Annotated in this window: 111 protein-coding genes and 4 pseudogenes (1 of these 115 running past the window's edge); 47 read left to right on the top strand and 68 right to left on the bottom strand. The window is 61.8% G+C overall.

From position 1 onward, the window contains the following. The 6 genes from trpB to VJX68_RS00750 form a co-directional block, all read left to right on the top strand. A protein-coding gene (gene trpB, locus VJX68_RS00775; protein ID WP_324093725.1) for a tryptophan synthase subunit beta crosses the window boundary here: on the top strand, positions 1-865 show its 3' portion. 329 nt of this gene lie to the left of the window's left edge; 865 of the gene's 1,194 nt are visible here — the last part of the coding sequence; the start codon falls outside the window, past its left edge; the stop codon is at positions 863-865. Positions 866-867: 2 nt separating this feature from the next. Further along, positions 868-1,719 carry a tryptophan synthase subunit alpha gene (gene trpA, locus VJX68_RS00770; protein WP_324093724.1) on the top strand — a complete coding sequence of 284 codons (852 nt, stop codon included), beginning with the start codon at positions 868-870 and terminating at the stop codon, positions 1,717-1,719. After that, positions 1,712-2,599, top strand: a complete 888-nt coding sequence (gene accD / locus VJX68_RS00765) for an acetyl-CoA carboxylase, carboxyltransferase subunit beta (protein WP_324093723.1) — start codon at positions 1,712-1,714, stop codon at positions 2,597-2,599. The genes trpA and accD overlap by 8 nt, the downstream gene beginning before the upstream one ends. Before the next feature lie 252 nt (positions 2,600-2,851). After that, entirely contained in the window at positions 2,852-4,162 is a 1,311-nt protein-coding gene (locus tag VJX68_RS00760) for a bifunctional folylpolyglutamate synthase/dihydrofolate synthase (protein ID WP_324093722.1), read from the top strand. Between the two features lie 16 nt (positions 4,163-4,178). After that, the gene (locus VJX68_RS00755; RefSeq protein WP_324093721.1) at positions 4,179-6,713 is read left to right on the top strand and encodes an LPS-assembly protein LptD; all 2,535 of its coding nucleotides are present in this window, start codon (positions 4,179-4,181) and stop codon (positions 6,711-6,713) included. A gap of 75 nt (positions 6,714-6,788) precedes the next feature. After that, on the top strand, positions 6,789-7,943 hold the full coding sequence (locus tag VJX68_RS00750) for a glycosyltransferase family 87 protein (RefSeq protein WP_324093720.1): 1,155 nt from the start codon (positions 6,789-6,791) through the stop codon (positions 7,941-7,943). Here VJX68_RS00750 and VJX68_RS00745 read toward each other — a convergent pair. Continuing rightward, a complete protein-coding gene (locus VJX68_RS00745; RefSeq protein ID WP_324093719.1) occupies positions 7,940-8,851 on the bottom strand; it encodes a decaprenyl-phosphate phosphoribosyltransferase in 912 nt (303 codons plus the stop codon). The two genes, VJX68_RS00750 and VJX68_RS00745, sit on opposite strands and share 4 nt — an antisense overlap. Positions 8,852-8,941: 90 nt before the next feature. Between VJX68_RS00745 and VJX68_RS00740 the strand changes: the two genes are divergently transcribed. Then, complete coding sequence (locus VJX68_RS00740) at positions 8,942-10,003, top strand: phosphotransferase family protein (protein WP_324093718.1); 1,062 nt, start codon at positions 8,942-8,944, stop codon at positions 10,001-10,003. Here VJX68_RS00740 and VJX68_RS00735 read toward each other — a convergent pair. After that, positions 10,000-10,851 carry an Nmad3 family putative nucleotide modification protein gene (locus tag VJX68_RS00735; protein WP_324093717.1) on the bottom strand — a complete coding sequence of 284 codons (852 nt, stop codon included), beginning with the start codon at positions 10,849-10,851 and terminating at the stop codon, positions 10,000-10,002. The two genes, VJX68_RS00740 and VJX68_RS00735, sit on opposite strands and share 4 nt — an antisense overlap. A gap of 64 nt (positions 10,852-10,915) precedes the next feature. Between VJX68_RS00735 and VJX68_RS00730 the strand changes: the two genes are divergently transcribed. Both VJX68_RS00730 and VJX68_RS00725 read left to right on the top strand, forming a co-directional pair. Next, positions 10,916-11,224 (top strand): NUDIX hydrolase N-terminal domain-containing protein, encoded by a 309-nt coding sequence (locus tag VJX68_RS00730; RefSeq protein WP_324093716.1) that lies wholly within the window; start codon positions 10,916-10,918, stop codon positions 11,222-11,224. Beyond that, positions 11,202-11,570 (top strand): NUDIX domain-containing protein, encoded by a 369-nt coding sequence (locus tag VJX68_RS00725; RefSeq protein WP_324093715.1) that lies wholly within the window; start codon positions 11,202-11,204, stop codon positions 11,568-11,570. Before VJX68_RS00730 ends, VJX68_RS00725 begins: the two co-directional genes overlap by 23 nt. Before the next feature lie 4 nt (positions 11,571-11,574). On the opposite strand, the gene VJX68_RS00720 is transcribed toward VJX68_RS00725, so the two are convergent. The 4 genes from VJX68_RS00720 to polA are packed head-to-tail and all read right to left on the bottom strand — an operon-like array spanning position 11,575 to position 15,913. Beyond that, entirely contained in the window at positions 11,575-12,099 is a 525-nt protein-coding gene (locus VJX68_RS00720) for a hypothetical protein (RefSeq protein WP_324093714.1), read from the bottom strand. A gap of 6 nt (positions 12,100-12,105) precedes the next feature. Beyond that, positions 12,106-12,690 (bottom strand): anti-sigma factor family protein, encoded by a 585-nt coding sequence (locus VJX68_RS00715; protein WP_324093713.1) that lies wholly within the window; start codon positions 12,688-12,690, stop codon positions 12,106-12,108. 6 nt (positions 12,691-12,696) lie between these two features. Beyond that, positions 12,697-13,275, bottom strand: coding sequence for a sigma-70 family RNA polymerase sigma factor (locus VJX68_RS00710; RefSeq protein ID WP_324093712.1), 579 nt, complete (start codon positions 13,273-13,275; stop codon positions 12,697-12,699). A 43-nt stretch (positions 13,276-13,318) separates the two neighbouring features. Beyond that, entirely contained in the window at positions 13,319-15,913 is a 2,595-nt protein-coding gene (gene polA, locus VJX68_RS00705) for a DNA polymerase I (protein WP_324093711.1), read from the bottom strand. A gap of 214 nt (positions 15,914-16,127) precedes the next feature. On the opposite strand from polA, the gene VJX68_RS00700 reads away from it, so the two are divergent. From VJX68_RS00700 to VJX68_RS00685, 4 genes are read left to right on the top strand one after another with little or no spacing between them, the layout of a single operon-like run. Further along, on the top strand, positions 16,128-16,895 hold the full coding sequence (locus VJX68_RS00700) for an ABC transporter ATP-binding protein (RefSeq protein WP_324093710.1): 768 nt from the start codon (positions 16,128-16,130) through the stop codon (positions 16,893-16,895). Between the two features lie 18 nt (positions 16,896-16,913). Further along, entirely contained in the window at positions 16,914-17,687 is a 774-nt protein-coding gene (locus VJX68_RS00695; RefSeq protein WP_324093709.1) for an ABC transporter permease subunit, read from the top strand. A gap of 12 nt (positions 17,688-17,699) precedes the next feature. Further along, a complete protein-coding gene (locus VJX68_RS00690; protein WP_324093708.1) occupies positions 17,700-19,265 on the top strand; it encodes a GldG family protein in 1,566 nt (521 codons plus the stop codon). 29 nt (positions 19,266-19,294) lie between these two features. After that, positions 19,295-20,725, top strand: coding sequence for a DUF4340 domain-containing protein (locus VJX68_RS00685; protein WP_324093707.1), 1,431 nt, complete (start codon positions 19,295-19,297; stop codon positions 20,723-20,725). A gap of 6 nt (positions 20,726-20,731) precedes the next feature. Here VJX68_RS00685 and acpS read toward each other — a convergent pair whose 3' ends face one another. Next, on the bottom strand, positions 20,732-21,124 hold the full coding sequence (acpS, locus tag VJX68_RS00680) for a holo-ACP synthase (protein WP_324093706.1): 393 nt from the start codon (positions 21,122-21,124) through the stop codon (positions 20,732-20,734). 117 nt (positions 21,125-21,241) lie between these two features. Between acpS and VJX68_RS00675 the strand changes: the two genes are divergently transcribed. Together VJX68_RS00675 and VJX68_RS00670 are read left to right on the top strand one after the other, a co-directional pair. Then, a complete protein-coding gene (locus tag VJX68_RS00675) occupies positions 21,242-21,472 on the top strand; it encodes a ferredoxin (RefSeq protein WP_324093705.1) in 231 nt (76 codons plus the stop codon). A gap of 14 nt (positions 21,473-21,486) precedes the next feature. Then, entirely contained in the window at positions 21,487-21,978 is a 492-nt protein-coding gene (locus VJX68_RS00670; RefSeq protein ID WP_324093704.1) for a GNAT family N-acetyltransferase, read from the top strand. 3 nt (positions 21,979-21,981) lie between these two features. On the opposite strand, the gene VJX68_RS00665 is transcribed toward VJX68_RS00670, so the two are convergent. The 5 genes from VJX68_RS00665 to VJX68_RS00645 form a co-directional block, all read right to left on the bottom strand. Beyond that, complete coding sequence (locus tag VJX68_RS00665; protein WP_324093703.1) at positions 21,982-22,398, bottom strand: hypothetical protein; 417 nt, start codon at positions 22,396-22,398, stop codon at positions 21,982-21,984. A 96-nt stretch (positions 22,399-22,494) separates the two neighbouring features. Then, on the bottom strand, positions 22,495-22,713 hold the full coding sequence (locus VJX68_RS00660; RefSeq protein ID WP_324093702.1) for a rhodanese-like domain-containing protein: 219 nt from the start codon (positions 22,711-22,713) through the stop codon (positions 22,495-22,497). Then, a complete protein-coding gene (locus VJX68_RS00655) occupies positions 22,707-24,080 on the bottom strand; it encodes a neutral/alkaline non-lysosomal ceramidase N-terminal domain-containing protein (RefSeq protein WP_324093701.1) in 1,374 nt (457 codons plus the stop codon). The genes VJX68_RS00660 and VJX68_RS00655 overlap by 7 nt, the downstream gene beginning before the upstream one ends. After that, complete coding sequence (locus VJX68_RS00650) at positions 24,077-25,327, bottom strand: DegT/DnrJ/EryC1/StrS family aminotransferase (protein WP_324093700.1); 1,251 nt, start codon at positions 25,325-25,327, stop codon at positions 24,077-24,079. Before VJX68_RS00650 ends, VJX68_RS00655 begins: the two co-directional genes overlap by 4 nt. 450 nt (positions 25,328-25,777) lie before the next feature. Then, on the bottom strand, positions 25,778-26,077 hold the full coding sequence (locus VJX68_RS00645) for a putative quinol monooxygenase (RefSeq protein ID WP_324093699.1): 300 nt from the start codon (positions 26,075-26,077) through the stop codon (positions 25,778-25,780). Between the two features lie 373 nt (positions 26,078-26,450). Between VJX68_RS00645 and VJX68_RS00640 the strand changes: the two genes are divergently transcribed. After that, positions 26,451-27,593, top strand: coding sequence for an acyl-CoA dehydrogenase family protein (locus VJX68_RS00640; protein ID WP_324093698.1), 1,143 nt, complete (start codon positions 26,451-26,453; stop codon positions 27,591-27,593). Positions 27,594-27,733: 140 nt separating this feature from the next. Here VJX68_RS00640 and VJX68_RS00635 read toward each other — a convergent pair whose 3' ends face one another. The 3 genes from VJX68_RS00635 to VJX68_RS00625 form a co-directional block, all read right to left on the bottom strand. After that, complete coding sequence (locus VJX68_RS00635) at positions 27,734-28,018, bottom strand: hypothetical protein (protein WP_324093697.1); 285 nt, start codon at positions 28,016-28,018, stop codon at positions 27,734-27,736. Between the two features lie 86 nt (positions 28,019-28,104). Continuing rightward, a complete protein-coding gene (locus tag VJX68_RS00630; protein ID WP_324093696.1) occupies positions 28,105-29,046 on the bottom strand; it encodes a UDP-glucuronic acid decarboxylase family protein in 942 nt (313 codons plus the stop codon). Between the two features lie 15 nt (positions 29,047-29,061). Next, complete coding sequence (locus VJX68_RS00625) at positions 29,062-30,243, bottom strand: DegT/DnrJ/EryC1/StrS family aminotransferase (RefSeq protein ID WP_324093695.1); 1,182 nt, start codon at positions 30,241-30,243, stop codon at positions 29,062-29,064. A gap of 93 nt (positions 30,244-30,336) precedes the next feature. Between VJX68_RS00625 and VJX68_RS00620 the strand changes: the two genes are divergently transcribed. Continuing rightward, complete coding sequence (locus VJX68_RS00620) at positions 30,337-32,013, top strand: ArnT family glycosyltransferase (protein ID WP_324093694.1); 1,677 nt, start codon at positions 30,337-30,339, stop codon at positions 32,011-32,013. Here VJX68_RS00620 and VJX68_RS00615 read toward each other — a convergent pair. Together VJX68_RS00615 and VJX68_RS00610 are read right to left on the bottom strand one after the other, a co-directional pair. Beyond that, entirely contained in the window at positions 32,010-33,062 is a 1,053-nt protein-coding gene (locus tag VJX68_RS00615; RefSeq protein ID WP_324093693.1) for a L,D-transpeptidase family protein, read from the bottom strand. The two genes, VJX68_RS00620 and VJX68_RS00615, sit on opposite strands and share 4 nt — an antisense overlap. Positions 33,063-33,146: 84 nt before the next feature. Beyond that, positions 33,147-35,327 carry an ATP-dependent helicase gene (locus VJX68_RS00610; RefSeq protein WP_324093692.1) on the bottom strand — a complete coding sequence of 727 codons (2,181 nt, stop codon included), beginning with the start codon at positions 35,325-35,327 and terminating at the stop codon, positions 33,147-33,149. Between the two features lie 86 nt (positions 35,328-35,413). Here VJX68_RS00610 and VJX68_RS00605 point away from each other — a divergent pair, with 86 nt between their 5' ends. Beyond that, on the top strand, positions 35,414-36,007 hold the full coding sequence (locus VJX68_RS00605; protein WP_324093691.1) for an RlmE family RNA methyltransferase: 594 nt from the start codon (positions 35,414-35,416) through the stop codon (positions 36,005-36,007). A 43-nt stretch (positions 36,008-36,050) separates the two neighbouring features. Beyond that, entirely contained in the window at positions 36,051-36,875 is an 825-nt protein-coding gene (locus VJX68_RS00600; protein ID WP_324093690.1) for a bifunctional nuclease domain-containing protein, read from the top strand. 52 nt (positions 36,876-36,927) lie between these two features. On the opposite strand, the gene VJX68_RS00595 is transcribed toward VJX68_RS00600, so the two are convergent. Next, on the bottom strand, positions 36,928-38,637 hold the full coding sequence (locus VJX68_RS00595) for a DUF6178 family protein (protein WP_324093689.1): 1,710 nt from the start codon (positions 38,635-38,637) through the stop codon (positions 36,928-36,930). Between the two features lie 130 nt (positions 38,638-38,767). Between VJX68_RS00595 and thiD the strand changes: the two genes are divergently transcribed. Continuing rightward, positions 38,768-39,574 (top strand): bifunctional hydroxymethylpyrimidine kinase/phosphomethylpyrimidine kinase, encoded by an 807-nt coding sequence (gene thiD / locus VJX68_RS00590; protein WP_324093688.1) that lies wholly within the window; start codon positions 38,768-38,770, stop codon positions 39,572-39,574. Here the strand turns inward: thiD and VJX68_RS00585 are convergent. Then, complete coding sequence (locus VJX68_RS00585) at positions 39,556-40,041, bottom strand: nitrate reductase associated protein (RefSeq protein WP_324093687.1); 486 nt, start codon at positions 40,039-40,041, stop codon at positions 39,556-39,558. The two genes, thiD and VJX68_RS00585, sit on opposite strands and share 19 nt — an antisense overlap. A gap of 103 nt (positions 40,042-40,144) precedes the next feature. Between VJX68_RS00585 and VJX68_RS00580 the strand changes: the two genes are divergently transcribed. From VJX68_RS00580 to VJX68_RS00545, 8 genes are all read left to right on the top strand, one after another. Next, positions 40,145-40,651, top strand: a complete 507-nt coding sequence (locus tag VJX68_RS00580; RefSeq protein WP_324093686.1) for a formate dehydrogenase subunit gamma — start codon at positions 40,145-40,147, stop codon at positions 40,649-40,651. Continuing rightward, positions 40,648-42,264 (top strand): formate dehydrogenase beta subunit, encoded by a 1,617-nt coding sequence (locus VJX68_RS00575; protein WP_324093685.1) that lies wholly within the window; start codon positions 40,648-40,650, stop codon positions 42,262-42,264. Before VJX68_RS00580 ends, VJX68_RS00575 begins: the two co-directional genes overlap by 4 nt. Further along, a complete protein-coding gene (gene fdhF / locus VJX68_RS00570; RefSeq protein ID WP_324093684.1) occupies positions 42,245-45,331 on the top strand; it encodes a formate dehydrogenase subunit alpha in 3,087 nt (1,028 codons plus the stop codon). The genes VJX68_RS00575 and fdhF overlap by 20 nt, the downstream gene beginning before the upstream one ends. Further along, positions 45,328-46,191 (top strand): formate dehydrogenase accessory sulfurtransferase FdhD, encoded by an 864-nt coding sequence (fdhD, locus tag VJX68_RS00565; RefSeq protein ID WP_324093683.1) that lies wholly within the window; start codon positions 45,328-45,330, stop codon positions 46,189-46,191. The genes fdhF and fdhD overlap by 4 nt, the downstream gene beginning before the upstream one ends. Positions 46,192-46,204: 13 nt before the next feature. Next, positions 46,205-47,017: a class I SAM-dependent methyltransferase gene (locus tag VJX68_RS00560; RefSeq protein WP_324093682.1), complete on the top strand. Its 813-nt coding sequence runs from the start codon at positions 46,205-46,207 to the stop codon at positions 47,015-47,017. 78 nt (positions 47,018-47,095) lie between these two features. Continuing rightward, complete coding sequence (locus VJX68_RS00555) at positions 47,096-48,853, top strand: radical SAM protein (RefSeq protein WP_324093681.1); 1,758 nt, start codon at positions 47,096-47,098, stop codon at positions 48,851-48,853. 70 nt (positions 48,854-48,923) lie between these two features. After that, positions 48,924-49,568, top strand: a complete 645-nt coding sequence (locus tag VJX68_RS00550; protein WP_324093680.1) for an SH3 domain-containing protein — start codon at positions 48,924-48,926, stop codon at positions 49,566-49,568. Between the two features lie 60 nt (positions 49,569-49,628). Further along, positions 49,629-50,870, top strand: coding sequence for an MFS transporter (locus VJX68_RS00545; protein ID WP_324093679.1), 1,242 nt, complete (start codon positions 49,629-49,631; stop codon positions 50,868-50,870). 164 nt (positions 50,871-51,034) lie between these two features. On the opposite strand, the gene thiE is transcribed toward VJX68_RS00545, so the two are convergent. The 15 genes and pseudogenes from thiE to VJX68_RS00470 all read right to left on the bottom strand — a co-directional run bounded on the left by thiE (position 51,035) and on the right by VJX68_RS00470 (position 63,790). Next, the gene (gene thiE / locus VJX68_RS00540; RefSeq protein WP_324093678.1) at positions 51,035-51,652 is read right to left on the bottom strand and encodes a thiamine phosphate synthase; all 618 of its coding nucleotides are present in this window, start codon (positions 51,650-51,652) and stop codon (positions 51,035-51,037) included. Then, entirely contained in the window at positions 51,649-53,172 is a 1,524-nt protein-coding gene (locus VJX68_RS00535; RefSeq protein WP_324093677.1) for a sigma-54-dependent transcriptional regulator, read from the bottom strand. The genes thiE and VJX68_RS00535 overlap by 4 nt, the downstream gene beginning before the upstream one ends. Positions 53,173-53,553: 381 nt before the next feature. After that, positions 53,554-54,351, bottom strand: a complete 798-nt coding sequence (locus tag VJX68_RS00530; protein ID WP_324093676.1) for a hypothetical protein — start codon at positions 54,349-54,351, stop codon at positions 53,554-53,556. Positions 54,352-54,413: 62 nt separating this feature from the next. Continuing rightward, positions 54,414-54,761, bottom strand: a complete 348-nt coding sequence (locus VJX68_RS00525; RefSeq protein WP_324093675.1) for a type 2 periplasmic-binding domain-containing protein — start codon at positions 54,759-54,761, stop codon at positions 54,414-54,416. Next, positions 54,734-55,528 (bottom strand): transporter substrate-binding domain-containing protein, encoded by a 795-nt coding sequence (locus tag VJX68_RS00520; protein ID WP_324093674.1) that lies wholly within the window; start codon positions 55,526-55,528, stop codon positions 54,734-54,736. The genes VJX68_RS00525 and VJX68_RS00520 overlap by 28 nt, the downstream gene beginning before the upstream one ends. 72 nt (positions 55,529-55,600) lie before the next feature. Continuing rightward, positions 55,601-55,738: a hypothetical protein gene (locus VJX68_RS00515; protein ID WP_324093673.1), complete on the bottom strand. Its 138-nt coding sequence runs from the start codon at positions 55,736-55,738 to the stop codon at positions 55,601-55,603. Positions 55,739-55,820: 82 nt separating this feature from the next. Then, a complete protein-coding gene (locus VJX68_RS00510; RefSeq protein WP_324093672.1) occupies positions 55,821-56,831 on the bottom strand; it encodes an NAD(P)H-dependent flavin oxidoreductase in 1,011 nt (336 codons plus the stop codon). Between the two features lie 7 nt (positions 56,832-56,838). Beyond that, the gene (locus VJX68_RS19035; protein ID WP_349255874.1) at positions 56,839-57,300 is read right to left on the bottom strand and encodes a glutathione S-transferase family protein; all 462 of its coding nucleotides are present in this window, start codon (positions 57,298-57,300) and stop codon (positions 56,839-56,841) included. Further along, positions 57,274-57,444, bottom strand: a pseudogene (locus tag VJX68_RS00500) (glutathione S-transferase family protein); the annotation flags it as partial. The pseudogene VJX68_RS00500 and the gene VJX68_RS19035, both read right to left, overlap by 27 nt. Before the next feature lie 83 nt (positions 57,445-57,527). Continuing rightward, positions 57,528-59,123: a GMC oxidoreductase gene (locus VJX68_RS00495; protein WP_324093671.1), complete on the bottom strand. Its 1,596-nt coding sequence runs from the start codon at positions 59,121-59,123 to the stop codon at positions 57,528-57,530. Further along, positions 59,033-59,443, bottom strand: a complete 411-nt coding sequence (locus tag VJX68_RS19235; RefSeq protein WP_414643438.1) for a DUF6632 domain-containing protein — start codon at positions 59,441-59,443, stop codon at positions 59,033-59,035. Before VJX68_RS19235 ends, VJX68_RS00495 begins: the two co-directional genes overlap by 91 nt. 54 nt (positions 59,444-59,497) lie before the next feature. Beyond that, on the bottom strand, positions 59,498-60,094 hold the full coding sequence (locus tag VJX68_RS00490) for a hypothetical protein (protein ID WP_324093670.1): 597 nt from the start codon (positions 60,092-60,094) through the stop codon (positions 59,498-59,500). Between the two features lie 10 nt (positions 60,095-60,104). Next, complete coding sequence (locus VJX68_RS00485; protein ID WP_324093669.1) at positions 60,105-60,962, bottom strand: hypothetical protein; 858 nt, start codon at positions 60,960-60,962, stop codon at positions 60,105-60,107. 61 nt (positions 60,963-61,023) lie between these two features. Next, positions 61,024-62,204, bottom strand: a pseudogene (locus VJX68_RS19030) (DUF2252 domain-containing protein). A gap of 482 nt (positions 62,205-62,686) precedes the next feature. After that, the gene (locus VJX68_RS00470; protein WP_324093668.1) at positions 62,687-63,790 is read right to left on the bottom strand and encodes a two-component system sensor histidine kinase NtrB; all 1,104 of its coding nucleotides are present in this window, start codon (positions 63,788-63,790) and stop codon (positions 62,687-62,689) included. 239 nt (positions 63,791-64,029) lie between these two features. Here VJX68_RS00470 and VJX68_RS00465 point away from each other — a divergent pair, with 239 nt between their 5' ends. Together VJX68_RS00465 and VJX68_RS00460 are read left to right on the top strand one after the other, a co-directional pair. Then, positions 64,030-65,022, top strand: a complete 993-nt coding sequence (locus VJX68_RS00465; RefSeq protein WP_324093667.1) for a lytic transglycosylase domain-containing protein — start codon at positions 64,030-64,032, stop codon at positions 65,020-65,022. 100 nt (positions 65,023-65,122) lie between these two features. Further along, positions 65,123-66,391 carry a molybdopterin molybdotransferase MoeA gene (locus VJX68_RS00460; RefSeq protein WP_324093666.1) on the top strand — a complete coding sequence of 423 codons (1,269 nt, stop codon included), beginning with the start codon at positions 65,123-65,125 and terminating at the stop codon, positions 66,389-66,391. Here VJX68_RS00460 and VJX68_RS00455 read toward each other — a convergent pair. Continuing rightward, positions 66,301-66,591: a hypothetical protein gene (locus VJX68_RS00455; protein WP_324093665.1), complete on the bottom strand. Its 291-nt coding sequence runs from the start codon at positions 66,589-66,591 to the stop codon at positions 66,301-66,303. The two genes, VJX68_RS00460 and VJX68_RS00455, sit on opposite strands and share 91 nt — an antisense overlap. 124 nt (positions 66,592-66,715) lie before the next feature. Here VJX68_RS00455 and ispF point away from each other — a divergent pair, with 124 nt between their 5' ends. Further along, entirely contained in the window at positions 66,716-67,201 is a 486-nt protein-coding gene (gene ispF, locus VJX68_RS00450) for a 2-C-methyl-D-erythritol 2,4-cyclodiphosphate synthase (RefSeq protein ID WP_324093664.1), read from the top strand. Between the two features lie 12 nt (positions 67,202-67,213). Here ispF and VJX68_RS00445 read toward each other — a convergent pair whose 3' ends face one another. From VJX68_RS00445 to VJX68_RS00425, 5 genes are all read right to left on the bottom strand, one after another. Continuing rightward, on the bottom strand, positions 67,214-67,879 hold the full coding sequence (locus VJX68_RS00445; RefSeq protein ID WP_324093663.1) for a class I SAM-dependent methyltransferase: 666 nt from the start codon (positions 67,877-67,879) through the stop codon (positions 67,214-67,216). Positions 67,880-67,939: 60 nt separating this feature from the next. Then, the gene (locus VJX68_RS00440; protein WP_324093662.1) at positions 67,940-68,989 is read right to left on the bottom strand and encodes a 1,9-bis(guanidino)-5-aza-nonane synthase; all 1,050 of its coding nucleotides are present in this window, start codon (positions 68,987-68,989) and stop codon (positions 67,940-67,942) included. Between the two features lie 64 nt (positions 68,990-69,053). Continuing rightward, the gene (locus tag VJX68_RS00435) at positions 69,054-69,842 is read right to left on the bottom strand and encodes an energy-coupling factor transporter transmembrane component T family protein (RefSeq protein ID WP_324093661.1); all 789 of its coding nucleotides are present in this window, start codon (positions 69,840-69,842) and stop codon (positions 69,054-69,056) included. Continuing rightward, complete coding sequence (locus VJX68_RS00430; protein ID WP_324093660.1) at positions 69,842-71,554, bottom strand: ABC transporter ATP-binding protein; 1,713 nt, start codon at positions 71,552-71,554, stop codon at positions 69,842-69,844. The genes VJX68_RS00435 and VJX68_RS00430 overlap by 1 nt, the downstream gene beginning before the upstream one ends. Continuing rightward, the gene (locus VJX68_RS00425; RefSeq protein ID WP_324093659.1) at positions 71,551-72,336 is read right to left on the bottom strand and encodes a QueT transporter family protein; all 786 of its coding nucleotides are present in this window, start codon (positions 72,334-72,336) and stop codon (positions 71,551-71,553) included. Before VJX68_RS00425 ends, VJX68_RS00430 begins: the two co-directional genes overlap by 4 nt. A 53-nt stretch (positions 72,337-72,389) precedes the next feature. Between VJX68_RS00425 and VJX68_RS00420 the strand changes: the two genes are divergently transcribed. The 12 genes and pseudogenes from VJX68_RS00420 (at position 72,390) to VJX68_RS00370 (ending at position 82,492) form a co-directional block, all read left to right on the top strand. After that, complete coding sequence (locus VJX68_RS00420; RefSeq protein ID WP_324093658.1) at positions 72,390-72,590, top strand: TatD family hydrolase; 201 nt, start codon at positions 72,390-72,392, stop codon at positions 72,588-72,590. Between the two features lie 34 nt (positions 72,591-72,624). Beyond that, positions 72,625-73,164 carry a TatD family hydrolase gene (locus VJX68_RS00415; RefSeq protein ID WP_324093729.1) on the top strand — a complete coding sequence of 180 codons (540 nt, stop codon included), beginning with the start codon at positions 72,625-72,627 and terminating at the stop codon, positions 73,162-73,164. A 49-nt stretch (positions 73,165-73,213) separates the two neighbouring features. Then, positions 73,214-73,567: an FmdB family zinc ribbon protein gene (locus tag VJX68_RS00410; RefSeq protein ID WP_324093657.1), complete on the top strand. Its 354-nt coding sequence runs from the start codon at positions 73,214-73,216 to the stop codon at positions 73,565-73,567. A 601-nt stretch (positions 73,568-74,168) separates the two neighbouring features. After that, a complete protein-coding gene (locus tag VJX68_RS00405) occupies positions 74,169-74,402 on the top strand; it encodes a hypothetical protein (RefSeq protein WP_324093656.1) in 234 nt (77 codons plus the stop codon). 57 nt (positions 74,403-74,459) lie between these two features. Beyond that, positions 74,460-74,525, top strand: a pseudogene (locus VJX68_RS19230) (SBBP repeat-containing protein); the annotation flags it as partial. Positions 74,526-74,666: 141 nt separating this feature from the next. After that, entirely contained in the window at positions 74,667-75,698 is a 1,032-nt protein-coding gene (locus VJX68_RS00400; RefSeq protein WP_324093655.1) for an NHL repeat-containing protein, read from the top strand. A 7-nt stretch (positions 75,699-75,705) separates the two neighbouring features. Beyond that, on the top strand, positions 75,706-77,196 hold the full coding sequence (locus VJX68_RS00395; protein WP_324093654.1) for a choice-of-anchor D domain-containing protein: 1,491 nt from the start codon (positions 75,706-75,708) through the stop codon (positions 77,194-77,196). A gap of 189 nt (positions 77,197-77,385) precedes the next feature. Beyond that, entirely contained in the window at positions 77,386-77,658 is a 273-nt protein-coding gene (locus VJX68_RS00390) for a YciI family protein (RefSeq protein WP_324093653.1), read from the top strand. 30 nt (positions 77,659-77,688) lie between these two features. Beyond that, the gene (locus VJX68_RS00385) at positions 77,689-78,897 is read left to right on the top strand and encodes a CaiB/BaiF CoA transferase family protein (protein WP_324093652.1); all 1,209 of its coding nucleotides are present in this window, start codon (positions 77,689-77,691) and stop codon (positions 78,895-78,897) included. Between the two features lie 2 nt (positions 78,898-78,899). Continuing rightward, the gene (locus VJX68_RS00380) at positions 78,900-80,144 is read left to right on the top strand and encodes a CaiB/BaiF CoA transferase family protein (protein ID WP_324093651.1); all 1,245 of its coding nucleotides are present in this window, start codon (positions 78,900-78,902) and stop codon (positions 80,142-80,144) included. A gap of 135 nt (positions 80,145-80,279) precedes the next feature. Continuing rightward, complete coding sequence (locus VJX68_RS00375; protein ID WP_324093650.1) at positions 80,280-81,122, top strand: SMP-30/gluconolactonase/LRE family protein; 843 nt, start codon at positions 80,280-80,282, stop codon at positions 81,120-81,122. 47 nt (positions 81,123-81,169) lie between these two features. Next, a complete protein-coding gene (locus VJX68_RS00370; RefSeq protein ID WP_324093649.1) occupies positions 81,170-82,492 on the top strand; it encodes an aminopeptidase P N-terminal domain-containing protein in 1,323 nt (440 codons plus the stop codon). Between the two features lie 247 nt (positions 82,493-82,739). On the opposite strand, the gene VJX68_RS00365 is transcribed toward VJX68_RS00370, so the two are convergent. From VJX68_RS00365 to VJX68_RS00330, 8 genes are all read right to left on the bottom strand, one after another. Then, positions 82,740-83,621, bottom strand: coding sequence for a MaoC family dehydratase (locus tag VJX68_RS00365; protein WP_324093648.1), 882 nt, complete (start codon positions 83,619-83,621; stop codon positions 82,740-82,742). Positions 83,622-83,638: 17 nt separating this feature from the next. Continuing rightward, positions 83,639-84,034 (bottom strand): thioesterase family protein, encoded by a 396-nt coding sequence (locus tag VJX68_RS00360; protein WP_324093647.1) that lies wholly within the window; start codon positions 84,032-84,034, stop codon positions 83,639-83,641. A 2-nt stretch (positions 84,035-84,036) separates the two neighbouring features. Further along, positions 84,037-84,459, bottom strand: a complete 423-nt coding sequence (locus tag VJX68_RS00355; RefSeq protein WP_324093646.1) for an MAPEG family protein — start codon at positions 84,457-84,459, stop codon at positions 84,037-84,039. A gap of 6 nt (positions 84,460-84,465) precedes the next feature. Beyond that, on the bottom strand, positions 84,466-85,077 hold the full coding sequence (locus tag VJX68_RS00350; RefSeq protein WP_324093645.1) for a 2-hydroxychromene-2-carboxylate isomerase: 612 nt from the start codon (positions 85,075-85,077) through the stop codon (positions 84,466-84,468). Between the two features lie 34 nt (positions 85,078-85,111). Then, positions 85,112-86,641, bottom strand: coding sequence for a GMC family oxidoreductase (locus VJX68_RS00345; RefSeq protein ID WP_324093644.1), 1,530 nt, complete (start codon positions 86,639-86,641; stop codon positions 85,112-85,114). A 35-nt stretch (positions 86,642-86,676) separates the two neighbouring features. Continuing rightward, positions 86,677-87,060 carry a YybH family protein gene (locus VJX68_RS00340; RefSeq protein ID WP_324093643.1) on the bottom strand — a complete coding sequence of 128 codons (384 nt, stop codon included), beginning with the start codon at positions 87,058-87,060 and terminating at the stop codon, positions 86,677-86,679. A gap of 67 nt (positions 87,061-87,127) precedes the next feature. Further along, complete coding sequence (locus VJX68_RS00335; protein WP_324093642.1) at positions 87,128-88,084, bottom strand: DMT family transporter; 957 nt, start codon at positions 88,082-88,084, stop codon at positions 87,128-87,130. A 3-nt stretch (positions 88,085-88,087) separates the two neighbouring features. Continuing rightward, positions 88,088-88,876, bottom strand: a complete 789-nt coding sequence (locus tag VJX68_RS00330; protein ID WP_324093641.1) for an undecaprenyl-diphosphate phosphatase — start codon at positions 88,874-88,876, stop codon at positions 88,088-88,090. A 237-nt stretch (positions 88,877-89,113) separates the two neighbouring features. On the opposite strand from VJX68_RS00330, the gene VJX68_RS00325 reads away from it, so the two are divergent. Further along, a complete protein-coding gene (locus tag VJX68_RS00325; RefSeq protein WP_324093640.1) occupies positions 89,114-89,389 on the top strand; it encodes a sulfurtransferase TusA family protein in 276 nt (91 codons plus the stop codon). A gap of 117 nt (positions 89,390-89,506) precedes the next feature. Here the strand turns inward: VJX68_RS00325 and VJX68_RS00320 are convergent, their stop codons facing one another. Next, positions 89,507-90,187 carry a hypothetical protein gene (locus tag VJX68_RS00320; protein WP_324093639.1) on the bottom strand — a complete coding sequence of 227 codons (681 nt, stop codon included), beginning with the start codon at positions 90,185-90,187 and terminating at the stop codon, positions 89,507-89,509. A 134-nt stretch (positions 90,188-90,321) separates the two neighbouring features. Between VJX68_RS00320 and VJX68_RS00315 the strand changes: the two genes are divergently transcribed. From VJX68_RS00315 to VJX68_RS00305, 3 genes are all read left to right on the top strand, one after another. After that, positions 90,322-91,683, top strand: a complete 1,362-nt coding sequence (locus tag VJX68_RS00315) for a ferredoxin--NADP reductase domain-containing protein (protein ID WP_324093638.1) — start codon at positions 90,322-90,324, stop codon at positions 91,681-91,683. Positions 91,684-92,054: 371 nt separating this feature from the next. Next, positions 92,055-93,302, top strand: a complete 1,248-nt coding sequence (locus VJX68_RS00310; RefSeq protein ID WP_324093637.1) for a serine hydroxymethyltransferase — start codon at positions 92,055-92,057, stop codon at positions 93,300-93,302. Between the two features lie 50 nt (positions 93,303-93,352). Beyond that, positions 93,353-94,432 (top strand): TIGR03617 family F420-dependent LLM class oxidoreductase, encoded by a 1,080-nt coding sequence (locus VJX68_RS00305; RefSeq protein ID WP_324093636.1) that lies wholly within the window; start codon positions 93,353-93,355, stop codon positions 94,430-94,432. A gap of 9 nt (positions 94,433-94,441) precedes the next feature. Here VJX68_RS00305 and VJX68_RS00300 read toward each other — a convergent pair whose 3' ends face one another. The 19 genes and pseudogenes from VJX68_RS00300 to fbiC all read right to left on the bottom strand — a co-directional run. Beyond that, positions 94,442-95,143 carry an iron-containing redox enzyme family protein gene (locus VJX68_RS00300; protein ID WP_324093635.1) on the bottom strand — a complete coding sequence of 234 codons (702 nt, stop codon included), beginning with the start codon at positions 95,141-95,143 and terminating at the stop codon, positions 94,442-94,444. A 2-nt stretch (positions 95,144-95,145) separates the two neighbouring features. Beyond that, positions 95,146-96,810 (bottom strand): (2,3-dihydroxybenzoyl)adenylate synthase, encoded by a 1,665-nt coding sequence (locus tag VJX68_RS00295; protein ID WP_324093634.1) that lies wholly within the window; start codon positions 96,808-96,810, stop codon positions 95,146-95,148. A gap of 27 nt (positions 96,811-96,837) precedes the next feature. Beyond that, positions 96,838-97,500: a TetR/AcrR family transcriptional regulator gene (locus tag VJX68_RS00290; RefSeq protein WP_324093633.1), complete on the bottom strand. Its 663-nt coding sequence runs from the start codon at positions 97,498-97,500 to the stop codon at positions 96,838-96,840. 9 nt (positions 97,501-97,509) lie between these two features. Continuing rightward, positions 97,510-98,250 (bottom strand): Phenylacetic acid catabolic protein, encoded by a 741-nt coding sequence (locus VJX68_RS00285; protein ID WP_324093632.1) that lies wholly within the window; start codon positions 98,248-98,250, stop codon positions 97,510-97,512. A gap of 67 nt (positions 98,251-98,317) precedes the next feature. After that, positions 98,318-99,076, bottom strand: coding sequence for an SDR family NAD(P)-dependent oxidoreductase (locus VJX68_RS00280; protein ID WP_324093631.1), 759 nt, complete (start codon positions 99,074-99,076; stop codon positions 98,318-98,320). Positions 99,077-99,085: 9 nt separating this feature from the next. Then, entirely contained in the window at positions 99,086-99,841 is a 756-nt protein-coding gene (locus VJX68_RS00275) for an SDR family NAD(P)-dependent oxidoreductase (protein WP_324093630.1), read from the bottom strand. Between the two features lie 252 nt (positions 99,842-100,093). Beyond that, positions 100,094-100,639, bottom strand: a complete 546-nt coding sequence (locus VJX68_RS00270; RefSeq protein WP_324093629.1) for a periplasmic heavy metal sensor — start codon at positions 100,637-100,639, stop codon at positions 100,094-100,096. A gap of 95 nt (positions 100,640-100,734) precedes the next feature. Continuing rightward, complete coding sequence (locus VJX68_RS00265; protein WP_324093628.1) at positions 100,735-103,905, bottom strand: error-prone DNA polymerase; 3,171 nt, start codon at positions 103,903-103,905, stop codon at positions 100,735-100,737. 48 nt (positions 103,906-103,953) lie between these two features. After that, positions 103,954-104,250: a BrnA antitoxin family protein gene (locus tag VJX68_RS00260; protein WP_324093627.1), complete on the bottom strand. Its 297-nt coding sequence runs from the start codon at positions 104,248-104,250 to the stop codon at positions 103,954-103,956. Between the two features lie 4 nt (positions 104,251-104,254). Next, positions 104,255-104,506 (bottom strand): BrnT family toxin, encoded by a 252-nt coding sequence (locus VJX68_RS19025; protein ID WP_349255873.1) that lies wholly within the window; start codon positions 104,504-104,506, stop codon positions 104,255-104,257. A gap of 79 nt (positions 104,507-104,585) precedes the next feature. After that, entirely contained in the window at positions 104,586-106,298 is a 1,713-nt protein-coding gene (locus tag VJX68_RS00255) for a DNA polymerase Y family protein (protein WP_324093626.1), read from the bottom strand. A gap of 12 nt (positions 106,299-106,310) precedes the next feature. Beyond that, complete coding sequence (locus tag VJX68_RS00250) at positions 106,311-107,204, bottom strand: ATPase domain-containing protein (protein WP_324093625.1); 894 nt, start codon at positions 107,202-107,204, stop codon at positions 106,311-106,313. A 58-nt stretch (positions 107,205-107,262) separates the two neighbouring features. After that, on the bottom strand, positions 107,263-108,465 hold the full coding sequence (locus VJX68_RS00245) for an FAD-dependent monooxygenase (RefSeq protein WP_324093624.1): 1,203 nt from the start codon (positions 108,463-108,465) through the stop codon (positions 107,263-107,265). A gap of 130 nt (positions 108,466-108,595) precedes the next feature. Next, positions 108,596-109,252 carry a pyridoxamine 5'-phosphate oxidase family protein gene (locus VJX68_RS00240; protein ID WP_324093623.1) on the bottom strand — a complete coding sequence of 219 codons (657 nt, stop codon included), beginning with the start codon at positions 109,250-109,252 and terminating at the stop codon, positions 108,596-108,598. A 30-nt stretch (positions 109,253-109,282) separates the two neighbouring features. Next, positions 109,283-110,293, bottom strand: coding sequence for a polyprenyl synthetase family protein (locus VJX68_RS00235; RefSeq protein WP_324093622.1), 1,011 nt, complete (start codon positions 110,291-110,293; stop codon positions 109,283-109,285). A 26-nt stretch (positions 110,294-110,319) separates the two neighbouring features. Further along, entirely contained in the window at positions 110,320-111,072 is a 753-nt protein-coding gene (cofE, locus tag VJX68_RS00230; protein WP_324093621.1) for a coenzyme F420-0:L-glutamate ligase, read from the bottom strand. 16 nt (positions 111,073-111,088) lie between these two features. Then, positions 111,089-111,994, bottom strand: coding sequence for a 2-phospho-L-lactate transferase (gene cofD / locus VJX68_RS00225; protein ID WP_324093620.1), 906 nt, complete (start codon positions 111,992-111,994; stop codon positions 111,089-111,091). Continuing rightward, positions 111,981-113,234, bottom strand: coding sequence for a 5-amino-6-(D-ribitylamino)uracil--L-tyrosine 4-hydroxyphenyl transferase CofH (cofH, locus tag VJX68_RS00220; protein ID WP_324093619.1), 1,254 nt, complete (start codon positions 113,232-113,234; stop codon positions 111,981-111,983). The genes cofD and cofH overlap by 14 nt, the downstream gene beginning before the upstream one ends. Next, positions 113,234-113,600: pseudogene (gene fbiC, locus VJX68_RS00215) on the bottom strand (7,8-didemethyl-8-hydroxy-5-deazariboflavin synthase); the annotation flags it as partial. The pseudogene fbiC and the gene cofH, both read right to left, overlap by 1 nt.

The following is a 113,600-nucleotide window of genomic DNA, read 5'->3' as shown; positions in this document are numbered from 1 at the left end:
GGCCGAGACCGGCGCGGGACAGCATGGCGTCGCGACGGCAACGATGGCGGCGCTGTTTCGCCGAGAATGCGAAGTCTTCATGGGGTCGGTTGACGTCGAGCGTCAGTCGCTGAACGTCTTTCGGATGAAGCTGCTCGGTGCCAAGGTCACGCCCGTCGAGGGGGGTAGCAAGAGTCTGAAGGACGCGATGAACGAGGCGCTGCGTGATTGGATCGCGACCGTGCGCAACACTTACTACCTGATTGGCACCACCGCGGGACCGCATCCGTACCCGATGATCGTGCGCGATTTCCAGACGGTCATCGGGCGTGAGGCGCGCCGCCAGATTCTCAAGCACGAAGGGCGTCTGCCGGACGTGCTGGTCGCATGCGTCAACGGCGGCTCGAACGCGATCGGACTTTTCTACCCGTTTATCAAAGATACCAATGTGCGGATGATCGGCGTCGAGGCCGCGGGTCTCGGCATCAGCGGACCGCATCATGCGGCCACGATCACTGCGGGCAGCGTCGGCGTTCTGCACGGCAACAAGACTTACCTGCTGCAGGACGAGCTCGGACAGATTCGCGAGACGCATTCGATCGCCGCGGGCCTCGACTATCCGGGCGTCGGCCCCGAGCATTCGTGGCTGAACGACGTGGGCCGTGCCGAATACACCTCGGTTACCGACGCCGAGGCGCTCGACGCATTGAAGACGCTGTCGGAGACTGAGGGAATCATCCCGGCGCTCGAGAGTTCTCACGCGGTTGCGCACGCAATCAAGCTGGCGCCGCAAATGGCGAAGGAACAAGTCATGATCGTGAATCTGTCGGGCCGCGGTGACAAGGATATGCAGACGGTCGCCAAGGCGTTCGGAGTTACGGTGTAGCCATGGCCTCGGCGCACAGAATCAAACGTAAGTTTCGCGAGCTGCGCGCGCGCGGCGAGGCGGCGCTGATCCCGTTCATCGTGGCCGGCGATCCCGATATGGACACGACGCGACGACTGGTGCTCGAACTCGAGGCTCGCGGCGCCGACTTGATCGAGCTGGGGGTGCCGTTTTCCGATCCGATGGCTGACGGACCCGCCAATCAGCGCGCGCTGGCACGCGGACTTGGCGCGGGCGCGTCCTTGGCCGCCATACTCTCGATGGTGAGCGAGCTGCGCGCGCAAACGCAGATTCCGCTGATACTGTTCGGCTATTACAATCCGATTTTTCACTACGGATGCGAGCGGTTGTGCGCGGACGCCGCACGGGCGGGCATCGACGCGTTGCTGGTAGTCGATCTGCCGCCGGAGGAAGCCGGCGAGCTCAAGCGGCCCGCGCGCGCCAGCGGCCTCGATCTCATCTACCTGCTCGCGCCGACGACGCCGCTCGACCGAAGCCGCGCGATCGCGCGGTCGGCCAGCGGCTTTCTCTACTATGTGTCGGTGACGGGAGTTACCGGCGCGCGTGCGCATCTAGACACCGGCATTGCAGAGCACATGCGCGACCTTCGCAGCGTGACCGATCTGCCAATCGGCGTCGGCTTCGGCATTTCGACTCCCGAGCAGGCCGCCGAGGTCGCGACGATGGCGGATGCGGTCGTGGTCGGCAGCGCGATATCCTTGTTGATCGAGGCGCACGCCAAGTCCGGCGACGTGCCTGAGGCGGTCGGCGGTCTGGTTGGCGCAATGAAAGGTGCGATGAAGTCGGCGCGCCGAATCGAGCGCGCTCCCGCAGCGGAGAGTTCAGATGGCTGAGCGCGAGCAAACGCCAGTCTCGACGCAGGCGGCCGCTGACGACATCTGGTCGAAGTGCCCGTCGTGCAAGGAGATGGCGTTCCGCAAGGAAGTGGAGCGCAATCTGAACGTGTGCCCCAAGTGCGGATATCATTTCCGCGTCACCGTGGCGCAGCGGCTGTCGATCAGCGTCGATCGCGGGACGTGGCGCGAGCTGATGGCCGAGATGGCGATTGGCGATCCGCTCGGCTTCGTCGATTCGCGGCCGTATCCGAAGCGGATGGAACAGGCGCGGGCGAGCAGCGGGCGCAACGACGCGGTGGTGGTTGGGCTCGGCAAAATCGAGAATCGGCCGGTGGCAGTTGGCGTGATGGATTTCGAATTCATGGGCGGCAGCATGGGCGTGGTGGTGGGCGAGAAGCTCGCGCGGCTGTTCGACATTGCATGCGAGCGCAAGCTGCCGGTGATCGCGTTCGTCGCGTCGGGGGGCGCGCGCATGCAGGAAGGCGCGCTCTCGCTGATGCAGATGGCGAAAGTCTCGTCGGCGATCGGGCGATTCCGCGATGCGCGCCTGCCGTACATCTCGGTGCTGTGCGATCCAACCACTGGAGGAGTCGCGGCATCGTTTGCGATGCTCGGCGATTTGAATATCTCGGAGCCGGGAGCGCTGATCGGTTTTGCGGGTCGCCGGGTCACGGCGCAGACCAGCAACCAGGAGCTGCCCGACGATTTTCAGCGCGCCGAGTTCTTGCTCGCCCACGGAATGCTGGACGCTATCGTCCCGCGGCACCAGATGCGCTTCACGCTAGCGCGAATCCTCGCGATGCTAACCAGGCCGCGCGGCAACCGTGGCGCGCCGGTGCCCGGAACCAAAGGCAGGCACAAGCGCTCCGCGACGTAAACGGAACGCAGGCGCTAGAGGTCAGGCTGCAGGTCTGATGTTCTGATTCAGCCGGGACAGATTCCCAGCGCGACAAACGCTTTAGCATTTAGCTTCTCGATCAATTTCAACAAGGAAACCAGCACTCAAAGTACGAGCGCGGCCGCGTAGCGAAGTCCCATCCAGATTCTCACTAGCAGGGCGCGCAACAAAGCAAAAGCCGAGCGAAATTTCTTCCGCCGGCGTGTGATAGCCGCTAAACTTCCCGCTTACATGGAACAGCTCTCGAAAACGATCGACTGGCTCTATTCGCTGGAGGCGCGCGGGGAGATTTACAAGCTTGAGCGGATGGAGGCAGCGCTTGATCTCATCGGCAATCCGCATCGCAAGCTTCGCTCCGTGCATATTGCGGGCACCAAGGGTAAGGGTTCGGTGGCCGCTATGCTTGATAGTTGTTTGCGGCAAGCGGGATACAGGACCGGGCTTTATACGAAGCCGCATCTTGTGAACCTGGCGGAGCGAACGCGGATTTCGGGCGCTGAAATTCCGGCGGTGCTGATGCTTGAGTATATCGAGCGGCTGCGCGCGATTTACGACCGCGCGGGCATGGCGCTCACCTTCTTCGAGTTCACCGTTGCGATGATGTTCCTGTACTTCGCAGAAGAGAACGTCGATATCGCGGTGGTCGAGACTGGACTTGGCGGGCGGCTCGATTCGACCAATGTCGTTACGCCGATTTTGAGCGTTATTACGCCGATCGGTTTCGATCACATGGAATATCTCGGCTACACGATCGCGGCGATCGCGGGGGAGAAGGGCGGGATTATCAAGAACGATGTCCCGGTCGTGGTTGGCGTGCGCGACCCGGAAGCGCGGCTCGTGCTGACGTCGATTGCCGGACAGCGTGGAAGCGCTGTACGACTGATCGATCGCGATTTTTCATATAAGTCGCGCGCGCCAGCGCATCGATTGGACTACCACGGCCTTGGGCTGGAGCTGCGCGATCTCGAGATTGGGCTCGCGGGGCCGTTTCAGCATGAGAACGCCGCAATTGCGGTTGCTACTCTCGAGGCGCTGCGGGCGCAGGGCTGGCGAATCGATGGGGACGCAATCCGGCGAGGCATCGGAGAAATTTACTGGCCGGGGCGCTTCGACGTCGTGTCAAAGCGGCCGCTCGTTATCCTTGATTGTGCGCACAACGAGATGAGCATTGCCGCGTTGCTCGAAACGATGAGCGTCGAGCTCGGCCCCGAGGTTAGGCCGCGCCTGATATTCGGATGCCAGTCGGCGAAGGAATGGCCGCGAATGGCCGCGATGCTCGCTCCACGCGTGCGCGACGTAACCTTGACGCGGGCCAAGCCGAAGAGCCCTCTGGAGCCGGAAGAACTCGTCGCGCATTTCACGGCGCATTGCCCCGCGCGCGTCGAGCGCGATCCGATGCGCGCGATGGAGCGCGTGATATCCGAATTGGCGCCCGATGACGTGGCACTCGTTACGGGATCGGTGTATCTTATCGGCGAAGTTTACCCGTTCTTTCTAACGCGGGAGGGGCGAGTTGGGTTGTTTCCTGAAGCCGGCTTTTAAAGGAATCGCGATCGCGGTGGTGTTGGCCGTGATGCTTTCGCCGGCTATCGCACGTGCCGACGCTCCCGCTGCCGAGCCGGCGAAGAAGAAATCTGGAATTCCCAGCCCGGTCCGCGCCGAGCATGAGGAACCGGTCAACGTCACCGGCCAGGAAACCATCTACGACTCCAAGACCGACACCTTCGTGGTGAAGGGCGACGCCGTCATGACTCAAGGCGGCAGCGTGCTAAAGGCCGACGAGATCGACATCATGCGCCGTGACAGGCAGGCGCGCGCGATTGGGCATGTGCATCTGATCGATCCCGAAGTCGAAATGTGGGCGACCGAGGGCACAATCGATATGAACAATGAGACGATGGTGCTTTCCAACGCCAAGGTGCTGGCCAAAAAAAATATTTACCATCTTGAAGGCAAGCAGATCATCAAGCAGGAAGGGCAGACCTACGAGGTAAAAAACGGATTCTTCACGACCTGCGGATGCGAGAAGGGCACGCCGTCATGGTCGATAAACGCGGAGCACATGGTGGTGAACATGGGCCACACGGGTACCGCCACCAATGCCACCTTCAACGTGGCCGGCTACCCGCTAATTCCGACGCCGTATCTGATCTTTCCGGCCGACTCGGATCGCCACAGCGGCTTCCTGAGCGGGCGCGAGGGCCAGTCGGGACTGCGCGGCTTCCAGTGGCTGCAACCGTACTATCTGGCGATCAACAAGAGTTCCGACGCGACGGTCGCACTCGATATTGAGACCTCGCAGCGGGTCGGCGGGCTGGCCGAGTACCGCCTGGCCAACGGCAAGGACGATTATTTGTGGGTGGATGGCTCGTTCTACAATGAGTCGCTGCGGTCGGATGCAAATCGCGTGGACGACGTGATCGATCCGCAGATCGCCGATCCGCACATCCCGGTCAACCGCTACGGAATTATCGCGATGACGCGACAGCATCTCACGGACAATCTGATCGCATACGGCGACACGGTTTCGGTAAGCGACAGCTTGTTCCTACGCGAGATGGATGTGTGGACGTTGTCGCGCGGCTATGCGACGACCAGCTTCGGCTCGATGGTAAATGCGGTCTCGAATTTCGGCTTGCTCGATCAATTCGAAAACGCCTACGCGCGGCTGCAGGGTACCTGGAATCAGGATCTGATTCAGCCGCAAGAGTTCGCGTTGCAGCGGCTGCCCGATCTGACGGTGGTCGGACGCCAGGAACTGTTCAACAACCTGATGTTCGCGGACTACGACGCGGAGGCGGTCAACTTCTACCGCTACCAGGGGGTCGATGGCGGGCGATTCTCCGCCAATCCCCGGATTACGCTGCCGTGGCGTTTGGGCGACTACGCCTATGGTTACGGGACCGTGGGTTCGCAGGCCGTGCTCTATGACACGGCAGGACGCAACCTCCATATCATTCCGGTCGGAAGCACCCCGGCGGTTCCCAACCCCACTTGCGCTGACGGTGGCGGCACGCCGCTTACGTTCAACAATTGTGTTTCGCTGAGCCCCTTCAACTCCGCGGGAACAAGCGCGCGAATTGTCCCGTACGCAAACGCCGGAATATCAACGGTCCTCGATCGCGTTTACGACGCCGGATGGGGCCCGGTCGAGAAGCTCAAAAATACTATCGAGCCGTTCGCCAGCTACGCCTACGTGCCGCGCATCTACCAAGGCAATCAGCCCTTGTTCGATCAGACCGATCGTCTGAACGCGCGCAGTCTCATCACTTACGGATTCACCACGCGACTGTTCGCCAAAATGAAGGACGAGGCTCCGGAGGAGACGACTACCGACGCCACCCCCACTGAAGGAATCTCCGATACCGAATCGACTGGTGGGCCCTTCCATGAAGATCCGCTGGCGGGTGCGATCGCGCCCCGCGGCGGAAATATCGTCCGCGGCGGAGAGCATTCCCAGGAGCTCGGCTCCCTCACGATACAGCAGGCGTACGACATCTCGCACGAAGTGGCAACCGATGGATCGAAAATCTCGGACATCGAGGGGCTGCTGAACATTTATGCGACCCAGATCGCAACGCTAAGTTCGCAGCTCGACTACAATCCACGCTCGCATTCCGGCATCACCTTTGCCAACGCAGGGCTGACTATTCAGCCGCCATGGGCCACCAACGAAGCGTCGGCAATCTACATGGGCAAGGCGCTACAAGGCTCTTTCATCCAGTTCGCATACAACTACGCCAGCCGGAACGCCACCGTTTTTCAGGCGACTAGCAAAAACGCCGCGCAGTTCGTATCGGGACGCGCGTACACGGACGTATTCGATCGCCTGGGCGTTTACATAGCACCCAGCTACGATCTCGCGGACAACCGAATGCTCTCGACCGAGTACGGCGTGCGGCTGAAATCTCCGTGCGACTGTTGGGCGGCTGACCTCGGAATCACCGACTCAACCAATCCGAATGAAGTGCAGATCCAGTTCCAGTTGACGCTGGGCGGTTTGGGTTCGGTGGGACGCAGCCCGTTCGGGCGCAATCCGTTCCAGACGCAGGGCTTGATCGGCTCGCCAACCGGAGTGCTGCCGAACTACTGAACTTTCGAGTGCTTGAAAATAGAACTTCCGGCTCAGCCTCGTATTCCAATTACCAAAGCTAGCGCAGCGATCCTAGTGATCGTCGCGGCGATCTTGCTTGGCCAGCGCCTGCACGCGGTCTCCCATCGATACGACCAGTTCGATTTCGTCGTTTTGTACGGCTGGTGGACCGACTACTCGAGCGGCGGCGACCCATGGACCGACCTGCGTGGGCCGATGCATGGTTGCAACTATACGCCGGCTTTCGTCGAGGTATTTTCACCGCTCGCACGGCTCGACCAGAAAGCCGCGTTCTGGATCTGGCAGGCCGCGCAAGTCCTCTGCATGGTGACCGCCGTGTTATTACTGGCGCGCGGGAATGCTTCGCCGCTCGGCGCAGCGCCGACGACCATCGTGCTTTCGCTGGTGCTGATGTCGCGCCCGTTCACCGGCGCGTTGATATGGAGCCAGATCGCACCGATGTTGTTAGCGCTGTTGTCCGGGGCATGGTTCTGCGCGCGGCGGCAGCGCCCGGCTGCCGCCGGACTGTGGCTGGCGCTCGCGGCGTTGCTGAAACTTTTTCCCGCCGGGGCTGCAGGATATTTTTTGTTTGGCCGTGATTGGCGTGCGCTCGGCTGGGCGATCGGCTTTTTTACCGCCGGCGTACTGCTAACGAATCCCGCCCGCTGGCTCGAGCTTGTGACGCAGGGACTGCCGATCGCGTATCGCATCACAGGGCACGCCGGACTGACCGTGCTCTCTTTTGTGCGACAAAGCGTAGCGCACTTCGCTGGTACCAGGACCCGCGCCGAGCCGCTTTTCGCAGTCTGGGGATTCACCGCGCTCGTCGACTTCGCGCTGCTCGCAATCGCCGCTGTGCTCACGATCGCCAGCCGCGGGCGCGCCGATCTCGACGGTCTCCTGTTCGGACTGTGGGTCGCGCTTGCTCTTCTGATGTCGCCGCTTGCGTGGAGCCAGGACACGCTGCTGCTGCTGCCCGCGTACGTGTTCGGGCTGCGCGCTGTATGGCAGGGTTACCAGCCCCGTGAGCCGGCCCGTAACGTCGCGCTGATCGCCGGCGGCGCGATGCTCGCGATCTGCATCGTGACCGGCTTGATCAAGGCGGTGCCGCATCCGGGATTTCCGGTGCCGGTGACTGCTTACCTCGGTGCCGCGCTGATCTTCAGGGCGCGGATGCGCTCGGAATCGACGCCCAGTGAAGCTCAAACCTGGCGCGAACGGCAGTCCTAGAAGTACAGCAATGCGAGATCGGTAAGGATCCACAGCGCGACCGCGAGCATGAGCGGCCGATCGTGGATCAACGCGTCGGCCGGGTCGCCGCCTTCGTTGCGCTCGTCGATCAGGTACAGGTAGCGCAGGATTCCGAATGCGACGAACGGCACCGTCAGATAGAGATGCCGGGTTCCGAGCTTGGCCTCGACCTCGGCCGACGCGGTGTAAATCATGTAGCTGACGAGAGTTGCGCCGGCGACGAGCGAGATCATCTGATCGACCAGCCGGACACTGTAATCCGAGAGCGCGCTGCGATGAGCGATTGCGTCGTCGCCCAGAGCAATCAGTTCGTGGCGTCTGCGCGCCAGCACCAGGAACAGCGCCAGCACGAACGTGATGAACACCAGCCACGGCGAAACCGCGACGTTGATCGCGACGCCGCCGGCGAATGCGCGAAGCACGAAACCGATCGCAACCGCGATCACGTCGATGATCACCTGGTGCTTGGCCCACAGCGAGTACACGAGCTGAAGCACGGCATACAGCACCGCGATGCCCACGAACGCGCGGCCGAGTAAGATGCTCAGCACGACGGCGATCACCGCGAGAGCGAGTGCGGCCCTGCTTGCGGCGGCAACGGTGAGATCGCCGCGCGCCAGCGGGCGGTCGCATTTTTCGGGATTCAGCCGATCGGCCTCGCGATCGGCGATGTCATTCAGCACGTAGCCGGCGCTCGAGAGCGCGCAGAATGCGACAAACGCGACTGCGGCGAGCACGACGTCGTGGAAAACGAACAGACGCTGGCCGAACATCAAAGCAGCCAGCACCAGCGTGTTCTTGAGCCATTGACGGGGCCGCACAAGGCGAACTATCGCGGCCAACTGGCCGGCGCTCCGGCTGTCGTTCAACTTGGTCGCGGCGTTCACTGCCCTTCCTTGTATAGGTCCGCGCTTTGCCGTCGCAAGATGGCGCCGACACTTGACCTCGCCCCGCGTTTGCGAAAACAGTACCGCTCGATGAGTACTTCGACGCAGGAAAAAACCGGACCGTCGGCAACGGTCGAGCTCGTTGGCCTGAAGCGGTTTCTCGATGAGCACAAGCTCGGCGATACCGGTGCACTCAGGTCAGAAAATATCTCGTTCGGCCATTCCAACGAGGTTCACCTGATTCATTTCGACGGCCATTCATGGGCGCTTCGACGCCCGCCGCGTGGGCCGTTGCTGCCGACCGCGCACGACATGATGCGCGAATATCGCGTGCTCAAGGCTCTGCAGGGCACCGCCGTACCGGTGCCGCGCGTGTACGCCGTGTGCGACGATCCGTCGTACATCGGCGCGCCGTTTTACCTGATGGAGTATGTGCGCGGCGACGTCGTGCGCGCCGACAACAAGCATTTCGCACAGACACCCGAGCTTCGCCAACGAGTCAGCGAGCAGATGGTGGACGTGCTCGTCGCGCTGCAGGAGGTCGATTGGCGCGCGGCAGGTCTCGAGGGTTTCGGGCGGCCTGACGGCTATCTGGAACGACAGCTCAAGCGATGGACCGATCAGCTCGAGCGCACGGTACCGCACACGCGCCCGCTGCCCGTGATGGAGAAAGTGAAAGAGTGGCTCCGCGCGCGCATCCCTGAGTCGCCGGCGCCGACGATTGTCCACGGCGACTACAAGCTCGACAACGTGATGTTTGATCCGAACAGCGCGCGCGCGATCGCCGTGCTGGATTGGGAGATGTCCACGATCGGCGACCCGCTCGCGGACTTCGGCTGGATGCTGACCTACTGGCCCGACCCGACCGACCGCGCGTCGGGCGGCGTGATCGCCAGCATGCAGGCTGCCGAAGGATGGCTGACCCGGCGCGAGATGATCGATCGATACGAGCACCGCACCGGGCGCGCGATGCGCGACTTCCCATTCTACCAGGCATTCGCGCTCTTCAAGCTCGCGATTATCATGGAGGGCAGCTACGCGCGATTCGTGCTCGGACAGGCCGACGATCCGCTGTTTGCTGGCAGCAAGGAGCGGGTGCCGGCGCTTGCCGACGCGGCGTGGTCGGTGTGCAACTCGGCGTCACGTCGCTAGCGAGTGGCGGCGCGGAAGATCGATCGCAACCAGGCGCGCGCTTCGGGATACTGCTCGACGTCGAGCACGAATTCCTGGCCGGGATAGGCGGACTGCAAGCGCATATAGATCTCGCTGTCCGTCCAGCGGCTCGGATTCGAGTGATAGGTGAGGGGAGGGCGCCCGCGCGGCTCGAACCATCGCGGCAGCCGCCACACCGAACATCGCATGTCGGTCTCAGTGAGAATCAGCTCTGGTGCGACTCGCTCGAAGATCCCGCCCCCAACGGCATCGACGCCAATTGACGAGAGACGGTCGCTCGCGAAATAGAGGGTGTTGCTTTTGTACTCGAGCTTGCGCGGCGCGAGATGCGGATGTCCGGCGGCCCACGGCTTTTCGGCGGCTGGGCCGCTAGTGGCTCCGGCCACGCACCCGACTTGGAGCCATCCGAAGATGACGTGAAGTATCCGCGCATTGCGGACGAAGCGGAACGTGCCGCCTACCTGCTCGGCTTGTCGAAAGCATCCGAAGAAGAGGAACAGATCGCCGCGGCTTATTTTCTGGTTCGCGAGATGACCCTGCGCGGCCGCGGCCTGGCCGAAGATCGGGCGCCATCCCGGGGCGCGCGCTATCGCGTCGCGGCGCAAATCCGGATCGAGATGCGCGCCGTCGCCCCGCCTGACTCGGCCGCGGGTCAGGCCTTCAACAATCTGCGCGATTGGCGAACCGCTAAATGGAGAGATTTCCGCGTAGGCCGTCGGCGCGCCGGGATCCGGAATGGGAAGCGAGCACAGGCGGTCATCCAGGATTGGGCTCGGGCATCCGCCATGCGCCGAGTCGAATCCCTTGCGGCTAAAGATAAGCTTCATCGGAGTCGTATCGCGCCGCCATGCTATATTTCTCGACGAACTCCCGCGACAAGGAAAATTACCGATGCCTGATTCTGATCTGCTCGCCGAACTGGCGCGCTTTGTTGAACGCATAACCGCGATCGCGCGGACCGGGCTTGCGTTCAAGCCCGACGGCTTCGACTCTGAACGCTACGAGGAATTGCTCAAAGAGGCCGCGCGAATGCATTCGGTCGTCGCAGGCGGGAGCGACGCCGACGCGGAAACATTGCGGCGCCGATGGCGCGAGCAGGTGATCGCCGGCTACGAGGGATACGTCACAGCGGCGGTGGGATGCGGCGTGAGCGTTCAACGAGCGCGACGAAATTCTTATGATCCAGCGGCCGGCCGGTAAATGGTGGTATCCCACCGGGTTCTGCGATGTCGGCGTATCGCCTGCCGAGAACGTTGCCAAGGAAGCGCGCGAAGAGACCGGGCTTGTCATTGCGCCCGAACGTTTGATCGCTGTTATCGACAACAAGAAGTACGGCTCGCCCGCGCGCCATATCTACTCGATGCTTTTCTATTGCCGAATCCTCGGTGGTGAGCTGAAGGCGAATCCGCTCGAGGCTATGGCCGCCGGTTTCTTCCCGCTCAACGATCTGCCGGAGCCGCTGCACGGGATCGATCGCAAGTGGATTGCGCTGGCCCGGGAGTTTCACTTCGGCGGCCGCGTCGCGCCGTATTTCGATCCGCTGTGAAGTGCTAGTGAGTATTCGCTTCGGCCGGGGTGCCGACTACCTGGGCTTGCATCGGCGGCGATACGCCGCCCGTGCTTGCGCCGATTGAGATGATCATCATCCCCTGCTCGTAGCGCGGGCCACCGACGATCAACGTCCCGTTATTCTTGAGCTTGAGGTCGGTGGTCATCATCGGGCGCGTGCCGTCGAACAGCACGATCTCCATCGCGATCATGTCGTTGTCGATTGCGCGCGGTTGCACGTGAAGAATCTTGCCGCCCGGCAGCGTGAACGCGATCATCTTGCCGCAATCGGTCTGCCCCTCGTTGTGACCGATCAGGCTGTAGGTCGAGAAGCCGAACAGGCCGCGCAGCTTCTTATCCATCGGGCCTAGCCGCGGGTCGGTGCCCTCGTTGGTGTCCGCCGCCATGACCGAGTCGATGTAGACGAACACCTGCTTCGGCGCCGGCTGTGCATACGAAAGGCCCGGCGTTCCAAAGGCCGTTATCGCGATAATCAGGAAGGTGAGGCTACCGGGGCGCAGCGTCATGGCGACCTAAGGCTGATCCGGCAACCAGATGACCGTAGTGTCCCGGCGCGGCTCGCTCCAAACTGCAACCGAATGGTTCTCCGACTCGAGCCGCGAGATGTCGGCGTGAGAATCGTTATCCGCCATCGTAGGCTCGTTGGCCGTCGCTTGCGCCACCTGATTTGCCGCCGGCGCGGCTTCGTGTTCCGCCGTCGCGATCGCTGTGGTCGAGTTCGCGCCTCGATTCGCGAACTGCCGAGCATACGGGGTCATCAAAATTATCGTCATGACGGCGACCGCCGCTACTGCGCCGCTCCACGCGAAGCCGGTACCGACAGAATCCGCCTGCCGCCTGAGGAAGCGCGCGATTCTCGTGAACACCGGCTGCGGCAGCCGATCGACGCGAGCGATCACCGCGCTCGAGAAGCCGGCCAGCGAAGGCTCGGCCGCAATCGATCTGAGGTCTCGTCCGAGCGTCGAGTAATCGGCGAGGATGCCCGTGCAGGATTCGCATCGCGCCAGGTGGAACGCGACTTCCTGCATCTCGTTGGGTTCGAGTTCTGAGTCCTCGAACGCGCCGAGCATCATACTTATTTCACCGCATTCAGCCATTTTCGCTCAGCCCCCGGCCACGTCCTTCAGGATGTTCCGCAGGTGCGTTCGCGCATAGTGCAACCTGCTCATGACCGTTCCTCTTGGGCACTGCAAAACGTCGCTAATTTCGTCGTACGACATTCCTTCGACTTCGCGTAGAAGTATCACTGCACGATGTTCTGGCGTCAACTCCTCCAGCGCTTGCTTTAGGCGCGCTGACAGTTCACTGCGGCTGACTTCCTTGAATGAGTCTCCCGAGGTGGTCGGCAACTTGCCGATTTCGGTTTCGGCATCTTCTCCGTGAAGGACCACGTGGCGTCCCTCGCGGCGCCAGAAATCGATCGCGAGGTTGGCCGCGATTCGATAGAGCCAGGTTGAGAAGCTCGATCGCGATTCGAACTTCGACAGGTTTTCATAGGCGCGAACAAAGGTTTCTTGCGCCAGTTCAATCGCGTCATCCTGATTGTGCACCACCGCCAGCGCGACGCCGACCACTCGTCGCTGGTATCGTTCCACCAAAACGCCGAATGCCGCCGAATCGCCCTTACGGGAGCGTTCGATAAGTTCGGCTTCATCACCGTCCTGGCGGCCTGGTGTTCTCAACTTGAGTAGACGCAGGGGCGGGCGACTAAATTCAGCGAATTTTTCACGCCGCGCCGCTCATCTCGGCCCAGTTTGGACCGGATTTCAGCTCCACCTTGAGTGGAATTTTGAGTTCGGCGACCCCCTCCATTTCGCGTTTTGCCAGCGCCGCCGCCTCCACCCACTCCTCTTTTGGCGCTTCCAGCAGCAATTCGTCATGCACTTGCAGGATCATCCGCGCGCCGAGTCCGCGCTCTCGCAGCCCTCTGTCCAGCCGTATCATAGCGAGTTTTATCAGGTCTGCCGCCGTGCCCTGGATGGGTGTGTTGATGGCGATTCGCTCCGCCTGCGCCCTGGCGCCGCCCGGCTGCGCGTTCAGCTCGGGCAGGTAGCGCCGCCGCCCGTACATCGTCGTTACGTAACCCGTCGTGCGCGCGATGCGAACCGTTTCGTCGAGCCAAGCGCGCACTCCGGGCAGCCGCTCGAAGTAGCGCTTGATGTAGTCGGAAGCTTCCGCCAGCGCAATCCCGAGCTCGCCCGCCAGCCGTTGCGGACCCATGCCGTAAATGATTCCGAAGTTTATCACCTTGGCCAGCCGCCGCGCCTCGGCATTGACTTTGTCGGGTGTGACTCCCAGCACCTCGGTCGCGGTCCGCACGTGGATGTCCTCGCCGGTCTTGAACGCATCGACGAGAGTCTTGTCGCCTGAGAGATGAGCCATCACGCGCAGATCGATCTGTGAATAGTCGGCGGACACGAAGACGCATCCCGGCTTCGGCACGAACGCGCGGCGAATCCTGCGGCCTTCGACGCTGCGAGTTGGGATGTTTTGCAGATTCGGATCGCTCGAGCTGATGCGTCCTGTCGGCACCAGCGCCTGATGCCACGTCGTGTGGATTCGGCCGGTGCCAGAGCGAATCACCTCGGACAGCGCGTCGGCATAGGTGGATTTCAGTTTCGAGATCGTGCGGTATTCGATCAGCTTGCGCGGTAGCGGATGCACCGCGGCCAGCTTTTTGAGCGTATCGGCGTCGGTCGAAAATCCGCTCTTGGTTTTTTTCAGGCCCTTGGCCGACAGCTTGAGCTCGGTAAACAGAATCTCGCGAAGCTGGATGGGCGAGTTGAGGTTGAACTCGCGGCCCGCCAGCTCATAGCACTCGTGCTCGAGCCGATTCATCTGCTCGGCAAATTCCTTCGAAATGATCTTGAGCGCGTCGCCGTCGATGCCGATTCCAACAGCCTCCATCTCAGCCAGTATCGGCGCGATCGGCATCTCGATCTCGTTGTACATCGAAGTGAGGCCGTCGGCTTCCAGACGCGTCGCCAGCGCTTCGCGAAGATTTCTCACCAGCGCCGCATTGGTGCCCGGCGGACTGCTGGCGCCCAGCGGCGCGAGGTACTCGTGATAAAGATCGGTGAGCGACGGCTCCCCTTGTCCTGAATTGATGAGAAATCCCGCGAGCATCGTATCGAAATCGACGCCTTTTAGAGCGATTCCATGACGCGCGAACGCTGCGATTTGATTTTTGAGATCGTGGCACGATTTGGGCGGTCGCTCGGAGCTGAGCAAGGACGCTGCGCTTGCAATCCCGTCATGCTCGACGACGACTGTTGTGTCGGCGCTCGCGAGTTGCAAAGCCTCCTGACCGCCCCCAGATGCGGTGAGATCAACTGCGATTCGTGGCGTGCTGGCGAGAGTCTTGAGCGCTTCCGCGAGATCGGTTCCGCTGACGGTCGCTGCTGGCTTCGCATTCGCTTCCAGGCCGGGAAGGTCGACCTGCGACGGCGAGATCTCGCGCAGGATCGAATGGAACTCCAGCTCGCGCAGCAGGTCGGCGGCCGCATGCTCGTCCACCCCCTGCCACGCGAACTCGTCGGGCTCGACTTTGAGCGGCACATCCGTTTCGATGCGCACCAATTTTCGCGCGAGGTCCACCGCCGCGCGATGCTCAGCGAGCAGGCCAGCGATTTTCTTCGCCCCGCGAATTCCAGCTTCCTCGATATGGTCCAGGTTCTCGTAGATCCCCTTCACTCCGCCGAACTTCTGAACTAGCGCCGCGGCCGTCTTCTCGCCGACGCCCGGCACGCCTTTGATATTGTCAATTGTGTCTCCCGTCAGTGCCTGGATATCGATTAGCGCCGCCGGCTCGACGCCGAAGCGCTCGCGCACCTCGCGCGCGCCGATCCGCCGATCGCGCATCGTGTCCCAGAGCGTCACGTGCGGCCCGACCAATTGCATGAAGTCCTTGTCCGCCGTGATCAACGTCACGACGAAGTCCTCTTCCGCCGCGCGCTTGGCGAGCGTGCCGATCACGTCGTCAGCCTCGAAGCCCTCGATCATCAGCGACTTGATCCGAAACGCATCGACCGCGCGATGGATATACGGAATCTGCACGATCAGATCGTTCGGTGCCTCGCTGCGGTTGGCCTTGTATTCGGCGAACAGGTCATCGCGAAAAGTTTTTTTCGGCGAGTCGAAAACGATCGCGATATGCGACGGGCGCACGTCCTTCAGCAGCTTCAGCAGCATCCTGATGAAGCCGTAAACCGCCTGGGTCGGCAGTCCGCGCGACGTATTCATCGGCGGCAGCGCATGAAACGCGCGGAAGATGTAGCCGGAGCCATCGACCAGAATCAGTTGCTTGCGTTCCGCGGCCATTAGTCGAAACTATCCGATACGGTTCGCAAAGCAAAAGCATCGCGAAAGCAAGTCGAAAAACATCGCCTGCCGAAGATCGTCGTATTGACAGTTTGGCGTGGCGTGTTTAATTAGTCGGTTGCCCTGTGGTTGATCGAATTGCCGTGCGGGTCACTTCGTCAATTTACTGGAAACAGATGCGCCATCTCGGCGGCTCTGGAATCGGACGACCTGAATGATTGAGGTTAAAAACCTAACTAAAGCCTACGGCAACTTTGTCGCGGTAAGAGACGTATCGTTCAAAGCCGAGAACGGTTCGATCCTCGGCTTTCTCGGCCCCAACGGCGCCGGCAAAACCACGACGATGCGCATCATCACCGGCTATATGCCGGCGACGGCGGGCACCGTGCTGATTGACGGGCTCGATATCTTTTCGCAGTCGCTTGAGGCGCGCCACAAAATTGGCTACCTGCCCGAAAATCCTCCGCTGTATCCCGACATGCGCGTCGAGGCCTATCTCCGGTTCGTCGCGAAACTCCGCGATATCCCGCGCGCGAAGATCGAGTCGGCGCTCGAGCACGTGCTCGACGTTTGCGGACTGACTGATATGTCGCATCGGATTTGCGGCCAGCTCTCCAAGGGCTATCGGCAGCGCGTTGGCCTGGCACAGGCGTTGATTCACGATCCGCCGGTGCTGGTGCTCGACGAGCCGACGATCGGCCTCGACCCGCGCCAGATCCACGAAATTCGCGCGCTGATTCACAATCTCGCCGGCAACCGGACGGTCGTGCTCTCGACGCACATCCTGCCCGAGGTCTCGCAGATATGCGACAAGGTCGTGATAATCGCCGACGGCCGCGTGGTGCTCGAGGAATACCTGAAGAAGCTCCCGGCCGGAACTTCGCTCGAAGATATTTTCCTGAACGCGATCACCAAGGAGCGTCACGACGACGGAGCGACGGCCGAGGAAACGCTGGAGGAGGTTGGAGCGGGGCATACCTAGGCAACCCGTGCCGCTCGAATGAAAACTTCTCTGACAATCGCGGGCAAGGAGCTCTCGGGCTATTTCCTGCAGCCGGTCGCCTACGTCGTGATGACGGTGTTCCTGCTGCTGGGCGGCTTCTTTTTCTTCGCGCTGCTGCGTTACTTCGAAGTGACGCTGACGGCCTACGCCGCGATGCAAAATCCCGAAGTTTTGCAGAAACTCAATCTCAACGAGCGCGTGATCGAGCCGATGCTACACAACCTCGCGATCGTGCTCGTCATCCTGGTGCCGGCGATCACGATGCGGAGTTTTGCCGAGGAGAAGCGAACCGGCACCTACGAGCTTTTGTTGACCGCGCCGATCCGCACCGGCGAGATAGTCGCAGGAAAGTTTATCGCGGCCGCGGCCTTCATGCTGATCATGATCGGCTTGGCCGGGATGTTTCCGCTGATCCTGGTAGCCTTCGGCAATCCGGAAATCGGCGTGATGTTCTCCGGCTATCTGGGGCTGGCGTTCCTGGCGATCTCCTTCGTCTCGATAGGACTGTTCACCAGCTCGCTCACCCAGAATCAGATCATCGCGGCGATCAGTTGCTTCGGCCTGCTGCTGTTGCTGTTCGTCATATCGTGGCCGGCGCAAGCGGGCGGGTCGTCGTTTTCGGGCTTGCTGCGCTATCTCTCGCTGCCGGACCATTTCGCGCAGATGGTCACCGGCATCATCGACACGCGCGACATCATTTATTTCCTGAGTCTCATCTTCGTGGCGCTGTTCTTGACCCAACGCTCGGTCGAGTCGGCGCGCTGGCGATAAGGTAGGGGGCGGATGCGGCGATCGGCGGCGCTTTACGGAATTCTCGGCCTGGTTCTGCTCTCGTTCGGGCTGGTTGACTATTTTGTTTCGAGCGGCTTCCGGCTGTTCGTGTGGGTCAATTTGGCCGGTGGCATCTTCGCGATAGTCCTGTGGATCACCTCGAGCCGCTCTGAGCTTGCTTCGATCACGACCGGGCGCTCGGCGCGCTACGGCGCCAACGCCGCCGTCTATTCGGTTGCGTTCATCGGGTTGCTGGTCGCGATTAACTATATCTCGTCGCTCCATCATACTCGGCTCGACCTGACAACCGAGAAGGTTTACAGCCTTTCGAGCCAGTCGGTGAACGTGGTCAAAGGTCTGCAGAAGCCGCTGAAACTTTACGGCTTCTTCCAGGGTGGCGAGAATCCCGCCGCGCGCGAACTCTACGAGACGTTTGCGTACTACTCGCCCAAGCTCACTTACGAGCTGGTCGATCCCGACAAGCATCCCGAGCTCGCCGAGCGTTTCAAGGTGTCGGCAATGGGCACCACCCATCTGCAGTACGGCGGGACCGACAGCGGCGAGGGCACCAACGTCACCGAGCTTACGGAGGAATCTCTGACCAACGCGATCATCCGCGCGACCAGGAGCAGCAAGAAGGTGATCGAGTTCCTCGACGGGCACGGCGAGGCGGATCCCGACGATGCGGAAACCCAGGGGGGGTACGGCACTATCAAGAAAGATTTGGAAGGCGAGGGTTACGAGGTTCGCAAGCTCGAGCTCGCGCAATTGCCCAAGGTGCCTGACGACGCGAACCTGGTCGTCGTCGCGGGACCGATCAAGCCGATTGGCCAGCATGAGATCGACGCGCTGAATGACTACCTGAAGCATGGCGGGCGCATGATAGCGATGTATCGGCCACAGCGCCCCGACAATCCAATCGACGAAGACGCGATGGTGAAGCTGGCGGGCGACTGGGGCGTCAAGGTCGGCAACGATATCGTGGTGGACCAGGTGGTGCGGCTGTTCGAAGGTCCCGCGCTCGGGCTCAATCCTTTCGTGCAAAACTACGGCGACCACCCGATTACGAAGGACTTCAAGCAGCGCACGATGTTCCCGATGGCACGATCGCTTACCGCTGAACCAAATCTGAAAGCGGGGCTGACCGTGACGCCGATCGCGAACACCAGCGATACGTCGTGGGCGGAGGTCGATCTCGACACGCTGTTCCGGCAGCAGAAGGCCGAACTCACCGCCAAGGACACGCGCGGACCGATCGCGGTGGTGATGGCGGTGGACGGCAATCTCGAGCAACTCGGCTTTGGTAAAGGCGATGCGCGCGTCGTGGCGTACGGCAGCACCGAGTTTGCCGACAATCAATACGTGACGCAGTTTTTCAATCGCGATTTTTTCATCAACAGCGCCGACTGGCTGACCGGCGAGGAAAATTCAATCTCGATCAGGCCGCGCTCGATTCGCGCGTCGCGCTTTCGCTTGACCGAAGGGCAGTTCTCGATCGTGTTCGCTTTCGCTGTGCTGCTGCTGCCCGAGATGCTGCTGATTGCCGGGATCGTTGTGTGGTGGGAACGGCGCAATTGAGGAGTCCCGCGACTGCAACCTGAGCTCCGATGCGGCTGCGCAACACCATTATCGTTCTCGTCCTGTTCGCGATTGTAGGCGGCTACGCCTTTATCGTCGGCCGTTATTCCCAAACGGAGGCGACGCAGAAACTGCTCGACGTCAAGCAGGACGATATCGCGAAAATTGAGCTCAAGTATTCCGACCGCGACATTGTGCTCGAGCGCGACAAGGGCAAGCCGTGGCGGATCGTAAAGCCAATCGGCGCGGATGCCGATCAGGCGCAAGCCGGCAACCTCGCGCGTGCGATCGCCGATGGCGTGCTGGTTCGCACCGTGGATGACAAGCCGGCGGACCTCGCCCCCTTCGGGCTCAAGCCCCCGACTACGACCGTCACGGTCACGACCTTCGACAACAAAACCCCGCCCTCGATCGAAGTCGGAAAGTCTACGCCGATTGGATTCAACACTTACGTCCGGCTCTCCAACAGTCCGGCGGTGCTGCTGACGGAGGGCGCGTTCTCGGCCGGGATGAACAAGACGGTCAACGATTTGCGCGTGCGCGACCTGATGGCGTTCAAGCTCGACGACGTTCAGAAGCTGACAATCGCGCGCGACAACGGGCAAGCTGTGGAAATCGATCGCGACGGCGACAACTGGAAGATCGTCAAGCCCGCGGCGTACGGGGCCGACGACACCGCGGTCCGGATGGCGCTCAGCACGCTGGTCAATGCGCGAGCGTCGGACTTCATTTCCGATGCGCCCGCCAACGTCAATCAATACGGCCTTGAAAAACCGCATCTGACGGCGACAGTGGTGCTCAAGAACGGCGAGCAGCAATCGATGCTGTTCGGCTTCAAACAGAACGAGCAGGGCAAGAGCGGAATCTACGTGCGTCGTGGAGAGCGCGCTCCGGTTTACGCCGTGGCCGAATACGTGATGACGAGCCTGGATAAGTCGCCGCTGGATTTTCGCGACAAGACTATCGTGAAGTTCGATCCCGAGTCGGTCGAGACCGTCAAGGTCAAAAACAGCGACGGCGAGTTCACGCTAAAGCGGGCCGCTGGCGGCAAGTGGGACGTGATAGTTGGCGGCAAGACGTCGGAGGGTGATATTCCGGTGGTCGAGCGGTTGCTCAATCAGTTCCGCGATCTGAAGGGCGAATCGATAGTCGCCGATCCGATGCCGAGCGCGCAGCCATTCGGTCTCGACAATCCAGCGCTCGAAATCACGTTGACAGGCAAGGACGGCAGAGAACTCGGCACAGTCAGGCTCGCGAAGATCAGCGTTAAGCCAACCGTCCCGGCAATCCCTGGCGAACCCCCGCAGCGGACCGAGTACTACGCGAATTCAAGTGGAAGCAAAGCCGTGTACTCGCTGAGCGATTTCAGCTTCGCGCAACTCAACAAGCCCGCGCCGCTGTACATGGCCAACGCGCCAGCATCGGCGGCACCGCAAGCGGCGGCGTCTCCGGCGAAGTAGAGACTGTTAAGATTCGGCGATTACGTGGGCGATAGCCTGGGCGGCGGTGTGCGTGATGCTCAGGTGAAAGCGCGTGATTTGTTTTCTTTGCGCAAAGGCGGCGGCCTTGCCCGACAGCGCGATGGTCGGCGCTTTACCGCGCTCGCGCACGACTTCGATTTCGCTCCATCCGACGTTGCGGTTCCATCCCGTGCCCATCGCTTTCATCGTCGCTTCCTTGGCGGCGAAGCGCGCGGCGTAGCTCTGGTAGCGGGGACGGCCGCGCGACTCGCAGTAATTGATCTCGCCGGGGGTGAAGACGCGGGCGCGAAAGCGCTCTCCCGTGGCGGGCCGCGTGAGTGCGCGCTCGATGCGTTCGACCTCGATGACGTCGATTCCGGTGCCTGCGATTTGGCTCATCGCGAACGAGTATTAGCCGCGCCGCGCGCGGTTTCAATTGTGCCCGATTGAATCAATCAAATACTTGCGGCGCGATAAGTGCGGATTCTATTGTTCATTCAGAATTCGGAGGTAGCGATGGCGAAGCTTTCGATCACGGTGAACAAGGTTCGTTGCATCGGCAGCGGCGACTGCGTGGAAACGGCGCCGGCCGTGTTTCAACTCGACGCGGAGGGCAAGTCCGAAGTCGTCAACGCGGCGGGGGCCGGCGACTCGATAATCGTCTCGGCGGCGCGTTCGTGTCCGGTCAAGGCAATCACGGTGGTGGACGAAGCGGGCGTTCAGCTTTTTCCGCCGCCGAAGAAGTAGGTATCGGACTCCTCTTGGCGATACGCAAGCATCGCGCAGGTGAACTTGTAATCGAGCAGACTCGCGATTTCGGGGTGGTGCGGGCGATGCTGGCGCGCGGCGGCCTGATGACCGACGGAATTGAGTGGCCGGCCGCGTGTTACATCGTTGCGTATGTCGGCGATGCGGCGGTCGGAGTGATTGGCGTCGAGTCGAAGATCGACGCGGCGCTGATACGCTCGCTGTACGTGAATGAATCGATGCGCCGGCGCGGAATCGGCGGCGCGCTGCTGGCGGCGGCGCGCAAAGCCGCGCACACGCGCGGCGCGCGTCATCTGTATTTGTTCAGCATCGGCGCCGGTGAGTTTTTCGAGCGGCACGGTTTCAAGATGGTGGCCGTCGACGAAGTTATCGTGGCAATTCCCGGCATACCGCAGGTCGAGTATTATCGCGCGCGGCCTGAAGAGCTCGCGCGCGAGGCCGCTTATCATCTGGATGTTTCAGGCGATGGCGTGATCGAACGGTAAAGCTCAGTCTCTGGGGATATAGCGGCCTAGATATTTGCCCTTCGCAGTCGTCACCATCATATAAGGATTCGACTTCAGCAGTTTCACCCCGAGGTGCGGCGTCATGTCGGGGCGGATTGTTTGCGGTTTGGGGTTCATCGCATCAAGCGCGCGCGGCGCGGAGTTGGATTGTTCGATTGTGCCGAGCAGGACACCATCGGAGTCGAGCACGACGGCGCGCGGCGTTGGCGAATCGGGAGAACCTGGCGGGACGGAGTCTTCGGGGCCGAGGCGTAAGAGGTCATCGCGAGAGAACTCGGCGACGCGCACGCGGCCTGTGTAGTGAATCCAGAATTCGCGCAGGCCAGGCGCCAGGTTGTTCACGAAATACGGAAGCGCGCTTATCCGCTCTGAGAGCGGAGCATAGGGATCTGTGGGCATCCCGCGGACGATCCAGTCGGCCTTACCGCGGAGGTAGTGGCGGACGTCGGTGAATCCAAGCAGTTCGAGCTGCGCCGCAGCTCGGGCGCTAAGGTCTCACAACGAGTCTCGGCAGTAGACGACGACCGGGCGCGTGCGGTCGAGCGAGTTTGGCGCGTCGCGCAGGATGTGGCCGAGCGGAATCTGTACCGCGCCCTTGATGTGGGCGGCGTTGTACTCGTGCGAGGGCAACACGTCGACGATCTGCGCATCGCCGGACGCGAGCATACGGGCTAGCTCGCGATGTTGAATTTCGCGCACTGCTACGGTCAGCACCGCTGCGGGCGCATCGCAGCCAGAGCGGAGAGGGCGGCGTCCACGATCGTTTCGCCGCTGCCGGCGGCAATTCGCGCGGTATCGACTTCGTAGCCACCCTCAGCGTACGCGGCGCTTGTGGGGATGTAGCCGATCAGATCGTTGCAGTAGCCGGCCACAAAAGTTTGCGCGAAGTGCGGGTTTGCTTTTATCGCGAGGCCGAGCTCGATGAAGAGTTCGCCCGGGATGCCGACGATCGCGACGTTGCCGACAGCGACGATGGTCATCGCGGTCGCAAGTTCGCGGCGCGCCAGGTCGACGCGGCGGTCGCGGCGATTTTGCTCCTCGAGTGCTTCCAGAGCGCTCAGCGCCGACAGCGATTGTGCATGATGGTCGCGCAGGCGCTTCAACTGGTAGCCATCGCCGCCGCGATGGATGTCGAGCGAGGCCTGCGTCTCGGCGGCGCAATCGCGCGCGATGGAGAGGTCGGCGCTGAAATCTTTGAGCTTGAGATTCAGGGCGATTCTGCGGACGCCGATCTTAACGTCGCCTTGCGAGGGCGCGTGCTGGAGCGCGTCGAACGCGGCGCGGCCCATCGCGCGGCCCTGTTGTTCGGCGACTTCGAAGTTGCCGCGGCTGCGTGGATCGATGTTGCCGGTGGCACCCTGGAGGAAGATCGATATTGGGCGTTGGCCGCCACTGGCTACGGCCGCGCTTTCGATTTCGTCCATCGCGAAGCCGGGCCAGTCGCGCGAGTAGAGCAGGTTGTCCTCGCACAGCACGACGCCGTGGCATGGGTAGTTCATCAGGTACGCGATCCGAGTTCCGTTCGGGCGATACGCTGCGAGAACTTGCACTTCTGCGTCCGCAGGGCCGGAACGGTTGGCGGCAAGTTGGATCTGCCGATGAGGGCGCTTCAGGCGGCGATTGATTCCGAGCGCGAACGGCGCCGTAGCGGTGCGAAGCGTCGCAGGTTCCAGATTTTCGTTTGCATGAATGATCGCGGACGCGATCTTTGCGGGCAGTGCGCGCTCCCAATCGAGGTTGCGGCCTTCGGCCGGCTTCATGTCGGCGCGCGGCGTCGCGAAGATGTTGAAGGCGGGCGCGGAATGTGTGTGCGTCGCGCAGACCAGGATCGAAGCGGCGGGGATGCCGGTACTTTCGGCGACGCGCTCGCGAATGTCGTCGGCGATGCGAGCCCCCAGCGCGAGCAGATCAACGCCGGCGATGGCGATCTTGTTGGCGCCGTCGGATAACACGAGTGCTTGCGCGGCGAGGTCGTCGTGCACGCCCGTGTTGCGGCCGACGCGATTGCCGTAGCCGAGCATCGCGAGTCCGACGGGCGGATCGAGCTTTACGCGCGCGGCACCGGCGAAGAGGGGACTCATTGCAACCTGGCTGTGGCCAGCTCGGTGGCTCTGGAAGCCACTTTTGCGGATGCGGCGATGATGTCGTCAACGTCGCGGTCGTCGCCAAGCAGGCATTCGTGCGGTATCGAGACGATCGCGTGTTCGAACAGGCGTTCGGCGCCGGGACAATCGATCGCGGCGCTGTCGGGGTTTGCGCCGGCGAGCTCGCAGGCTTTGCGATAAGCGGCAGACTCGCGCGGGAAGAGTGCGGATCGATAGACAGGATCGTTGGCGACGCCGCACGGAATGCCCTCGGCGCGAAGGGCGCGGACGAATCGATTGCGCGACACGCCTAGCGCGGATTCGTCGACGAGAAATACAAATGCGTAGATGACTTCGCGCGTGACGCGTGGATCGCGCGCGACGGGAGCCAGCCCCTTGATGGCGCCGAGTCCTTCGCGCAGGCGGGCGGCGGCGCGGCTCTTGTGCTCGATCTGTTCGGGCAGGCGCGCGAGTTGCGCGAGCAGAATTCCGCATTGCCATTCCGTCATCCGGTAGTTCGCGCCCATCAGCGGGCCCTCGAAAGTGTCGCCGGGGCGGCGGCGTCCGCAATTGATCAGCGACTGACATCGCTGCTCGAGGTCGGGATCGCCGGTCACAATCATTCCTCCTTCGCCCGCGGTCATCGGCTTGGAGGACTGGAAACTAAAGCATCCGAGAGCGCCATAGGTGCCGACGCCGCGCTCGCGGAATCGAGCACCGGGGACGTGCGCGCAGTCTTCGACCAGTGGAATAGAATACGCGCGCGAAATTTCGGCGAGCGCGTCGAGGTCGGCGAGCGATGCGCCGTAGTGGACCGGAATGATGGCCTTGGTGCGGCGGGTGATGTGGCGCTCGACGGATTGGGGATCGATGCATGCGTTGACGGCGCTGATGTCGGCGAAGACCGGACGCGCCATGCACGCGATCGCGGCGTAGGGAGTCGCGGCGAAAGTGATCGCGGGGACGATGACCTCGTCGCCGGCGCCGATGCCGAGCGCTTTGAGGGCGACCTCAAGGGCGCTGGTGCCTGATGTCGTCGGGATTGCGAAGTGCGCGCCTTGATACGCGGCGAAGGCGGCGGCGAATTCGGCGGCCTTGCGATTGGGACTGGGATAACCGCCCCAGCTCGACGAGGTGAGGACGTCTTCGAGTTGCGCGCGTTCGCGGGCGTCGAAGACGGGCCACGCCGGGAAGGAGCGCGTGCGAAGGGGTTTGCCGCCGAGAATTGCGAGGGTGGAAGGCATTGGGGTTAATCTAAACTATTACTTTAAGTATATAATTGGTCCGCTAAGCTCTCCCCGACCTTGCTGAGACTCGCGTTTCGCTCGAGTCGCAGAACCCTCACCTAACCTCTCCCGTGAAATAACGGGCGAGGGATCAGGCGGGAACCTAATCCCCGCACGGGAACCACCAAGGGGAACCGGAATACGTGAAGATCAGGCGCGCATCGGCGCAACTCAGACCATCGAATAAAGCCGGAACGGGCGATTCCATACCATATGTTGTGATTTCGGGACGGCACGGCTCTATCGGTAGCTTCGTTCCGTCAGAAATTGGTTTTGGTGGAAACCGGCGTCGCCCGATTTCGGGCGACGCCGGGGTATGCTGACAAAGGCTCATACCTTAGAGGTAGCACAGAAAATCCGCCGGCGTCAGGCTGAACAGTTCATCCCGAAACGCTCTCGGCGTAGATGCTATTTGCGGGCGACTTCGGCAAGCACCGCAATCTCGGGGCGGCCGGCGAGCAGGGCGCCGATCTTGCCGCCGAATTTTTTCATGTGATCGGTCTTGCCGTGCGCGTCGAGCGCGGCTTGATCCTGGTAGACCTCGTAGTAGGTGAATTCGGTCGGGTCCTTGGTGTTCTTGTGCAGGATGTAGGCGAGGGTGCCGGGCTCGGCGGTTTTCACCGTCGCGATCATTTCCTTGCCGGCGGCTTCGAACTCGGCTTCCTTGCCGGGCTGCACTTTCAGTTTCGCAATCACAGTAATCGGCATCGTGGGTCTCCTTGAGAGTTCAAACTCAACTACCCTCGTATCCACATGCGCGCGGTTTTTCAAGGCGAAGCAGTGCATCCAATTCTGATCGAGGACGGCGGCGATGATAAGCGGAGCGCGCGAAGCGCGCGATCCAGGAGACCGGAACCGGGTTCGCGTGGCGCGAACCTGTCCGAGATCCGTTCCTCCCGTCGCTGGCGCTCCCTTCGTCAGGATGACAAAAGAGAGCGCGTCGCTGGCGCTCCCTCGTCAGGATGACAAAAGCAAGCGCCTGTTGCTGGGCTGGTCGGGTCTTTCATTGCGGGCCGCGGTCGATTAACGGTTGAAAGCCGTCTTTATCGGCGCGAGGATCAGCAGGGGAGAAGACCATCACATGCTGGGTTTTGATTTGACCGACGAACAGCGCGAGCTGAAAGAGCTGGCGCATAAGTTTGCCGAGCAGGAAATAATTCCACGCGCGCGCGAATACGACGAGAAAGAAATTTTTCCGGTGGACGTGTGCGAGAAAGCATTCGCGGCGGGGCTGATGAACTTCGGAGTGCCGAAGGAGATGGGCGGGCCGGGACTCGGCGTGCTCGACACCAGCCTGATCGTCGAGGAGCTGAACTACGGATGTGCGGGAATCTCGAACGCGGTGGGAGCCAACGACCTGGCGACGCTGCCGATTCTGATCGCGGGCAACGACGAGCAGAAGCGCACCTACCTCTGGCAGCTGGTGAAGAAGCTGACGTTCTGCGCGTTCGCGATAACGGAGCCGGGCGCGGGCTCGGACGTCGCCGCGATGAGCACGACGTATCGGCGCGAGGGCGACGAGTTCATCCTCAACGGCACCAAGCATTTCATCTCGAACGGCTCGCGCGCGGACTGGTACGTCACGTTTGCGACCTCAGACAAGCGGCTCAAGCACAAGGGCATCTCGTGCTTCGTGTTTCCGTCGAGCGTGCCGGGGATCACGCGCAACCGGATGCACGGAAAGCTCGGGCAGCGCGCGGCCGACACCGGCGAAATTTTTTACGAGGACGTGCGAATTCCGGCCAGCGCACTGGTCGGGCGCGAGGGCGAGGGCTTCAAGTACGCTATGGCGACGTTCGATCACAGCCGGCCGGAGATTGGCGCGATCGCGATCGGGATTGCGCAGCGCGCGCTCGACGAATGCCTCAAGTACTCGAAGCAGCGCAACGCGTTCGGGCAGCCGATCGCGAACTTCCAGGCGATTCAGTTCATGATGGCTGACATGGCGATTCAAATCGAAGCGATGCGGCTGCTGACGTACAAGGCGGCGTGGCTGGTCGATCGCGGCGAGGGCGCCAACACGATTTCGGCGTATGCGAAGGCATTCAGCGCCGACGCGACGATGGAGATCACGACTAACGCGGTGCAGATATTCGGCGGCTACGGCTACATGAAGGAGTACCCGGTCGAGAAGCTGATGCGCGATGCCAAGCTGCTGCAGATTTACGAGGGCACGTCGCAGATCCAGCGCGTCGTGATCGCGCGCAACCTGCTGAAGGAGTGAGCGGTAGGACTACGAAAGAACTTAATTGAAATGAAACCCACCGTGGGTTTCAAACTTCCTTGGGCAGGGGTGACCCCTGCACCCAATGCCAAGAGAAGATGCGGGAATCGTCCCTGTTAGAACTGGGTGACGAGAGAGCGTCAGTCCGCGGGGGTTGCGACGGGATGCGGAATTGGGGGGTCCTGGTCGGCGGGTTCGTTGCCGGTGACGGAGCCGACGTAACCGCCCTGGTGATAGACGTCGACCTGGCCGGTGGTCGGATCCGGCAGCAGGTTCCATTCGTCGGGCGGCGGCTGTCCGGGATTGGGCGGCATATAAACGATGGGCGCGGGGGCAGGTGGCGGAGGAGGCGGCGTCGCGGAGCATGCGGCGATCGCGAGCGATAGAAGCAAGGGAAACGCAGCTTGCGAAATCTTCCGATTCATGATGCGGCGCGGATTCGCGCGGACAAGACTCAAATTATCTTGTCGGGAGAATCCAGCAATCGCAAGCGGCGCGGCGAGAGGGCGTGCTACTTTCGCGGGATGCCGAGAACTTCGCGGAAGTGCGCGATTGATTTTTCGAGGCCGGGGCGGAGTGCGGTGTGCGGCTCCCATCCGAGGACTTTTTTCGCGAGCTCGATGTTTGGTTTGCGGCGTACGGGATCGTCGGCGCGCGGCGGCTTGATCACCACCTTAGATGAGCTGCCCGTGAGTTCGATGGCGAGTTTGGCGAGTTGCTCGATTGTAAATTCGTAGGGGTTGCCAATGTTCACCGGCCCGATGTGCGCGTCCTGATTCATCATGCGCACGAGCGCGTCGATGATGTCGTCAACGTAAGCGAACGATCGCGTCGAATTGCCGTCGCCATAAATTTCGAGATCTTCGCCGCGCAACGCTGCCACGCAGAAGTTCGAGACCACGCGGCCGTCGTTAATTGCCATCCGCGGGCCATAGGTGTTGAAGATGCGCACGATGCGGGTGTCGACGTTGTTCTGCCGGTGATAGTCCATCATGAGGCATTCGGCGACGCGCTTGCCCTCGTCGTAGCAGGAGCGCACGCCGATCGGATTGACGTGGCCCCAGTACGATTCGGTTTGCGGATGCTCCTCGGGATCGCCGTAAACTTCGCTGGTCGAAGTGAGCAGGATGCGCGCGCGCACGCGCTTGGCGAGGCCAAGCATGTTGATCGTGCCCATCACGGAGGTCTTGATGGTCTTCACCGGGTTGTACTGGTAATGCACGGGCGACGCGGGGCACGCGAGGCTGAAGATGCGATCGACTTCGAGCAGAATTGGCTCGACGACGTCGTGGCGGATGAATTCGAAATTGCGGTTGCCGAGCAGGTGCATGATGTTGGCGCGCTTGCCGCTGAAGAAGTTGTCGAGGCAAATGACCTCGTGCCCGTCGTTGAGCAGGCGCTCGCATAGATGAGAGCCGAGGAATCCCGCGCCGCCGGTTACCAGTGTCCGCACAGTTGTTCTCCCGTGTCAGCGGCGGTTTTCGCGCGCGATGGCGCGAACGGTTTCGATCACGTAGGCGACGTCGTCGTCGGTCATCGCGGCGTAGATGGGGAGCGACAGGCAGCGGCTGAAGATGTCCTCGGCGACGGGAAAATCGCCGTCGCGATAGCCGTACATGCGCTGGTAGTAATGCATCGTGTGCAACGGGATGCAGTGCACGGAGCATCCGACGCCGCGCTCGCGCAGCATCTCGACGAACTGATTGCGGCCGAGCTTGAGCCGCTCGGGGCGGAGGCGCAGCACGTAGAGATGCCAGGCGTGCTCGATGCCGGGCTCGGAGTACGCGGGCTGCAGCGCGTCGTCGCCGCGGAAGGCCTCGTTGTAGGCGCGCGCGATTTCGCCGCGGCGTCGCATGAAGTCGTCGGCGCGCTTGAGCTGGGCCAAGCCGATGGCGGCGTGCACGTCGGATAGGTTGTACTTGAAGCCCATGTCGTGGATTTCGTAGTACCACGAGCCGCTCTTGTCGTAGCGCTTCCACGCGTCCTTGTTCATCCCGTGCAGGCTGGCGACGGCGATTTTTTCGGCGAGCGCGTCGTCGGCAGTCGTGATCATGCCGCCTTCGACGGTGGTGAAATTTTTGGTGGCGTAGAAACTGAAGCAGGTGAGGTCGCCGATGGTGCCGATCTTCGCCATCCCGCGTCCGTCCATGTGGCGCGCGGAGCCGGCCGCATGCGCGGCATCCTCGACGACTTTCAAATCGTAATTGCGCGCGATGTTGAGGATGCGATCCATGTCGCAAGCGTGGCCGGCGAAGTGCACGGGCAGGATCGCGCGGACGCGCCGGTTGGCGCCGCTCTCGAGCGCCTCCTCGATGCGCGCCGGGTTGATGTTGAAGGTGCCGGGATCGACGTCGACGAACACCGGACGCGCGCCGAGGTAGCCGAGAATCTCGGCTGTCGCGGTGAAGGTGAACGGCGTGGTGATGACTTCGTCGCCGGGGGCGATGCCGAGCGCCCACAGCGAAAGATGGAGCGCGCCCGTGCAATGCGAAAGGGCGAGCGCGTGTTTGGCGCCGACGTAGCCGGCGAAATCCTGCTCGAAGCGCTTGGCCTTGGGGCCGGTGGTGATCCATCCGGAGCGCAGCGTATCAAGCACCTCGCGCTCCTCGTCGGGTCCGATCGACGGACGATGAAATGCTACTTGTCGCATCGCGTGTGATTCGGTTGAAATCAGCGGAGTCCCGTGCGCCGGGTTAGTTTCGGAGTATAAGGGATAGGGCAAAAGCGGAGCAAGGCAGACTCGATGAGGCGCGCAGGATGGGCCGCGGCAGCGGCGGTGATTGGATGGTACGTGTTCGCGCTTTGGATTTTGCATCCGCTGACCGACGCGCCGGTGGTGGATAGCTGGCTGTACGTCTCGGCCGTGCGACGGTTTCTGCGCACCGGCGAGATAAGATTCGCCGGCTTCACGCAGGCGATGCCGATAGCGCAGGTGTACTACGGCGTGGGGTGGGCGCATGCGTTCGGCGCGAACTCAGTGTCGCTCGAGATCTCAACAGTTGTACTCGCGGTGCTGTGCGGAGTGATGTTCCATGCGCTCGCGATCAGATGCGGCGCGCCGCGATGGCAGGCGTTGGCGGCGACGGGCCTGCTGATCTGCAATCCATGTTTCACGTTCCTGAGTTTTTCGTTCATGACCGAAATTCCGTTCCTGACCGCGATGGTCGCGGCGCACCTGTGCTTCGCGAAGGCGGAAGGGACGCGCGAGCAATTGTGGATGTGGCTGGCTGCCGCGCTGGCAGTGATGGGTTTTCTGATTCGGCCCTTCGGCGCGATGGCGATAGCGGGCTGCGTCGGCGCGATGCTCCTCTACGACACGGGTCTGCCAGGATTGAATCGTTGGGATCGCGCGCGCTTGATCAGGTCGATCAAGATGATCGCGCCGTTCGCCGTGGCGCTGACAATCTGCACGGGGCTCTGGATCTGGCTGACGGTGTTGGGTCCGAAGCCGTGGGATTTGCAGCGCGAGGAAAATCACTTCCGCTACATTTTCATGGTGCCGATCGCGAACTACCTTCGCGCGGGTGTGCTCGGCCCGGCGCTATACCTGGGCACGGTGCTGTCGCCGCTTGCGATTCTGCAGCTCACGACGGCGCGCTGGCGCCGCGTCGTGATGGGCGGCGCGGGGATTTTCGCGGCCGCGCTGATCCTCATGCGGATGGACCATCGGCTGCCCGTGACCCCCGAGTACAGTTGCTTCGGCGGATGGCACAACGTGCTGGTGCTGCGCGGGCAGGTGAATCGTTTTTCATGGGAGGGCGACTGGCAGTATGTGTTCCTTGCGCTGGCGAGCTTCGGTGCCGCCGGATTTGTCGCCGCGTTCGCGGAAATTGTCCGGACACTTGGCCGCGCCGGCGCCGCGATCGTCATAGCGGCGATGATTTATTGGTTGGCGACGATACCGCTGTGGTTCTACAACGACCGCTACTACCTGGTGCTGGTCCCGGCCGGAGCGATCGTGCTTGCGCTCGCGCCGCTGCCACGACGCAGGCTGGTCATCGCGGCGGGATTCGCGATGACGCTTGCTATGGGCCTGATGTCGCTCGGCGGCACACTCGCGTATCAGCGCGGGATGGGCGTGATCCTTGCGACGCTCAACGAACTGGAACGTGAGGGAGTTCCGCGTTCAGCGATCGACGCCGGCTATGCGCTCAACGGCGAGGATCTCTATCGATATCCCAAACATGGGATTGAGACGATGAAGCTCGAAGCCGGAATCCCGATGATCACGTCGCGGAAAATGGACGAATACACGATCGCCAGCGAGCCGATCGCCGGCACGGAAGTCGTCAAGCGGCTGGAGTGGCCGGGGCCGTTCGGGTTCGGCCATCGGTACTTCTACCTGGTGAAAAGGCAGATCGCGGCCGATGGCGGCAATCCGCCAAGCGCGGCGCCAGCGGCACCGCCGCAGAAAAACTAGCTCGCGCTGCCGGGCGCCGGACCCTGCATCACGTAGGTCGGGACGCCGGACTTCTGCTCGACCGCCTTTTCCAGCTTCTGCATGTCGATCTGGTCGGCGATTCTCTGACGTTGCGCTTCCTTCTGCGCGTAGGCCCACAGCCCCGCGTACATGCCGTACAGATCGTCGTGGACTTCGACGTAGAGCGAGTCGCCGCGCCATCCAAATTTTACCGGCTGATAGACAAACATCCCGGGCGTGCCGATTTTCACCTTGTTGAAGAAGCGCTCGATGTCTTCGGGATACAGCCGGATGCATCCGTGGCTGACTTCCATGCCGACGCCCCACGGCACGTTGGTGCCGTGAAAAGCATACTCGGGCAGCGTCAGTTCGATGCGGTAGTGGCCGAGCGGATTGTCGGGATCGTCGCCGGAGACTACGTGCTCCGCTTCGCCGTCACGCTCGAGATGTTCCTCGTAGATGTCCTGCGGCACCACCCACGTCGGATTGCGCGTCTTGCCGCGGACCGTGAAATTGCCGACCGGAGTCTTCCAATCGAAACGCCCGAGGCCCACCGGGAACGAGTACACCACCGTCGGCGTGACTCCGCCCGCATGCTTTTTTCCGGGCACGAACTTGGCGGTCGTCACTTTACCTTTGCTGTGAAGCGGCCCGGTCGGAGACGGAAAATAATAGTAGATCCGCATCTCGGGGATATTCATCACGATTCCGACGTGCGGTGTATCGGGCAGGATGTGCTCGTCGGGCAGAATTATCACGCGGCCGGCCGGCGGCGCCCACCAGTCGATTCCGGTGTTGGCGTCGGAGATTTCCTTCGCCGTCACGCCGAACCATCGCCCGACATCGAGCAGCGTGTCGCCCTTCTGTATCTGGTACGTTATCAGATTGCCGATGATGTCGTCCTTGCCGTGCGGGAGCGGGTACGCATACAGCGGACGTTTCTCGAATTCGTCCTCGGTCCATGCGCCGTGCGCCGCGGGGATCGCGACCAACGCGATTAGGAACAGGGCTGGGAAAAATCGAATCGCGATATCAATGAAGCGCTTCATGAACTTCCAGGTTTTTTCGCCGACAAGTTCGCGAAAACCACGGCCGCGAGCACGCTTGCCTTCACTGAAATGATACCGGCGCGATCAGTCTGCAATCAACCTCAAGTTTGCGAACTTGAGCACAAGCAATTTAATTCCGCCGCGCTCGAAGTTAACCCACGCCTTGGCGCCGTCGCCTCGCCCCTCGCGCCGGCGAACGATTCCGCGTCCGAAAGTCGGATGAACGACGCGCGCGCCAACTGAAAGGGCGTCGCCGCCGGGACCGGGCTCGTCGTCGGGCAATTGGCTGTCGGCGTAATCGACGTACGCCTCGCGCGGCGACAGCGGGCGTACGGGCGAAGTCTGGCGTTCCGGCGCGATACGGCGAATCAAGGCGGGATCAACCTCGCGCAGGAATCGCGATTGACGCGACTCCTGGCGCACGCCGTAAATTTCGCGCGACAGCGTGTTCGTCAGATAGAGCAACTGCCGCGCCCGCGTCATGCCGACGTAGCAGAGGCGGCGCTCCTCCTCGACTTCCTCGTCGATATCGGCCGAGCGGCTATGCGGAAACAGGCCTTCCTCCATCCCCACGATGAACACGATCGGGTACTCAAGGCCCTTGGAGGTGTGCAGCGTCATCAGCGCGGCGCGTCCGCCGCTGGAATCGATCTGCTCGCTGTCGCTGACCAGCGCGACGCGTTCGAGGAACTCGGGGAGACCGCCTCCGGATTTCTCGGCGTCGAAGGCGCTGGCTGCGGTGAGCATCTCGGCGAGATTTTGTTTGCGCATCGAAGCGTCGTCGAGCGTGTCGAGGTAAGGCTCGAAGCCGCTGTGCGCCACAACTTCCTCGACGATTCCGCGAACGCTTAACTCGGGCAGGCGCGCGGCGAGATCGTGCATCCACGAATAGAGCGTCCCGGCCTGCTTAGCGATTCTGAGTGCGACCTTCGAGTAAGTCTCGAGTCGGCCCATCGCCTCGAACCCCGTGATGCGCTCGCGCGCGGCCAGCTCGGTTATCGCCTCGAAGGACTTCGCACCGATCCCGCGTGGCGGCGTGCCGACCATCCGTTCGAGGCTGACGGCGTCGGCGGGATTCGCGAGCACGCGCAGGTAAGCGAGCAAATCTTTGACGTCACGCTGTTCGTAAAATCGCACGCCGCCAACAACGTAGTAGGGGATTCTCCTGCGCACGAGGGCCTCTTCGATCGCGCGCGACTGGGCATTGACGCGGTAGAAGACGACGACGTCGGCCGCTCTGAATCCAGCGGAGCCGGTCAGCCGCGCAATTTCGAGCGCAATAAAGTCGGCCTCGTCGCGTTCGGTGACGCCGGTGTAGTAAGTGACCGGCTCGCCCGCGCCGTTTTCGGTCCACAGATTTTTGATTTTGCGTTCGGTGTTGTTGCGGATGACGGCGCCTGCGGCGGCGAGGATGGTTTTGGTCGAGCGGTAATTCTGTTCGAGCTTGAAAATCTGCGCGGCCGGGTAGTCGCGCTCGAAATCGAGGATGTTGCGGATGTCCGCGCCGCGCCAGCGATAGATCGATTGATCCTCGTCGCCGACCACGCACAGGTTTCCCGATCGCGCGGCGAGCGCCTTCACAATCAAATACTGGACGCGGTTGGTGTCCTGGTATTCGTCGACGAGCAGGTGCGCCGCGCGGCGCTGCCACTTCTCCAGGATTTCGGGAAAGCGTTGGAACAGGATCCAGGTTTGCAACTGCAAATCGCTGAAGTCCATCGCGTTCATCGCGCGCATCCGCTCCTGGTAGAGCCGGTAAATCTGCGCGATCGAGGCCTCGCGCCCGGGCTGAGCGCTCGCAAGCATTTCCTCTGGCGAGATGGCCTCGTTCTTGGCCTGCTCGATTCGCGCGCGCGCAAGTTCGAGCGGGGGAGAGTCGGCCAGCGCGGCGTCGTCGAGCACGCGGCGAACAGTGGTAAGCGAATCGCCTTCGTCCAGAATCGAAAAGTTGCAGTCGAAGCCGAGCGCGTGACCTTCCTGGCGCAGGATTCGCGCGCACGCCGAATGAAACGTGCTGACCCACGGCAGTCGCGAGTCGTCGCCGACGAGAGACGCGACCCGCTCGCGCATCTCGTTGGCGGCCTTGTTGGTGAACGTGACCGCCAGCATCTCGCCGGGCGATGCCTTGCGCTCGGCCAAAATGTGGGCGATACGGTAGGTCAGCGCGCGGGTTTTGCCCGAGCCCGCGCCGGCCAGGATGAGTATCGGGCCGTCGGGCGCGAGCACAGCGGCGCGTTGTTCAGGATTCAATTCGTCGAGATTCACGGTGACCGTCGCAGCTTCAAAACTTCGGGGCGGAGTAGATCAAGATAGCGGCTCCGGCGCGCGCGGCAAAGCGAGCGGATGAATTTGTGGCGACTTACGAACCACACGACAAATTTTACCGCAAGGCGCGTGCCATGGGATTGCCGTCGCGGGCGGCATTCAAGATCGAGGAAATAATCGCGCGCAACCGGCTCGTAGGCAGAGGTGCGCGAATCCTAGATTTGGGATGCGCGCCCGGCGGATGGCTAGCGATCCTCGTCGCGGCGGCGGGCCCGAGCGGACGCGTCGTGGGAGTCGATCTCGCACAGGTAAAGAATCCGCCGGCCGGCGCCATCACGATCGCCGGCGACATCCTCGATCCGACTGTCGCCGAACGCGTACGAAGCGAGCTTGGCGCACGCGCCGACCTGGTGACGAGCGACCTTGCGCCGAAACTGACCGGGATAGCGGCGCGCGACGAGGCGCGTTCGCGCGAGCTGATCGATACCGCGTTGAGCGTTGCTGCAACCATGCTGAAGCCAGGCGGCGCGATGGTCACGAAACTGTTCATGGGCGCGCAGTTCAAGGACATCGTGGATTCCTTCAAGCGGCATTTCGCAAACGTCGAGGTGACGCGCACCAAGGCAAGCCGCCCGGGATCGTCGGAGCTGTACATCGTGGCGCGCGAGTTCCGCGCCTGACTCGCCCTTGGCAACAGGCGCGTCGCGCGCGTAAGGTTTGAGCATGAAGGCTGTAGGCGGACGGCTTCTCTGCCTGCTGCTCCTGGCAGCAGTCGTGGCCGCCTGCTCGTGCGGCCGCTCGCCATTCAACTCGTCTGCCTCCGCGAAACCTTCACCCGACGACGTAAGAGTCCAGGTCGCGCGCGTCGGCTTTGACGATCAGACCGGCTCGAACTATGTGCTGCTGCTCGACGAGACCGAGTCGCGCGAACTGCCAATCATGATCGGCGAGAGCGAGGCGACCGCAATCTTGCTCGCACTGCACGGAATCAAGCCCCAGCGGCCGTTCACGCATGATTTGATTCGCTCGATCATCGGGCAGACCGGGAACAGCGTCGATCGAATCGTGATTGGCGATATGCGCGACGAGATCTATTTCGCGACGATTTACATGGACGGCGGCCGCTACACGATCGACAGCCGGCCCAGCGACGCCATCGCGCTCGCGATGAACATGAACGCACCGATTTACGTGAACAACAAACTTTTTGAGTTGTCGTCCACGATGGGCCTCGGCGCCGGCGGGAAGATTCCCAACACCGCGAGGGCTCTGGGACTGACGGTCGAGCAACTGACTCCCGACCTGGCGAGTGCGTTCGGCCAGGCTGACGCCCGCGGCGTGCTGGTGTCGGAAGTCGATCCGTCGGCGCAGAAGGCCGGCGTCGCGCGCGGCGACATCGTGGTCAAGGTGGGAGATCGCGAGGTCAAGGCGCTCGACGACTTCAGCCGCGATGCCGCGAGCATCAAGAGCGGCGCCGTGACGTTGACGTTGGATCGTGACGGCTCGAGTCGCACCATTACGCTTGCCGCCGACGGCGGCGCACGCTAAGCGGGGCTCGGCACTCGCGGGCCTTCGATGAATCGCGGGCGGCGCGCCCCTCTTATCCGATTCGCACGAGCACGCTTTCGATAAAACGCGGATCGATCTCCCGCTCGCCACCAAGATTCGCGAATTCCTCTTCGAGCAGGTTCAGGCAGGAATTCAGGAAGGCGGCGGTGCGCTTTCGCGTCGCGTCGTCCATCCGCTCGGCCAGTGCCTGATTGATCCTGGTGCGAAATTCGTCGCTGAGCGTGCCCGGCTGCCCGGTCATGATCGCCGCGCGCATCGCGGTCAACTTGCTGCCTTCGATCGGATCGATTGTCAGGCGGTTGTCCAGCGCCAGGCGCGCGAGGCCGGTCAGCACGAGCTGGCTAAGGCGAACTTCGCGCGCGGCCATTTGTGCGCGGAAGTTTGGCGATGAAATATCGATCGCGAACATCGCGCGGAACAATTCGGCGGCCGAATCGATCTGATCGAGAATCGCGTAGCTGAGATGCAAATCGCGCATACAGGCGAAATCGCGCATCTCGACCGCGCCACTACCGTCCAGGCCGCTGTAGAAGCGCGGCTGCCGCGCCATGAAGCCGGCCAAAGCTTCCTTGTATGGCGAATCGAGGTACGAAATCTCGCGCACCTTGACCGCGGAGAGGCCGAGCTTCTTGAGCGTCAACTCGGTGCTCGTGCGCAGATCAATTGTCAGGCTCACGCCGAGGCGGAAGAGCAGTTTCAGCGGCGTGTCGCGCAGATGCTCGATCGCATTTTGCAGGTCGCCGCCCGCTAGATGCTCGAGTGCAAGGTTCAGGTAGTGATGCGTCATCTCGACCGCGACGCGCACCGCTTCCAGATCGCCAAAGTCCACCGCACGCGCGACCAGCACCTGGTTGCTGACCATCGCCATCTCACTGCGGAGCTGGCGTTTTCCCTGCGCGGCGAATCCGGCGGTGAGCGCGGTGTTGAACAACGAGACGTCGCCGTCGGCAATTGCCGGGGCAATCTCGGGCGCAATCACTTCGGTATCGTCAGGCAGATCGGCGCGGCTGGGCGGCTCGTACCCGGCACGAATTGTCAGGAACTGCTCGGGCTTGAGGTACGCGAACACGCTTTGCGCCTCGAAGAAGTCGGGAAAGCCGCGGTCGTTGAGGCGGGCCCGCCGAAACTGGTAGGCCTCTTCTTCGAGCTCGGCCTCGACGCCCCAATAGATTTCCTCCATCAGGCCGGCGAAGTAGTTGTAGTCGCGCTCGAACGCCTCTTCGATGAAATCCGAGATGTGCTGCGAGATGGCGTCGTGGCGGATGAACTCGATCAGGTAATTTTCGTCGTACTGCGCAAATCGATTCGCGGTCGCGTCGGGCGAGGACGCCGCGTCGTCGATTCGATGCACTTTTATGTAGCCGCGCAACAGGATCGACATCATCTCCATGTCGAGGCCCATCAGCGCGTCGGCGAGCTTGCGCCGTCCGCCGTCGGCCATCGCCTCGATCCATTCGCGCATGCGATCCACGTTGGGGCGATCGCGGTTCCAGCAATCGAGATCGAACAGCGACTTGACCTGCTCGGGCATCGCGAGGCTGAGCAAGTCGCCGGCGTCGGCGCTGCCGATTTCCTTGAGGGTGTAGAAGAGTGTCTCGGGCGAAAACGATTGCACCAGCCGCTCGGCTTCAGGTGCGGAGAGAATCAGGTCACGCTTCTGGCGCGCAGGCAGGCCGTACAGGAACTCCAGCTTTTCCTGAAACGGAAGATTGAGAAATTCCGATTCGCCTCTTATTGCCATATCACTCGCAGGACTAGTCGCATCCGAACTGCAAAGTATCGCGCCGTTCCTCGAAGGATCAACTAAGCGTGGATCTTTCGCTAAACCCTGCCGTTAGATAAGATGTTTACAACGCATCAGAGCCGAATTCTTGGCCTCTCCCAACTCGAAACATCCTGTCGCACTAACAATCGCAGGCAGCGATCCCGGCGGCGGCGCTGGACTGCAGGCCGACCTCAAGACGTTCGCGGCGCTCGGCGTGTACGGCTATTCGGTCATCACCGAGGTGATTGCGCAGAACAGCTTCCGGGTTGCGGACGTCGAAAACGTATCGCCCGAGATGGTCGAGGCGCAGCTCGATACGCTCGCGCTGGAATGCGTTCCGCGCGCGGTCAAGACGGGAGCGCTGGCCAATGCGGCGATCGTCAAAACGGTTGCGCGCGCGATCGAGCGGCTCAAACTGCCGGCGCCGGTGGTTGATCCCGTGATCGTGTCCAGCAGCGGCGCGCTCCTGATCGGACCCAAGGGAGAACGCGCGATTCGTAAACGCCTGATTCCGATCGCGCGCATCGTAACGCCGAACATTGCCGAGGCTGAAGTACTGGCGCACATTCGAATCGATTCCGACGCGGCGATTCGCGAGGCCGCGATCAAGATTATTAAGCTGGGTGCGCGCGCGGTCGTCATCAAGGGCGGGCATCGCAAGGACAACCGGTTCGCGACGGATTTGTTTCACGACGGCCGCCGCTTTATCGAGCTCAAGAGCCCGCGAATCGCAGGCGGCGGCGCGCATGGAACGGGATGCGCCTTCTCCGCGGCGATCGCGGCGCATCTCGCGCGCGGCGCGAGTCTCGAGGACGCGGTCCGCGGCGCGAAGCGTTACGTGACCGCGGCGCTCAGGCACAGCTTCAAATTGGGGAAGGGGCGGGCGCTCCTCGATCACTTCGCGCGCGGCTGATCGACCTGCGCGATCGCCGGCACGTTGAATTCTTTCAGCGCGGCGCCGAGATTATGGCTCGGCGTTTCCGCGTCGCCCATTTTGAGCAGGGCGAATCGTTCGTCGCCGTCCAGCCGCGACCAGGTTGTGGCGTTCAGATCGAAGCCGGCTGTGCGCGCGTGCACGACTGCTCGAGCCGGCGGCGACGCGGGCGGTTCTGCGGACGCTCTTTGCGCATCGGTGAGACACTTCGGCTCGACGCCGAGTCGCCGCTCCATCGCCTCGCGGATGAACACGCCGAGCGCATCGCACTCCTCGGCGGAATCGAACGGGAAATGGCAGATTGCGAGCCGCTCGCCGCGATCCAGCGACTTCCATTGTTGGAGCCCGATTTTAAGGCCGACGCGATCGAGCTTGCGTCGCACCGCCATCGGGACGCATTGCAGACTTTCGTGCATCTCGTCTTCAAACTTGAATTTGCGGATCATCTTTACCTCCGGCTCCCGGCGCAATTGTCAGGTTGCAATATGCAACCAACCGGATCAAGATCGCCAGCATCAATCGTGGTATAGCGATTCTATAGTGGCAGCCATGGACGCAAGGAATTCCAGAAACGGCGGCGCCGGCTTTGACGAGCGCGCGATTGACGAAATCGTTGCCGGCCTGGCTGACAAGCCTGGTGCGCTGATGCCGGTGCTGCACGCGGTGAATAAGCGCCTCGGGTATATCCCGCCAGAGGCTGTGCCGGCGATTGCGCGAGCGCTGAATCTGTCGCGCGCCGAGGTCCACGGCGTTATCAGTTTCTATCACGACTTCCGCACCGAGCGGCCTGGCCGAAAAGTCATTCGCGTATGCCGCGCCGAGTCGTGCCAGGCGATGGGCGCGGTCGCGCTCGCGGCGCATATTCAGGCCCGCCTTGGAATTGATTTCGGACAAACCAGCGGCAACGGCGACTTCACACTCGAGCCGGTTTACTGTCTCGGCAATTGCGCGTGCTCGCCGGCGATTGTTGTCGGCGGCGACCTCTACGGCCGCGTCAATCCGCAACGCTTCGACGAAATTCTTTCCCGTGTCACTTCGTCAAGGTCGTCGCGATGACCGCCGTCGTATATGTTCCGCGCGACTCGAGCGCCGTGTCTCTCGGCGCCGACGCAGTCGCCGAGGCGATTCGCAGGGAAGCGGCGGCGCGCAAGCTGGACGTGAAGATCGTGCGCAATGGTTCGCGCGGGATGTTTTCGCATGAGCCGATGGTCGAGGTCGCAACGAGTGGCGGGCGAATGGCGTATGGACCGGTTGCGGCGGGCGATGCCGCGTCGCTGTTCGGCTCAAACTTTCTCGACGGCCGCGAGCATCACCTGCGTCTCGGCGTCGCCGAGGAAATACCGTGGCTCAAGTCGCAGACGCGGCTGACTTTTGCGCGCGCGGGTGTGACCGATCCGGTGTCGCTCGACGATTTCATCGCGCACGGCGGATACCGAGGACTGAAGCACACGATCGAGTTCGGCGCTGAGAGGACGGTTGCCGAGGTCACGAAGTCCGGTCTTCGCGGCCGTGGCGGCGCGGGATTTCCGACGGGTATCAAATGGAAGACCGCGGCTGACGCATCGGCGACGCCAAAGTACGTCGTGTGCAACGCCGATGAAGGCGATTCGGGCACGTTTTCCGACCGCATGATCATGGAGGGAGATCCCTTCGTGCTGCTCGAAGGAATGACTATTGCGGCGCTCGCCGTCGGTGCAACGCAAGGCTATATCTACCTGCGATCTGAGTATCCGCACGCGCGTCGCGCACTGACTGAGGCGATCGCGACTGCCTATTCGACTGGCTATTTGGGCGCGAACATACTTGGTACCGGCAGGTCGTTCGAGCTGGAGATTCGGCTTGGCGCCGGGGCGTACATCTGCGGCGAGGAAACCGCGATGCTCGAAAGCATCGAGGGGCGGCGCGGGATGGTCCGCTTCAAGCCACCGATTCCCGCGCTGGAAGGACTGTTTGGCAAGCCGACGCTGATTAACAACGTGGTCTCATTCGCGACAGTGCCGATCATCATCGAGCGCGGTGCGGAATTCTTTCGCTCCTTGGGCGCCGGCAACTCGCGCGGCACGATCCCGTTTCAACTCGCCGGCAACGCGAAACGTCCGGGGCTGATCGAAACGTCGATGGGCGTGACGCTCCGCGAAATCGTCCACGACTACGGCGGCGGCACCGCCAGCGGCAGGCCGGTTCGCGCGGTGCAGGTGGGCGGACCGCTGGGCGCGTATTTCACGGAAGCGATGCTGGACGTGGCGCTGGACTTCGAATCAATCGCGGCGCGCGGAGGAATTCTGGGCCACGGAGGAATCGTCGTCTTTGACGATACGGTCGATATGGCGCGGATGGCTCGCTATGCGATGGAATTTTGCGCGCTCGAATCGTGCGGCAAATGCACGCCGTGCCGAATCGGCTCGATTCGCGGCGCCGAGGTGATAGATGACATCGTCAACCGGCGTCGGCCGCGCGAGAATCTCGAAGTGCTTCGCGACTTGTGCGACACGATGAAGTTTGGGTCGCTATGCGCGCTGGGCGGTCTTACGCCGTTGCCAGTTTTGAGTGCGCTCAAATATTTTCCCGAAGATTTCGGTTTGACTCCGCGCGACGTTGAGTTTATCGGCGCGGACCTCACGATTTCGACATCAGGAGCTGCGAGTACTCATGCGGTCGCACAGCGATAGCGATTTCGCCACACCGCTTCGTCCCGGCGCGCGAACGGTCGTGCTGGAGATCGACGGACGCGTCGTCGCGGTACCCGAAGGCACGTCGGTCATTCGCGCCGCCGCGGAGGCCGGAATCCACGTGCCGAAATTGTGCGCGACGGATTCGTTGGAGCCATTCGGCTCGTGCCGTTTGTGCCTGGTCGAAGTCGAGGGCCAGCGCGGCTACCCGGCGTCGTGCACTACTCCGGTGCGCGCGGGCATGAAGGTGCGCACCGAGAGCCCGGCGCTCGCGCGGCTGCGGCGCGGCGTGATGGAGCTGTACATTTCCGATCATCCCCTCGACTGCCTCACCTGTCCCGCCAACGGGAATTGCGAGCTGCAGGACATGGCGGGCACAGTCGGTCTGCGCGAGGTGCGTTACCGTGGCGGCGGCGCCAATCACCTGCATGCGGAGAAGGACCAGTCTAATCCGTATTTCACTTTCGATCCGTCGAAATGCATCGTGTGCTCGCGATGCGTCCGCGCGTGCGAGGAAGTGCAAGGCACGTTTGCGCTGACCATTGACGGGCGCGGCTTTTCGTCGGTGATTTCGCCGGGACAAAAAGGTCCATTCTCGGCATCCGAGTGCGTCTCTTGCGGCGCTTGCGTGCAGGCGTGTCCGACCGCAACGTTGATGGAAAAATCAGTGATCGAGCTCGGCCAGCCGGATCACAGCGTCGTCACGACCTGCGGATACTGCGGTGTCGGATGTTCGTTCCGCGCAGAGATGAAGGGCGACCTCGTCGTGCGGATGGTGCCGAACCCGAACGGGCAGGCCAATCACGGGCACTCGTGCGTTAAGGGCCGCTTCGCGTGGGGCTACACCACGCATCCCGATCGCGTCACGCGGCCGATGATTCGCGAATCGATCGCCGAACCGTGGCGCGAGGTCTCGTGGCGCGAGGCGATCGAATACGCGGCGTCGGAGTTCAAGCGCATCCAGGACGAGCATGGGCGCGGGTCGGTTGGCGGGATTACGTCCTCGCGATGCACCAACGAGGAAACGTTTCTGGTGCAGAAACTGGTGCGCGCCGTGTTCGGCAACAATAACGTCGACACCTGCGCACGCGTTTGTCATTCGCCGACCGGTTATGGACTCAAGACGGCGTTCGGCACCTCGGCGACGACGCAGGATTTCGATTCGGTGATGCAGGCCGACGTGATCATGGTGATCGGCGCGAACGTCACGGAGGGGCATCCGGTCTTCGCGGCGCAGATGAAGCGCCGATTGCGACAAGGCGCAAAGCTGATCGTCATCGATCCTCGCGTCACTGAAATTGTGCGGCTGCCACACGTGCAGGCGTCGTATCATCTGCAACTGCGTCCCGGCACCAACGTCGCGCTGATCAATGCAATCGCTCATATGGTGGTGACGGAGGGACTCACCGACGAGGCGTTCGCTACGGCGCGATGCGATCCGCATGAATTCGAGGCGTGGAAGAAATTCGTCGCGGAGCCGCATAATTCGCCGGAGTCGACGGAGAAGATCACCGGCGTGCCCGCGGACAAGGTCCGCGCGGCGGCACGTTTGTACGGGAGCGCTCCCAACGGTGCGATCTACTACGGCCTCGGTGTCACGGAGCACAGCCAGGGCAGCACGATGGTGCTGGGCATCGCGAATCTTGCGATGGCGACCGGCAACATCGGACGGCCGGGAGTCGGCGTGAATCCTCTGCGCGGGCAGAACAACGTGCAAGGGTCGTGCGACATGGGCTCGTTCCCGCACGAGTTCAGCGGCTATCGCCACATTTCCGATGAGGCGGTGCGCGCGAGTTTCGATGCCGCGTGGGGCGTGCGGGTCGATCCCGAACCGGGCCTGCGCATTCCCAACATGTTCGACGCGGCGCTGGAGGGCAGCTTCAAGGGCCTTTACGTGCAGGGCGAAGACGTCGCGCAATCGGAACCGAACGGGCAACACGTCGCGGCGGCGCTGCGAGCGATGGAATGCGTCGTGGTGCAGGATTTGTTTTTCAATGAGACCACGAAGTACGCGCACGTCTTTCTGCCCGGTTCGTCGTTCCTCGAAAAGAACGGCACCTTCACCAACAGCGAGCGGCGAATCTCGATGGTGCGCAAGGTCGCGGCGCCGCTCGCGGGCAAGGAAGATTGGGAAATTACCTGCGAGCTTGCGACCGCGCTCGGCTATTCGATGAAGTATTCGCATCCGTCGGAAATCATGGATGAGATCGCGCGGCTGACTCCGACTTTCTCCGGCGTCAGCTACGGAACGCTCGAGCGGCTGGGCTCGGTGCAATGGCCATGCAATGACGCCGCACCCGCGGGTACTGCTACCATGCATGCCGACCATTTCGTGCGCGGCAAAGGCAAGTTCACGATTACCGAGTATGTACCCACTGAGGAACGCACCAACTCGGAATATCCACTGATACTGACTACTGGGCGGATACTCAGTCAGTATAATGTTGGTACTCAGACGCGGCGTACTCTGAATGCGGCGATGCACGGCGAGGATCGCCTCGAGATACATCCGAGCGACGCCGAGCTGCGCGGCATCCGCGACGGCGATTGGCTCCAGGTGCGGGCACGCCGCGGCGAGACGCGCTTGCGGGCGCTGGTGACGAAGCGCGTCCAGCCCGGCGTCGTGTACACCACGTTTCATCATCCGGAATCGCGCACCAACGACTTGATGACCGAGCACTCCGATTGGGCGACCAACTGCCCCGAGTTCAAAGTTACTGCGGTCCAGGTTGCGCCTGAAGCGAAATCGCTGCAAGCTCGCGGCCGTAACGGGCAGCCTCACGCGGAGAATCGAGTAGCTATTCAAGATGCTCACACGATCGATATTCATCACCTCGTCATGATGGCTAATGATATCGGCGCGTACTTCGCCGGCTATCCGGATCACGACGAAGCCGCCGAAGGCGTCGCGAACCATCTCCGCAATTTCTGGGAGGCTCGGATGCGGCGGGAGATTGTCGATTACGTGGCAATGGGCGGCGACGAGCTGAATCCGCTCGTGCGCTTGGCAGTTTCCTTTATCGCGACCGAGTCTGTTCCTGATTCGGAAGAAGTTGGCGAGGGATGAAAACCGATCCCGCGCACTTCCGGACTGGTGACGATGCCGCTGATGCCGTTCGCCATGAAGTCCGCGAGCATCGCGCACTAGGATGGGATGGAGGCACTACCGCGGAGCGCAGTGAGAAACTGGTGGTCGAAGAGCCGCTCGAGATTCGACTTGCCGGCCGCCGCTTCACGCTCACGATGCGCACGCCCGGACATGACGAGGAACTTGCAGCCGGCTTTCTGTTCGCCGAGGGTTTCATCAATGACCCGAGCGAGCTCGGCGAAATTCGGCGCGTGCGTGGACGCAAGGGCGCGCCCGAGCCCAACGCCATCGACGTCGTGCTGAATGTGCCCGCCGACGGACTGCGCAGCCGCCTTAAGCGCAACTTCGTCATGAGTTCGAGCTGTGGCGTATGCGGCAAGACCAGCATCGACTCGATTCGGCGCCGCGTCGCTCCCGCCTCTGGTTCCGTGCGCGCAGCACCGCGCACTCTGCTCGCGCTATCGGAGAAGTTCCGCGCCGGCCAGCGCGTGTTTGCCGCGACGGGCGGACTTCACGGCGCGGCCATCTTCAATCTCGACGGCACGATGCTCGCGATACGCGAGGACGTCGGACGTCATAACGCGGTGGACAAGCTGGTCGGATACGCGTTGACGAATGCGATCGTTCCGCTGGCGCATCACCTGATGATGGTAAGCGGCCGGCTCAGCTTTGAGATCGTGCAGAAGGCGGCGACCGCCGGTGTGCCGATTCTGGCCGCCGTGTCGGCGCCGTCGTCGCTGGCAGTCGAGCTGGCCGAAGAAGTCGGCACGACGCTCGTCGGTTTCCTGCGCGACGGGAGATTCAACATCTACACCCGCCCCGACCGAATAGCGCAATGACACTCTCCCGACCGTGAGTGAAACAGGAAAGTACTATCTGCCTCTTTACGAAGGCACCGCGTGGTACTACTCGCGGTTCCGTCCGAAGTATCCGCCGTCGCTGGTGAAGATTCTTCGGGAGAATTTTCGACTGGACGGCACCGGCAGGCTGCTCGATCTCGGTTGCGGCCCCGGTCCCGTCGCGATTGCGCTCGCGCAGCTGTTCGAAGAAGTGGTCGCAATGGATCCCGATGACGCGATGCGTGCCGAGGGCGAGCGCATCGCACGCGAACGCGACATCGGCAATATCCAGTGGCGATTCGGCGGCTCGAATGATTTGTCACCCAATCTCGGACAGTTCCGCCTCGTCACCATGGGCAACTCGTTCCACTGGATGGATCGAGCGCGTACCCTCGAGGCGCTCTACGATCTCGTCAGGGACGGCGGAGGCATCGCGGTGGTCGGCGAGGGTGCGCCGATTCCACCACCGCCGATGATCCCGTGGCGTGCAGCGATTAACACGGTGCTGAAGAGTTATCTCGGTCACCGGCCGCTGCCATGGGAGAGTCCCGGTCCGCCGCCGCCCGCGGAACGCCACGAAACATACATCTCGCGTTCCCGCTTCAGAGATCTCGCCAGCTACCAGGAATCCTTCGACGTCGAATGGACCATAGACTCGATGATCGGAAATCTCTACTCGACTTCGTTCTGCAGCCGGCGCGTGCTCGGCGACCGCGTCGATGCTTTCGAGCGCGACATCCGCGCCGCGATTCTGGCCGTCGAACCGTCGGGCATTCTCAAGGGAGAGCCGCCCGAGTTTTTCGCGTATATGGCTTGGAAGCGCTGAGCCCCAACGGCTTCGACGCTCCTCTTGAGCGTGCCGTCCGCGCGGCGATACTCTGTATGATTATGTCGGAGTTGGCGAATGTACCCGCGTAAGCGCGCGCTCGAGCGCATCGCGCGCGAAAAAGTGCTCTACCCGCGCCAACCCGGCGGCGACATTTCCGTCTGCGTCATCTACCCGAACACGTACCGGCTCGGGATGGCGAACCTCGGCTTCCAGGCCGTGTTTCACATCTTCGAATCCGATCCGTCCGTGGCCGCCGATCGAGCATTCCTGCCCGGCGCCGACGAGCGCGACTTGTTCCGCGACGGTGGCGAGCGCCTCGTCTCGTTCGAGCGCGGCCGCCCGCTCTCCGACTTCGACATCCTCGCCTTTTCGATTTCCTTCGAGACGGACTATCTCAACGTCCTGAGCGTTCTGCGGATGGCCGGGATTCCCGCTCGCCGCGCCGACCGCGCGGGCCGCAATTTTCCGCTGATCATCGCCGGCGGCTCGGCCGTCTTTCTTAATCCCGAACCGATCGCCGATTTCATCGACCTGTTTCTGATTGGCGAGGGCGAGGAGATGGTCCCAGAGTTCATCGAGCGCTGGCGATCGACGCGCGGCTCGACGAATCAACTGCTCGAACTCGCATCGGTCCAGGGTGCGTATCTTCCCGACTTCTATACTCCCGTTTACGATGACGCCGGCCGCCTCGCCACGGTGAAATACACCGGCCCCGGCAGCGCGCAGGTCAATCGCCGCATGATTCGCGACCTCAACCGCTTCACTACTTCGTCGCTGATTCTCACCGAGGAATCCGTCTTCGGCGACATGTTCCTGGTCGAGGCGAGCCGCGGATGCCAATGGGGATGCCGCTTTTGCGCGGCCGGTTTCATGTATCGGCCGATTCGTTATCGCGCGCCCGAAATGCTGATCGCCGAGGCTGAGCGCGGCCTTGGCGAGCGCAAAGTGATCGGCCTCGTCGGCGCCGAGATGGCGAGCGTTCCCGGGGTCGCCGACATCGCATCGGCGGTCGTTGATCGCGGCGGGCGGCTGTCGCCGTCGTCGCTCAAGGCCGATTGCATTTCGCCGGCGCTCGCATCTGCCTTGGCGCGCGGCGGAAACCAGAGCGTGACCATCGCTCCGGAAGCCGGCAGCGAGCGGATGCGCAAGGTCATCAACAAAAATCTTACCGAGGCCGAGATTCTGGGCACGGCTGAGATGATGCTGGGCGAAGGCGTCGGCAACCTGAAGTTTTATTTTATGATCGGCCTGCCCGAGGAGCGCGACGAAGACGTGCTCGCGATCGCTGACCTCGTCGCCAAGGTGCTCGAGCACGCCCGCGCGCGCCGCACCCGCATCGGTTCCGTGACCGTGTCGCTCAATCCGTTCGTGCCCAAGCCGTGGACGCCGTTTCAATGGGATCCGATGCAGGACGCGCGCTCGCTCAAGCGCAAGGTTGCGATGCTGCGCCAGCGCCTCACGCGGCTGGGGCAAGTCGAGCTCGACGCGGAGTCGCCGCGCGAGGCGTATTTCCAGACGATGGTGTCGCGAGGCGATCGCCGTGTCAGCGGCATCCTCGAACGCCTGGAAGCCGCGGGCTGCGAAAGCGCCGGATCCATCTGGCACGAGTTGTCGAACATTCATCGCGAGGTCCAGGCGAGCGAGAATTCATCGTTGCCGGATCCCGATTTCTTCGTCACGCGCCATTACGTCCACGACGAGCGGCTGCCGTGGGACTTTATCGATCATCACATTTACAAATGGTTTCTGCTCGCTGAAAGAAAGAAAGCGCATCATGAGCATCAGAGCCCGCCGTGCGACGTCGAGCGATGCACCGTGTGCGGCGCCTGCTAGAATAGATGGGCAAGTAGAGGAGGGGAGGACGAGGAAGATGGTTCATAGCAATTTTCGTTTAGCATTTCTGATGGCCGCGGCCGTGGCGATCGCGTGGTCGGCGCCAGCCTTCGCGGCGGGAATCGGCGAGGAGGACGTTCCCTCGACTTCGGTCGTCCCTGCGGAAGGTCCGAGCGGCGCTGCGCCGGTCAATTCTCCAGGGTCGGCGACGAGTCCATCAGCGACTGCGCCATCCGGCAAGACCTGGGTGCCAGCGCCGGCGGGATTGAAGCCAAAGTCCACTTCGCACCACGTGTCGAGCAAGAGCAGCGTGCGCGAGCCGGAAATTGAACCGGCTCAGGCGCGACTGAAGGTGCTGCAGAGCGCACCGGTATATTCCGCGCCCGCCAAAAGCAGCAAGCAGATCGAGCAGTTGTCGCCGGACAAGTTCGTCGAGGTGACCGGGTCCACTCATTACTACCTGCAGGTGAAGCTGAAGTCCGGGCAGACCGGCTACATCGATCCGTCGTCGGTCGAGCTGGTCAAGCCGACCGACAAAGTCTTCGTGCTCACGCATGACGCCGGGGTGCTCGACAAACCGAATCGATGGGCCAAGAAGCTCGCCGAGGTACATCAGGGCCACAACGTTCACGTCGTGGGCGTCTCGCTGGACTACATGAGAATCCGGATGAAGAGCGGGCTCGAAGGCTTCATCCCGATGACCGCGCTCGAATAGTTCTTTCGCACTCGACGATCCCCTGTCGTGTCGGTATAAGTCTCTGCCAGGGAGCATCTGATGACGGATCGGGAACGGCAGGGTTGGATTATCGTCGCGAGCCTCTTCGTGGTGCTGGTGTTCGTTTTTGGATCCGGCTACAACACCGGCGGCCTGTTCTTTCCGCATCTGCTGAAACATTTCGGCTGGTCGCGCACACAAGTCTCGACCCTCCAGGGCGCCGCGCTGCCGCTGTCCGCCGGGCTTAGCGCTCCGCTGATAGGATGGCTGCTCGATCGCGTCGAGGCGCGGGTCGTGATGGTTGCCGGGGCAATCATGACGGGCGCGTCGTTTCTCATCGCCAGCCGCGTCGATTCATTCGGCCCGCTCTTCGCTGCGTACATCCTGCTCGGCGTCGGCATCGGTGCATCGACGCTGTTGCCGTGCGCGTTGGTGATCGCCAACTGGTTTGGTGCGCGCCGCGGACTTGCGATGGGCCTGGCGTTCGCGGGCACCTCGCTCGGCGGCGCTGCGATGACGATGGTTGGGAATTTCGCGATCGTGCGCGGCGGCTGGCGCGCGGGCTACGTCGCGCTCGCGATCCCGATGTTCCTCGTCGTCGTCCCGCTGATAATTTTCGTGGTGAGAACGCGGCCGCCGCAGGCCGAGGGCGTCAGCGTCGCGCAGGCGAGCGACGCGTTGCCCGGATTCGAACTGCGCGAAGCGTTCCGCTCGCGCTCGTTCTGGATGATTTCCGCGGCGCAGTTCTTTTTCGCCGCCGTCGCGGCAGGCGCGGGGTTGCACCTGATCAAATATCTCACCGAGCTCGGCTACACGGCGTCGTTCGCAGCCGGCATGATGAGCCTGGTGTACGTGTTCGCGGCATTCGGCAAGCTTGGGATGGGCCTGTTTGCCGATCGCGTGAGCGCAAGAATCGCGCTGACGTTCAACTTTCTCGCCGCGTGCGTCGGGATGATCCTGATCTTCGGCACGGCGCGAACCGCCGTGCTGATTCCGTTCGTGCTGATCTTCGGATTGTCGCTCGGCGCACCATTGGTGCTGGTCCCGATGCTGGTAGCGGAGTCGCTCGGGCTCAAGCGTTTCGGCTCGATCGGCGGCATCGCAGGCATCTTCAATACCATTGGCGCATTCGTCGGCCCGGTCGGCGCGGGCAAGATCTACGATCTGACCGGCAGCTATGCGACTGCCTTCGAAGTATTCGTCGTGATGTGTCTTCTCGGCGCGGCAGTAACGTATTCGTGCCGCTCCTTCGAATCCGAGCAGGCTCGCCAAGCCACTGCGCCAGTTCCCGCCACCGCGTAATACTCTCGAAGCGGTCACTGGCGGAAGATCATGGCGAGGAACGCTGCGATTCCGAGAATTGAGATCAACGAGGCAAACAGCAATAATCGATCCTCCGCGAAGGTTTCTCTCCCGTACGAATACTCGCAACCTTCTTTTCGGCCAAGTGCTCGCCTGCGATGGGATCAGTTGCGAGCGAGGGCGAGAACCGAGCGGACTTTGGCGGCTATGTCGGGGGCGTTCACTACGTCGGTGATGATCGCCACGGCGTCCGCGCCGGCCGCCAGGGTTTCCGCGACGTGAGCTTCGGTGATGCCGCCGATCGCGACGATCGGGATCTTCACGGCGGCGCGGATTGCGCGGAGCTTGTCGAGGCCCACGCCGGCGACGATGTTCTTCAGTCCGCCAGGATACATCGGGCCGAATCCGATGTAGTCCGCGCCGCCAATTTCAGCAGCGCGCGCCTGCTCGACGTTGTGAGTCGAGATTCCGATCATCATGCCGGGACCGGCGACTCGCCGCGCCGCTTCGAGCGGGAGATCGGTCTGCCCGAGATGAACTCCGTGCGCGCCAGCGAGAATCGCGATATCGACCCGGTCGTTGATGATCAGGATCGCGCCTCGCTTGCGGCACATCTCGGCGATCGCGCGGGCTGAGGCGAGGAAGTCGCGCCCGGGCGCGTCCTTCAGGCGCAACTGCATGATGCGCGCGCCGGCGTCGAGCAGAGTTTCTGCCAGCGTGACCGGGTCGTGTCCGCCAGCAGGATCGACCATCGCGTAAAAATGCGAGGCTAGCCGCGTCATCCGCCGGGGAATTTGGTCAGTACGATCTTGTGGTCGGTGATCTTCTTGCGCAGCGTGTTGCGATTGAGCCCGAGCATCCGCGCCGCGCGCACCTGGTTGCCGCCGGCGCGCTTGAGTGCGAGTTCGACCAGCGGCCGCTCGATTTCCGCGACCAGCCGATGGTAGAGGTCGCGCGGTTCCTCGCCGCTGGGCGAATCGAACCATCCCGCGATGCGCGCTGAGATGATATCGCCGAGTTCGGCGCCGTCGGCCGCGGCGGTTGCGCCGGTGCCTACACCGCCCGGGCGCGACAGCTCGACATCGTCGGCGCGAATCGTGGTGCCCGGCGCGAGCAGCGCCGCGCGCATCACGGCATTTTCGAGTTCGCGCACGTTGCCCGGCCAATCGGCGGACTCCAGTTTGATTCGCGCTTCGAAACTGATGGTGGTGGCGCGCGCGCCCATCTCCTGGACCGCCTTCGAGACGAAGTAGTCGGTCAGCTCCGCGATATCTTCGCGCCGCTCGCGCAGCGCCGGCATCTGGATCGGAATCACGCGGAGGCGGAAGTACAGGTCCTCGCGGAATTTTCGCGCGGCGACCAGGGTCTCGAGGTTCTGGTTGGTCGCCGCGATCACTCGCGCTTTGAGCTTGAGCGTCTCGACGCTGCCGACGCGATTGAACTCGCGCTCCTGCAGCACGCGCAGCAGCTTGGGCTGCAGCTCGACCGGCAGGTCGCCGATTTCGTCGAGGAAGATCGTGCCCGTGTCGGCCATCTCGAATTTGCCGGCGCGCCGTTCGGACGCACCGGTGAAGGAGCCGCGCTCGTGTCCGAACAACTCGCTCTCGAGCAAGCCGTGCGGGATCGCCGAGCAGTTGACGGCGACGAACGGCGAGCGCCAGCGTGCGGATTTGAAATGGATCGCGCGCGCGACCAGCTCCTTGCCGGTGCCGCTCTCGCCGCTGAGCAGAACGGTCGCATCGTTGGTGACGACGCGCCCGATCAGCTTGTAAACTTCCTGCATCGCCGCGCTGCGGCCGATTATCTCGCCGCCGACGAGCTGGCGATTCACCTCGTCCTTGAGGCGGTTGAGGTCCGCCGCCTGCGCGCCGACTTCCACCGCGCGCTTGATTGCAGCCGCGACCAGGTCGAGATTGGCAAATGGCTTGGTCAGGTAGTCGTGCGCGCCGCGCTTCATCGCCTCGACGGCGTTGTTCATCGTGCTCGCCGCGGTGATCACTATGATGAGAGTGCGGACGGCCTCGCTGTGCGCGGCAGAGAGCACCTCGAGTCCGCCGTTGCCCGGCATGATGATGTCGAGCAGGGCGACGTCGAATCGATTGCTGCGCAAGGCAGCGAGCGCGGACGCGCTGTCAATCGCCTCCTCGACGCGATGGCCGTCGGCTTCGAGCCGATGCCTCAACACGAGGCGGATCGCGGGATCGTCGTCGGCGATCAGAATTGCCGCGCCAGTGCCGGGTTCCTTCACCCGTTCAACGAAGTTTTGGTTAGTAGCGCTTGCGCCCATGGTCGTAGTGCTCACGGGCTACAATCGTAACAGTAAGTTCGATCTTGTCGCCAACGGCCGACGCGCCTTTATCAGAGGGGGCCGTTTTGCGGATGGGCGCGCCGCGGGTCTCACCGCGGATCAGGCTGGAAAGCGAGCGACTATACATTGGGTTGTGGTTTTGGGAATTCAGCACTACCAAGGGTAGTTTCGTTCCGTCAAATTTGTTTTTGTGGAAACGCGAAGAGTCCTTGTTACTTTTTCGAGCAATGCGCGAGCGTTCAGAGTCTTGGCCGTTAACCATACGCGATCAAAGCACGGCGGGCGATCCGGCGTAAGGCTGAACAGTTCATCCCTGAACATCCGCGGACTTCACAACTGGCTGCTGCGCGCCGAGGTTCTTCGGCCGTCGCCGGATCAATGACCGGCGGGGAACAGGAACGTTACGTTGACGCGGGCTATCCATTGCGGTGCGCCATCTGGACGCTTCAGAAGGTCGTACGCGCCAATTTGCAGACTCAAATCCCGGGAGCCAAGCTTGAACGCCTTGCCGATGTCCGCACCCATCGGAATAGTCCACGCGTTGGCGGTATCAGTTGTCCAATCGAAGGTCATCTGCGGATCGCAGTCGGCGTACCATCCGCTCTCGAAGTTGTAGCTGATCATAGGCTCGATGTAGGTCTGATTGACGCTGCCGCGCTCGCGATTTCCGGCAAACGACATCAGTTGGTCGGTGAGGATGGCATCGAGCCACGGGCCTTCGGAGTACACGAGCGCCACAGCTGGTCCGGCCGACCAGCGGCCGCTTCCCAGTTCCGAGCTGCTGGCAGTGGGGAAGTTGAAGATCGGACCGACGCCCCAGATCCAGGTGGCCGTCTTGTGCGGCGTTAGAAAAAAAGAAGTCTCGAAATCTTCCAGCCCGGATTGCTCATGCGGAGCGGGGGCGTAAGCGATGGTCAGGCTCGGCCGCACCATCAGGTCCCAATCGGCATTCAGCGAGAACGGCAGTAGCGGCTCGATGTTAACGGCGTCGCCCGCCTTGTGAGCACGGCCTATTTGAAATCCGGTCGTCGACTGAATCGGAACTTTGACGAAATCCTCGAACGGATTGTGGACGGCGATTGCCAGCTCCTGATCGCTCATGACGCTCGGCGACGGTGCGGGCGTCGGCGTTTGTTGTGCTTGTGCCGACGCCGCCAGAACGGCGCTCATCATCAACGCCAAGACCGTGGCGTGGGGCACAAATCGCAAACGCGACAACCTCAAGTTGGCTCGCTCTAAGGGGTGCCAAACCACTTGTCGTAGATCCGCTGATAGGTGCCGTTCTCACGAAGCGCGATCAACGCAAGATTGATCTTTCTGCGCAGCGGGCTGTCCAGCTGCACCATGATGGCGGCCGGTGCAGTGTTAAATTCGGGACCGACCGCCTTCACTCGTCCCTTTCCCTCATGCGCCGCATAGTAGAGGAGCAGCGGGGCAACCGACACCACGGCATCCACTTTCTTGTCGAGGAGAGCTTTAAACATTTGATCGGTCGTCTGGAACTCCAGGACCTGCGCGTTCTGTTCCCGAAGATAATCGGCGGCGGTGCTGTGCGCTATCGTGGCGACCTGCTTACCCGGCAAATCGCCCGGCCCTCGATAGCGCCGCGAATCTGCTCGACGGTCAAGGTGGTGGTTAGCTGGGCGGTATAGAACGCGACGAAAACCACGCCGGCAAATATCCAGAAGATTGAGAACGTGCGCGCCACCCATTGATGCGGCATCCCCTCCGGTGATCCCGTCAGCGTCGAAATCGCCCAGAAAAATGCTTCGAAGATTCCCGGAAAGTAGTTCGGGCTCGAAATGATTCCGTCGGGGCGCCGCCGTTCGAACAGCCAGACCAGATGGGCCGGGATCAGGACGAGCAGCAGGGCGATGCCGAGCCAAACTACGGTCGTGCGTGAAAATAGCAGACGGAGCATATCCAAAACCGGGTTTGCAGTTTCTGCCTTCTCGCCAGTATCGCGCACCATAATTTGCAAGCCTGTTTGCAATGTTGGGATCGAAAAATCGAAAATCTCGTCACGCGCCGACGTTATATAGAGGCCGAGGGTGAGGTCGGCGTTTTTGGATCGCATCGCTTCTTCCAAAGCGCCCACGTCTGGCACGATCTGATAGCTCGTCTTTACCTTCAACCGCGCGGCAATCGCGTTCCAAAGATCGACGCTGAACCCGGTCAGGGTGCCGTTCTGTTCCATAACACTCGGTGGAGCAACGAACGCGGCCACACGGAGCTCGGGGGTCTCGCCTTGCGCAGAGGCGGCCGGGGAGCTGGCGGTTTGCGGATAGGCAGGAGCCGCAATTGCAGCGCCGATGATGAAGACCGCTAGTACACAAAGACTTTTCTTCAATGAACGGTCCTCTTCTGCATTCTACGGTTCATCCGTCAATGCGTACTAGCAGGCAGACCCCAACCAAGCGGTTCAGTCGTCATCCGCCTCGACTTGGTCGCTTGTCGCCGCGGCTTTCTTCGCAGCACCCTCGTCGGCGGAATTCATTTTCTTCAGATCGATCGTCACCTGCCTATCAATCACGGTGAACTTGTTATTATTTATGTGCACTCTACCGTGCTGCCTTGGCATGCCTGTTCAGAGAATGCCCGGTAGCGCGCAGAGTCCGATAGACTGAGTCCGATATGCCGGATCATCGAGTCACCCTGGCGGGTCTGTGCGCCAACAGGCGATTTGTCTCCTCACGGGCTTGTCGATATTCGTCAGACGTCTGCCGTACGAGTTCAGCCGCACTCTGAACCTGCTTGACACCTGAGACTGAATGGCCCGCGCTCCAGATGTCTTTATAGCGGCGTGGGCCTTCGACCACGGCCATACCGCTGAACTTCATCGCGGCTTCTTCGTGCGAAACGCGCGGAGGCAGCGTCAATGGATCAAGTCCAGCGGCAATCATCGAAGGTCTCAACATGTTGGTGTCCAGTCCGGTGAAGGCTTGGGTGAGCATAACGTCGTCCATGCCGGATTCGACCAACATCCGCTTGTAGGCAAGCGGCGCCATACTCTCATGCGTCGCGATAAACTTGGTTCCCATGTAGGCGAGATCGCAACCCAGCACTTCGGCGGCCCAAAGCGTGTGACCATCCGATACTCCGCCGGCAAGCACAATCGGTCCGTCGAACATCGCGCGCACCGAGCGGACAAAGGCAAGAGGATTGAGCCATCCGGTCTGTCCGCCCGCGCCGGCCGTCAGCAGGACGAGGCCGTCTACGCCCGCGGCAATCGCTTTCTCGGTATGATGAAGCGTCGCGACGTCCGCGAAGACGAAGCATCCAACATCGTGCAGAGGTTCGATCGCTTCGACGGGTGAGCCGACGCTCGTGATGACCATCTCGACCCGATGCTTCACCAGCTCTTGCAGTTCGTAACGCATTTGCGCGCGCTTGATGATCAGGTTGGGACAGAACGGCGCGGGAGGTTGATCGGGAGTTTCGTCTGCGGCGCGGGCGAGTTCAGTTTCGATTTGTTTGAGCCATGCGTCTACGCCCTCAACCGAGCGGGCATTCGCGAGCGGAAACGATCCGATTACGCCAGCTTTGCATGCGGCTATAACTAGATCAGGTCCTGAAACCGCAAGCATCGGGGCAGCGATCAGCGGGAGCCGAAGCCGCTTTGCGATTTTCTCCGGAATGCGATTGGACTGCATCGGTCACCTAGTCTGCCGATCGAGGTCTCGGCGCAAACAGCGCCGAGAATGATTCGTTCACTTCGCGCAGGTCGATCCGAACGCTCGGTCGGTTCTCCATGCGACCAATCCAATTGCATAGTCGCTGCCAGCTCGCGTCTGGGACGGTGCCGATGAACCGGAGCAAGCGGGTGAGCGCGTAACAGCCAATGTCAGCAACGGTGAAGCTGTCACAAAGGTACTCATTGTCGCCGAGCTGCTTGTCGAGCATCGACCAGGCGGAGCGAAGGACGGCGTCAGCCTTGAAAATTGCCACCTGATCGCGAGTAGCGGGGTCGGGTTTTCCGAAGACCTCAAGCCTAAGGATTCTTCCGGCATCGGCCAGAACGGTATCTGCAAAGTCTTCGAGCAGTCTGCACTGCACACGGGCCGCAATGTTCTTCGAATAGAGCGGAGGGTCTGGGTACTTTTCCTCGAGGTACTCGAAGATTATTGTCGAATCGTAAAGCGCGATTTCTCCATCTACCAGAGTCGGCACCTGGCCCTTGGGGTTGATTGCGAGCATCTCGGCAGGCTTTTCAGCAAACCCTCTGACGGGATCCCACAGCACGTTGATCTTTTCGAACTCAAGCCCTTTTTCCGTACAGGGCGATTCGCGCCTTGGCGGAGTAGGGACTGAGTGGGGATGAAAAAAGCCGTCTCATATAAGTCACCTCTTCATTTGGCGGTTTGCGCGAGGCGGTCGGCAACATGATGCGCCCATGCCGCTATTGCGAGCGACGGGGGCGTCCCGACAGCGGCCGGGAGTGCCGAGCCGTCTGCGACGAAGAGACCTGGATTTCCGTAAACCTCGCCCGCGCGATCGACGACACCACTATTCGCATTCGCGCCCAGGCAGGCGCCACCCCACGGGTGAATCGTGATGGGTTTCTTGATCACCCAGGTCTTCAGACCGCTCTGTACTCCCAGTGCGCGAATGACCTCGCGAATCTCTTCGAAGATTGGCTGCTGGTTTGGGTCGTAGTCCACTACTACGGAGCCGTCTTGATATCTCGCTGATGCGTTTCCGGTATCTGAGCCCATTCCAAGAAGGGGAACTATCTTGCCCAGCCTTCTTTTCACGAAAGGCGGCAACGGTAGCGTGTCGACACCGGGTAATCCGGCCAGCGCGATGAAGGGCGCATCTCGCCGATCCAGCTTGATGCTGCCAAGCATCGGAGCGGCCTCGAACATCGGGGGTTGAGCAAAATCCTTGAACCAGGCGCCTATTAAGTCACCATTGCCGCCAAAGGTGCGTCCGAGCGAAGGCATCGGACTGAGACCGCCTGGCTCGACACTGCTGGCAAACAGCAGCTTCAATGTGTTCATCGTGCCAGCCGCGAGAATGACCCGCTTCGCAAGGACCACTTCCTTCTTGCTCTCGCGTAGATCGGAGAAATGCACTGAATAGCCGGTTGCAGCACCGCTTATGTGTGGAAGAACCTTCGCAACTTCGCACATGTCGCGGACGACCACGCCTTTGTTGAGCACAGGCGCCAGGTAGATGAAATCGACGGAGGCCTTGGCTCCTTCCCTCGATCCCAGAAAGCTGTCTCCGTCAAAGGCGCACGTTTGGCGCTTGACGCCCCCTTCACCTTCGGTCACTTGTCCCACCTCGCTCTCTGAGTATGGAAGCTTGAAAGCCAAGTGCGGCTGTGGGTCTGCAGGGAGACATTTTTTGCCGGGCGAAACCGGCAGTTGCGTCCATACCGAGTGGCAAAGCCAATGCTGCTGAGAGAGTCTGACGGCTCCCATGTCAGTGCGGATCTTGTCGTAGTATTTCACCACGTCGGAGTGGTTCAGATCGGGATGACGCCCCTGCCAATACGCCGGATCCTGAGGCTCCACGAGCGCACCTGCCCAGGCGTGGCTGCCTCCGCCCACGGCAGAACACACAGCGACACCGAGGCCGGGATAAAATAACACCTCGTACATGCCGGACTTGTTCAACGTCATGCCCCAGCGGCGGAAGCGAACAGTTCGCAGCAGATGCGTAACGGCCTTGGCGCCGTAGGGGAACGGAGCTCGTCTCGCGATACGCATCGAGCGGACGGGTAGTGAATCGCGCCAGGGGCCACGTTCCAACACCAAAACTTTGAGCCCCGCCAAGGCCAAGCGGTTTGCGGAGATGCTGCCACCGAACCCGCTGCCGATAACAACTACATCTACGTCGCTTGCGCTCATCATCTCATCGACGTTTGTGGAGCTAATCTGTTGGGATGCCAAATCCAAAGGATTGCGCACACTGCAAACAGAAAAGGTATATCCGCCCATAGGTGTGCGTGCTCGTTGGGATAGATAAACGCTTGCGGGATCATGACCAACCCGTGCAGCAGGTTTGCGAGGATCCCAAAGTCGAATAGGGCCGCGTTAGCTTTGGGGTCCTTGGACCCTCGGATCATCAGGATCGCCCAAGCCAGATACACGACAGCCAGCATCAATATGTACGGGTGCAGTGCGTCGTAGGGCGACTCAGGGTGTGCTGGGCCAATCTGTGGGAAACCGGCAGGAAGCATCCCCCACAGAAATCCGGGCGAATAGAGAAAGGCAGCGAGGGCCGTGCCGATTATGAGGCCCCATCCCAGGAGCCTCATCACCAGAGCGGACTGATCGAGGCCGTTGTTGACGCGATTCATTAGTATGAAACGTTAACCAAGCGAGCCGCCACCTCTATTTGTGGTTCTTTCGGGATGTATCGTTTTCCTTCCGGACATTTCTTTCTGCTCGCGCGTGGTTTCGCTGCGGCCTATCAAGGCGTGCCGTGCTCGCCATTTCGCTGTGCGGTTCGCAAGAGTACGGGACGAGGCATACGGGAGGGCGATCAGGACCGGTCCTACTATCAAGGCAGCACCGGGATGGACCATTCGGAAAATCAGAAGTTGCGAGATGACGTCCAGAAGAATTGCGATCGCCAGGAGGTCGCGGACCGAGGCCAGAGCGCTGCGCATGAGTCCAGGGCGATCGGTTGAGTGAAAAAGCAGATTCTGTAGGAACGGTGGTCTATCAGCGCGGGCGTCCTTGATGCCGTCGCGCGCACCAAAGACGATCGCGACCGTGGGTTGCAGGATGAATCGCAGGCGACCGGGTCCGTGGAGGCGCGCGACGATGTCATTCAAAAAACGGTGCGACAATATGTAAAGTTCGTGAGTGTGGATGAATTCCCAGATGGCAAAAGGAACCGCGGCGACGAGCACGATTACTACAAGTGCCGTCAGAATCGAGCTGCGGTTGATCGAGATCTTCACGAGGGTGGGCTTACTGACTGAAATAGTCTCTAAATTGCGGGAACGCGACCGTCAGACCGAAGTTGATCGTCGTCTGCGGCGCGATCGGAGCGAATTGCCGATACGCCATCCACTGCCCCGTGACAAAGATACTCATTGGTGGCAGCCCCGGACGCACAATCGTTCGTCCGAGCCCGATGCTCAGCGGCAACATCGTAGGGTAATGACGACGCCAACCCATCGACCAATTAGCCTCCGCGGATCGCAGGTACCATTTGTCCCACAGATGAAGCGCGAAGACGGGTTGGAACTGAAATGTATTCTGTGGCAGACGATTGGGCGACGTGTACGCGAAGGAGACCGGGTTCAGGGCAACGAACCCTATCAGCAGCCCGGGAATCCCGCTGTAAATTGCGCCGAGCGCCGGTCCGGCTTGCCACGCGCCCTGTCCGGCGCTCTTCGAGGTGGCGGTGGGAAACACAAAAGCTGCCCCGGCGCCGATCAGAAGGCCGGTTTTCTGCCTGTCGGGCCAAGGCAGTACTGCAACATCGAAGACCGGCAGGTCACCGAACTCGGTCCGAGTTCCACCTCGGGAGCTTTGTACTGTCACCAGTTGAAATGTTGGGCGGATCAACTGCGAAAAAGGGAGGAAAGACTCAGGTGGTATGCGCGGAATCAGTGGCCTAACGAGAAACTGGTTGGTCTCGGCATTTCTGAAGCACACTTGGGACGTGCAAGGTCCAGGTCCATAGTTGGCCGGTGTGTAGCTATCCCGGACCAGCAGTTGTGGCAGAGTCGAAAGCGGGTCGGTGAAGTCCCGTTCTAGTTTCTCCTCCTCAGCTTCAGCAGATGTCGCAGGCTGAGTCTGGGCGTACGCGACAACCGGCACCCTCACCATCCAAAGGGTTACGAGCAGAAACGAGCACGCCGCGGCAGTCCGAACTGTTGATCTAGGATTCAAGAACCGCCTTGACCCGTTCCTCTCGGACGGCTCTGACGAACGCCCGGTAGTCGCGTTGGTTCTGGTCGGCATACTCGACTGCAAACTCGCCGATGGCGTCGTCAAACGTTCCGCTCGAACCCATATAGCCCGAAATCATGGCGGCATCGCCCGAGCGGGCGTGCGCGCGCGAGAGAGCCCACGCACACATTCTCGTGTATGCGCGCAACATATCGAAATCAAAGTCTTCGACCACAGCGCTGATCTTCATGTCGCGAAGTTGGCGAAAGTAGAAGTCGCGCCCGTTGAGTCCCCGCGCCCAGCCCAGAAAGAGATCGCTCGCACTGCATCAGGCGCTGACCCACGACGACTCGCTGGCCGTGATTCTGATGCAAACTCTTGCCCACGTACGGCTCAAGCACTGAGGCCACCGCTTCCTTCGCGTGCAGGAAAAGCGGGTCGTCGTCTGCGGCCAGGAACAGCCCGATGGCGCAAAAGGTGCCGACGCTACCCACGCCGACCGCCTTGATTGCCAAGTCGCAAAAGTGGAAGCGGTCGAACAGCACGCGGACATGCTCGGCCAGCGACTCGCGGTAGGCAGCGATCCCTTCGTGGTACCCGGCTTTGAGTCCCGGTGCTTGTTTTGCAGTGGGGTGGAATATCAGTGGCGGGTTGTCCTTGATGCGGGGTAGGGCACCATGTTGTTTCCACCATCTTCGGGTAGTCGTGTTCAGGAACGGTCCGACTGCGCACCTTTTCGAGCCGTTCTTCGGCGCGTTTACGGGCCTCTTCGCTGGGCACTTCCTTGAGGAAGCGCTCGACGTCGATTCGGTCGTACCAGACCTCAAGCGCCCGCATCGATGCATAGTCAGCGATATGCTCCCGGTAGGACCGCGCCGTGGCGATAGCTGCCCGCGCCGAATCGTTGTCGGACAGCCGGAGATGACGCCCCGCGATGACCACGCTGGCGGCCAGGCGTTTGAGGTCCCATTCCCATGGGCCAGGAAGAGTCTCGTCGAAATCGTTGATGTCGAAAATTATGTTGCGTTCGGGCGTGGCAAAGCCACCGAAGTTCATCAGATGGGCGTCACCGCAGGCCTGTACCTTGAGCCCGGAGCAGGGAGTGTGTGCCAGGTCGGCGGCCATCTGCGCGGCGGAACCTCGAAAAAAAGCAAAGGGCGACGAGACCATCCGTCCGTGGCGAATCGGAAGAAGTTCCGCGAGCCTGCCCTCGTTGGTGCCGAGCAGCAAATCGACCGGGTCGCGACGATTCTTGGGCGGTTTCCATCCCGCGTGCGCTTCACGCGGCACGTTCTCGCGCAAAGCCTTGCCGTCGGCCCGACGCTCCGACGCAGTGCGATATTGATCTTCGGCGTGAGAACGGGACGATATCTCGGTCGGCTTCTCTTCCGCGCCAGACTTTCGGCCAGCGCGCCCTACGAGACGCACATTGGGCTTCCGTAATCGGTCCATGGCTCGATCTCCTTTGTAGAAGGTCAAGTAGCATCAAACATGCCTCGGAATAAACGGCGCAGGAGATTCGATTGCTTCCGTAGTGTGTGACGTTTGGATACATAAACGGCTGCGCTCAACAGATACACAATCTTCGAGCTTGTCTTAGTGAACGCCGATCGTTGCTACTTACTTCAGTCGGGAGCGTACACAGAATTTTCTCACTGCGGGCGTTTTTCGGGGGGCATCATCGGGAGCGTTACTTTGAAGGTCATTCCTTCCTTGGGTGTGGGCGTGCCTTTGACGCGATCGATGCCGCCGCGCTGCGCCCAGAGGCGGCCACCGTGAAGTGCGATTATTCGCTGGCATAGCACCAGACCGAGGCCGGTGCCGGCGGGCTTGGTGGTGAAGAACGGCGTGAACAGTTGCGCTAGTTGATCCTCGGGGATGCCGACGCCGCTGTCGCTGACTTCGACCCGCAGGAACTGGCGGCGGCGGCCTTCGGCCGTCATCCGGAATTCGCGCTCGATTCGAGTGTGCAGGCGAATCGTGCCCGACTCGCCGATCGCTTCCGCCGCGTTCTTGATCAGATTCAGGAATGTTCGTTCGAGTGCGCTTGCGTCGCCAATCACATCGGGCAGGCTGGGATCGAAGTCCTGGAGTAGCGTGACGCCCTCGGGCGGCTGCGGGAAGAGGCCGGCCATCCGCATCGCCTGATGCAGCACCATGTGGATGTTGACCGGCTCCTGCGCCAGGCGTTGCGGTCCGCTGACCATCAGCACCTGCTCGACGAGCGACGCAATCCTGTTCACGCCATCGAGAATGACGCTGCAGTACTGTTGCGCGCGCGCGTCGTCGGGAAACATCCCGGCCATCAGCTCGGCGGCACCCTTGATGCCCGTCAGCGGATTCTTGACCTCGTGCGCGAGGCCGGCCGGCGACAACCGCAGGTTCAAGTCGCCGGTAGTCGCAGCCTCGGCCGCGCCTTTTTCGTGAGACAGGTCGTGAAGCAGTATAATGACCCCGCCAGGCCGTCCTTCGGCGTTCAGCAGGGGGGACACCTCGACGCGAACCGCCAACTCCCGCGGCCCGGTCACCAAGACCGTCTCCATGTCGCCGAGATCCTGACCGCTATCGAGGCATGCCCCCACCATCCGTCCCAGCCAGTCGTTCTGGCGGACGAGGTCGGCGACCGTCGCGGCGCTGACCTGGGACACCCCGAGCATCGTCTCGGCAGCCGGATTGACGACCTGCGGCTCCATCGCAGGCGAAAGCACGATAATGCCATCGGTCAGGCTGTCGATAATGTCGTGCCAGAGATTCATCCCCGGTCAGCGGCCTCGCGGGAAGTTAGGTTTGATCACCGTAACACAAAGAGCTCGATTGGCTGAACTTTGTCTTAACGAATATTGCATCCATCTGGCTCCAAGATTCGTGAGCATTTGCAAGCCTATATCAAGAATTAGAACGTCCACTATTAGACTTTTTAATGGATTATCCACTGTGATTTGGTTGATCCCGCTCGTATCGGTCGGTACGGTTGGGGGCAACTTCTCGGGGGAGAATGCATAAGTCTAAGTTTATCTATCGAGTGTTTGTTGTCCTGATGGCGGCCCTGATTGTCGCCGGATGGGCGTCCACTCGTGCATTTGCCGAGGATTTCGACGGCCGATACGCCCCGTCTGGTGCGATGGTTTCGACTCCAAGCCTGACAGGAAACAGCAACGGCTTCGAGCTCGAGACTCCCGCGGAAGCTGGCGCCCAGCCTATCCCGTCCTCGTACGTGCTGTCTTCGCCTGAGCCTGTCCCGCCCTTCCCGATTCTGCTTAATCAGGCCGTTCGCCGCTATGTATCGGATTTCATGAGTTTGCCGGACCATCTGCAGGATACGTTCGACCGTAGTCACCCCTACCTGCCTGACATGGTCAAGGTGCTGCGGAGCTACGGCCTCCCAGACGACTTGGTCTACTTGGCCTTCGCTGAAAGCGAATTTACCCGGCGCGGCAAGGGTCCGTGGCAGTTTAATAGCGATACAGCCAAGCGCTTCGGCCTCCGTATCGACAACTACGTTGATGAGCGCCGCGACCCTGTAATGTCCACCAAGGCCGCCGCAGAGTATCTGGCCACCTTGCACGACGAAGCGGGCGACGATTGGCCGATGACGCTCGTCGCGTGGAACAACGGCGACAAAGCCATCAACCGTTATTGGTCGCTGCGCGGTCCCAACATGGAGAAGTTCGGTAATCGGCTGCCGCGGCGAACCCGCGGGCTGCTGGGACGCTTCATGGCCGTTGCGTACATCGCGCATCATGCGGGCAGCTACGGAATTACGCCGATCAAGCTCGACGAACCGCCGGCATACCAGATGCTGCCGGTGCGCGGCGGCACTCCTCTCAGCCGGGTCGCGCTCAATCACGGGACGACGCTCGAGCATCTGCGCGAGCTCAACCCGGCCTTGCTGCGCGATGTCGTGCCTCCGTACGAGCGATCGTACAGCGTTCGCGTCCCGGTGGAATCGCCCGATATCCACGCCAGCGCCGAACACGTTTCCTTTTAGTCTCTTTTCGCTCTCCGCTCGGATCCGCATTGGCTGGTCGTTCCGCAACGGCTAGTCGTAGGTTCATTCGTGATCTGAAGCGGCGTATCCTTTCTGCGTCATGATTAGCGCCGACCAGGCTCTGCAGATCGTCCTCGAAAACGTGGCGCCGCTTGGCGTCGAGCGAATTCCAATCGTCGAGGCTCTCGGGCGCGTGCTGGCCGAGAATATCAGCTCGTCACGCGACATCCCTGGCTTCGACAACTCCGCGATGGACGGTTACGCCGTCCGCGCCGCCGATGTTGCCAAGGCTTCAGAGGCGAGCCCCGTCAAGCTGAGCGTCGTCGAGACCGTGGGCGCCGGCCAGATGCCGACCCGGCGCGTAAACGCGGGCGAGGCGGTGCGCACGATGACCGGCGCGCCGATCGCAGAAGGGGCAGACGCGATCATTCCGGTCGAACGGACGCGCGGCGGTGGCGATCTCGTCGAATTTCTCGCCGCAGTGGAGCAGGGTGCGTTCATCCGGCCGCGCGGGGAGGATTTGCACCTCGGCGAGCTGGTGATGTCCGCGGGCAAGATGCTCACGCCCGCCGACTTGGGGATGCTGGCTTCGGTGAATCGCGCGATGGTCGAAGTCATTCGGCGTCCGCGCGTCGCGATCGTTGCGACTGGCGACGAACTGGTGGACGTCGATCAAGCGCCGACCGGCGCGCAGGTAGTCAACTCGAGCGCTTATGCGCTGGCCGGCGCGGTTCGGGAAGCGGGCGCGGAAGCCGTCATCCTCAAGGTGGCGCGCGACGACGCGCGCGAGATTCGCGAGCGCCTGGCCGAGGCGATGACTTTCGACGCGGTGCTCTCGACCGGCGGCGTCTCGGTGGGACAGTTCGATCACGTCAAAGGAGCTCTCGACGAACTTGGGATGCGCCAGCTGTTTCACGGCGTCGCACAAAAGCCGGGTCGTCCGCTCAAGTTCGGCACCGTCGGGTACCGCCCGATCTTTGGCCTGCCGGGGAATCCGGCCTCGACGCTCGTCTGCTTTTACCTGTACGCGCGCCCCGCGCTACTCAAGATGAGCGGGCGGCGGCGCGTCGGTCTGCCGCGCGTCATTGCGCGATGCAGCGTCGATATCAAGATTTCTAAAGACCTCACCGAGTTCGTGCGGGTCAAACTCGAGCGCGACTCGGGCGGCTACTTGGCCACTCCCACCGGCAGCCAGGGCTCGGGGATTTTAAGTTCGCTCTCGCGTGCCGACGGTCTGCTGATCGGGCCGTCAACTGAAACGATTTTGAAAGCTGGTGCTCAGGCGACCGTGCTGCTCTTGGGCGCCGACGGCGACGTGGGCGCGGTCGCGGCCGGCGAACTGTTCGAGGGCCGCACCCACAGCCAGTGAATCACGATTGTCGCGACTGCGCCGAAAATCGCGGCGCCGATTATCACCGCCGAGAGCTTGAGCTGCAGTTTCAGGATGTTGAAGGGCAGCAGGTAGAAGGTGACCATGTCGGGCTGAAAATTTGCGTAAATGACGTACGCCACCCACAGGACCACGATTGTGCCGATGATGAATTTCGGGTTCTTGGCAAATGCGGGCATCGCGAGCGATCCTCCTGAGGGGCGATGAGAAAAGCTTGGCGGCTGAAATAGCGATTGTCAACGCAGTCGGGCGCAGCGCAAATAATGCGCTCGCCGGACTTATCCGCGCGCGAGGGTCGAAGCAATGGCGAGGCGTTATCGCGTAGGTAACGGATTCGATTTTCACCCGCTCGAAGCGGGGCGCCGGCTCGTGCTCGGCGGCGTCGAAATCAAGCACGACAAGGGACTCCGCGGCCATTCCGACGCCGATGTCGCCGCACACGCGCTCGCCAACGCGATCCTCGGCGCGCTTGGCGCAGGCGATTTGGGGCGGCATTTCCCCGATACTGATCCGCGTTACAAAGACGCCGACTCGATCGCGCTGCTGCGCATCGTCTGGAAGCTAGCAAGCGATCAAGGATGGCGCCTTGGCAACGCCGACCTGACAATCTTCGCCGAGCAGCCAAAGCTGAAGCCGCATCTCGACGCGATGCGCGAGCGCCTCGCCGCCGCACTAAGCGCAGATCAATCGCGCGTCAATGTGAAAGCGTCCAGCCCCGAAGGCCTCGGCGCCCTGGGCCGCGGCGAAGGAATGGCCGCAGCAGCAATCGTTATGCTCGAGACTGACTAGGCTGCGCGAGCGCTACTCCGCGACGTACTCGATCATCATCTGGCGCCGCGGATGCGCCCAATCTCCAATGTACCGCTGCCGCCAGCCGGCCTTGATGCCGAACTCTTCGACCGTCGCGCGCGGGTAGCGAAAACTCCGGTGCGAATGCGATCGCGGGGACTCGTTAACATGGGACTCATCGGTGATGAACCAGGTCGCGTAGAACCGCCCGCCGGGATTCATGAAGCGCCGCAACTTTTGCAAGCATAGTCGGATGTCGGCCTCCGCAAGATGGGTAAACAGCGACTGCGCGATCGCGAAGTCCGGCTGCTTTGAAAATTTCTCGAATTCGAAACTGTCCGAGACTACGAACTCGGGCGACTTGCGCCGCATCAAGTCCCGGCCGAGCTCCTGCTTGATTCCAATTTGTATCAGTCGCTTTTCCCGATCGAGTCCGAGGTATTTTCCCTCGTCCAAGTAGTCGATGAACTTCACGCCCGCCCGCAGCGCGCCGCATCCAACGTCGAGCAGGACATGCTGGGGCTTCAGCCCCATCTTGAGCATGAACTCGAACTGCAGTCGGCCCAAGGCGTCCCAATCGCCACCGACATATTGCCGGTGGCCCATCAACCAGATTCCAAGCCGGCCGTCCGGTCTCCCCAATGCGACAAATGCTCTGGCCTTTAGCGCATCGATCATCGCAAGTTAGCCAGCTTTGACCTATGGGAGAAGGAGAGGTTAGTGATTTTCCCTTGCCTCCTACACCTGATCCTTATCCAACGCCGAGCTCCACTTGCGCGAGGCGCGGCCTTCCCAGCCGCGCTTGTGGTACGCGTAGCCGACGATCAGCGGCACCGCGATTGTCGCCTCGCAATACACCATTTGCTCGTATGTCGTATCGACCTTGCCCCAGCTGCTTGCCTCTTTGAGCGTGCTGCCTGAGAGCGCGCCGTCGCGCACATCGGCGACGGTGATCTGGACCGCGTACTTGTGCATGGGCACGTCATGCCCCAGCACTTCGGCTGCGACCACGATATCCTGCGCGAAATTCTTCGGCACGCCGCCGCCGATCATGAACAGCCCGGTGGTTTCGTTCTTCACCTTCAGGCGCGTCAGCTCGTAAAAATCCTTGGCGCTGTCGAGTGAGACCTTGGGCTTGCCGTGACGCGCCGCCTGATGCGCGACGAGTCCGAAGCCCGCCGAGCAGTCGCTGAAGGCCGGGCAGAAAATCGGGACTTGCTCCCGATACGCCTCGAGCACGATGCTCGCACCGGTCTTCGCGCCGGTCTCGGCCAGATACTTGCCCATCTCGCCGACGAACTCGCGCGACGAAAACGGCCGCGGGTCGAGCCGGTCGGCGATTTTCTGAACCGTCTCGTCGCACACGCGCAGTTCGTCTTCGTCGATTAGCGTGTCGTATATGCGATCGATATGCAGTCCGCGCAGTTTGTCGTCGTCGAGCCCGTACTTGAAGCGGTCCTCGGCCATCCAATGCTTGAAGCCGAGCGCCTCGAAGAAATCCTGATCGACGATATTGGCGCCGCTGCTCACGATCGCGTCGACCATGTGATTGCGAATCATGTCGGCGAAAACGCGCTTCAGGCCCGCGCTGATGAGCGAGCCCGCCAGGCACAGGATTATGCCGCAGTCGCGATCGCGCAGCATGCGATCGTAAATCGTGGCCGCACGATGCAGGTCGCGCGCGCTGTACGCCATCTGACCCATCGCCTCGACGAACGGCACGACGCTTTCGCGCGTGATATCAACATGTTCGATCGGTTTTTTCAGAAATTCTGATTTGACGCTCATCACAGTCCTCGCAATGTCTTCGATTTTACTCGCCGATAGTAAGCATCGGCCATGTTCTACGCTACTACTTCAGCGGACCGATTCCGCCCAGTCCCGTCCAGTAGAGCATGAAATTCAGCGTGCCGAGCCCGATCAGAAAGGCGAACGCCAATACATCCGCGCCCGTCACCGGGTACTCGATAAACGTCGTCGGCTCGTGGCTGAAGCCGAAGCCGCGCGCTTCCAGGGCCATCGCCATGTTGTTGGCCTTGCGCAGCGCGCCCATGAAAACCGGGATGACGACCGGCACGTAGCGCCGCACGCGCTCGATAGGCCCGCCCTGGTTGAAGTCGTAGCCGCGCAGCCGCTGCGCATCGACGATCGTCACGGCCGAGTCGATAAACAACGGGACTAACCGGAATGAAAGCGAAATTGCGAAGCTGACGCGATACGGCACGCGCATGCGCTGCAGTCCGTAGGTGAACTCCTCGATCTTGGTGGTCGAAAGAAACAGCACCGACGCGGCCAACAACTCCGCCAGCTTGATCCCGCGGCCAAAGCCAAAGACCAGCGACAGCCTGCTGACGTGAAACACCGGCACGTTCACCAGCACCGCGCCGCGCCGGTAGAAAACCATCCACGCAATCGTCGTCGTGAAAACCAAAATCGCGAACAGCCATCGCAGGCGATAAAAGTTCGGCCACGAATCGGTGAGCTGCGCAATCCACAGCATGACCAGTCCGACCGGCAAGAGCGCGATCGGGTTGTCCACCCAGTACACCGACCAGAACATGATGAAGAGCGCGAACACCTTGACCGTGGGATGCAGCCGGTGAACGAAGGTGCCTCGATCGATGTACAGATATATCGGCATCAGGCACGCTCCTTTATCCACGCGACGAATTCGCCGGTGGTCAGTGCGAGCGTGCCGAAGCGGCGGCCCAGCTCGGTGATTTCCGGCGCCCGGAATGACGACGAGCGCAGCAGCTCGTCCTGCATGAAGAATTCGCGCACGCCGCCGTCGAAAATTTTCGCGCCTTTGCGCATCAGCACGACGCGCCGCGCATACTCGGCGACCAGCCACGGCGTATGCGTGATGATCACGATCGCGATTCCGGCGCGGTTGAGGTCGCGCACCAACGCCATCATCCGAAGCTGCTCGCGATGGTCGAGGCCGGTGGTCGGCTCGTCGAGTATCAGCATCCGCGGCCTGAGCACCAGCACGCTCGCGACGGCCAGGCGCTGGCGCTCGCCCTTGCTGAGCATGAACGGGTCGCTCTGGCGCTCGTTCTGAAGGCCGACCGCTTCGAGCGCCTCGTCGCATCGCCGGCGAATCTCGTCGTCCGGCAAGCCGAAGTTGCGCGGCCCGAACGCGACTTCGTCCTCGACCGTGGCGGCAAAAATCTGGTGGTCTGGATTCTGGAAGACGTACGCGACTGCGCGCGCGGTCTCGGCCGGGCGCATCTGCGCGCGGTTTTTGCCGTCGATTGTCACGCGGCCCGTAGCCGGCTGGAGCAGCCCGACGATATGTTTGGCCAGGGTGGTTTTGCCGGATCCGTTTTGTCCGACGATCGCGAGAAATTCGCCGGCTTCGACTTTGAGATCGATCGAATCGAGCACGCGCGGTCCGCCCGCATAGCTGAAGCTGACATTCTCGATTCCGATAAATGCAGGTCCGCTCGGCATCGCGCGCTCTGAAGGATCGGCGACGTTGCTAACGACATTTGTCGCAAGTCGCGGATATGCCCGCACGATTGCGTCGTAAGCCTGCTCGACGCTTTTCGGTTGCGCTTCGATTCCGAGCAGCTCGAGCGCGTGACCGAGCCCGGGTGGACGCACACCGCATTCCCTGAGCAGCTCGGTGCGTGCGAACACCTCAGAAGGCGGACCGTCCGCGGCAATTTGGCCCTCGCGCAGAACGACGATCCGATCGGCGGCGCGCAGCTCTTCGGACTCGTGCTCGATTACGATCAGGCTCAAGCCTTGCGCGCGGAGCTTTTTTATCAACTCGAAGACTTCCGCCCTGCCTTCGGGATCCAGATCGGTAGTCGGCTCGTCGAGCACGATGACTGACGGGCGCAGAGCGAGCACCGACGCAATCGCGAGGCGCTGCTTCTCGCCGCCCGACAGCGACATTGGATCGCGATGCTCGAAGCCGCGCAGGCCGACGGCCTCGAGCGCGGGCATGATTCGGCGGTCCATCTCGGCGCGGTCCATGCCGACTTGTTCCATTGCGAACGCGACTTCGTGCGCGACGTTGGTCGAGAACAACTGCGACTCGAAATCCTGGAACACCATGCCGACCTTCGGCGCGACGTCGCAGACGCGCAGTTGCTCGAGCGGCTCACCAGCGATACGAATCGCGCCGCGAAAATCGCCGTCCTCGAATTCCGGGACGATGCGATTGAGGCATTTCGCGAGCGTCGATTTGCCGGCGCCCGACGCGCCCATAACGCCGATCATCTCGCCGGCATTCTGGGTGAAGGTCACTGCTTGAAGCGCGGGCCGGTCGGCACCGTGATAGGTGAACGTGACCTCCTGGGCCGACACTGCGTGCTGGTTGGTATTCACTGAAAAAGTTTTCACATCATGAACAGGCCCAAGAACGCCAACAGCAGAAACGGGCCGACAATTATCAGGACCGGCTTATCGTACGGGGCGACGAGCATCCAAGCGGGCAGAAACTTTGGCGCCCAGTATCCGGTCGAAAGCAAATTTCCAAAAATCCATGCGCCGCCTTCGCCTGCAATCAACAGCGCGAAGCCGGCGGCTCGAATCGGCACCGGCTTCAGTTTCACCTCCGGCATCACGTCCGTGTACAGCATCCGGCCTTTCTTCACGCGCGGATAGACGGCGGCGAGGATGAACGGCGAAAGCACGAGCGCCGAGACCATGTTGTTGAAGATGATCACGTTGCCGAGCATCGCGAACGGCCGGATGACGAGCACGTTGTCGGCCCATCCGACCAGGTCGGCGCAGAGCACGCTCGCGGCCAGGCATGCGATGACGTACTTGAGGATTCCGAGCGGAGAGCGGCTGATGGGACTCTGGCCGCGGCCGATCAGTTCCCAGACTTTGTATGGAATCCATCCGTAGGCCAGGTTCGCGAAGAAGCCGAAGATGTCGCCCGGCGATACGCCGCCGAAAAAATCGCCGATCATATTTCCGATCGCTGAACCCCACGCTGCGGCCGGGCCGAACAGGAACGAGCACACGACCGGAATCGCGTTGGCGGGGCGCAGCTCGGTGACGCCGGGGATAAGCGGCACGACCTTGAACGGCACCAGCACGGCGGCATAGAGCGCGGCTGAGATCGCGCACAGGACGACCATCCGCGTGTTGCGCCACATCAGGCGAAGATCGCTCATCGCGGTAGGCGCGCTGCGATGCGCGCGCAGCGCATGCCTGCTATACGAATGAAATGATCGACAGCCACGTTCATCTCGACGCTGACCAGTATCCCGACCCTTCCGGCGCAATCAAGCGCGCACAGGATGCGGGAGTCTCCGCGATGGTCGTGCCGGGAGTTGGGCCGGCGTCTAATCGCGCTGTGATCGAACTTGGGCGGAAGTATCCGAGTGTCATTTTTCGGGCATTAGGATTTCATCCCGAACGATTTTGAACATAGCGAAGATGACGCGCGCGCGGTGCTCGAGATGCTCGTGCGGGAGCGCGATTCGATTTGCGCGGTCGGCGAAGTCGGACTGCCGTGGTACGGCGAGCGCGCCGGGGACGCGGCCGTGCTCGACGCCGCGAAGGTGATGCTCGCCCGCTTCGCGCGCGTTGCAGTCGCGCTCGATCTGCCGCTGATAATTCATGCGCCGCACGCACGCGCCGCCGAGGCGCTCTCGATAATTCGCGAGGCGCACGTGACGCGCGCGGTCTTTCATTGGCACAAGTCCGATGAGGGGACCACGCGCGCGATCCTAGACGCCGGATACTATATTTCGCTGTCGCCCGAGGTTGCCTACCGGGCGCGCGATCAGGATCTCGCGCGGATGCTCCCTGCGGATCGGATGCTGGTGGAGACTGACGGCCCGTGGGCCTACGGCGGCCAATTTGCGGGGCGGCTGACCGAGCCGGCGATGATCAGAGAGGTGGCCGCCGCGGTTGCGCATCTGCGCTGCACGACCTTCGAGGAAATCGCCGAATCGACGACGGCCAACGCCCGCGCGCTGTTTCAGGTTGGCGGGTGAAATTAATTGTTCGTGAAATCCGCGCTGGCAGTGGATAGAATAGGTCAAGATGCCGATCTACGAATATCGATGCGAGAAGTGCCGGCGGACGACCAGCGTGCTGACGACGCGCGTCAGTGAAAAGGTCGAGGCGGTTTGTGCGCATTGCGGCGGAAAAAAAATGCGCCGCCTGATGTCGCGGTTCGCGATGCCGCGCAGCGAGGAATCGCGAATGGAGTCGCTCGCCGATCCCTCAAAGATGCGCGATATGGACGAGAACGATCCCAAGAGCGTCGCGCGGATGATGAAGCGGATGGGCAAGGAGATGGGTGACGGGTTTGGCGGGGCGGAGTTCGACGAGGCGGTGGCGGAGATCGAGAGCGGCGGTGATTTTGGGGATGGAACGGAGGAGGAGGATCTGTAGCCGAGGGCGGTCGCGGTGCAGGTGCCGCAGAACACACACCGGTCGGGCGCGACGCGGCCGGCCGTCATTCGGCAAAGCTCGGGACAGGCTCTCTCCGCAAAGGTGACGGGCGAGGTAAGACCGGGCATCCTGGAATTTGGACCACCACCGTTATTCCATCCGAGCACCCGGCTGTCGTCGCTGTCGACCACGTACAGCTCGGACTCCAAAAATCCGCGCGGGTGCTGGGGTACGCCGGACCGCCAAGAGCTGTATCGTCACTGGGCGCCAGTATTGAGCTGAATTCGGGCCCGCTCGCAAAAAGAGATTGACCGCATAGCATGCTCAATCACCGGCCTCGCCGCGCCGTGGATGATTTTGCGGGCGAAGCCGCCGTGCTGATCAACACGGGCGTACGCGTCTCATAACTGGTCGATACATAATGTATTACATCTAGACTGGTTGACTCACCTACAATTTGTTGTAATATTCTCACTTAGTGTTTTAAGCGAGGCGGGAATTTCTTACAGTTCGGGGGACGCTAATTGTGGTCAATCAAGTCAGCCGTCGATGTCGCATCGGTTTCGTCGGGATTGCAGTGCTCATAACGACAGCCGGCATCGTGGCTGCGACTCGAGCCGCCGGGCTCGGCCCGGCTGCCAGCGCGGTGCTGGGCGAGGCGGTGTTCGACACGAATTATTTCGTCACCGCCAGCTCGATAGCGAGCCCGGCGCAGATCACGATCGATTCGAGCGGTCATCTCTATGTCGCGGATCTCGCCAACAATCGCGTGCTCGGATGGCATAGCGCGGCCGGCTTTGCGAACAACGCTCCCGCCGATGCGGTTATAGGGTAAGTCGATTTTCTCCACGTCTATCGGAACCAGGGCGGCGCATCAGCGACACTCGACACGCTGGACAGTCCGCAAGGCGTTGCGGCCGATTCGGACGGCAACCTTTACGTTGCGGATACCAGCAACAACCGCATCACCGAGTATACGAGTCCGTTCGCGAGCTTCACGGGGACTCCGCTGGCGGGAGAGAGCGCCAACTTTGCGATTACCGCAACCAACCTGGGGCTGAGCGAATCGCAATCGATCACCGAGCCGGAGGCGGTGGCGGTGGATGGCAACAACAACCTGTTCGTGGCGGACACCAACAAAAGCCGGGTGCTGGAGTTCCTCGATCCGCTCGCAAGCGGGGTGTCATGCACGCCGAATGCCGACGGTTCCGGATGCGCCGGCGACACTACTGTCGATTACGTGTTGGGGCAGTCGAACCTGATCAACACGGGTTGCGACGATGGCGGGGTTAGCGCCAGCAACCTCTGTATGCCATATGGCATAGCAGTCGATCCGGGAACCAACAATCTGTATGTCGCCGATGTGAACAACAACCGGGTGGTGGTTTTTCCGGCGCCGATCTCCACCGGCGAAAGCGCCGCGCAGGTTTGGGGCGAACCCGATTTCGACGCCAACATTGCCGGCACCGGACCGGACTTGTTCGAGTTCCCCGACGGCGTGGCGCTGGACGGCGCGCACAACCTGTATGTCTCGGACACATTTAATATGCGCGTGCTGGAGTACCCCGCCGGGTCGCCCTATCCAAGCACGTCGCCGGGTACGTCGTGGGGGGTCGGCGATGCGTCCGATTTCAGCGACAGTGGCCAGTGCGGGGTTGGTTACTCCGGGCAAACAGTGATGCCGAATGCCTTCAAGGGAATCGGTATCGCGCTCGACAGCTCTGGCGGCCTGTACGTCGCCGACGCTTGCGCCAGCCGGATACTCGTCTTCGACAATGCGCTCGCGCCAACCGAGTCAGGAACCCGGGTGCTCGGGCAGGCCGATCTCGCGCATGGCGCGAACGGCAACGAGACCTTCAACGCGTCGATGCTCGCGCCCAACTCGCCGGTGGTCGATTCCCAGGGCCATCTGTACGTGGTCGACAGCGACGACAGCCGGGTGCTCGGATGGAACAGCGCATCCAGCTTCACCGACGGCCCGGGCGCCGACCTCGTGATCGGCCAACCCGACTTCGCTTCGTTTATTGCAAATCAGGATTCGGCCGACGGGAATCCTACCGTCGCGAGCCTGAACTATCCGTTCGGTATCGCGGTCGACTTCAAGGAACCTGTACGTCGTCGACGAGTATAATTCCCGGGTGCTGGAGTACGACACTCCATTCGCCGGCTTCGATGGGATGCCGCTGGCGGGTCAGAGCGCCAGCCGGCTATGGGGTCAGGGGACAGATTTTACCGGTGGAAATCCCAACCAGGGCGGGATCAGCGCGAGCTCGCTGAACAATCCCACGGCGGTTGCGTTCGACTCCGGACACAACATGTATATCGCGGATTCGGGCAACAACCGGGTACTCGAATATCCGTACGGCAGCGGGTTTGCGTCGAACACCGCCGCGGAGGCTTTTGGTGTGGACAGCACCGGGACCAACTTCTCGAGGGCGGGCGCATGTGGGGCGAGCAATGTCGCGTTGTGCAATCCGGAACGGCTCGCGCTCGACAGCAAGAACAACCTGTACGTATCGGACAACCGCAACAACCGGGTGGTGATATTCAACACTCCGCTAAACGGCTCCAGCGGCGAGCCGGGTGCGGGCGACGTGACGGCGGACGAAGTTATAGGACAGCCGGACCTTAGCACCGGGACCGCTGGCGGCGGAGCGGCCGGACTCAAGTCTCCGCAGCAGATCGCGACCGATGCGGGCGACGATCTTTTCGCCGCGGATTCGGCAAACAACCGCGTGCTCGAATACCTGCATAACGCGGCGTCGGGCTTTCCAGACACGTCGGCGGACTTTGTGTGGGGCCAGGCCGACTTTACGGGGATCGAGTGTAACGGCGGCAGCGAGTTTCCCGGCCCGACTACGCTGTGCTCTCCGACGGGAGTCGCAGTGGACTTGTTTGGCAACATTTATGTTGCCGATGAGACCAACGATCGCGTGCTGAGATACGGTTCGGCGGGTCCGACGCCTACTGCAACCGCGACTGCCACGGCGACGGCGACCGCAACGCCAACCGCCACTGCGACTGACACTGCAACCGCGACCGCAACTGCCACCGCGACGGCAACTGCAACCAACACGGCGACCCCGACTGCGACCGCCACCGCAACCGCAACCAATACGGCGACTGCGACTCCGACTGCCACCGCGACGGCAACTGCAACCAATACGGCGACGGCGACTCCGACAGCCACGTCAACTGCAACTGCGACTGCCACCGCAACTGCCACCGCGACGGCGACCTCAACTCCGACTGCCACCTCGACTGCTACAGCCACATCAACTGCCACGGCGACGCCAACGCCCACGCCCGGCGCGTTGTCAGTCTCCCCGGCGAGTTTGAGCTTTGGGAATCAGAGCGTCGGCACCACGAGCGCACCCCAGACCGTAACGGTGACCAACCCGGGCCTGGCATCAGTGACGTTTGCTGGAATATCGGCTAGCACGGACTTTGTTGAAACCGACGACTGCCGACCCAGCGTGGGAGCGCATAGTACCTGCAGCATCAGCGTCTCGTCCCAGCCGACTCACGCGGGGCCTTCGTCCGGCACCCTGACGTTCACGGACCACACCACCAACAGTCCTCAGGTGATCAACTTGAGCGGGCAGGGCAACAACGGGAAGGGGCACTAAAGAAGAGTTGCTGTCGTCAGCGGGCGCTCGTACTGGCCGCTGAATTCGGGCGCCCTCGCAAAAAAGAGAGTGACCGCAGGAGCTGCGCGATCACCGGCTTCGATCCGCTGTCGGTGATTTTGCCGGCGAAGCCGTGCCGTGCTAATTAACACGGGCTTATTCTGACGTTTTCTTCTGAAGGTCCATGCGATGCTGTTCGTGATTATCGGCCATGACGGACCCGACGGGGCGGCCTTGCGGCCGAAGGTGCGGCCGGCTCATCTCGAGAATCTGCGGCCGCTGGTGAGCGCCGGCAAGTTGAAGCTCGCGGGACCATTCACGGACGGCAGCGGCAGCCTTATCATCGTGGATATGGAGAGTGAGGCGGAGGCGATCGCGTTTGCGAATAGCGATCCGTACGTGACGAGTGGGGTATTCGCGCGTGTCGAAGTGAAGCCGTTCCGGCAGGTATTTCCCCAGTAGAATTTCGCAATCTCTCTTGATGGAGAATCAATGGCGGGAGCTTTATCCAGTTTAAAGATCGTTGAAGTTGGCGAGATGGTATCGGCGCCGTATTGCAGCAAGCTGCTGGCGGACATGGGCGCCGAGGTGGTCAAGGTCGAGCGGCCGGGAGTCGGCGATCGCGCGCGGACGCGCGGGCCGTTTCCGGGCGACGTCGCGAATCCCGAGACCAGCGGACTGTTTCTCTATCTCAATACCAACAAGCGCGGCGTCACGCTCGATATCACCAAGCCCGAGGGCTTCGAGATTCTGGAGAAGCTGGTGGCGGGCGCCGACATCCTGATTCACAACGTCGCGCCGCCTGAGATGGATCGCGTCGGACTCAGGTACGAGCGGATGCGCCGCGCAAATCCGAAATTGATTATGACATCGATCCTGCCGTTCGGACTGACGGGACCGTATCGCAACTACCGCGCGGAGGATTTGACGATCTGGTGCGCGGGCGGCGTGTGCGTGCTCAACGGCGGCGGCCCGGAGCATCCGGAGTTACCACCGCTGAAGACTGCGGGGCATCAGGAGGGCTACCAGGGCGGAGTGCATGGCGCGACCGCGACGATCGCGGCGGCGTTCGCGCAGCTTAGCGACGGGGCAGGGCAGCATATCGAGGTGTCGGTGCAGGAATCGATCGCGTCGATCCTCGAGATGACGTTCGAGTACTGGCCGTATATGAAGATGATTGCGACGCGGCTCGGACAGAAGCCGCTGCAGCCGGTCGAGACGATGCAGTGCAAGGACGGGTACATTTATTTGTGCTGCATCGAGGAGCATCAGTGGCGCAACTTCGTCGAGATCATGGGAAATCCCGAATGGGCGGAGATGGAAATTTTCAAGGATCGGCTCGTACGCGCGCTGAACTGGGACGCGCTCAGACCGATGCTAGAGGAATGGGTCAGCCAGCAGACGGTGCTCGACTTGTATCGCAAGGCACAGGCGAAGCGGGTGCCGTTTGCGCCGGTATCGACGATGGGTGACCTGCTCAACTCGGAGCATTTGAAGGCGCGCGGATTTTTCGTCGAGATCGCGCAGCCGGTCGCGGGCACGCACAAGTATCCGGGCGCGCCGCTCAAGTACGGGCGCACGCCGTGGGAGATTCGGCGGCCGGCGCCGACGCTCGGACAGCATAATGCGGAAGTCTTCGGCAAACAGCTCGAGCTTTCGGATGCGCGGCTCGAGGAACTCAAGCGCAAGGGTGTGATTTAGAAATGGCCAAGTCTCCTTTATCTGGAATTCGAGTTTGCGATTTCACCTGGGTGTGGGCGGGACCTTACTGCACCCTGCAACTGGCGCATCTTGGGGCCGAAGTGATCAGGATCGAGACTAAGACGCGGCCGTGCGTCACGCGGATGCTGCCGCCGTGGCCGGACGGTGTGTTCAACAGCCTCAACAAGTCGGGCTACTTCAATCAATACAACCAGGGCAAGAAATCGTTGTCGCTGAACTTCAAACATCCCGAGGCGAAGGAAGCCGCGTGGCGGCTGATCAAGAATAGCGACGTCGTGATTAACAACTTCGCGGCGGGTGTGCTCGAGAGGATGGGATTCGGCTACGAGGAGGTGAAGAAGATAAATCCGAATGTAGTAATGATTACTCTGTCGGGTTACGGCGACACTGGACCGTATAGTGAGTACGTTGCATACGGGCCGGCGCAGGTACCGTTGTCGGGGCTGTCGGCGCTGACTGGCTATAAGGGATTCCCTCCCATGCATGCGGGATTCAGCTACGCCGACCCCAACGCGGGGGTGCATGGCGCGTTCGCGATAATCAGCGCGCTGTTCCATCGCGCGAAGACCGGCGAGGGACAATATATCGACATGAGTCAATGGGAATGCGCGATGGACCTTCTGGCAGAAGGGATTCTCGAATACACGATGAATGGGCGCGAGCCGGAGCGAAACGGGAATCGCGATCCGCTGATGTCCCCGCACGGGCTATTCAAGTGCGTCGATCTGCCGGAGAAAGTACTCGATGTCAGGATTGACCAGTGGGTTGCAATAGTATGTGCGGACGACGCGGAGTGGGCGCGACTGGCTAGAGCAATAGGTAAGCCCGAACTAGCTGATGATCCGCGGTTCGCGACGCTCGCGGTGCGCAAAGAGAATGAAGAGGCGCTCGAAGCAATAGTCAGTGCGTGGACGGCGACGCGCAGAGTTGCCTATGTAGTAGATACTCTGCAAGCGGCCGGAGTTGCGGCGGGAGCCTGCGCCGATAACAAGTATCTATCGGAAGACCCGCATCTGAAGGAGCGCGAATACTTCGTCTATCGCGAGCATCCGGAAGTGGGGAAGAGGCAGCACTGTGGTATCCCGTGGCGGATGAGCGGAACGCCGTGCGAAGTGAAGTCGGCGGCACCGGTGCTCGGGCAGCATACTAATGAGGTGATGACGGGACTGCTCGGATATAGCGCGGCGGAGGTCGAAGCGTTGCGCGCGAAGGGGGCACTGGACTAGCGGAGGAACTTGATCGTAGTGAAACCCGCCGTGGGTTTCACGCTTCCTTGGGCAGCGGTAACCCCTGCACTTTAGTGAAAAAAGAAAAGATGCGGGACTTCGTCCCTGTTAGAACTAGTTAAGGGGAGAGGCGCGATGCGGACTCTGAAAGTGTTGATCGATGGGTTGGCGTTTCCTGAAGGGCCGCGATGGCATGACGGGAAGTTTGTTTTCTCCGACATGCATGCGCATCAGGTGGTCGCGGTCGATATGGCGGGGAAGCGCGAGGTCGTGTGCGAGGTGACGAATCGGCCTTCGGGGCTTGGATGGCTGCCGGATGGACGGATGCTCGTCGTGTCGATGACGGATCGGAAGCTGATGCGGTTGGATCGCGACGGGCTGAAGATGGTTGCCGATATGAGCAAGCTCGCGCCGTTCGATTGCAACGACATGGTGGTCGATGCGCGCGGGAATGCGTACGTCGGGAACTTTGGATTCGACTTGCACAAGAACGAGACGCCGCGTGGGACGACGCTGGTGATGGTTGCGCCGGACGGCGTCGCGCGCGTCGTTGCGGAAGATATGATGTTCCCGAACGGGATGGTGATCACGCCGAACGGGAAAACATTGATAGTGGGCGAGACGTTCGGGCGGCGGTTGACGGCGTTCGATATCGGCGCGGATGGATCGCTCGCGAATCGACGCGTGTGGGCGGACTTGGGAAATAGTTTGCCTGACGGAATCTGCCTGGACGCCGAGAATGCAATCTGGGTGGCGTGTCCAACGGCGTCGGAAGTGATTCGGGTGAAGCAGGGCGGCGAGGTGGTCGAGCGGATCAAAGTGGAGACTGACGCGTTTGCGTGCATGCTCGGCGGTCGCGATGGCCGGACGCTGTTCGTCGCGACGGCACCGAATTCCGATCCCGAGAAATGCCGCGCGACGCGAGGCGGGAGAATCGAAACCACACAAGTCGACGTGCCGCACGCCGGATTGCCATGATCGCGCACACTGGCGTGAGCGGGGGCTGCGTGGCGTAATGAATTGCGATGAGCGTTAACGGACACGGCGAGAGTTTTCGCGCGCGGCGCAAGCGCATGATGGAGGTGATCGCGCCGGGCGCGACCGCGATCATGCCGAGCGCGCCGGTCGCAGTGCGATCGGGCGACGTCGAGTTCGTTTATCGGCAGGACAGCGACTTCTACTATCTGACTGGATTCGCGGAGCCGGAATCGGTCGCGGTGCTATCGCCGGGGCATCCGGACGGCGAGTTCGTGATGTTCGTGCGGCCGCGCGACAAGGAGCGCGAGACGTGGACGGGGCGGCGGGCGGGAATCGAGGGCGCGACAATCGAGTACGGAGCGGACAAGGCTTACGTAATCGACGAGCTCGAAAAGATTCTGCCACGCTATCTCGAAAAGAGTGAGCGCGTGCATTACCCGCTCGGGCTGAACGAGAAGATGGATGAGCGGGTATTGAAACTGATTCGCTGGGCGCAGTCGATGCGGCCGCGAATCGGCGTGGGACCGTCGTCGATAATCGATCCGCGTGACATTGTTCACGAGGCTCGGTTGAAGAAGGAGCCGGCGGAGCTCAAGGCGATGCGGCGTGCGATGGCGATTTCGGCGGACGCGCACAAGCGCGCGATGTTGAAGGCGCGCGGCGGGATGAAGGAGTGGCAGATCGAGGCCGAGGTCGATTACGCGTTTCGCTCGCAGGGTGCGGCGGGTCCCAGCTATCCGTCGATCATCGCGTCGGGACCCAACGCGGCGACGCTGCATTACATCAACAATGATCGCGAGATGCAGACTGGCGAGCTGTTGCTGATCGACGCCGGTGCGGAGTACGACTTTTATGCGGCTGATATCACGCGCACGTCACCGATTGGCGCGCGCTTCACTGGCTTGCAGCGCGGCTTGTACGAAGTAGTGCTCAACGCGCAGCTCAAGGCGATCGACACGATCAAACCGGGCGCGCATTTCGACGAGCCACACGAAGTTGCTCTGGGCGTGCTGGTTGACGGCATGCGGCAGCTCGGCATCCTGCACGGATCGGCCGAGGAAATAATCGAAAAAGGCGCGTACCGCCGCTACTACATGCATCGCACGAGTCATTGGCTCGGCATGGACGTGCATGACGTGGGGCTGTACCGAGTGGGCGGCGCGTCGCGAGTGCTCGAGCCCGGAATGGTACTCACTGTCGAGCCGGGATTATACATCGCTACCGACGACGACGAAGTTCCCGACAGTTTCCGCGGAGTGGGGATCAGAATCGAGGACGACGTGCTGGTTACCGAAAGCGGTCACGAAGTGATGACCGCGGCGACTCCGAAGTCGATTGCCGACGTCGAAGCACTGACTACAGCGCAGTAGTCACTCCAATACTCACAGCCACGAATGACAGGTGCTGCGGGCCTCCTGGCAAGCTGCCGTGCAATTACCTAATTCGTTTCGGCAATAAGATTCGTCATTACCATGTAGTTCGCATACCTGGTAGTTGCGATTGCACTCGTACTGGCACTTGGTCTGCGCGTAGTCGCATCGATTGGCGCATCCAGCGGCGAAGAACGCAACGGCAGTGGCGGCGAGCAATGCTCTGGCGATCACGAGCGGGTCGGCGCTATAGCTCAAGTGCGCTGGCGGTGCCGACAAGTGTCTTGGCGCCATCGGCCTTGTCGCACCATACTTCGACCTCGGCGCGTGTGCGTTTGCCCTCGGGGTGGCGCTCGACGATCAATCCCTTTGGCCCGGCGATGTCGTTGCCCCACACGACGTTGACCAGCCGCAGATCCATCTTGCCGCCGTAGAGGAAGCCGAGTCCGAAACGCCGCGTCATCATTTCGGCTACGAGGCAGACGGAGAGCATCCCCTGCACGACTATTTCCGGGAAGCCCAGCTCGACGGCCTTTTGCTTGTCGTTGTGATAGTTGCGGGCCGGGCCGGAGAAGGCCATGCACATCTCTTCTGTGATTTTGCGCATGGGAGCGTCGATCGGATCGCCGCCGCGCTCGCCGATTTTGAATGTGCGTGACGAATCCTTCTCGCGCGACTTGTCGACGACGAAACCCTGCTTCGTCTGTTCGGGGAGCAGGAAGCTCTGATGGGTGCGGCTGCGCGAGACGAGCTGTCCCGAGGCGTTGCCGACGAGGACTTCGTTTACGACGTACTCGCGATCGCGCTTGACGTAGCGATCGACTATGATGGCGCGAGTCTTGAGCCGCTCGCCGACCATCACGGGCGCGAACAGGCTCCATTCCTGACGCGCGTGAAGGTTGCCGTAGATGTTCGGCAGATACCAACCGAGCGTTTGGTAAACGGCGCTGTGGAGAATCAGCGCGGGTGCGATTGGACCACCGAGCGGGGAATTGCCGCGGTACCACGGATTGTCGTCGCCGGTGCCGGCGATGTAGGTCGCGATGAGGTCGGGCGTGATGTCGTAGGTGATGCCGCCGAAATCGCGGCCGACGTACACCTCTTTGCGGTCGAAAATTTCGTTAGCCATCGTGATTCCTGTCGGCGCTAGTTTTTCTGCTTGGTTTTGAGCCGGTCATTGAACTTGGCGGCGTCGACTACTGCGCGCCGATGGCTCCCGGAGCCAATTTGCTCGACATCGTCGAAGGCGCGCACGGAAAATTCGAGGCGGCGGCCTTCGACCTTGGTCACTTCAGCCTCGGCGCGAGCGCGATGGCCAGGCGGGGTCGCGGCGGTGTGACTGACTTCGATCGTCATGCCGACCGAACTTTCGCCGGCGTCGAGAAACGGCTGGATCGCATTGATGGCGGCCTGCTCCATCATCGCGACCATCGTGGGCGTGGACAGAACCGCGGCCAGCGACGCGTCGAGGTGGCTCGCGAGATCGGCGGCGGTGACGGTCTTCGCGTAACTTCCTTTGGTTCCGATCGGAAACGGTTTCATCGCTACAACACCGCGATCAAGATGTGGACGCAGAGGATGACGCAGATTGTAATGCCGAAACCGTAAAACACGGTGCGCCACGGTTGCAGGCCGCGCATGTACACGATGGTGTGGAGAATCCGCGCGACTGCGAAGATAGTGAAATAGATGAACGCGCCTCCCGGCCAGCATCCGAGTGTCACGTAAATCATCGCGAGAAACAGGAAGATGGGGATGTTTTCCAAATCGTTGCGCCAGGCCGCTGCGGCGCGCTTGACGATCGGCAATTCATCCGGCGCGGGCCCCGGCGCTCCGAAGAATTTCGCGTCTTCCGGGGTGACAAAGGTTTTCGAGCTGGTTCGCGCGAGAGCTTGAACGACCGAGTTTGAGAACATCTTGAAAAATAGAATTACGGTGATCAGCGCATAGAATTGATACTCGGTCATCGGCATCTACCTCCGCAGGCCCATTGCATCGAGTTTCTTGACGACCCATTCGACGCGATCGTTTCCCCAAAATGGCTCGCCGTCGACGATGAAGGTCGGCACGCCGAAGACGCCGTCGCGATCGCCCTCGGCGAACGCCTCGGAGAGTTCGCGGGGTCCGTCGTGTGCCGCGTAGCGTTGGAACGCGCCGGCGTCGAGTCCGGTTTCCTTCATCACCGCGGCAAGCGTGCCGGCGTTTTCGATGTCGAGTTCGCGCTTGAAGAAGCGCTCGAAGACGCGGTCGGAGTAGGGGCGGAAGAGGCCGTGCTTGTCGGCAAACAGGCCGGACATGAGCGCGAGTTTCGAGTCGAAGATTTTCTGCGGTCCGCGGATTATCATGCCGCGGGCGTTCGCGTAGCGGCGCGCGTCGAGGTAGAGGTAGCGAACTTTGCGCCATTCGCGCTCGGGGCGCTGGTCGAGGTCGCCGCCGAAGGCGCCGCGGATGTTGAGTTCGTGCGGAATGTAATGCAGGCGGACGCGATGCGATTCCATCAGCGCATACGCGGGATGCATCGCGAGGTACGCAAACGGGCTTTTGTAGTCGTAGTAGAGCTTGATGGTCAGGAGTTCGTCGGCCATGGGTGAGGATTTAGCAGACAGAAGGGAGAACTGCCTAATCCGGGTTCTGCATCCAGTCGGCGACGCGTTCGCCGATCATGATGCAGGTGAGGTTGGTATTGGCACGCACGATGTTCGGCATTATCGACGCGTCGACGACGCGCAATCCCTGCACGCCGCGCACGCGGCAGTACTGATCGACTACCGCCATCGGATCGCTCTCCGGTCCCATCTTCGCTGTGCCGACCGGATGAAAGATCGTCGTGCAGTTTTCGCGGATAAAAGTCTCGAGCGCGGAATCCGAGGTTACGACTTGCGCGGTCGGATTCACGAACTCTTTGAGCATCGGTGCCAGGGGACCTTCATGCATCAGGCGCCAGGCGATGCGCACCCCGTCGGCCATCCGGCGCAGGTCTTCGGGGTCGTCGAGATAGTTGAGCTCGATGATCGGCGGGACGTCCGGATTGGCGCTGCGCAGGCTGAGTCGTCCGCGTGAACGGGGGCGCTGCAGGCCGGGCACGACGGACACGCTCGGGACAGGCAGGTCGAGTTGCAGTCCCGGCGACACGCTCTGGTCGAATAGCTCGAACACGTACATCTGCATGTCGTTGAACTCATTCGAACCCGCGGCGGTATAGCGGATACCGATAGGGTTGGTGACCTGCGGGTCGTGCGGAATTCCGGCCACCGGGGTCGCGACGACGAAGACCATCGGATGGTCGATCAGATTGCGGCCGACACCCGGCAAGTTCACCTGGCATTTGATGCCCAGCGCCGCGAGCTCGTCGTGCGGGCCGATCCCCGAGCGCAGCAGGAGCGCGGGAGATTGTACGGCGCCCGCGGAAAGCGTGACGCGACGGCCGCGCACTTGTTGCGTCGTGCCGGCGCACTCGATTTCGACACCCGCGGCGCGGCCGTTTTCGATGATCACGCGGTGCGCGTTGACGCCGGGCCGAATCGTGAGATTCAGGCGATGACGCGCGGGCGCAAGATAGCCGATGGCGGTCGAGATTCGCACGCCGTCGCGCCGGTTGCGTGGCCATGGGCCGATGCCCGTGGACTGGGGATCGTTGTGGTCCGAAACTTCCGCGTATCCTGCCGCGCGCGCGGCTTTGAAAAAGGCGTGATTGAGCGGCTGCCAGTTCTCGGGGCGCGGGCGCTCGATCCAGATCGGTCCGCCGATACCGTGGAAATCGCCGCGAGCGTCGCGGTCGTCTTCGAGCTTGCGATGGAACGGCAGGACCTTCTCGAAGCTCCATTCGCGATTACCCCACGCCGCCCATTCGTCGAAGTCGCCCGGCGTGCCGCGCAGCGCGATATGACCGTTGACGGCAGAGCTGCCGCCGGTCACCTTGCCGCGCGGGTACGGGATTTCGCGAGTGGGCGTGGCCTGCGCGACCAAACCCCAGTCATGCGGTCCAGCGGAGACCCAGGTGGTCAGTAAATCTGCGGGAGTCTGTTCAACGGCTGAGTAGTCGGGGCCCGCTTCGAGCAGCAAGACGGCGCGATTGGGATCCTCGCTTAGCCGGGCTGCCAGCGCGGCGCCCGCCGAGCCCGCCCCAACAACAATATCGTCGTATTCCATCGATCTACTCTCCCGCTCCTTGCAAGCGCCGGTGCTTAGCCACGGGCGTAAGGATCGTCAACTGCGAACCGCCAGGTACCGTCAGGCTGGCGACGCACAATCTCCATCGCCTTATGTTTCATTTCGACTGCGGACCCATCCGCGGCCTTTCCGATCAAGCTCCAGTCGTTGTAGAGCACCGCGAGGTCATCGCCTGCAGGAACTACCCGCACGACTTTCATCGTGATTTTCGCTTCCGGTAGTGCCGCAAATAGTCCCTGAATAGCTTCGCGGATTGCCGCGATTCCACGATTCGCCGTCCCGTCTTCGTTCACCAGGCTGGCTTCCGCTTCATACAGAGCTACAAGACGGTCTAAGTCGCGGGCGTTGACGTATTGGCCGAAGAGTTCGTCGCACTGCTCGGGAGTCTGCGCTGGCATAAACTTCAACCTCCTCGCAGCGGTGACACTGCTGCAAGTTGTTGTCACTGTCAACGCGCGCGATTTCTCAGATCAGGGGTTCGTGGATTGCTTCAGCGGCTTCGGACGCGGGTTGCTTGCGATGCGGATCGGCGCCGAGGACGAGGGCCAGCACGCCGCTGACTGAGATCAGAATGCCGACGACCTCGCGGGTGGTTGCGCGCTCGCCGAGAAACATCACTGCGAACAGGATCGAGAGAATCGGGATGCCGGGGATGACCAGCGCCGTCGTCCACGTCAATGAGAGACGGTTGATCGCGCCGTACCAGGTGAGTCCGCCCAGAAAATAGACGAAAAAGCCGGTCACCAGGATCACGCCGAGCGAAACCGGGTCGGCGAGCTGCACCAGCGAATCGCGGCGGAACACCAGCAACATCGCGCTCAGCACAATCGCCGCGTAAAGAAACCGCCCGCCGATGATCGAGGTCGGAGTCAACGGCGGCATCAGCTTAAGGCCAATCACGTGCGACGTCTGCCAGAACAGCGGGGTCGCGAAGATGATGGCCGATGCCCACAACGGTGAAAACGAGCCGCCGCCGGCGAACACCGAACCGATGCCAACGAGGATCGTGACGGTCGCGAGCATCTGGCGCGCGGAGGGGCGCTCGCCGACAAAGATCGTCGAGAGAATCAATGAATACACCGGCTCTGTTTGCATCAGCAGCACGCCTGCGACGGCGCCGATGCGGGTGAGTCCGTAGGTGACGCTGAGACTCGTCATCACTGTTCCCGCCATCGCCACCCAGAACAGGCGGCCGCGATAGCGCGGGTCCGCGATCAACCTCAACTCGCCGGTGTATAGGAGAAGCGCAATCGTACACAGCGCCGCGAACGCGACGGCGCCAGTGCAGAAGAGCAGGGGATCGAGATGAACCGCGCCCCATCGAGTGATGACGGGCTGGCCTGCACCGAGGATTGTGTTGATGATGCAGAGCGTGAGACCGACCTGAAAGGCGCGCGCGCGACGGGCCGAAACGTCGGGCATCGACTATGCCCGCGCCAAAGCGACGGCGACGACGAGTACGGCCAGCACAATTCGATAGATCGCGAAGGACCGGTAGGAGTGAGTTCGCACGTACCTCAGCAGCCCGACGATCGCCAGCAGACTGAAGACGGCAGAGGCCGAAAAACCCCATCCGAGCGGGGCGGTGAGGCCCGAATGGAAGAGCTTGCGGGCCTCGATCAGGCCCGCACCGGCGATTATTGGCGTCGCCATCAGGAAGGAGAAATTGGCGGCATCGGCGCGCTCGATACCGAGGAAACGGGCGGTGGTGATCGTGGCGCCAGAGCGGGAGACACCGGGGATTATGGCGAGCGCCTGGCTCAGGCCAACGAGGAGAGCGTCGAGGAAGGTGACGTCGCCTATTTTGCGCTCCTTTGACCCAATCGCATCAGCGGCCCACAGAAAAAGCCCAAGCGTAGCCATAGTGCCTGCGATCAGGAGTGGCGAGCGGAAGATTGTCTCGGCTTGTTTCTCCAACAGGACGCCGATAATGGCTCCAGGAACCGAGGCGACTATCAGCAGGAACAGCAGGCGCCGCTGGACCCGGTTACCGTTGGCTAGCGACAAGGCCATTTCGAGCCATTCGCGCCAGTAGAAGACCAGCAGCGCCAATAGCGTTCCAAGATGAAGGACAACATCGAAGGCAAGTCCCGGATCCTCCTGCCATTTGAACAACCACGGGACGAGTATCAGATGAGCCGAGCTGGAGACCGGCAGAAACTCGGTCAAGCCTTGAACGATACCCAGAACGATAGCCTGATATACAGAAAACATCGTATTTTCAAATACTTAGACAAGCGGTCCGGGGTTTCAACCATATTTGTCCCATTTGCGACCGATGCCTACGAAACTCGATGATAGGTGAAAACATATCCAAGATGCTCCTTGACCGGCCCGCTACTTGGTCTAGAATTGGTTCCTGCGGTCGGGGAATAGATCGGGTATCAGGAGGCATTATTGCCTATGAATCGAGTTGCCAGAGGCAAGGTAATTCCCTTACGGGAAGTAAGCGTGGTCGAGTCCGACGGAGGACCCGACCAGTCTGCCGTTTGGGATAACATCCACCCGGGCGAACCGCATCCGTTTCCGGTTGTTTCAACGCTGCCACGTTTGCCGGTGATGATCCCGGATGAGATCCTGGACTACTACGGCTGGGTCTTTTGCCAAGGCGGTTTCCTCAATCTCCAGATGACCTTTGAGCAGTTCCTGGCCGTGGTCGCCGCGGTAAGTCCTGCGGGACTGAGTCCGGAATACGACGCGAGCGAGGCATCCTACCCTAACGACTGATCCTCCGCGATAGTGCGTATAGCGCTGTTTTCGATGCCCGCCCGGGCGCAATCGGGCGGGCATCGATTTTCCCGGCTGTCGATTTTGATGATTTGGGGAATTGGTTGCGTCGCAGATTCATTTGTCCCCGGCTGAACCTTTGTTCGGCTCGCTTAACAAGGTGTTCCTGATCCAGATGCTGGGCAGATTGGCGCCGTCGGTGGGTGACTTGAGGCCGTTGTCCTGCGCGATTTGCCGCCAGTTGTCCTCGTTGCCGGTCGCCCGCTTGGCCAGACCCTTCAAGTCCTCGTTGGGCAGAAGAGCGTAGTTGACGCCGCCCTCTTTCGGAGTACCGCCCGAGGGCGGGAATTGCGCGGCGAGCTGATCGATCTTGGCGAACAAGTTCAGGCGCGTGGTGGCATTGTACTTGGTGATGTCCTCGTCGGGGATGTCCTCGGCGCGGACGTTGACGATTATTCGGGAGCTGCGCGGGTTGATCGGCACGACCTCGATCTCGTAGCGATATTGCGGATGCTTGCCGACGAGACTGCCGAGCACGCCGGGGCCGACGTCGGCATCCTTCCACAGCGTGACGAGGTGGTCGTCAGGCTTGACTTCGAACAGGATGCCCTCGCCGCGCAGCACGTCCTGGGTCAAGAGGAACGAATCATTTGCGGTGTACGGGACGTCGTGCTGCTCGCCTTCGGCCGCATCGGTGCCACCGCCGGCGGCGCGGTTGGCGTAATACGGAGCGTAGTAACATCCCGCGAATAGCAGTATCGAGGAGAAGATCGCGATTTTTCGAAGTTGCCGAAACACAGTCCGCACCGCACTCATCACCACCGCTAAGAAACCATGAGAGGTTCATGCGCGCAAGACGAACCGGCGCGAGCGGCCTCGCATGCGATTGAGATTGCACGACAAGCCCGCAGACGCTAATCAAATATACCCTTATGGCGGAGGCGGAAAACGAAACGCCGCGGCACGTGATGGCCGTGGTCGGCGCCGCGACGGCGGGATCGGAAATCGCGCGAATACTGGCGGAGCGCGGCGCGCTGGTGTTCGTGTTCGAGCAGAATGCGCGCCCGTACGGAAAAATCGAAGACGGGTTGCCGCGATGGCACGTCAAGCAGCGCAAGGACGAGTACGAGGAAATCAATAGGCGCTTGGACCATCCCAATATCGAATACGTGCCGATGACGCGGATGGGGCGCGAGCTCGATTTCGAAGACCTGCGGACCGGCTGGGGACTCAGCGGAATCGTGCTGTCGCACGGAGCATGGAAGGATCGCGCGTTTCCGGTCGAGGGCGCGGACCAGTTCATCGGTCGCGGCCTGGTCTATCAGAACAAGCTCATCTTCTGGTTCAATCACTACCCGGAAAAAAATTACGACGGCCCACGCTACGAGCTGACGCCGGGCGCGATCGTAGTAGGCGGCGGACTCGCGTCGATCGACGTGGTCAAGGTGCTGCAAATCGAGATGACGCTGGCTGCGCTGAAGGCGCGCGGTATCGCGGGCGACATGCTCGCGCTCGAGCGCGAAGGAATCGAGCCGGTGCTGAGTGCGAGCGGGCTGAAGTACGGCGACCTCGGCATCGCACCGTGCAAGTTGTATTACCGCCGGCGCGTGCTCGACATGCCGCTGTCGGACATTCCTCCCGACGCGCCGGCCAAGCGTGCCGACGCGCTCAGGCAGGCGCGCGCGAAGATCCTGGACAAGGCGCAGCGCAAATTTCTCTTCGAGTTTCAGGAACTGCGCGCGCCGAGCGGAGTGATCGTGGAGAATGGCATGATGGTCGGGGTGAACTTCAGCCGCACTGAAGTCGCGGACGGGCAAGTGCGGATCGTGGAGGAAGGGGTGGAGTCCGCGCGCGCGAAGCTGACGATCAGCTCGATCGGCAGCATCCCGGAGCCGATACCCGGAATTCCGCAGAAGGGCGAAGTCTATACTTACGCCGATCAGAAGATCGGGTTGCTGATTGACGGGCCGACCGCAGTGTTTGCGGCCGGTAACGTGCTGACGGGCAAGGGCAATATCAAGGACTCGCTCGACAGCGGTACCGAGATCGGAACGCGCGTGGCCGAGGCATACCTGGGACTGTCGAACGAGGAATTGAAGATTGCGGAGGGCGCGCGCAGAGATGCGGCGGCCTCGGGCGAAAAGATCGCGGGCGCGCTCAACTCGCGACAGAAAATTGCGCCGGAACATGTCGCGAGACTGCTCGGGCACGTGCGCAAACGCCAGCGGGCAGTCGGCTACGACGGCAACTATCGCGCATGGATCGCGAAGGTCACACCGGCCGATTTGCACTAGAATTCCCGCCCAGCGTTCCCCCCGCGCACGCGTCGCACGCGTCAGAGGGGATGAACTCTTGAGCCTGACGCCCAAGTGCGGGACATGCTATTCACTGAGTATGGAAAAGCGGTCACGACACACCCAGTCCGTTGCGACTTCGCTCCGCTGGCAGATGCTCCTGCTGAAAGCTATTTTTGACGGAACGAAGCTACCGGTAGTGGTACGATCATCGCTAAACCACAACTAGTAGTGTAAATTGCCACTTCTGAACAAATCGAACACTCACAATTCGGCGTTTTCAAGGTCCTCAATGGCGACCTCTTTTCAGGTTTTGCCTCGTTTCGGACCCGGCTATAGGCTCACTCGGATGACGGCAAAGGAGGTGGGGTGTGGACGAACTCAAGCGAACTGACCCGCAAATTTATCAGCTCATCAAGGACGAAGAGCGCTACGAGATCGATTCGGTCCGGCTGATCGCGTCGGAGAATTACGTCTCGAAGGCCGTGCTTGAAGCGACCGGCTCGATCCTCACCAACAAGTATTCCGAAGGCTACCCCGGACGCCGCTACTACGAAGGTCAGCGCAACATCGATCAGATCGAGACGCTGGCGGTAGAGCGCGCCAAGGCGCTGTTCAACGTCGATCACGCAAACGTGCAGCCGTACTCGGGGTCGCCGGCAAATCTCGCCGTATATTTCGCGCTGCTCAAGCCGGGCGACACGATCATGGGCCTCGCGCTGCCGCACGGCGGGCATCTGACGCATGGATGGCCGGTGAGCATCACAGGCACGTTCTGGCGCTCGGCGCAGTACGTGGTGGATCGCGAGAGTCACGTTGTGGACTTCGACATGGTCCGCGAGATGGCGCGCAAAGAGCGGCCAAAAATTATCGTGACCGGCGGCACTGCTTACCCGCGGTTGTGGGATTTCAAGAGCTTCAGCGAAGTAGCGAAGGAGGTCGGCGCGCTGCTGCTCGCCGACATCTCGCACGTCGCGGGATTGATCGTCGGCGGCGTGCATCCGAGTCCCGTGCCGTACGCCGACGTGATCATGACGACCACGCACAAGACGCTGCGCGGCCCGCGCGGCGCGATTATCATGTGCCGCAATGAATACGCCGAAGCGATCGACAAGGCGGTCTTTCCCGGGCTGCAAGGCGGTCCGCACAACCATACGACGGCAGCGATCGCGGTTGCGCTGAAGGAAGCGTCAACGCAGGAGTTCAAGGCGTACGCAAAAAAAGTGGTGAGCAATGCGAAGACGCTCGCCGACGAACTGCTGACGCGCGGCTTCAGTCTCGTCTCGGGCGGCACCGACAATCACCTGATCCTTGTCGATTTGACCAACAAGAAAGTGATCGGCAAGAAGGGCGCGAAGGCGCTCGACGCGGCCGGAATCGTCTGCAACTACAACACGGTTCCGTACGACCCGCGCAAGCCGTTCAGCCCGAGCGGGCTCCGGCTCGGCACGCCGGCGGTAACCTCGCGCGGGATGGGCGATCCCGAGATGCGGCAGATCGGAAAATTCATGGACGAGGCAATCGCGCACGCCGGCGACGAAGCAGCGCTAAGACGCATCGCGGCAGCAGTCACTGAAATGTGCCGCAAATTCCCCGCCCCGGGAATTGCGATCAATTAGCTCACAACCTCGAATACGTGTTATCAGTGGGTGCAGGGGTCACTCCTGCGATGGCAAAAATAAAAGTTGAACGCGGCCTGAATCTTGGGACGCCGTACACGCCTGACATGCAGGATGGCGGCAAGCGGTCCGAGCCGACGTGGAGCACGATTCGCGACCAGGTGCGCGAGGCGGAGGCGCTCGGCTACGACACGATCCTCGCGGTCGAAACGCAGCACGATCCGTATCTTCAGCTCGCAATCGCAGCGCAGGAGCCGTCGAAGATCGAGCTAGCGACCGGCATCGCGCTCGCATTCACGAAGAGTCCAGTCGCGACCGCATACGCCGCGTGGGATTTGCAGCGCATGAGCGGCGGGCGGCTGAACCTCGGACTTGGATCGCAGGTGAAAGGGCATGTGACGCGGCGCTTCGGGATGCCGTGGTCGAAGCCTGCGCAGCGGATGAAAGACTACGTCGGTGCGATGCGCGCGTGCTGGAGGACTTGGCAGACTCGCGAGCCGCTCAACTTTCAGAGCGAGCACTACAATCTGTCGCTGATGACGCCGAACTTCGCGCCGCCGCCGGTTTCGAATCCGCATATTCCGGTGCTGATTGCGGCGGTGCAGGAGCGGATGCTCCAGGTCGCGGGCGAAGTCTGCGACGGGGTGCGCCTGCATGGAATCGTAACTCGGAAATACCTCGATCAGATCGCGTTTCCGAATCTGAAAAAAGGCTTCGACAAGTCAGGCCGGCCGGCTGCGGAATGGAGCAATTTTCAAATCGGCGGCGGCGGCTTTCTATGCGCCGGGAAGGACAAGGACTCGCTCGCGCGTGCCGTCAACGGAATGAAATCGACGATCGCGTTCTACGGATCGACGCGCTCGTATCGCTCGAGTTTTGAAATCGACGGATGGGGCGACACGGCCGACCAGTTGCACAAATTATCCGTGCAACAGAAATGGCCCGAGATGGCGAAGCTGGTGACGGACGAGATGGTGCACGCGTTCGCGGCGGTCGGAACCTATGACGAGATCGCGGCGGTGATAAAGAAGCGTTTTGCCGGAGTGAACCGGCTCTCGTTCGACATGCCAGTGAAGAACGATCACGATCGCGGAGTGCTGACGGAAATTATCCAGGATCTGCGACGCTAACAGCCGAGGTCATGCGAGAGGCGGATTGATGTCCGACCACAGGCGGCGCATCAGCTCGATATGAGTCTCGACGGCCCATAACGTCTCGGCGGCGGCGCTCTCGGGTATCGCGCGGAAGATCGAACCGGCGCTCGAGTCGCCGTGATCCTTGTCAACCTTGACGTGCACGCTGAAAAACAGCAGCGCGTCGTCGGAGAGCTTGTAGTGGCGGCTGAGGCCGTAGATCACGCGGACGTATGCGTCAGGGTTGAAAAGCTCGGAGCCGAGGCTGATGCCGGCTAGCGTCACGTACCACGGCTTCGATTCGGCCAGCCAGTACATCCAGTGCATCATCGCGGTCGCGTCGGCGGTCATGCTCGCGCTGAGCAATTCGGCGCGCGGGATTCCGATGGCCTCGCCAAATTCGAGGTAGAGTTCCGGATGAGATCGATTGGCGCCGGAGACGCGGCCGAGTTCCTCCTCGATCAGGTTTTCGACGATCGCTTTGCGCGCTGGAAAGTCGTCGCACTTGGCATAGATGAGGCCGAGGATGTTGGCGTTGTGCGCCTTGTTGCCGATGAAAAGCTGCGTCGCCCAATGGCGAAGCTGCGCATCCGACAGTTCGCCGCGCTCGATCTTCTCGATAGTCGGATGCGAGCGAAGCGTGCGATTGTTGCGCTCGAGTTTTTCGATCAAGTTCTTGAGCTGGCGGGTCCCTTTTTCAACATCCATGTTCAATTTCCTTGTGGATTGGCGAGTCCGGAAGCCACCGCGGCGCGTTCGGCGGCGAGTTTTTCCGCGATGTCGCGGCGCATCTCGGATTTTCTGATCTTGCCGACGTTGGTAAGCGGCAGCTCGGCTACGATCTCGATTCGTTCGGGCCATTTGAATCGGGCGACGCCGCGAGCCGACAGAAACTCGCGCATTGCGGCTAGCGCGAAAGTCTCTCCATCGCGCAGTGACAAATAGGCGCAAGCCTTCTCACCGAGAATGGCATCGGGCATCGCCACCACGGCGGCGGCAGTGACAGCAGGATGCGCGGCCAAGTGCGCTTCGATTTCCTCAGCACTGATCTTCTCTCCGCCGCGGTTGATTAGGTCTTTGATCCTTCCTTCGACAACGAGATTCCCGGACGGATCGAGTCGGACGAGATCGCCGGTGCGATAGAATCCATCGGATGTGAATGCTTCGCGATTGCGCTCCGACGCGCGGAAGTAGCCGCGAATCGTATAAGGGCCGCGGCACCATAGTTCACCGACCTCGCCGGGCTCGACGTCGGTTCCGTCAGTGGCTACGATTCGGATTTCGTCAGCTGGGGAGAGCGGACGGCCTTGGGTCGTAAACGCGATCTCGTCGCGCTCGTCGAGACGCGTGTAGCACAACAGTCCTTCCGCCATTCCGAAAACCTGCTGCACGATCAGATGTGGAAAGGCGCGCTTGAGCGCTCGTGCGGTCGGCTCCTGGAGCCGTTGGCCGCCTACCGTGATTACGCGCAAGAAAGACAGTCTGGCGCGGAAAGACTGCGGAAGGTCCAGCAGGGAAAGGGCAATTGTCGGAACGCACGGCAGGTGAGTGATCCGCTCGCGCTCGATAATGTCCGCGAGATCGGTCGCCTTGGTCGATTGAGTGAAAAATGTGCGCGCGCCCGCAAAGAGGGCGCCGAGCAATCCCGGACAGCCCAGCGGGAAGTTGTGCCCGGCGGGAAGCGCGATCAGGATGCGAGACTCCGAGTCGACGCCGCTTACGACGGCGGATTCACGCGCGTTGTACAGATAGTCGGCGTGGGTGCGCGGCACCAGCTTCGGCATCCCGGTGGTGCCGCCGGAGAGCAGGAAGAACGCTACGTCGAACGGATCGCCGGTCGAAGGTCCGATCGAATGTGGTAGTCCGCCATCCTCGCGCATCGAAATGCATCCGTCGGCCGGCGCCGTCGAAAGAATAGATTTCAGAACAGGGAGCCGAGCCATGAGCCCGCGCGCCAGCGCAGCGTGATCGAATCCGCGATATTCGGGTGCGATCGCGATCGCCTTCGCGTCCGAGAAAGAGACTAGATAATCGAGCTCGGCTTTGCGAAAGGCGGGCAGCGCCATGACCGGAATCGCGCTAATTTCGAGGCATGCGATAGTCAACGTCGCGAATTCGACGCAGTTGGGGAGTTGAATGATAACGCGATCGTTGCGCGCGATCCCGTTGCGAGAGAGGAGGGTGGCGAGGTTTCCCGCTTCAGCGATTAGTTGCGAATAGCTAAGGCTTCGGGTCGAATCGGCCACCGCGATTGAGTCGGAGTGCTTGAGGACTGACTTGCCGATTGCCTGGGGAATGGTTTCGCGTCGCCAGATTCTCGCGCGAATATAGCGCTCTGCGAATTCGGCGGGGAATGGCGTGCATCCTTCGAGCATCGTCGTCGTCGCGCCTCACGTGGCGGCTCAGCGGACGGAGAGAGCCCCGGCGATCATACGGAAACATTCGTCCATGATGCGGCTGCGCTGTTCGTAATCGCGCGCCGGCTCGTACCATGTGTAGAACCAATTCATCGCGCCGAACAGCAGTGAGGTGAGGATTCGCGCCTGCTCGCGATCGAGAGGTTTGTTGCGATGCGCGGCGTAGGCCTCGAGCAGGCGGCGGCAGATGCGCGAGTACTCGCGCTTGAGGCGCGTGATGTCGGTGGCGTAGCGGCCGGTGAGAGAATCAGCTTCGCGCACGAGCACTTTCATCTCGGCGAGATTGTTCATGTGGTATTCGAGATGGCTGCGGATGAACAGACGCAGGCGATCTTCGGGGTCATCGGTCGACGATATTCGTGATTCGGCGAGCGAGACCAACTGCTCGAACGCACGCCGCGAGATGAGGTAAAGCAGTTCTTCCTTGTTGCGGAGGTAGTAGTAGATGCGGGGGAAGGAAATTCGTGCGCGGGCCGCGATGTCGCGAATCGATGCGAGGCCGAAGCTTTTCTCGGCGAAGACCGCGGCAGCCGATCGCAAAATGTGATCTATATTCGCGTCGTAGCGCTCGTCCGGCGCCATCGCGCGCGAGGACGGCTTGATTCGCGCGACCCGCTTCGGCGCTTCCTCGAGATTCGTCTTTTTCACTTCATCAACCTAGCTGAACCTGCGGCCGGCCGCAGGATCGGGAATCGGAATCTCGAGCTTGGTCAACAGATTGTTAACCTCCTCGGTGAATTCATCCCGCATCTGCTCGTTGCTGCGGCGTCGCAGGCCCCATCGGACGTAATCGAACTGCCGCTTCGATCCTGATTTTCCGAACATATCGAGTCCGGCGGGGTACCACTTTGCGAGATGTCTAATCAACAGTTCCCGTCCGCGGTCGCCTTCACGCTGAAGGTACCTGCGGATCAGCCGGTAGCCGAATGCGGCATGGCCGAGTTCCTCTTTGTGCACGCGCTCCGCGATTCGCGCTAGCGGCTCGTAGCTGCACCCGACCCACTCGTAGCCCATGTAAGCGCCTTGCCGGTCGGCGAAGAAGCTGAACAGTCCATATTCGAGCCAATCCTCGGCCCGGTCACGCATTTCAAAAATGTAGATCGGCATCGGCGACGCCATGAACTTGCTGTCAACGGTGACGCCCAGGTCTTCGAGCAGCGTCATCCAGTAACTCGCGTGGCGAACTTCATCGGACCAGAAGGCCGCGTACTCCGCCTTGTCTTCCGGGGTGGGCGCTAGCGCGAGCGGCTTGATGAGTGTGCGTTCGGGCGCGAGCATGTATTCGGACTCGATGCGCGACTGGATCGACAGCATCCGGACGAGAAGATCCTTGTAGTCGTCGGGCAGGCCCTCTGGGCCGGCGAAGCGGATCTCGGTCGCGGGGACTGGATTGCTCATCGATTTGTCTGTCCTCAAAAAAAACAGAGTCTGTTGTTCTGAACGATAGTTCAGAACCGGATCAATATCAACCCGCCATGGTCAATCCGCCGCTGACGCTCAGCACCTGGCCGGTGATGAAGTCGGAATCGGAACTCGCGAAGAACGCTACGGCTCCTGCCAGGTCGGCTGGTTGCCCGAGGCGGCGAAACGGGATGCCGCGCGCCATCGCGTCGAGAACTTTCTCGCGCCCGGCCATCGCGGTCTTGAGGAGCGCAGTGTCGGTCGGGCCGGGGCAGACGACGTTGACGTTGATGTGATTTGCGGCGAGCTCGCGCGCGAGCGTCTTCGAGAAGCCTATGATAGCGGCCTTGCATCCCGCGTAAACGGCCTCGCCGCTAGAGCCGACGCGGGCGGCGTCGGAAGAAATCGAGACGATTTTGCCCGCGCCGCGCGATTGCATCCGGGGCGCCACGGCCTTGCAGCAATTGAGTATGCCGCGATAGTTGATGGCGATCACCTTGTCCCAAAAATCGGGTGTGGATTCGACGAACGGCATCAGGATGTCCCATCCGGCGTTGTTCACCAGGATGTCGATCGGGCCCAACTCGCGCTCGACGCGGTCGGTCGCCGCGATGGCATCGTCAAGTTTGGTGACGTCGAGCGCGACCGCCATCGCGGATGCGCCGCCAGCGCGAATTTCCGCCGCGGCGTTCTCGGCCGAGTCAAGCTGGATATCGGCGAGCGCGACTTTCGCGCCTTCGTCCGCGAGCCGCGACGCGATCGCACGCCCGATTCCTTGCGCTGCGCCGGTTACGATTGCGACTTTGCCGGTGAGGCGTCCCATAGCTTCACTTCAACTGGCGATCCAGCCGCCGTCGATGATGAACGGGGCTCCGGTGGCGAACGGAGCTTCGTCGCTGGCCAGGAACAGCGCGGTCTGCGCGATTTCGTCCGCTCGGCCGACACGACCGAGCACGGAGCTGCGCTCGATGAATCTAGGTTCCAATCCCTTCGGCCCACGAATGCGATCCACCATCGGTGTGTGGATTACTCCCGGACAGATGCAATTGACGCGAACATTGTAGCGCCCGTACTCGAGCGCCGCGACGCGCGTCAGCGAGATTACGCCGGCCTTCGCCGCGCAGTATGCGGCCGCGCCTTTCAGTCCGACGATTCCTGCCACCGACGCCGTGTTGATTACCGCGCCGCCGCCGCGCTCGACGATTCGCGGGAGCCCGTATTTCATTCCAAGCCATACGCCGCGCAGGTTGATGGCGATCACGCGGTCGAACGCCTCTTCGCTGAGCTGCGCGATGAAGCCGGACTCGCCTTCGATTCCGGCGTTGTTGTACAGCACGTCGAGGCCGCCGAACGCGCGGACAGTTTCTTCGACCATCGCGCGCGCGTCCTCGGAGTCGGACACGTCGGCGCGGATCGAAATCGCTTCGCCACCGGCCGATTTGATCATGCGCGCCGTCTCGGCGGCTGACGCCTCGGCTACGTCGATAGCCGCGACCTTTGCACCTTCGCGCGCGAACAACACGGACGCCGCGCGCCCCATTCCAGAGCCAGCGCCAGTGATTAGCGCAATTTTTCCTCTAAGTCTCATTAGCACCGCTCCATTTGCCGCGGAGATTAGCGCATTTTGATGGGATGCAGTTAGCGGGATGCAATTCTATTTATTTAATGTGAAACCCACTGTGGGTTTCACGCTTCCTTGGGCAGGGGTGACCCCTGCACCCAGTGATAGTAAAGATGCGGGACTTCGTCCCTGTTTGGAAGTTTGCGGTGAGAATGCGAGACGGAGTCGCAGCCTGCTGGCTACGACTCCGCCTGGTCGATGGAGGTGCCGAACTAGTTGCTACTCGGTCGGGGCTGAATCTCGAGGGCTGCCGCTTTGCGCCCACAGTGCCTTCATCTCGGCGTGAATCTGGTCGAGCTTCGCCTTGGTCGCGGAGATTTGCGCGAGCTGAGTCGGGGTCAGCACGTTGCGGATCGCGATCGCGTCCTGAACCTTTTCATTGGTCATCTGACTCTGCAGCTGAGTGACTGTCGAGACGGAGCTGGACAAGTCAGATGCGGCTACCGCGCCGGTCGACGTGAACTTGGCCGCGATTGCTTCCTTGGCGGCTTTCATCTGCTGGTATTCAGCCTTCCGCGAAGCGTGGCGCGCCTCGAAGATAGCGTGAATCTGCTGCTTCTGCGCGTCAGTCAGATTGGCGGTCCTCAGCAACAGTGGAAGTGGGACACCGAGCACGTCCATACCGCCATGCATGCCGTGAAAGCCCCGATGCCCCATCGGGCCGCCCATGCCACCTGAATTTGACGAGGCGACATGCGCTACCGCCGCGACCAGGGCGACCGCCATAACTACGGGAACGATACCGCGAGAGAACTTCGAAACCATAAATAAACTCCTTGAATCCGTGGAGCGGCCACCTTGATTGGCGACATTCGCTCTCACCTAACTGTACGTTAAGGCGGAAAACCGGTTACGCGCGATCAATGAAAATCATGCGACGGCGGGACCGCGCCGGGAATCTTGATCTCCTCGAAGCGCCGCGCGCGAATCGCGGTCACGCCGTCAACCTGTTGCAGCACGCCCTCGGCCAGCAGGATTCCCGCGCTGCGCAGCAGCAGGCGGTTTTGCTGAAACAGGTCGGGCGTGACGATCAGGTTGGCGATTCCGGTTTCGTCTTCGAGCGTGATGAACAAAAAGCCCTTGGCCGTGCCGGGACGTTGGCGCACGATCACGACGCCAGCGGTCTTCACCCACGACTGATGCTTGGCGCGCGTCAGCTCGTCGGCGCTCAGAATTCCGCGCGCGGTCAAATCGCCGCGCAGATACGTCATCAGATGTGGTCCCGTCGTGAGGCCGGTCGCGGCGTAATCGGCGAGCGTTTCATCGATCGGCGACATCGTCGCGAGTGGAACCTCGCCATCTCGCGGGTTCGTGCCCGCCAGCAGGCTCCTGGGATCGCGCTCGACGGCGGCGGCATTCCACATCGCATCGCGTCGCGCCAGGCCGAACGCTGCGAACGCGCCCGCGTAGGCCAGTGCGTCGAGCTCGCGGCGGTTCGGGCCGACGCGCGCAGTTAGATCGGCGATCGAACCGAACTGTCGCTGCGCGCGCTCACTTTCGATTCTCTGTCCGACTTCCTCGCGCAGACCGGCGACGTACCGCAGTCCCATCCGTGTCGCGGGGCGGCCATCCAAAATTTCGATGGTGCATTTCCAATTTGAGCGCGTCACATCGATCGGCAGCACGATGACGCTGTGACGCGCAGCATCTTTCACCAGCGTCGAGGGATGATAGAAGCCGAGCGGGTAGCAGTTGAGCATCGCGGCCAGGAACGCCGCCGGATGATGGTACTTCAGGTACGCCGATGCGTATGCGATCAGCGCGAAGCTCGCGGCGTGCGATTCGGGGAATCCGTACAGCGCGAAGGACGTGATCGAGCGCACAATGTCGTCGGCGACGTTGCCTTGCAGGCCGTTGCGCAACATTCCGGCGCGCAGCCGCGCTTCGATTTTCTCCATCCGCTCCGCCGATCGCTTGAATCCCATCGCGCGGCGCAATTCCTCGGCCTCGCCGCCGCTGAATCCCGCAACCGTCATCGCCATGCGCAGCAACTGCTCCTGGAAAAGCGGGACGCCCAACGTACGTTTCAGGATCGGCTCGAGCGACGGATGCGGATACTCGACGGGCGCGCGTTTATTGCGGCGATCGAGATAGGGATGCACCATTTTGCCGACGATAGGGCCGGGACGAATTATCGCGACCTCGACCACCAGGTCGTAAAATCGCTCCGGCTTCATCCGCGGCAGCGTCGCCATCTGCGCGCGGCTCTCGATCTGGAAAACACCGACGGTATCCGCGCGCCGCAGCATCGCGTACACGCCTGGGTCGTCGGGCGGAAGATGCGCGAGATCGAGCTCGACGCCTTCGTGCGCGCGGATCGTCGGAATCGCCTCTTTCAGCGCCGCAAGCATCCCAAGTCCGAGCAAATCGATCTTGATGATGCCGAGGTCGGCGCAGTCGTCCTTGTCCCATTGAATCACCACGCGACCGGGCATCGAGGCAGGCTCGAGCGGGACGATCTCATCGAGCGGCTGCGCGGCGATCACCATGCCGCCGCTATGCTGCCCGAGATGGCGCGGCACGCTCTGAATCTTGCGCACAAGATCGACCATCATCATGATTCGCGGCGCTTCCGCATCGACGCCGCCGCGCTTGAGCAGCGCCACGAGATCGTCGTGATGGTCGCGGAACTCGTACACCTGGTTGAGCTTGGCAAGCCTGTCCACCTGCTCGGGCGAAAAGCCCAGCGTCTTGCCGACTTCGCGCACTGCGCTTCGCGTGCGATAGGTGATCACGTTCGCAGTCATCGCGGCGCCGCGTTCGCCGTAGCGGCGATAAACGTATTGAATCGCCATCTCGCGATCGTCGCCGCTGGGCAGGTCGAGATCGATGTCGGGCCATTCGCCGCGCTCCTCGGAAAGAAAGCGCTCGAACAGGAGCTCCATCTTGACCGCGTCCACCGCCGTGATTCCGAGCGCGTAACACACTGCGCTGTTGGCCGCGGAGCCTCGCCCCTGCACCATGACCCGATTCTCGCGGCAGAACTGGACGATGTCCCATACGATCAGGAAGTAGCCGGCGAGCTTGAGCCGCTCGATTATTCCGAGCTCATGTTCGAGTTGGCGGCGCGTGCGATCGTCGATCGTGCCGCGCCATCGCTCGCACGCACCCGCATAAGTGAGTATCCGTAAATAACTGTCAGGCGTTTCGTTCGGTGGCAGCGGATAGTCGGGAAAGCGATAGCCCATGTCGGATAGCTGGAAATTGCATCGCTCGGCAATCGCGCGCGAGGCGGCGACGGCGCCGGGCAGATCGCGAAACAGCGCGGCCATCTCGGCCGGCGATTTCAGATGACGCTGGCTGTTGATCCACAGTGCGCGGCCGGCTTCCTCGAGCGTGGTCTTGAGCCGGATGCATGTCAGCACGTCGAGCAACCTGCGATCCGAGCCGCCGTGACATACGTCGTTGGTCGCGACCACCGGGATTCGCACCGCGCCCGCAAGCGCTGCGAGCTTGCGATTAAGGCGCTCCTCGCCAGCGTCGAGATGACGCTGCAAATCGATGTAGAAATTCCCAGCGCCGAAAATTCCTGCAAGCCTCCGGCTCAGCTCGCGAGGATCCTCGCCGCGCACGAGCATGCGTGACAGCGGGCTCATCACGCCGCCGGCCAGGCAGATGAGTCCGTGGCCGTAGCGTTCCAGTTCGTCGAGCGTAATGCGACTCTCGCCCTTCGCTGGATAGACGGGAGGAGCCACAGAGCCGTCGCGCGCGAGCGCACCAGGATTGAGCACGCGCATCTTCGAGTCGGTGAGCATGCGGCAGAGATTCTGGTAGCGCTGGCGATCCGGCGCGAGGACGTAGAGGTGCGAGTCGTCGTCAAGCGTCAGCTCCGCACCAACGATTTGCCGGATTCCCGCGGCCTTCGCGGCCTGGTAAAAGCGCGGCGCGCCGTAAAGTCCGTCGCGATCGCCAAGCGCCATCGCGCTGTAGCCGAGTTCCGCAGCGCGCGTAGCAAGATCCTCGGGCGTACTCGCGCCTTCGAGAAAGCTGAATGCACTGCGCGCGCGAAGCTCGATGTAATCGGAGTTCATGCTGATGCGCCGCGAGGGCAACACCGTTATCGATCAGGTCTGAAATAGTTATTTGCCTGAGTGATGCGCGCGTCCTTTTCCCGAGCGAGACTCTTTTGACGGCCGCAGTGACGCTTCAAGGGCCTGCCGAATGTAACGCTGGTACGGGATGCCGCGGCGGTGCGCGACGGCGCGGACCGCGTTCAGGAGTTCCTCGGAGATTCGAAGATTGACCGACTTTTGTTTGGGCCTGAACTCGAACTGAAACGACGCGAAGTTTTCGGCGCTGATGTAGTCGGACAAATCCTGGTCAAGAAAGTTTTCCGCTTCCTTATCGCTTTTGAGCACGGGCAATTTCTTGCGCATATTTTTAAATCTCCTTCCTGTGCATGTAACGGGCACTGATGGGCCGCAGGAATACTCCGCCACGTGTTTGCCGGGGCGTGAAAACGACAAAGGTGTATCTCCCTTCTTCCGTCCGCCCCATCGCCAGAAAACGTGGCTCCGTGCGCGAATTCTTAAGGTCGAGAACGATCAGGGTCGCCGCATGAGCGAGAACATGCTCCACTTCAGGACTGAAACGCCGTGCTCCTGACACTTCGAGTGGTTGGCTTTGTCCCATACAAATCTTGAAAAGGTGACCTTTTGCATCCGCGCCCTCAGTGTATGCTAACGTCTATACAAGTGCCAATGCATTTTAATCAGTCGTAGGCGCCGTCGAGGAACCATTTGTGCGAGGTTGCGTCGCGGAAGACGCGATAGACGCCGCCGTCTTCGAGCGCGAGTTCATAGTAATCGCGAATGAAGCCGCTTTTGTCCCCGCCGTTCATTTTCGTTTTCGCATCGCCATTGAGATGCGGAGTGGGAGAGGGCGCCGGCGTGAGCGAGGACAGTGCCTTCAGATTTTCCGCGGATACCTGGCGCGGATGCGCGCCGAACATGCGTCCGTCATGTAGCTCCGGTCTTCGTTGCGGTGCGGGACTTTTATTGTCGGATGAATCCGCGGGCGTATCTGCATCCGCGGTGAATCCAAGCCACCATTCGCCGTCGCGCCGCCACGGCCCGGCGATCGAGATGACGCGAGCGCCAAGATTCTCGCCGCGGACGAACTCCGGAATCTCCTGCGAGCACATAACTTCGATTTCGCGCGCCGGACGAATCGCGCGAATCACCAGCTGCGTCACATTCTTCGCGGGCGCATTTTCGGGGATCGGGGGCGGAGCGGGCGGCGCGAACGGATCGAGCCGTGTCGCTTCGGGGCGATGCGAATTCTCTGCGCTCAGCATGCCGACGTTGCCGGGGCCGCATAGCGCCGACAACCGCGCAATCGTGGTCTGCAGCTTGTCGGGCGCGGGACTGGGCGGCAGGAACATGTCGGTCTGCGCGGGTCGCGGGACGCGCGGTGCAATTTCGATGCGAATCGATTCGACGGCGGCCTCGGGCGGTGCCGCCTCAAGGCTCAAGTTAATGAGCGTGAGAATCGCGCGGACGTCGTTCGACGGCGCCGCCACCTCGACCCGCCGATTGAAACTGCGATGGCCGCTCATCCCGAACGCGAGCGTGATATCGCCGGCCACCATGCCGCGCATCGAAAGCCGCTCGGCCAGCCGCTCGAGCATCGCGCGCATGACGAATCCCAGCGGCTCCAGGAGCTCGATACCGTATTCGAGCTCGACACTCTCGACGAAAAACTCGGCGTGTCGTCGCGGCACAATCGGCGCGTGACTGCCGCCGCGCGCGAGGCGGACCAGCTCGACACCGCGACGGCCGAGCCGCGTGCCGACCGCGTCGGGATTAAGGCGCGCCAGCTCGCCGAGCCGGCGCATTCCCCACCTGGCGAGCGTGATCTCGAGGTCGTCGCCGCGATCCGATTTTCCCAGCCCGAGCATGTCGAGCGGCAGCCAGTTGATGAATTCGCGCTCGCGACCGGCTTCGATCATGCGCACGCCGCCGCATCGCGCGGCCAGATGCGCCAGCTCCTTGTTGGCCGCGACGCCGGCGGCCGGCTCCATCCCGACTCTGCGCACGCATCGGACCAGCTCGGCGGTCATTTCTTCTTCGCTGTTGTAGATGCGATGCAGGCCCGCGAGATCGAGCCACGCGCATCCCGGCGCGCCCGACTCGACCACCGGCGAAACCGATTCGACCGCGTCGAGCAGGGCGGAATGCGCCGAGCTTTCCGCAGCGGGCGTGCGATGGACCACAACGAGGTCGGAGGAGATCGCGCGCGCCTGCGCGATCGTCATCCCAGGGCGGATTCCCAGCTCACGCGCACACGGCGAAATAGCGTCGAGCTCGGCGTGCGGCGCGAGGCTTTGCGCTATAGCAAGCACCTTGTCCGCGAGCGCGGGATTCGAGCGCACAATCGCCGCAATAGAAAAATCGGCGACCATGATGCACGCGATACGAGCCATCGGAACACCGCGCTAGCTGCTTGCGGAAACTCGAGCTGGAAATTCTTTGCGATCGAGATGCGGATGCACCTCGGCTGGAATTTGAATTGGATCAATGAGCGCGCGAACGCGAACACGCCGCCCCGTCCCGCCCATCTTGTTGCGCGCGACCATCGCGTCGACCGCGAGTCCGTCGAACATTACCGGCGAGCCGGGAGTGAGCCGGCTGAACGAAGTCTCGGCGCGGCTGGCGGACAGGCTCAGCGCGGCGAACGTCCCGCACATCCGCCACGGCGCGATCGCGATCACGGCTGCGCCGCTGCGCTCGGCCGCGCGCGCGATTCGCAGCGACGATGCGTAAGCGAGTGCGCGTGGGGCTTCGCCGAAATCGACGACGACCAGGCCGAAGCCTCCCGCCTCGAGCACGAGTTCCGCAGCTTTGACGATCGCCGATTGATGACGCTCGCGCGGGCTGACTGCGAAGCGGGAGTACGGAGGAGTCGCGCGCGCCATCCGCGACGACGATGACGTCTTCATCGACGCCCACAGCATCCGGCGCAGCTCGACTCCCGCAGCCGCCATGCTCTCGGGATCGAAACTGCCCGAACTGTCGAGCCATGCGGCGACCTCGCCACGGCGGGTAGCGAAGGCGGCGAACGATGCGGCAATCGAGGTCTTGCCCGAACCGGCGCGCCCCGTGATTTCGCTGATTCGTCCGCGCGGAATTCCGCCGTCGATCAGGGCGTCGAGCGGAGCGAGTCCGGAGCTTAGGCGGCGATCCTTGCGGGTCAGTTCATGCCCGCGAAAAACTCCTGAAAATTCAAGCTGTTGCGGCTTTTCGACCGAGATTTGCGATGGCAGTCTGACGGCCGGAATCGAGCTTGAAAGGTCGCTCCACGAGAGTTTTGGAAGTGCTGCCACCAGCACTGTTTTCGCTCTTTCTTCGCTTTTTGTCAACCAGAACTGAGCGAGACATTTACTGCATTTACTGCTCCATCACGACGCGGGTCACGCCGTTCAGGAAGGGATCGAGGCGGCGGGCGAGGTAGCTGGCGAGGAAGATTTTTGCGAACGCGATCGTCGGCGCGCCGGTCACGACGCGGCTGAGGAGTGAGTTCGACGCCACGAAGCGCGGTGCGATCTGCTGCATGTCCTGGATCGTTGTGATCTCGGGCCAGCGCTCGGCCTGGATATTGCGCGCGGCGAAATCGAGCGTGGCCTCGTCGGAGCGCATTATGAGCGCACGACCGAGATGGTTCGCTGTGACGACCGCGTCACGCAGTGCGACGTTGATGCCCTGTCCTCCGACGGGAGACATCGGATGGGCAGCATCGCCGATCAGCAGCAGGCCAGGCGCGGTCCATTCGCGCAGCCGATCGCAAATCACGTCGAGGAGGAACGGATGCGCCAGTCCGGTCTTATTCGCGACGAGAAAATTCCGCACGTCGGGTGACACGTGCGGCGCGAGTTCGTTGATCCATCCGTCGGCGCCCATCTTCTTGATGTCGCCGAAGGTGCCTTTGTCTATGACCCATCCGATCTGCATGTGACCCTCGGGAGACGGATACAGGATGAGCAGGTGCCCGCTGCCGATGTAGCCGCGCGCGGTGCGGCCGTCGAGAAAGTGGCCGGCGACGTGGCCCCATACGACATCGAAGCCTTGCATGATGCGGTCCTCGGGAAGGGCGGCGCGTTTTCGAATCGCTGATGCGCGCCCGTCGCATGCGATGACGAAGTCGCCGCGAAAATCGCGCGGACCTTCGAGCGTGTCAGCATGCACGCCCATCACGCGATCTTTTTCATAGATGAGATCGCGCACGGTGACGCCGCGCTCGAGCTTGAACCCGGGGAATTTCGCGGCCTCGGCAACGATCATCTCGAGCATCGCGGGCTGCGGCGCGACGCGCGGTGGCGGATCGAAGCCGTCGATTGGAATGGCGACCACTCGCCGCGCGCCACGAAAGAGCTCGACCGTTCGAAACGACAGGTTTGGCAAAGCGTCGAGCGGTTGACGAAGGCCGGCCTCGTGGAGCGCCGCAATTCCCGACGGCATCAGGATCTCGCCGCGGAACTCGCGCGAGAAATCAGTCTGCCGTTCGAGCAGCTTCACCGGGACGCCGCGGCGCGCGAGCAGGTAGGCGAGCAGGGCGCCCGCCGGTCCGGCGCCTACGACGACTGCATTCAGCATCTTACGCTCATCGCCAAACTCCGCCCCGCAGCATTTTCAACACCCTGTAAAGGGCAGGAGTGCCGAGCGGGGCCAATTGCGCCGGCGCTAACGGTCCGAGCAATCAAGCTGGCGCATGGCCATGGCGCCGTCAGCCTTCACGCTTGATTACCAGTGCTCCGTATTCTTCCAACGTGATAGTTCCGCCGAGCTCCCTGGCAACGCCGCTATCGCGTGCGGGCAAACTGTCCTGAATCGCATCGATCCGTTTCCATTGCGGGGCGGGCGGCGCCGCGCAACCGGCCTGCGGTGCATACTTTGAGGTTTGCAGGCGCTGGTACCTGTGAATGTAGCGCGGGCAATTGATGAAAGCTTCGGTGACCGTGACGCGGACCAGCAGTTCCGCACCGATAAACTCCGTGAGCAACGGATCGTACCGATCGATAGTCGCTACGCCATGTACTCGCACGCGATGCGGCGTCTCAAAATCGATGAATAACATCCCGACCTTGTGGCTGGTGTTGATATTGCCCATCGACAGCAACATCCCGTTGCCGTTGTAGCTGGGGAACACGATGGTCCTGGGATCCGGCACCCTGACGAAGCCGGGCGCGCCGCCTTTGTAGGAGCAGGTGGGATAGCCGCGATGATCGACAGAAGTGAGAAAGAACATGTCGCGGCTTTCGATAAATGCTTTCTGATCGCCCGCCAGCTCCGGTCGAGCCATTGCTTCCAGCCGATCGGCCAGCCGCGTGGTATCAAACGTCCGCTGCAAGGCCCGATGCTCCGTGCTGTAAAGCTCGCTCATGCTGCCCTCCAAACGACCTCGATCCCGCGCTCAGACTTCGCGGGAGGTTTGGTCGTCGATTAACGTGGCCAGGCCGTCGCGGTAGGGCGACGGTTCGAGCTTGCCGACGATCGCGCGCGCGATCGCGACCTGCTCGGCGGCGAGACGGCGCGCTTCGGCGATGATTTCAGGATCGCGCAGGAGGTCGAGCGCGCGTTCGAACACCGCGCTTTCCATCTGCGTCCCGTTCTGAAAGAGCGCGCGCAGCTCGGCGTTGCGCTCGACGCCGAGCACGACCGGCAAGGAAGGAATGCCGGCGCGCAAATCGGAGCCGACCGGCTTGCCGATTTTTTCTTCGGGTCCTAGGATGTCGAGCAGGTCATCGACCATCTGGAACGCCAGGCCCATCGCGGTGCCGAGCTTCGCCATCGCGTCGATCGTCCGGGGCGATACGCCAGCGAGGTCCGCGGCGAGCCTGCCGCCGGCGTGAAACAGCGACGCGGTCTTGCGATCGATCACGTTGGTATAGTCGGCCAGGGTTGCAGCCGCGTTGTGACGAAACCTGCTCTCCATCACTTCTCCTTCGGTGAGCTGGATGCAGGCCTGCGCCGCAGTTCGCACGAGACGTTCTTCGAAGCGGCTGGAAACCTCGAACGCGCGGCAGAACAGGTAGTCGCCGGCGATCAGCGACGGGCCGAAGCCGTAGCGGGCGAAGGCCGACGGCTTGCCGCGGCGCAGCAGGCCGCGATCGATGATGTCGTCGTGGAGCAGAGTCGCGGAGTGGATCAGCTCGAGCGCGATTGCCGCGTCGATCGGTTCGTCAACTCTCGCGTCGGGTCCGCCGCATGCGCGATACACCAGCATGATGAACGTCGGGCGCAGCCGCTTGCCGCCCGCATCGACGAGGTAGTGGCAGATTTCCGCGATGATCGGTTCTTTCGAGTCGAGCAGCCGCGTGAGTTTCGCTTCGACCGCCGCCAGGTCGCCTTCGATGAGGCGCGCGGGGTTTAACGCGTCAGGCGTCGAGGCGGCGGCGAGTTGAGTGGCTTTGGCTCTTTTCACTTTCTATTTTTTTCAGTGAAATTGTATCAGCGGAATAAATCGGCTTCGGCGGGACGAATCAATATCTTCGCGCTGCCTTCGAACGGTTCAAATTTGTAGCCGCGCACGACCACTGCCGGAATGGCGCCCGCTTTTTCCATCAGCAGGCCGGCGGCGGATGCGATCTCGTCGGCGATTGCGACGACGGTGTGATGCAATCCGCGGCCCCCCAGGTCGGTGGTGCCGCGCAAGTCGAGTATCGGATTCATGCCTGCTATGCCGAGGCAGATTTCCGTGAGGCCGTCGCGCCACGGACGGCCGAAGGTGTCGGTGATCAGTACGGCGACGGTGACGTTGAGCCGTCGGCGAATCTCGTCGCGAAGACGGCGCGCGGACGCGTCGGGATCTTCCGGCAGCAGGATTGCGCGCTCGTCCTCGAGGCTGTTGGACTCATCGACGCCGGCGTTGGCGCAGACCCATCCGGGCCCGGTCTCGACGATCAGCACGCCGCGATCGTTGCGGACGATTCTGCTGGTCTGGCGCAGCACGATTTCGATCGCGCGCGGATCTTTCTCCCATCGCCTGGCGTAGGTTTTGGCGAATTCGGAGGGTTCGAAATCCTTGAAATTCACGACGCGGCCTTCCGCTTTCGAGACTACCTTCTGGCATACGACGAGAATATCGCCGGCCGCGAGCTTGAAGCCGGTGTGGTCGAGTCCCTTGGCGATCAGGGCGGCGAGATCGTCGCCGGCCTTCACCATCGGAATGCCCTCGACCGCTGTGAGACTTATCGTGCGCATCGGCGGCACCAGAATACTACACCTGAAGCTCTTGCAGAACCACTTTTGCCAAGGCTGCGGCACGCTCGGGAGTGGTCATGATCGTGTCGGTTGCAATCGCGCGCATCCCAAGCCGCTCGATCGGTTCCACGTAGCGCGCATCGGATTTGTCGAGAACGAACAGTCCGGCGATGTCGCGATAGAGCCGCGCGACTCCGAGCGGCGAGACTTCCATTCCAAGGCCGCGGAGCATTTTGTCGGCGGGACCTTTGATCGTCCTACCGCCGACGATCGGGCTGATGGCCGCGACCCGCGATTTGACTTTCCGTAGCGCGTCGCGCACACCCGTCAATTGTAAAATCGGGCCGAGCGAAACGAACGGATTCGACGGCGCCAGGATCACTGCGGCGGATTTGCGAATCGCCCCGAGCACCGCCGGAGTAGGGCGCGCATCAGCGATTCCATGCAGCTCGATCTTTTCGACAGCGCCGCGTGCGCGTCCGCGTACGAAATATTCCTGGAACGGGATCGCGCGACGCCCGCGCAGTTTCACGAAGGTGCGCACCCGGTTGTCGCTCATCGGCAGGATCTTCGACCTGACTGCGAATGCATGCGCGATCTCGGTGGTGATGCGAGTCAACGATGCGCCCTGACGCATCCGCTCGGTGCGATATAGATGAGTGGCGAGGTCGCGGTCGCCAAGCCCGAACCACGGCCTGCCGTAAAAGCGCTCGAGCGCCGGCAACACGTTGAACGACTCGCCCGCGAGGCCCCAGCCTTGCGCGCGATTCACCGCGCCCGCGAGCGTGTAGGTGGCGGTGTCGATATCGGGCGAGACGTGGAGCCCGTAAAAGGTTTCGTCGTCGCCGGTGTTAACGACGACGGTCAGCCGCGCGGGATCGATTCGCTGAACGAGTCCCCGGATGAACTTAGCCGCACCCACTCCCCCCGCTAGCGTGGTTATCTGCCGGGGCGGGAGAGGTCGCGATTGGCCGCGCGCCATTGGGTGCCTTTTTTCCGTAAAGCTTCTTGTAGAGCGTGGTGCGTTCGACCGCGACGCGGCCCATCTCACGCGCTTTTTCCTCGAACACGTCGACCGGCACGAACTCGCCCGAGTCGCCGCCCGCCTGGGCCGTGATGCTTTCCTCCATCAACGTGCCCGACAGATCGTTGCATCCGGCCTTGAGCGTGAGCGCCGCGAGATCGACGCCGCACTTGACCCACGACGTTTGAATGTTGTCGATCTGCCCGCGTAGGAACAGGCGCGAGAACGCGTACATCTGGAAATCGAGCTGTCCGCGATCGACAGGCGACACCAGGCCCTTGCGATAGAGCATCGTGTTCTGATGGATGAATCGCAGCGGCACGAACTCGGTGAAGCCATGCGTCTGCTTCTGGATCGTGCGGAGCAAGTCGAGATGATTCACAACGTGTTGCGGACTCTCGACGTGTCCGTACATTACAGTTGAGGTCGTCGGCACGCCGACCGCGTGCGCAGTGGTGATTATTTCGACCCACGCGGCGACATCGACTTTCTTGTGACTGAGGATCTCGCGCACGCCGTCGTCGAGGATTTCCGCCGCCGTGCCCGGAATCGAGCCGAGCCCGTGCTCCTTGAGCATCGTGATGTATTCCGGGTAGTCCATCCGGACGCGCTTGGCGCCGTACATTATCTCCATCGGCGAGAACGCGTGGATGTGAATCTCAGGGAACGCGCCCTTCATCGCGTCGAGCAGGTCGCGATACTTGAACGGCGGCATATCGGCGTTGATACCGCCCTGCATGCAAATCTCGGTCGCACCGCGCGCGACCGCGTCGGCCACTTTGCGCACGATCGTTTCGTCGGAATGATCGTAGGCGTCGGCCTCCCAGCGCTGACGCTTGAAGCCGCAGAACTGGCATCCCACGAAACAGATATTGGTGAAGTTGATGTTGCGATTGACGACGTAAGTGACTTCGTCGCCGATATCCTCGGCGCGCGCGAGGTCCGCGCATTTCACCGTCGCGCGCAGATCGTCGCCCTCGGACGTGTACAGCGACAGTCCTTCTTCAGGCGTCAGCTCTTTTTTCAGGAGAGTGTGTTCAAGCGCAGTGCGCACCGCCGGGGACGCCTTGCCGAGCAAAGCCTCAACGGGCGTCGCCTCGATTTCATCGACGTAGGTGCGCCAGTACTCCAGGTTCATTATTGGCCTCCGACAGGTCGATCCCATATCGCGCGCACTTTAGTCGCGACCGCCGGGTCGAGCCACTCATCATTGATGTATTCGTTGTAAATTGCGAGCCTTTCACCAAGCTTGAATCCCGCGCGCGCGCATTGCTCGCCTAGCCTTTCGATATGCGGCCACGGCGCCTCGGGGTTCACGTAGTCCTTGCTGAGCGGCGAAATCCCGCCCCAGTCGTTGATTCCCGCATTCAGGAACAACTCGATCTGACGCGGCGACAAGTTGGGCGGCGCCTGCACGTTCATCGCGGGGCCGAGCACCAGGCGCGCGGTCGCGATCGCGCGCGCCATGTCGTAGGCGTCAGGCTCCGGCGCGTCGGCCATCGCA

Origin of the sequence: Binatus sp. (SeqCode) (genome assembly GCF_035272065.1) — a bacterium.
Lineage (GTDB): Bacteria > Desulfobacterota > Binatia > Binatales > Binataceae > Binatus.
The sequence above is the reverse complement of the archived record's forward strand: the minus strand, read 5'-3'. Positions and strand labels throughout refer to the sequence as shown.

Excerpts from the sequence above, each read along its gene's own strand:
- VJX68_RS00435 (WP_324093661.1), bottom strand. The coding sequence starts at position 69,842 with ATGCCGATATATCTGTACATCGATCGAGGCACCTTCGTTCACCGGCTG.
- VJX68_RS00700 (WP_324093710.1), top strand. The coding sequence starts at position 16,128 with ATGATTGAGGTTAAAAACCTAACTAAAGCCTACGGCAACTTTGTCGCG.
- ispF (WP_324093664.1), top strand. The coding sequence starts at position 66,716 with ATGGCGAGGCGTTATCGCGTAGGTAACGGATTCGATTTTCACCCGCTC.
- VJX68_RS00460 (WP_324093666.1), top strand. The coding sequence starts at position 65,123 with ATGATTAGCGCCGACCAGGCTCTGCAGATCGTCCTCGAAAACGTGGCG.
- VJX68_RS00365 (WP_324093648.1), bottom strand. The coding sequence starts at position 83,621 with ATGGCTAACGAAATTTTCGACCGCAAAGAGGTGTACGTCGGCCGCGAT.
- VJX68_RS00690 (WP_324093708.1), top strand. The coding sequence starts at position 17,700 with ATGCGGCGATCGGCGGCGCTTTACGGAATTCTCGGCCTGGTTCTGCTC.
- VJX68_RS00245 (WP_324093624.1), bottom strand. The coding sequence starts at position 108,465 with ATGCTGAATGCAGTCGTCGTAGGCGCCGGACCGGCGGGCGCCCTGCTC.
- VJX68_RS00510 (WP_324093672.1), bottom strand. The coding sequence starts at position 56,831 with ATGCAGTCCAATCGCATTCCGGAGAAAATCGCAAAGCGGCTTCGGCTC.
- VJX68_RS00385 (WP_324093652.1), top strand. The coding sequence starts at position 77,689 with ATGGCGGGAGCTTTATCCAGTTTAAAGATCGTTGAAGTTGGCGAGATG.
- cofE (WP_324093621.1), bottom strand. The coding sequence starts at position 111,072 with ATGCGCACGATAAGTCTCACAGCGGTCGAGGGCATTCCGATGGTGAAG.
- VJX68_RS00665 (WP_324093703.1), bottom strand. The coding sequence starts at position 22,398 with ATGCCCACAGATCCCTATGCTCCGCTCTCAGAGCGGATAAGCGCGCTT.
- VJX68_RS00695 (WP_324093709.1), top strand. The coding sequence starts at position 16,914 with ATGAAAACTTCTCTGACAATCGCGGGCAAGGAGCTCTCGGGCTATTTC.
- VJX68_RS00440 (WP_324093662.1), bottom strand. The coding sequence starts at position 68,989 with ATGAGCGTCAAATCAGAATTTCTGAAAAAACCGATCGAACATGTTGAT.
- VJX68_RS00330 (WP_324093641.1), bottom strand. The coding sequence starts at position 88,876 with ATGTTTTCTGTATATCAGGCTATCGTTCTGGGTATCGTTCAAGGCTTG.
- VJX68_RS00495 (WP_324093671.1), bottom strand. The coding sequence starts at position 59,123 with ATGGGCGGATATACCTTTTCTGTTTGCAGTGTGCGCAATCCTTTGGAT.
- VJX68_RS00645 (WP_324093699.1), bottom strand. The coding sequence starts at position 26,077 with ATGCCGATTACTGTGATTGCGAAACTGAAAGTGCAGCCCGGCAAGGAA.
- VJX68_RS00280 (WP_324093631.1), bottom strand. The coding sequence starts at position 99,076 with ATGGGACGCCTCACCGGCAAAGTCGCAATCGTAACCGGCGCAGCGCAA.
- cofH (WP_324093619.1), bottom strand. The coding sequence starts at position 113,234 with ATGAACCTGGAGTACTGGCGCACCTACGTCGATGAAATCGAGGCGACG.
- VJX68_RS00635 (WP_324093697.1), bottom strand. The coding sequence starts at position 28,018 with ATGAATCGGAAGATTTCGCAAGCTGCGTTTCCCTTGCTTCTATCGCTC.
- VJX68_RS00730 (WP_324093716.1), top strand. The coding sequence starts at position 10,916 with ATGCCTGATTCTGATCTGCTCGCCGAACTGGCGCGCTTTGTTGAACGC.
- accD (WP_324093723.1), top strand. The coding sequence starts at position 1,712 with ATGGCTGAGCGCGAGCAAACGCCAGTCTCGACGCAGGCGGCCGCTGAC.
- VJX68_RS00355 (WP_324093646.1), bottom strand. The coding sequence starts at position 84,459 with ATGACCGAGTATCAATTCTATGCGCTGATCACCGTAATTCTATTTTTC.
- VJX68_RS00735 (WP_324093717.1), bottom strand. The coding sequence starts at position 10,851 with ATGAAGCTTATCTTTAGCCGCAAGGGATTCGACTCGGCGCATGGCGGA.
- fdhF (WP_324093684.1), top strand. The coding sequence starts at position 42,245 with ATGCGGTCGCACAGCGATAGCGATTTCGCCACACCGCTTCGTCCCGGC.
- VJX68_RS00625 (WP_324093695.1), bottom strand. The coding sequence starts at position 30,243 with ATGCGACAAGTAGCATTTCATCGTCCGTCGATCGGACCCGACGAGGAG.
- VJX68_RS00470 (WP_324093668.1), bottom strand. The coding sequence starts at position 63,790 with ATGAATCTCTGGCACGACATTATCGACAGCCTGACCGATGGCATTATC.
- VJX68_RS00410 (WP_324093657.1), top strand. The coding sequence starts at position 73,214 with ATGCCGATCTACGAATATCGATGCGAGAAGTGCCGGCGGACGACCAGC.
- VJX68_RS00740 (WP_324093718.1), top strand. The coding sequence starts at position 8,942 with ATGAGTACTTCGACGCAGGAAAAAACCGGACCGTCGGCAACGGTCGAG.
- VJX68_RS00650 (WP_324093700.1), bottom strand. The coding sequence starts at position 25,327 with ATGCCTTCCACCCTCGCAATTCTCGGCGGCAAACCCCTTCGCACGCGC.
- VJX68_RS00640 (WP_324093698.1), top strand. The coding sequence starts at position 26,451 with ATGCTGGGTTTTGATTTGACCGACGAACAGCGCGAGCTGAAAGAGCTG.
- VJX68_RS19235 (WP_414643438.1), bottom strand. The coding sequence starts at position 59,443 with ATGAGGCTCCTGGGATGGGGCCTCATAATCGGCACGGCCCTCGCTGCC.
- VJX68_RS00390 (WP_324093653.1), top strand. The coding sequence starts at position 77,386 with ATGCTGTTCGTGATTATCGGCCATGACGGACCCGACGGGGCGGCCTTG.
- VJX68_RS00725 (WP_324093715.1), top strand. The coding sequence starts at position 11,202 with ATGATCCAGCGGCCGGCCGGTAAATGGTGGTATCCCACCGGGTTCTGC.
- VJX68_RS00545 (WP_324093679.1), top strand. The coding sequence starts at position 49,629 with ATGACGGATCGGGAACGGCAGGGTTGGATTATCGTCGCGAGCCTCTTC.
- acpS (WP_324093706.1), bottom strand. The coding sequence starts at position 21,124 with ATGAGCCAAATCGCAGGCACCGGAATCGACGTCATCGAGGTCGAACGC.
- VJX68_RS00720 (WP_324093714.1), bottom strand. The coding sequence starts at position 12,099 with ATGACGCTGCGCCCCGGTAGCCTCACCTTCCTGATTATCGCGATAACG.
- VJX68_RS00715 (WP_324093713.1), bottom strand. The coding sequence starts at position 12,690 with ATGGCTGAATGCGGTGAAATAAGTATGATGCTCGGCGCGTTCGAGGAC.
- VJX68_RS00575 (WP_324093685.1), top strand. The coding sequence starts at position 40,648 with ATGACCGCCGTCGTATATGTTCCGCGCGACTCGAGCGCCGTGTCTCTC.
- VJX68_RS00550 (WP_324093680.1), top strand. The coding sequence starts at position 48,924 with ATGGCCGCGGCCGTGGCGATCGCGTGGTCGGCGCCAGCCTTCGCGGCG.
- VJX68_RS00340 (WP_324093643.1), bottom strand. The coding sequence starts at position 87,060 with ATGCCAGCGCAGACTCCCGAGCAGTGCGACGAACTCTTCGGCCAATAC.
- VJX68_RS00270 (WP_324093629.1), bottom strand. The coding sequence starts at position 100,639 with ATGGTTTCGAAGTTCTCTCGCGGTATCGTTCCCGTAGTTATGGCGGTC.
- VJX68_RS00455 (WP_324093665.1), bottom strand. The coding sequence starts at position 66,591 with ATGCCCGCATTTGCCAAGAACCCGAAATTCATCATCGGCACAATCGTG.
- thiE (WP_324093678.1), bottom strand. The coding sequence starts at position 51,652 with ATGACGCGGCTAGCCTCGCATTTTTACGCGATGGTCGATCCTGCTGGC.
- VJX68_RS00595 (WP_324093689.1), bottom strand. The coding sequence starts at position 38,637 with ATGGCAATAAGAGGCGAATCGGAATTTCTCAATCTTCCGTTTCAGGAA.
- VJX68_RS00375 (WP_324093650.1), top strand. The coding sequence starts at position 80,280 with ATGCGGACTCTGAAAGTGTTGATCGATGGGTTGGCGTTTCCTGAAGGG.
- VJX68_RS00685 (WP_324093707.1), top strand. The coding sequence starts at position 19,295 with ATGCGGCTGCGCAACACCATTATCGTTCTCGTCCTGTTCGCGATTGTA.
- VJX68_RS00675 (WP_324093705.1), top strand. The coding sequence starts at position 21,242 with ATGGCGAAGCTTTCGATCACGGTGAACAAGGTTCGTTGCATCGGCAGC.
- VJX68_RS00315 (WP_324093638.1), top strand. The coding sequence starts at position 90,322 with ATGGCGGAGGCGGAAAACGAAACGCCGCGGCACGTGATGGCCGTGGTC.
- VJX68_RS00240 (WP_324093623.1), bottom strand. The coding sequence starts at position 109,252 with ATGAGCGAGCTTTACAGCACGGAGCATCGGGCCTTGCAGCGGACGTTT.
- VJX68_RS00255 (WP_324093626.1), bottom strand. The coding sequence starts at position 106,298 with ATGGCTCGTATCGCGTGCATCATGGTCGCCGATTTTTCTATTGCGGCG.
- VJX68_RS00295 (WP_324093634.1), bottom strand. The coding sequence starts at position 96,810 with ATGCTCGAAGGATGCACGCCATTCCCCGCCGAATTCGCAGAGCGCTAT.
- VJX68_RS00585 (WP_324093687.1), bottom strand. The coding sequence starts at position 40,041 with ATGATCCGCAAATTCAAGTTTGAAGACGAGATGCACGAAAGTCTGCAA.
- VJX68_RS00555 (WP_324093681.1), top strand. The coding sequence starts at position 47,096 with ATGTACCCGCGTAAGCGCGCGCTCGAGCGCATCGCGCGCGAAAAAGTG.
- VJX68_RS00335 (WP_324093642.1), bottom strand. The coding sequence starts at position 88,084 with ATGCCCGACGTTTCGGCCCGTCGCGCGCGCGCCTTTCAGGTCGGTCTC.
- VJX68_RS00465 (WP_324093667.1), top strand. The coding sequence starts at position 64,030 with ATGCATAAGTCTAAGTTTATCTATCGAGTGTTTGTTGTCCTGATGGCG.
- VJX68_RS00275 (WP_324093630.1), bottom strand. The coding sequence starts at position 99,841 with ATGAGACTTAGAGGAAAAATTGCGCTAATCACTGGCGCTGGCTCTGGA.
- VJX68_RS00760 (WP_324093722.1), top strand. The coding sequence starts at position 2,852 with ATGGAACAGCTCTCGAAAACGATCGACTGGCTCTATTCGCTGGAGGCG.
- VJX68_RS00425 (WP_324093659.1), bottom strand. The coding sequence starts at position 72,336 with ATGAGCGATCTTCGCCTGATGTGGCGCAACACGCGGATGGTCGTCCTG.
- VJX68_RS00265 (WP_324093628.1), bottom strand. The coding sequence starts at position 103,905 with ATGAACTCCGATTACATCGAGCTTCGCGCGCGCAGTGCATTCAGCTTT.
- VJX68_RS00530 (WP_324093676.1), bottom strand. The coding sequence starts at position 54,351 with ATGATGAGCGCCGTTCTGGCGGCGTCGGCACAAGCACAACAAACGCCG.
- VJX68_RS00300 (WP_324093635.1), bottom strand. The coding sequence starts at position 95,143 with ATGGATGTTGAAAAAGGGACCCGCCAGCTCAAGAACTTGATCGAAAAA.
- VJX68_RS00415 (WP_324093729.1), top strand. The coding sequence starts at position 72,625 with ATGCTCGTGCGGGAGCGCGATTCGATTTGCGCGGTCGGCGAAGTCGGA.
- VJX68_RS00345 (WP_324093644.1), bottom strand. The coding sequence starts at position 86,641 with ATGGAATACGACGATATTGTTGTTGGGGCGGGCTCGGCGGGCGCCGCG.
- VJX68_RS00380 (WP_324093651.1), top strand. The coding sequence starts at position 78,900 with ATGGCCAAGTCTCCTTTATCTGGAATTCGAGTTTGCGATTTCACCTGG.
- VJX68_RS00370 (WP_324093649.1), top strand. The coding sequence starts at position 81,170 with ATGAGCGTTAACGGACACGGCGAGAGTTTTCGCGCGCGGCGCAAGCGC.
- VJX68_RS19025 (WP_349255873.1), bottom strand. The coding sequence starts at position 104,506 with ATGGGACAAAGCCAACCACTCGAAGTGTCAGGAGCACGGCGTTTCAGT.
- VJX68_RS00305 (WP_324093636.1), top strand. The coding sequence starts at position 93,353 with ATGGCAAAAATAAAAGTTGAACGCGGCCTGAATCTTGGGACGCCGTAC.
- VJX68_RS00655 (WP_324093701.1), bottom strand. The coding sequence starts at position 24,080 with ATGAGTCCCCTCTTCGCCGGTGCCGCGCGCGTAAAGCTCGATCCGCCC.
- trpA (WP_324093724.1), top strand. The coding sequence starts at position 868 with ATGGCCTCGGCGCACAGAATCAAACGTAAGTTTCGCGAGCTGCGCGCG.
- VJX68_RS00615 (WP_324093693.1), bottom strand. The coding sequence starts at position 33,062 with ATGAAGCGCTTCATTGATATCGCGATTCGATTTTTCCCAGCCCTGTTC.
- fdhD (WP_324093683.1), top strand. The coding sequence starts at position 45,328 with ATGAAAACCGATCCCGCGCACTTCCGGACTGGTGACGATGCCGCTGAT.
- VJX68_RS00350 (WP_324093645.1), bottom strand. The coding sequence starts at position 85,077 with ATGGCCGACGAACTCCTGACCATCAAGCTCTACTACGACTACAAAAGC.
- VJX68_RS00260 (WP_324093627.1), bottom strand. The coding sequence starts at position 104,250 with ATGCGCAAGAAATTGCCCGTGCTCAAAAGCGATAAGGAAGCGGAAAAC.
- VJX68_RS00580 (WP_324093686.1), top strand. The coding sequence starts at position 40,145 with ATGGACGCAAGGAATTCCAGAAACGGCGGCGCCGGCTTTGACGAGCGC.
- VJX68_RS00420 (WP_324093658.1), top strand. The coding sequence starts at position 72,390 with ATGATCGACAGCCACGTTCATCTCGACGCTGACCAGTATCCCGACCCT.
- VJX68_RS00360 (WP_324093647.1), bottom strand. The coding sequence starts at position 84,034 with ATGAAACCGTTTCCGATCGGAACCAAAGGAAGTTACGCGAAGACCGTC.
- VJX68_RS00600 (WP_324093690.1), top strand. The coding sequence starts at position 36,051 with ATGAAGGCTGTAGGCGGACGGCTTCTCTGCCTGCTGCTCCTGGCAGCA.
- polA (WP_324093711.1), bottom strand. The coding sequence starts at position 15,913 with ATGGCCGCGGAACGCAAGCAACTGATTCTGGTCGATGGCTCCGGCTAC.
- VJX68_RS00285 (WP_324093632.1), bottom strand. The coding sequence starts at position 98,250 with ATGAGCAATCCAGTCCCCGCGACCGAGATCCGCTTCGCCGGCCCAGAG.
- VJX68_RS00445 (WP_324093663.1), bottom strand. The coding sequence starts at position 67,879 with ATGATCGATGCGCTAAAGGCCAGAGCATTTGTCGCATTGGGGAGACCG.
- VJX68_RS00620 (WP_324093694.1), top strand. The coding sequence starts at position 30,337 with ATGAGGCGCGCAGGATGGGCCGCGGCAGCGGCGGTGATTGGATGGTAC.